This is a genomic window from Streptomyces sp. NPDC018263 (assembly GCF_055562575.1).
Window position 1 is genome coordinate 164681 of the sequence record NZ_JBVHFA010000002.1, and the last position, 82826, is coordinate 247506.

The 82826-nt window shown below is 72.1% G+C and carries 88 protein-coding genes and 1 pseudogene (1 of these 89 cut by a window edge); 49 read left to right on the plus strand and 40 right to left on the minus strand.

Annotated features, from left to right (window positions below; translation table 11 throughout):
* The 4 genes in view from ACZ3HQ_RS05580 to ltnD are tightly spaced (at most 45 nt apart) and all read right to left on the minus strand, a layout consistent with a single transcriptional unit that may run on beyond the window.
* Positions 1-157 carry the start of an MFS transporter gene (locus ACZ3HQ_RS05580; protein ID WP_467508273.1) on the minus strand. It extends 1148 nt beyond the left edge of the window, so only the first 157 of its 1305 coding nucleotides appear in the window; it begins with the start codon at positions 155-157; its stop codon lies beyond the left edge, outside the window.
* 45 nt (positions 158-202) lie between these two features.
* The gene (locus ACZ3HQ_RS05585; protein ID WP_467508275.1) at positions 203-865 is read right to left on the minus strand and encodes a class II aldolase/adducin family protein; all 663 of its coding nucleotides are present in this window, start codon (positions 863-865) and stop codon (positions 203-205) included.
* The gene (otnK, locus tag ACZ3HQ_RS05590; RefSeq protein ID WP_467508277.1) at positions 862-2139 is read right to left on the minus strand and encodes a 3-oxo-tetronate kinase; all 1278 of its coding nucleotides are present in this window, start codon (positions 2137-2139) and stop codon (positions 862-864) included. The genes ACZ3HQ_RS05585 and otnK overlap by 4 nt, the downstream gene beginning before the upstream one ends.
* 1 nt (position 2140) lies before the next feature.
* Entirely contained in the window at positions 2141-3046 is a 906-nt protein-coding gene (gene ltnD, locus ACZ3HQ_RS05595) for an L-threonate dehydrogenase (protein WP_467508279.1), read from the minus strand.
* 225 nt (positions 3047-3271) lie between these two features.
* Between ltnD and ACZ3HQ_RS05600 the strand changes: the two genes are divergently transcribed.
* The 3 genes from ACZ3HQ_RS05600 to ACZ3HQ_RS05610 are packed head-to-tail and all read left to right on the plus strand — an operon-like array spanning position 3272 to position 7112.
* Positions 3272-4480, plus strand: coding sequence for a phospholipase D-like domain-containing protein (locus tag ACZ3HQ_RS05600; RefSeq protein WP_467508280.1), 1209 nt, complete (start codon positions 3272-3274; stop codon positions 4478-4480).
* A gap of 50 nt (positions 4481-4530) precedes the next feature.
* On the plus strand, positions 4531-4917 hold the full coding sequence (locus ACZ3HQ_RS05605) for an STAS domain-containing protein (protein WP_467508282.1): 387 nt from the start codon (positions 4531-4533) through the stop codon (positions 4915-4917).
* On the plus strand, positions 4914-7112 hold the full coding sequence (locus ACZ3HQ_RS05610) for a SpoIIE family protein phosphatase (protein ID WP_467508284.1): 2199 nt from the start codon (positions 4914-4916) through the stop codon (positions 7110-7112). Before ACZ3HQ_RS05605 ends, ACZ3HQ_RS05610 begins: the two co-directional genes overlap by 4 nt.
* 75 nt (positions 7113-7187) lie before the next feature.
* Here ACZ3HQ_RS05610 and ACZ3HQ_RS05615 read toward each other — a convergent pair whose 3' ends face one another.
* The 4 genes and pseudogenes from ACZ3HQ_RS05615 to rpmB all read right to left on the minus strand — a co-directional run bounded on the left by ACZ3HQ_RS05615 (position 7188) and on the right by rpmB (position 9981).
* On the minus strand, positions 7188-8726 hold the full coding sequence (locus ACZ3HQ_RS05615; RefSeq protein WP_467508286.1) for an AMP-binding protein: 1539 nt from the start codon (positions 8724-8726) through the stop codon (positions 7188-7190).
* Positions 8727-8975: 249 nt separating this feature from the next.
* Positions 8976-9268, minus strand: a pseudogene (locus ACZ3HQ_RS05620) (DUF1345 domain-containing protein); the annotation flags it as partial.
* A 171-nt stretch (positions 9269-9439) separates the two neighbouring features.
* Positions 9440-9745 carry a 30S ribosomal protein S14 gene (gene rpsN, locus ACZ3HQ_RS05625; RefSeq protein WP_467508288.1) on the minus strand — a complete coding sequence of 102 codons (306 nt, stop codon included), beginning with the start codon at positions 9743-9745 and terminating at the stop codon, positions 9440-9442.
* Positions 9745-9981, minus strand: a complete 237-nt coding sequence (gene rpmB, locus ACZ3HQ_RS05630; RefSeq protein ID WP_467508290.1) for a 50S ribosomal protein L28 — start codon at positions 9979-9981, stop codon at positions 9745-9747. The genes rpsN and rpmB overlap by 1 nt, the downstream gene beginning before the upstream one ends.
* 76 nt (positions 9982-10057) lie before the next feature.
* Between rpmB and rpmG the strand changes: the two genes are divergently transcribed.
* The 4 genes from rpmG to rpsR are packed head-to-tail and all read left to right on the plus strand — an operon-like array spanning position 10058 to position 11887.
* The gene (gene rpmG, locus ACZ3HQ_RS05635) at positions 10058-10222 is read left to right on the plus strand and encodes a 50S ribosomal protein L33 (protein WP_467508292.1); all 165 of its coding nucleotides are present in this window, start codon (positions 10058-10060) and stop codon (positions 10220-10222) included.
* Between the two features lie 28 nt (positions 10223-10250).
* Positions 10251-10499, plus strand: coding sequence for a type B 50S ribosomal protein L31 (locus ACZ3HQ_RS05640; RefSeq protein WP_467508294.1), 249 nt, complete (start codon positions 10251-10253; stop codon positions 10497-10499).
* Positions 10496-11644, plus strand: coding sequence for a GTP-binding protein (locus ACZ3HQ_RS05645; RefSeq protein WP_467508296.1), 1149 nt, complete (start codon positions 10496-10498; stop codon positions 11642-11644). Before ACZ3HQ_RS05640 ends, ACZ3HQ_RS05645 begins: the two co-directional genes overlap by 4 nt.
* Before the next feature lie 21 nt (positions 11645-11665).
* Positions 11666-11887: a 30S ribosomal protein S18 gene (gene rpsR, locus ACZ3HQ_RS05650; RefSeq protein ID WP_467508298.1), complete on the plus strand. Its 222-nt coding sequence runs from the start codon at positions 11666-11668 to the stop codon at positions 11885-11887.
* Between the two features lie 82 nt (positions 11888-11969).
* Here the strand turns inward: rpsR and ACZ3HQ_RS05655 are convergent, their stop codons facing one another.
* Genes ACZ3HQ_RS05655 through ACZ3HQ_RS05665 form a run of 3 tightly spaced genes read right to left on the minus strand, consistent with a single transcriptional unit; the run spans position 11970 to position 13994 of the window.
* Positions 11970-12485 carry a DinB family protein gene (locus ACZ3HQ_RS05655; protein ID WP_467508300.1) on the minus strand — a complete coding sequence of 172 codons (516 nt, stop codon included), beginning with the start codon at positions 12483-12485 and terminating at the stop codon, positions 11970-11972.
* Positions 12486-12536: 51 nt separating this feature from the next.
* The gene (locus tag ACZ3HQ_RS05660; RefSeq protein ID WP_467508301.1) at positions 12537-13109 is read right to left on the minus strand and encodes a hypothetical protein; all 573 of its coding nucleotides are present in this window, start codon (positions 13107-13109) and stop codon (positions 12537-12539) included.
* Between the two features lie 48 nt (positions 13110-13157).
* Positions 13158-13994: an alpha/beta fold hydrolase gene (locus ACZ3HQ_RS05665; protein ID WP_467508302.1), complete on the minus strand. Its 837-nt coding sequence runs from the start codon at positions 13992-13994 to the stop codon at positions 13158-13160.
* 111 nt (positions 13995-14105) lie between these two features.
* Between ACZ3HQ_RS05665 and ACZ3HQ_RS05670 the strand changes: the two genes are divergently transcribed.
* Entirely contained in the window at positions 14106-14243 is a 138-nt protein-coding gene (locus ACZ3HQ_RS05670; RefSeq protein ID WP_467508303.1) for a putative leader peptide, read from the plus strand.
* A gap of 112 nt (positions 14244-14355) precedes the next feature.
* On the plus strand, positions 14356-15225 hold the full coding sequence (locus ACZ3HQ_RS05675) for a glutathione S-transferase C-terminal domain-containing protein (RefSeq protein ID WP_467508305.1): 870 nt from the start codon (positions 14356-14358) through the stop codon (positions 15223-15225).
* Here ACZ3HQ_RS05675 and ACZ3HQ_RS05680 read toward each other — a convergent pair.
* The 5 genes from ACZ3HQ_RS05680 to ACZ3HQ_RS05700 form a co-directional block, all read right to left on the minus strand.
* Complete coding sequence (locus ACZ3HQ_RS05680) at positions 15222-16010, minus strand: N-formylglutamate amidohydrolase (protein WP_467508307.1); 789 nt, start codon at positions 16008-16010, stop codon at positions 15222-15224. The genes ACZ3HQ_RS05675 and ACZ3HQ_RS05680 overlap by 4 nt on opposite strands.
* A gap of 15 nt (positions 16011-16025) precedes the next feature.
* Positions 16026-17165: a homoserine O-acetyltransferase MetX gene (gene metX / locus ACZ3HQ_RS05685; RefSeq protein WP_467508309.1), complete on the minus strand. Its 1140-nt coding sequence runs from the start codon at positions 17163-17165 to the stop codon at positions 16026-16028.
* Between the two features lie 5 nt (positions 17166-17170).
* The gene (locus ACZ3HQ_RS05690; protein ID WP_467508311.1) at positions 17171-18535 is read right to left on the minus strand and encodes a bifunctional o-acetylhomoserine/o-acetylserine sulfhydrylase; all 1365 of its coding nucleotides are present in this window, start codon (positions 18533-18535) and stop codon (positions 17171-17173) included.
* 202 nt (positions 18536-18737) lie between these two features.
* Entirely contained in the window at positions 18738-20957 is a 2220-nt protein-coding gene (locus ACZ3HQ_RS05695; RefSeq protein ID WP_467508313.1) for an NADP-dependent isocitrate dehydrogenase, read from the minus strand.
* A gap of 89 nt (positions 20958-21046) precedes the next feature.
* Complete coding sequence (locus ACZ3HQ_RS05700) at positions 21047-21472, minus strand: DUF4186 domain-containing protein (protein ID WP_467508315.1); 426 nt, start codon at positions 21470-21472, stop codon at positions 21047-21049.
* 59 nt (positions 21473-21531) lie between these two features.
* Between ACZ3HQ_RS05700 and ACZ3HQ_RS05705 the strand changes: the two genes are divergently transcribed.
* Positions 21532-22197: an HD domain-containing protein gene (locus tag ACZ3HQ_RS05705; protein WP_467508317.1), complete on the plus strand. Its 666-nt coding sequence runs from the start codon at positions 21532-21534 to the stop codon at positions 22195-22197.
* A 46-nt stretch (positions 22198-22243) separates the two neighbouring features.
* On the opposite strand, the gene ACZ3HQ_RS05710 is transcribed toward ACZ3HQ_RS05705, so the two are convergent.
* A complete protein-coding gene (locus ACZ3HQ_RS05710) occupies positions 22244-23341 on the minus strand; it encodes a mechanosensitive ion channel family protein (protein ID WP_467508319.1) in 1098 nt (365 codons plus the stop codon).
* A gap of 255 nt (positions 23342-23596) precedes the next feature.
* Here ACZ3HQ_RS05710 and ACZ3HQ_RS05715 point away from each other — a divergent pair, with 255 nt between their 5' ends.
* Entirely contained in the window at positions 23597-23920 is a 324-nt protein-coding gene (locus ACZ3HQ_RS05715) for a hypothetical protein (RefSeq protein WP_467508321.1), read from the plus strand.
* A 13-nt stretch (positions 23921-23933) separates the two neighbouring features.
* Complete coding sequence (locus tag ACZ3HQ_RS05720; protein WP_467508323.1) at positions 23934-24275, plus strand: hypothetical protein; 342 nt, start codon at positions 23934-23936, stop codon at positions 24273-24275.
* 40 nt (positions 24276-24315) lie between these two features.
* On the opposite strand, the gene ACZ3HQ_RS05725 is transcribed toward ACZ3HQ_RS05720, so the two are convergent.
* A complete protein-coding gene (locus tag ACZ3HQ_RS05725; RefSeq protein WP_467508326.1) occupies positions 24316-25080 on the minus strand; it encodes a crotonase/enoyl-CoA hydratase family protein in 765 nt (254 codons plus the stop codon).
* A 98-nt stretch (positions 25081-25178) separates the two neighbouring features.
* Between ACZ3HQ_RS05725 and ACZ3HQ_RS05730 the strand changes: the two genes are divergently transcribed.
* From ACZ3HQ_RS05730 to ACZ3HQ_RS05750, 5 genes are all read left to right on the plus strand, one after another.
* Positions 25179-27065 (plus strand): ABC transporter ATP-binding protein, encoded by a 1887-nt coding sequence (locus ACZ3HQ_RS05730; protein WP_467508328.1) that lies wholly within the window; start codon positions 25179-25181, stop codon positions 27063-27065.
* Positions 27066-27163: 98 nt separating this feature from the next.
* Positions 27164-27985, plus strand: a complete 822-nt coding sequence (locus ACZ3HQ_RS05735; protein ID WP_467508330.1) for a LytR/AlgR family response regulator transcription factor — start codon at positions 27164-27166, stop codon at positions 27983-27985.
* A 114-nt stretch (positions 27986-28099) separates the two neighbouring features.
* Entirely contained in the window at positions 28100-28432 is a 333-nt protein-coding gene (locus tag ACZ3HQ_RS05740) for a hypothetical protein (protein ID WP_467508332.1), read from the plus strand.
* Entirely contained in the window at positions 28429-30117 is a 1689-nt protein-coding gene (locus ACZ3HQ_RS05745; RefSeq protein WP_467508334.1) for a sodium/solute symporter, read from the plus strand. Before ACZ3HQ_RS05740 ends, ACZ3HQ_RS05745 begins: the two co-directional genes overlap by 4 nt.
* A 10-nt stretch (positions 30118-30127) precedes the next feature.
* Positions 30128-31324 (plus strand): sensor histidine kinase, encoded by a 1197-nt coding sequence (locus ACZ3HQ_RS05750; protein ID WP_467509050.1) that lies wholly within the window; start codon positions 30128-30130, stop codon positions 31322-31324.
* Positions 31325-31337: 13 nt separating this feature from the next.
* Here the strand turns inward: ACZ3HQ_RS05750 and ACZ3HQ_RS05755 are convergent, their stop codons facing one another.
* Positions 31338-31511 (minus strand): hypothetical protein, encoded by a 174-nt coding sequence (locus ACZ3HQ_RS05755; protein WP_202448138.1) that lies wholly within the window; start codon positions 31509-31511, stop codon positions 31338-31340.
* Between the two features lie 154 nt (positions 31512-31665).
* Between ACZ3HQ_RS05755 and ACZ3HQ_RS05760 the strand changes: the two genes are divergently transcribed.
* The gene (locus tag ACZ3HQ_RS05760) at positions 31666-32850 is read left to right on the plus strand and encodes a baeRF3 domain-containing protein (protein ID WP_467508336.1); all 1185 of its coding nucleotides are present in this window, start codon (positions 31666-31668) and stop codon (positions 32848-32850) included.
* On the opposite strand, the gene ACZ3HQ_RS05765 is transcribed toward ACZ3HQ_RS05760, so the two are convergent.
* Positions 32840-33748, minus strand: a complete 909-nt coding sequence (locus tag ACZ3HQ_RS05765; protein WP_467508338.1) for a LysR substrate-binding domain-containing protein — start codon at positions 33746-33748, stop codon at positions 32840-32842. The genes ACZ3HQ_RS05760 and ACZ3HQ_RS05765 overlap by 11 nt on opposite strands.
* 136 nt (positions 33749-33884) lie before the next feature.
* Between ACZ3HQ_RS05765 and ACZ3HQ_RS05770 the strand changes: the two genes are divergently transcribed.
* Both ACZ3HQ_RS05770 and ACZ3HQ_RS05775 read left to right on the plus strand, forming a co-directional pair.
* The gene (locus tag ACZ3HQ_RS05770; protein ID WP_467508340.1) at positions 33885-34895 is read left to right on the plus strand and encodes an aldo/keto reductase; all 1011 of its coding nucleotides are present in this window, start codon (positions 33885-33887) and stop codon (positions 34893-34895) included.
* Positions 34896-34915: 20 nt separating this feature from the next.
* The gene (locus tag ACZ3HQ_RS05775) at positions 34916-35329 is read left to right on the plus strand and encodes an SRPBCC family protein (protein ID WP_467508342.1); all 414 of its coding nucleotides are present in this window, start codon (positions 34916-34918) and stop codon (positions 35327-35329) included.
* A gap of 72 nt (positions 35330-35401) precedes the next feature.
* Here the strand turns inward: ACZ3HQ_RS05775 and ACZ3HQ_RS05780 are convergent, their stop codons facing one another.
* On the minus strand, positions 35402-36403 hold the full coding sequence (locus ACZ3HQ_RS05780; protein WP_467508343.1) for an SDR family NAD(P)-dependent oxidoreductase: 1002 nt from the start codon (positions 36401-36403) through the stop codon (positions 35402-35404).
* 119 nt (positions 36404-36522) lie between these two features.
* On the opposite strand from ACZ3HQ_RS05780, the gene ACZ3HQ_RS05785 reads away from it, so the two are divergent.
* Both ACZ3HQ_RS05785 and ACZ3HQ_RS05790 read left to right on the plus strand, forming a co-directional pair.
* Entirely contained in the window at positions 36523-37041 is a 519-nt protein-coding gene (locus ACZ3HQ_RS05785) for an SRPBCC family protein (RefSeq protein ID WP_467508345.1), read from the plus strand.
* Between the two features lie 106 nt (positions 37042-37147).
* A complete protein-coding gene (locus ACZ3HQ_RS05790; protein ID WP_467508347.1) occupies positions 37148-39472 on the plus strand; it encodes an FdhF/YdeP family oxidoreductase in 2325 nt (774 codons plus the stop codon).
* A 21-nt stretch (positions 39473-39493) separates the two neighbouring features.
* Here the strand turns inward: ACZ3HQ_RS05790 and ACZ3HQ_RS05795 are convergent, their stop codons facing one another.
* The 8 genes from ACZ3HQ_RS05795 to ACZ3HQ_RS05830 are packed head-to-tail and all read right to left on the minus strand — an operon-like array spanning position 39494 to position 43338.
* Positions 39494-39904 (minus strand): gas vesicle protein K, encoded by a 411-nt coding sequence (locus ACZ3HQ_RS05795; RefSeq protein WP_467508349.1) that lies wholly within the window; start codon positions 39902-39904, stop codon positions 39494-39496.
* On the minus strand, positions 39894-40136 hold the full coding sequence (locus ACZ3HQ_RS05800) for a gas vesicle protein (RefSeq protein WP_467508351.1): 243 nt from the start codon (positions 40134-40136) through the stop codon (positions 39894-39896). Before ACZ3HQ_RS05800 ends, ACZ3HQ_RS05795 begins: the two co-directional genes overlap by 11 nt.
* Positions 40133-40939 carry a GvpL/GvpF family gas vesicle protein gene (locus ACZ3HQ_RS05805; protein ID WP_467508353.1) on the minus strand — a complete coding sequence of 269 codons (807 nt, stop codon included), beginning with the start codon at positions 40937-40939 and terminating at the stop codon, positions 40133-40135. Before ACZ3HQ_RS05805 ends, ACZ3HQ_RS05800 begins: the two co-directional genes overlap by 4 nt.
* Positions 40932-41462, minus strand: a complete 531-nt coding sequence (locus ACZ3HQ_RS05810) for a gas vesicle protein (protein ID WP_467508355.1) — start codon at positions 41460-41462, stop codon at positions 40932-40934. The genes ACZ3HQ_RS05805 and ACZ3HQ_RS05810 overlap by 8 nt, the downstream gene beginning before the upstream one ends.
* Before the next feature lie 47 nt (positions 41463-41509).
* Positions 41510-41758 (minus strand): gas vesicle protein GvpG, encoded by a 249-nt coding sequence (locus ACZ3HQ_RS05815; RefSeq protein ID WP_467508357.1) that lies wholly within the window; start codon positions 41756-41758, stop codon positions 41510-41512.
* A 20-nt stretch (positions 41759-41778) separates the two neighbouring features.
* Positions 41779-42492 carry a GvpL/GvpF family gas vesicle protein gene (locus ACZ3HQ_RS05820; protein ID WP_467508358.1) on the minus strand — a complete coding sequence of 238 codons (714 nt, stop codon included), beginning with the start codon at positions 42490-42492 and terminating at the stop codon, positions 41779-41781.
* Positions 42493-42495: 3 nt separating this feature from the next.
* Positions 42496-42963 (minus strand): gas vesicle structural protein GvpA, encoded by a 468-nt coding sequence (locus ACZ3HQ_RS05825; protein WP_467508360.1) that lies wholly within the window; start codon positions 42961-42963, stop codon positions 42496-42498.
* 24 nt (positions 42964-42987) lie between these two features.
* Positions 42988-43338, minus strand: coding sequence for a gas vesicle protein GvpO (locus tag ACZ3HQ_RS05830; RefSeq protein WP_467508361.1), 351 nt, complete (start codon positions 43336-43338; stop codon positions 42988-42990).
* A gap of 271 nt (positions 43339-43609) precedes the next feature.
* On the opposite strand from ACZ3HQ_RS05830, the gene ACZ3HQ_RS05835 reads away from it, so the two are divergent.
* A complete protein-coding gene (locus tag ACZ3HQ_RS05835; protein ID WP_467508362.1) occupies positions 43610-44446 on the plus strand; it encodes a histone protein in 837 nt (278 codons plus the stop codon).
* Between the two features lie 3 nt (positions 44447-44449).
* Positions 44450-45457: an SRPBCC family protein gene (locus ACZ3HQ_RS05840; protein ID WP_467508364.1), complete on the plus strand. Its 1008-nt coding sequence runs from the start codon at positions 44450-44452 to the stop codon at positions 45455-45457.
* 61 nt (positions 45458-45518) lie between these two features.
* Here the strand turns inward: ACZ3HQ_RS05840 and ACZ3HQ_RS05845 are convergent, their stop codons facing one another.
* On the minus strand, positions 45519-46712 hold the full coding sequence (locus ACZ3HQ_RS05845; RefSeq protein ID WP_467508366.1) for an epoxide hydrolase family protein: 1194 nt from the start codon (positions 46710-46712) through the stop codon (positions 45519-45521).
* A gap of 71 nt (positions 46713-46783) precedes the next feature.
* Positions 46784-46978 carry a DUF6480 family protein gene (locus ACZ3HQ_RS05850; protein WP_467508367.1) on the minus strand — a complete coding sequence of 65 codons (195 nt, stop codon included), beginning with the start codon at positions 46976-46978 and terminating at the stop codon, positions 46784-46786.
* 121 nt (positions 46979-47099) lie between these two features.
* On the opposite strand from ACZ3HQ_RS05850, the gene ACZ3HQ_RS05855 reads away from it, so the two are divergent.
* From ACZ3HQ_RS05855 to ACZ3HQ_RS05870, 4 genes are all read left to right on the plus strand, one after another.
* Positions 47100-48398, plus strand: a complete 1299-nt coding sequence (locus tag ACZ3HQ_RS05855; protein WP_467508369.1) for a PP2C family protein-serine/threonine phosphatase — start codon at positions 47100-47102, stop codon at positions 48396-48398.
* A 60-nt stretch (positions 48399-48458) separates the two neighbouring features.
* Positions 48459-49604, plus strand: coding sequence for an FUSC family protein (locus ACZ3HQ_RS05860; protein WP_467508370.1), 1146 nt, complete (start codon positions 48459-48461; stop codon positions 49602-49604).
* Between the two features lie 73 nt (positions 49605-49677).
* A complete protein-coding gene (ligD, locus tag ACZ3HQ_RS05865; RefSeq protein WP_467508372.1) occupies positions 49678-50115 on the plus strand; it encodes a non-homologous end-joining DNA ligase LigD in 438 nt (145 codons plus the stop codon).
* Positions 50115-51227, plus strand: a complete 1113-nt coding sequence (locus ACZ3HQ_RS05870) for an amidinotransferase (RefSeq protein WP_467508374.1) — start codon at positions 50115-50117, stop codon at positions 51225-51227. The genes ligD and ACZ3HQ_RS05870 overlap by 1 nt, the downstream gene beginning before the upstream one ends.
* 10 nt (positions 51228-51237) lie before the next feature.
* Here the strand turns inward: ACZ3HQ_RS05870 and ACZ3HQ_RS05875 are convergent, their stop codons facing one another.
* Positions 51238-52758 (minus strand): MFS transporter, encoded by a 1521-nt coding sequence (locus tag ACZ3HQ_RS05875; RefSeq protein WP_467508376.1) that lies wholly within the window; start codon positions 52756-52758, stop codon positions 51238-51240.
* Positions 52759-52954: 196 nt separating this feature from the next.
* On the opposite strand from ACZ3HQ_RS05875, the gene proP reads away from it, so the two are divergent.
* On the plus strand, positions 52955-54451 hold the full coding sequence (gene proP / locus ACZ3HQ_RS05880) for a glycine betaine/L-proline transporter ProP (RefSeq protein ID WP_467508378.1): 1497 nt from the start codon (positions 52955-52957) through the stop codon (positions 54449-54451).
* A gap of 78 nt (positions 54452-54529) precedes the next feature.
* Here proP and ACZ3HQ_RS05885 read toward each other — a convergent pair whose 3' ends face one another.
* The 3 genes from ACZ3HQ_RS05885 to ACZ3HQ_RS05895 are packed head-to-tail and all read right to left on the minus strand — an operon-like array spanning position 54530 to position 56504.
* A complete protein-coding gene (locus ACZ3HQ_RS05885) occupies positions 54530-55336 on the minus strand; it encodes an SAM-dependent methyltransferase (RefSeq protein WP_467508379.1) in 807 nt (268 codons plus the stop codon).
* 35 nt (positions 55337-55371) lie between these two features.
* Positions 55372-55629, minus strand: a complete 258-nt coding sequence (locus ACZ3HQ_RS05890) for a DUF397 domain-containing protein (protein ID WP_030816380.1) — start codon at positions 55627-55629, stop codon at positions 55372-55374.
* Positions 55626-56504: a helix-turn-helix domain-containing protein gene (locus tag ACZ3HQ_RS05895; RefSeq protein WP_467508381.1), complete on the minus strand. Its 879-nt coding sequence runs from the start codon at positions 56502-56504 to the stop codon at positions 55626-55628. The genes ACZ3HQ_RS05890 and ACZ3HQ_RS05895 overlap by 4 nt, the downstream gene beginning before the upstream one ends.
* Before the next feature lie 162 nt (positions 56505-56666).
* Between ACZ3HQ_RS05895 and ACZ3HQ_RS05900 the strand changes: the two genes are divergently transcribed.
* Positions 56667-57107: an ATP-binding protein gene (locus ACZ3HQ_RS05900; protein WP_467508383.1), complete on the plus strand. Its 441-nt coding sequence runs from the start codon at positions 56667-56669 to the stop codon at positions 57105-57107.
* Here ACZ3HQ_RS05900 and ACZ3HQ_RS05905 read toward each other — a convergent pair whose 3' ends face one another.
* A complete protein-coding gene (locus tag ACZ3HQ_RS05905; protein WP_467508385.1) occupies positions 57108-58301 on the minus strand; it encodes a PP2C family protein-serine/threonine phosphatase in 1194 nt (397 codons plus the stop codon).
* 301 nt (positions 58302-58602) lie between these two features.
* Between ACZ3HQ_RS05905 and ACZ3HQ_RS05910 the strand changes: the two genes are divergently transcribed.
* From ACZ3HQ_RS05910 to ACZ3HQ_RS05940, 7 genes are all read left to right on the plus strand, one after another.
* Positions 58603-59418 (plus strand): SAM-dependent methyltransferase, encoded by an 816-nt coding sequence (locus ACZ3HQ_RS05910; RefSeq protein WP_467508386.1) that lies wholly within the window; start codon positions 58603-58605, stop codon positions 59416-59418.
* Positions 59419-59509: 91 nt separating this feature from the next.
* Positions 59510-60130 (plus strand): lytic transglycosylase domain-containing protein, encoded by a 621-nt coding sequence (locus ACZ3HQ_RS05915; RefSeq protein WP_467508388.1) that lies wholly within the window; start codon positions 59510-59512, stop codon positions 60128-60130.
* Positions 60131-60203: 73 nt separating this feature from the next.
* A complete protein-coding gene (locus ACZ3HQ_RS05920) occupies positions 60204-60599 on the plus strand; it encodes a BatC protein (protein ID WP_467508389.1) in 396 nt (131 codons plus the stop codon).
* Positions 60596-61801, plus strand: a complete 1206-nt coding sequence (locus ACZ3HQ_RS05925) for a cupin domain-containing protein (protein ID WP_467508390.1) — start codon at positions 60596-60598, stop codon at positions 61799-61801. Before ACZ3HQ_RS05920 ends, ACZ3HQ_RS05925 begins: the two co-directional genes overlap by 4 nt.
* A gap of 7 nt (positions 61802-61808) precedes the next feature.
* Positions 61809-62705: a sucrase ferredoxin gene (locus tag ACZ3HQ_RS05930; protein ID WP_467508392.1), complete on the plus strand. Its 897-nt coding sequence runs from the start codon at positions 61809-61811 to the stop codon at positions 62703-62705.
* Positions 62706-62769: 64 nt separating this feature from the next.
* The gene (locus tag ACZ3HQ_RS05935) at positions 62770-63612 is read left to right on the plus strand and encodes an SDR family oxidoreductase (RefSeq protein ID WP_467508394.1); all 843 of its coding nucleotides are present in this window, start codon (positions 62770-62772) and stop codon (positions 63610-63612) included.
* Between the two features lie 47 nt (positions 63613-63659).
* The gene (locus tag ACZ3HQ_RS05940) at positions 63660-64601 is read left to right on the plus strand and encodes an SDR family oxidoreductase (RefSeq protein WP_467508396.1); all 942 of its coding nucleotides are present in this window, start codon (positions 63660-63662) and stop codon (positions 64599-64601) included.
* Here the strand turns inward: ACZ3HQ_RS05940 and ACZ3HQ_RS05945 are convergent.
* Entirely contained in the window at positions 64592-65596 is a 1005-nt protein-coding gene (locus tag ACZ3HQ_RS05945; RefSeq protein ID WP_467508398.1) for a helix-turn-helix transcriptional regulator, read from the minus strand. The two genes, ACZ3HQ_RS05940 and ACZ3HQ_RS05945, sit on opposite strands and share 10 nt — an antisense overlap.
* A gap of 106 nt (positions 65597-65702) precedes the next feature.
* Here ACZ3HQ_RS05945 and ACZ3HQ_RS05950 point away from each other — a divergent pair, with 106 nt between their 5' ends.
* Positions 65703-66068 carry an STAS domain-containing protein gene (locus tag ACZ3HQ_RS05950; protein ID WP_467508400.1) on the plus strand — a complete coding sequence of 122 codons (366 nt, stop codon included), beginning with the start codon at positions 65703-65705 and terminating at the stop codon, positions 66066-66068.
* Here the strand turns inward: ACZ3HQ_RS05950 and ACZ3HQ_RS05955 are convergent.
* Positions 66052-67401: an MFS transporter gene (locus ACZ3HQ_RS05955; RefSeq protein ID WP_467508402.1), complete on the minus strand. Its 1350-nt coding sequence runs from the start codon at positions 67399-67401 to the stop codon at positions 66052-66054. The two genes, ACZ3HQ_RS05950 and ACZ3HQ_RS05955, sit on opposite strands and share 17 nt — an antisense overlap.
* A 126-nt stretch (positions 67402-67527) precedes the next feature.
* Here ACZ3HQ_RS05955 and ACZ3HQ_RS05960 point away from each other — a divergent pair, with 126 nt between their 5' ends.
* The 6 genes from ACZ3HQ_RS05960 (at position 67528) to ACZ3HQ_RS05985 (ending at position 72568) form a co-directional block, all read left to right on the plus strand.
* Positions 67528-68436, plus strand: a complete 909-nt coding sequence (locus ACZ3HQ_RS05960; RefSeq protein WP_467508403.1) for a sugar kinase — start codon at positions 67528-67530, stop codon at positions 68434-68436.
* Between the two features lie 4 nt (positions 68437-68440).
* Positions 68441-69187 carry an IclR family transcriptional regulator gene (locus ACZ3HQ_RS05965; RefSeq protein WP_467508404.1) on the plus strand — a complete coding sequence of 249 codons (747 nt, stop codon included), beginning with the start codon at positions 68441-68443 and terminating at the stop codon, positions 69185-69187.
* Entirely contained in the window at positions 69175-69786 is a 612-nt protein-coding gene (locus ACZ3HQ_RS05970; RefSeq protein ID WP_467508405.1) for a bifunctional 4-hydroxy-2-oxoglutarate aldolase/2-dehydro-3-deoxy-phosphogluconate aldolase, read from the plus strand. The genes ACZ3HQ_RS05965 and ACZ3HQ_RS05970 overlap by 13 nt, the downstream gene beginning before the upstream one ends.
* A gap of 33 nt (positions 69787-69819) precedes the next feature.
* Positions 69820-70971: a galactonate dehydratase gene (gene dgoD, locus ACZ3HQ_RS05975; RefSeq protein WP_467508406.1), complete on the plus strand. Its 1152-nt coding sequence runs from the start codon at positions 69820-69822 to the stop codon at positions 70969-70971.
* A 185-nt stretch (positions 70972-71156) separates the two neighbouring features.
* A complete protein-coding gene (locus tag ACZ3HQ_RS05980) occupies positions 71157-71735 on the plus strand; it encodes a FadR/GntR family transcriptional regulator (RefSeq protein ID WP_467508407.1) in 579 nt (192 codons plus the stop codon).
* A gap of 38 nt (positions 71736-71773) precedes the next feature.
* Positions 71774-72568: a sterol desaturase family protein gene (locus tag ACZ3HQ_RS05985; RefSeq protein ID WP_467508409.1), complete on the plus strand. Its 795-nt coding sequence runs from the start codon at positions 71774-71776 to the stop codon at positions 72566-72568.
* A gap of 239 nt (positions 72569-72807) precedes the next feature.
* Here ACZ3HQ_RS05985 and ACZ3HQ_RS05990 read toward each other — a convergent pair whose 3' ends face one another.
* Entirely contained in the window at positions 72808-73986 is a 1179-nt protein-coding gene (locus tag ACZ3HQ_RS05990) for an FAD-dependent monooxygenase (RefSeq protein WP_467508411.1), read from the minus strand.
* A 63-nt stretch (positions 73987-74049) separates the two neighbouring features.
* On the opposite strand from ACZ3HQ_RS05990, the gene ACZ3HQ_RS05995 reads away from it, so the two are divergent.
* Together ACZ3HQ_RS05995 and ACZ3HQ_RS06000 are read left to right on the plus strand one after the other, a co-directional pair.
* Complete coding sequence (locus ACZ3HQ_RS05995) at positions 74050-75912, plus strand: hypothetical protein (protein ID WP_467508413.1); 1863 nt, start codon at positions 74050-74052, stop codon at positions 75910-75912.
* Between the two features lie 122 nt (positions 75913-76034).
* Positions 76035-76454 (plus strand): hypothetical protein, encoded by a 420-nt coding sequence (locus ACZ3HQ_RS06000; RefSeq protein WP_467508415.1) that lies wholly within the window; start codon positions 76035-76037, stop codon positions 76452-76454.
* Here ACZ3HQ_RS06000 and ACZ3HQ_RS06005 read toward each other — a convergent pair.
* Entirely contained in the window at positions 76449-79739 is a 3291-nt protein-coding gene (locus tag ACZ3HQ_RS06005; protein ID WP_467508417.1) for a type ISP restriction/modification enzyme, read from the minus strand. The two genes, ACZ3HQ_RS06000 and ACZ3HQ_RS06005, sit on opposite strands and share 6 nt — an antisense overlap.
* Positions 79740-79966: 227 nt before the next feature.
* Between ACZ3HQ_RS06005 and panD the strand changes: the two genes are divergently transcribed.
* The 3 genes from panD to ACZ3HQ_RS06020 all read left to right on the plus strand — a co-directional run.
* Positions 79967-80386, plus strand: coding sequence for an aspartate 1-decarboxylase (gene panD / locus ACZ3HQ_RS06010; RefSeq protein ID WP_467508419.1), 420 nt, complete (start codon positions 79967-79969; stop codon positions 80384-80386).
* A gap of 31 nt (positions 80387-80417) precedes the next feature.
* Positions 80418-80747 (plus strand): GNAT family N-acetyltransferase, encoded by a 330-nt coding sequence (locus tag ACZ3HQ_RS06015; RefSeq protein ID WP_467508421.1) that lies wholly within the window; start codon positions 80418-80420, stop codon positions 80745-80747.
* A gap of 958 nt (positions 80748-81705) precedes the next feature.
* A partial coding sequence (locus ACZ3HQ_RS06020; protein ID WP_467508422.1) for a trypsin-like serine protease occupies positions 81706-82826 on the plus strand: 1121 nt, incomplete at its 3' end.

The following is an 82826-nucleotide window of genomic DNA, read 5'->3' on the forward strand; positions in this document are numbered from 1 at the left end:
CGGACATCTGGAGCTTGGCGAAGCCCACGTTGACGCGGTCGAGGTAGGAGACGACGTAAGCGAGGACGAGGAAGGGGACGATGCGCCGGACGACCTTGCGGAAGACGGCGTTCTCGCGGTTGAGGTCGACTTCGGTGGCGACCTTGGGGAGGGACATGGCGAATCCTTTGAGCGGCTCAGGGGGATTCTCGGGACGGGGGTTTCACCAGCGGGCGCCGAACACCGAGCGCAGCTCGACGAGTTCGGGTTCCGCGAGCGGTGCGGGCCTGCGCTCGGTGAGCAGCCACAGGCGTGCCGTCTCCTCGAGTTCTTCGAGGACGGTCAGGGCGGAGGCCGCATCGGGCCCCCAGACGACCGGGCCCAGCCGGTCGAGCAGCACCGCGCGGATCGGCGTACCGCGCTTGGCGCGTTCGGCGATACGGGCGGTCACCAGCTCGGCCACGCGCGGGTCGCCGGGCCGGTGATAGGGGACGAGCGGGACGTGCCCGACCTTCATCACGTAGTACGGCGTGATCGGCGGGAGCACGTCGTCCGCGCGCCACACCCCGGCCAGGGTCAGCCCGACCAGGTGGGTGGAGTGGGTGTGGACGATGAAGCGGGCGGTGGGGTCGGCGGCGTAGATACGGCGGTGCAGGGTGAGGGTCTTGCTGGCGCGGTCGCCCGCGAGTTGCTCGCCCTCGGCGTCGACCAGCGCCAGCCGGCCGGGCTCCAGGAAGCCCAGGGCCGCGTCGGTCGGGGTGATCAGGTAGGAGTCACCGATCCGGGCGCTGATGTTGCCCGCGCTGGCGTGGACATAGCCGCGCGCGAACAGGCTCGTGCCCACCCGGACGATCTCGCGCCGGGCCTCCTCCACCGGGCCGGTCATGCCGGGTCCAACAGGTCGAACGCGGCGGTGAAGAAGTCGGGGCCGCCGAAGTTGCCGGATTTCAGGGTGAGATGGAGTGTCTCCCCGTCGGGCAGCGCCGCCGCGCACCAGGGCACGCCGGGGTCGATCTGCGGGCCGATGCGGAGCCCGGTGATGCCGAGGGCCTGCACGACCGCGCCCGAGGTCTCACCTCCGGCGACGACGAGCTGCCGCACCCCGCGCGCCACGAGTCCTCGCGCCACCTCGGCCAGAGTCCGTTCCACCAGCTCACCGGCCTCGGCGGCACCGAGCCTGCTCTGCACCCCGCGAACCGTCTCGGGGGCCTCGGTGGAGTAGATCAGCACGGGCCCGCCGGCCAGATGGGCCTCGGCGAAGGCCAGCGCCGACCCCGCCACGTCCTCACCGGCCGCGATACGCAGGGGGTCCACGGCGAACGCGGGGCGCCCGGTGTCCAGGAAGGCGCGGACCTGGCCGTTCGTGGCCGTGGAGACCGAGCCGGAGACGACGGCCCGGTGTCCGGAGGCGGGCGGCAACTGGGCCGCCGCCGAGGAGGGTTCAAGTCCCCAGTTCGCCGGAAGACCGATGGCCAGCCCCGAACCGGCCGTCACCAGCGGCAGGTCCCGTACCGCCGCGCCCAGTCGCACCAGGTCGTCGTTGGAGACGGCGTCCACGACGGCGAACGCGACGCCCTGTGAACGGAGTTGCGCGATCCGGGACCGCACCGCCTCCGCGCCGCCCGCGAGGACCGTGTGGTCGATGAGCCCGACAGGACGGGTGGTCTGTGCGCCGAGCACACTGACCAGGTTGGAGTCGGTCATCGGCGTCAGCGGATGGTCCCGCATGCCGCTCTCGCTCAACAGCACGTCTCCCACGAAGAGATGACCCTTGAAGACAGTGCGCCCGTTGTCCGGGAAGGCAGGGGTGGCCACCGTGAAGTCCGTGCCGAGCGCGTCCATCAGGGCCTCGGTGACCGGCCCGATGTTCCCGGCCGGGGTGGAGTCGAAGGTCGAGCAGTACTTGAAGTAGACCTGCTCGGCCCCCGCCCCCCGCAGCCACGCCAGCGCACGCAGGGAGGCGTCCACGGCCTCCGCGACGGGCGCGGTACGGGACTTGAGCGCGATCACCACCGCGTCCGTGTCCGGAGCGAGGTCGTACCCGCCGTCCTCGGGGACGCCGATGAGCTGGACCACCCGCATGCCCGCGCGCACCAGGTTGTTCGCCAGGTCCGTGGCGCCGGTGAAGTCGTCGGCGATGGCGCCGAGCCGGATTCCCATGTCAGCCCTCCTCCGGCTTCGGCAGGTCGATCCCCGGGAAGATCTTGATCACCGCGCTGTCGTCCTCGCCGCCCAGCCCCGAGGCCGCCGCCTGGAGGAACATCTGGTGGGCGGTGGCGGCCAGCGGCAGCGGGAAACGCTCCGGGCGGGCGGAGTCGAGCACGATCCCGAGGTCCTTGACGAAGATGTCCACGGCGGACAGGGGCGTGTAGTCACCGGCCAGCACGTGCGCCATGCGGTTCTCGAACATCCAGGAGTTGCCCGCGCTGTGCGTGATGACCTCGTACAGCGTTCCGGCCGGCACGCCCGCCTTGATGCCCAGTGCCATCGCCTCGGCGGCCGCGGCGATGTGAACGCCCGCGAGCAACTGGTTGACCACCTTGACCTTGGAGCCGAGCCCGGCCTCGTCGCCCAGCCGGTGCACGGTCGCGCTCATCGCCTCCAGCACCGGCCCGGCGAGCGCGTACGCCTCCGGGGCGCCGGAGGTCATCATGGTCAGCTCACCGGCCGCCGCGCGCACGGCACCGCCGGAGACCGGGGCGTCCAGGTAGAGGACGCCCGACTCGGCCAGCCGCGAGCCCAGTTCGGCCGACCAGGCGGGGTCGACCGTGGAGCACATCATGAACACGGCGCCCGGGCGCAGCCGTTCGACGGCACCCTCCGTGCCGAACAACACCTCTTCGGTCTGGGCGGAGTTGACGACCACACCGACCAGGACGTCGACGGTGGCGGCGAGTTCACCGGGGGAGGGGAAGGCGGTGCCGCCTTCGCGGGCGAAGTCGGCGGCCACCTCGGGCCGCAGGTCGTGGACTCCGACGTCGTATCCCGCCGTTCGCAGGCTGCGGGCCATCCCGAGCCCCATGGCCCCGAGTCCCACCACGCCCACGCGGGGCTTCTGGTCCGTCACGCGCAACATCCTTGTCTCGCAGTGGCCGCCCGGACGCCTTCGGTGCCGTCGGCGGACAGGTCATATGATGACCTGACGACAGCCGTTGACGCACTGTGATGCCGGTCACAGGCGGGGTGGTTCACCGGCGCGGGATGATGGGGCGCGTGCCGGGCATGAGGGTCCTCGGGGGTCCACCGGCCGCCCCGATCCGATCCGCGCACTGGCACAACTGGAGAACTCGCTGTGACCCTCGACGGCATACCGGTAGCTCTCGCACCCGGCGGCGCCCTGGACGCCGACGCCCGCAAGCAGCGCCTGCGCCGCCGCCTGGAGCGGCTGATCGGGGTGGCCGCGACCGAGGGGAACGAGCTGATCCCGCTGCGCAACGGCAGCGCCATCTTCCCCGCCATGCTGAAGTCCATAGCCTCGGCCCGGCACACGATCGACATGATGACCTTCGTGTACTGGCGCGGCCAGATCGCCCGCGACTTCGCCGCCGCCCTCGCCGACCGGGCACGGGAGGGCGTGCGGGTACGGCTGCTGCTCGACGGGTTCGGCGCCAAGCAGATCGAGCCGGGGCTGCTGGACCTCATGGACGAGGCCGGGGTGCAGGTCGCCTGGTTCCGCAAGCCGGTCTGGCTCTCCCCCTTCAAGCAGAACCACCGCTGCCACCGCAAGGCCCTGATCGTGGACGAGGACACCGCCTTCACCGGCGGTGTCGGCATCGCGGAGGAGTGGTGCGGCGACGCCCGCAACCCCGGCGAGTGGCGCGACACCCACGTCCAGGTGCGCGGACCGGCGGTCGACGGGATCGCCGCCGCCTTCGCCCAGAACTGGGCCGAGTGCCACGACGAGCTGTTCGACGACCGCGACCGCTTCACCGGGCACGAGCAGATCGGCAGCTCGATCGTCCAGGTCGTGCGCGGCTCGGCCAGCATCGGCTGGCAGGACATGCAGACCCTGATCCGGGTCATGCTCACCTCGGCGGAGGAACGGTTCCGCCTGGCCACGGCCTACTTCGCCCCCGACGACTACTTCATCGACCTGCTGTGCCGCACCGCCCGCCGGGGCGTCGAGGTGGAGATCCTGCTGCCCGGCCCGTACACCGACCAGCGGGCCTGCCAGCTCGCCGGGCAGCACCACTACACCAAGCTGCTGCGCGCGGGCGTCGACATCCGCCAGTACCAGCCGACGATGATGCACGCCAAGATCATCACCGTGGACTCGGTGGCCGCCCTGATCGGCTCCACCAACTTCAACCGCCGCTCCATGGACCACGACGAGGAGGTCATGCTCGCCGTGCTGGACGAGGAGTTCACCGCGTCCCTCGACCGCGACTACGACGCCGACCTCGAACACAGCGTCGCCATCGACCTCGCCAGATGGCGGCGAAGAGCCGCTTTCCAGCGGCTGAAGGAAGCCGCGGTCACGCCCGTGAGACGCTTCCTGTGACGAAAGGCAGGCGGCGGTAGCCGAGTGGAAGGCAACTGAGGGTGTTCTCGGTGGACGTGAGGCAGCACGCGCTGGGCGTGCTGTTCGTGTTGTGCGGCGAACTGGACTTCGACAGCGTGGTGCAACTGTACGAGGCGGCCGACGACGAACTGGACGGATCGCCGGGGACGCTGCCGGTCGTGGTCGACTGCGCCGCACTGACCTTCTGCGACTCCTCCGGGATCAGCGCGCTCCTGCGCCTCTACCAGCGGCTGACCGCCGAGCAGCGGAGCCTGCGCCTCGCGGCCGTACCCGCGTCGGTGTCACGTCTGTTCACCCTGACAGGTTTGGACCAGCTCTTCTCTGTGCACAAGGACGCTGCTGAGGCGCTTGCCGCAGGCTCGGACGGACGTGGCGTCGTCTCGGCGGTCCAACAGAACGAGGAGCGGAGCGCATGACGCGCGTATCAGGGCTGGACCAGCCCGAGGCCGGCCGGCCGGGAGGCGGGCGGGACGACGATCTGCGCGCGCTCTTCGGGCAGTCGTCGGCCGTCTTCGCCTCACTCGCGGGACCGGCCCACATGCTGGAGTCCGCGAATCCGGCGTTCTTCGCCGCGATCGGCGGCGTCGAGCGCGCCCGCACCGGCCTGCCGCTCGCGGAACTGATGCCGGAACTCGTCGAACAGGGCTTCATCGGCCTGCTGGACCGGGTCTACCGCACCGGCCGGTCCGTCACCGGCCGGGACCGGCGGGTGCTGCTCGGCTCCGGCGCCGACGCTCGCGAGACCTTCTTCGACTTCACCTACGAGCCCCGGCTCGACGCCGGCGGCAACGTCACCGGCGTCCGCGTCATCGGCGTCGAGACCACGCAGGTCAGACAGGCCCAGCGGCTCACGGCCGAGCAGGCGGCGCTGCTGGAGCAGATCGCCCGCCAGGCCCCGCTGGCCGACGTGCTGCACGGCATGGCGCGGGTCATCGAGGACCTGGCGCCCGAGGAGGTGCTGGTGTCGGTGCTGCTCGCCGACGCCGACGGCCGCCACCTGCGCCACGGCGCCGCGCCCAGCCTGCCCGACTTCTACAACGAGGCCATCGACGGCATCGCCGCCGGTGAGGGCGTCGGCTCCTGCGGTACGGCCGCCCACCGCCGGCAGAGCGTGATCGTCTCCGACATCGCCACGCACGAGTACTGGGACGACTTCCGCGAGCTGGCCGAGAAGGCCGGGCTCGCCGCCTGCTGGTCCACTCCTGTGCTGGCCCGCGACGGATCGCTGCTCGGCACCTTCGCCATGTACCACCGCACGCCCCGCTCGCCGCAGGACTACGACCTCGCGCTCGCCCGGATCTTCGCGGGCACCGCCGCCCTGGCCATCGAGCGCCACCAGGCCGAGCAGGCCCGGCAGGCCGCCGAGGCCCGCGAGAAGGCCGCCCGCGCCGACCTCGCCTTCCTGTTGGACGCCAGCACCTCGCTCGCCCACGACCTGGACGCCACCCAGACCCTCCAGCGCCTCGCCGACGCGTGCGCCCCCACCCTGGCACCGCTGTGCGCGGTCGACGTCGTGGAGTCCGGCCGCGTACGCCGCGTCGCGACCGCCGCGCCGGAAGCCGAGCGCGCCGCGCTGCTGGCCTCCCACATCCCGGTGTACGACGCCGCCGACGACGCGGTGGCCCGCGTCCTGGCCTCCGGGGTCAGCGAGGTCGCCCGCCGCACGCCCACCGGGCCGGGCCCCTGGCACGACCTGGGCGTCACCGGCTACCTGTGCGTCCCGCTGCTCGACCGGGGCCACACCTTCGGCACGATGACCCTGCTGAGCGTCGGCGACCACACCTTCGACGGCCACACCGTCGCGCTGGCCGAGGAACTCGCCCGCCGGGCCTCCGCCGCCGCCCGCAACGCGCGGCAGTACACCCACCGGGTCACCCTCGCCCGCGACCTCCAGGCCGGTCTGCTGCTGCCCGGCGTCCCCGACGTGCCGGGCGCCGACGTGGGCACGTACTACCACCCCGCCGGCGAGGGACTCGACATCGGCGGCGACTTCTACGACGTCTTCCCGCTGCGGGACGGCCGGTGGGCGTTCATGCTCGGCGACGTGTGCGGGCGAGGCGCCACCGCCGCGACCACCACCGCCCTGGTACGGCACACCGCCCGCGCCGTCGCCCCGCTGCTGCCCGGCCCGCAGGCCGTGGTCGAGGCCGTCAACCGGGCGCTGTGCGACCGCCCCGGCAGCCACGGCACCGGCTTCGTCACGCTCGTCTACGGGCAGTTCACCCCGGCCCCGGACGGTCTGGACATCGAACTGATCCGGGCCGGACACACCGCGCCCCTCGTCATCGACGCCGGCCACACGGTGCGCACGGTGGACGCCTCCGGGCTTCTCCTGGGTGTGACGCCCGACCCGCACGTCAGCCCGCGTCGGCTGCGACTGCGCCCGAACGAGAGCCTGTTGCTCTACACCGACGGCCTCACCGAGGCCCGCGCCCCCGACGGCGAGCAGTTCGGCGAGGTGCGGGTGGCGCAGGCGCTGGCCGGGTCGCCGCGCCCGCCCGCCGCCGGGCGCCTGATCGACTCGCTGACCGACGCCGTACGCGCCTTCACCGGCGGCCACGACATCGACGACGACCAGGCGGTGCTCGTCCTCACGGCCACGGGCGAGTAGTCAGGACACGTGGGCGGCACGACACCGCCGGTGGCGAGGCCGGTGAGCATCGGACGGCCGCGGCGGAAGACGGCGTCAGAGCGACGCGAGGCGGCGCAGTTCCTTCTTGTCCGGCTTGCCGACGTCGGTGAGGGGGAGGGCGGACGGGAAGGTGATCCGGGCCGGCTCGTACATCGCGCCGCGCTCGGCGCGGACCAGCGCGCGCAGCTCGTCGGCGGTCGTGGTGGCGCCGGGGGCGAGGAGGACGGCGGCGTGGACGCGCTCCATGCGGTCCTCGTCCCGGACGCCGAAGACCGCGCTCTGCAGGACGTCCGGGTGGCTGTTGAGCAGGTCCTCCAGCTCGGTGGTGTACACATGGCCGCCGACCACGACGATCATGTCCTTGAGGCGGTCGACCACGGTGAGGTAGCCCGCGTCGTCGAGGAAGCCGACGTCGCCGGTGTGCAGCCAGCCGTCCCGGAGCACCTCGGCGGTGAGCCGCGGCTGCTTCCAGTAGCCCTGCATGACCATGGCGGAGCGGACGCAGATCTCGCCGTGCTCGCCGTTCGGGAGGACGTTGCCGTCCGCGTCCCGGATCTCCACGTCCACGCTCGGCAGGATCTTCCCGGCGGTGCGCAGCAGGGCGGGGTCGTCCGGGTCGTGGTCCGTCGCGGGCAGCACACTGATGAGGCCGCCCTCGTTCTGCCCGTACCCCTGCGTCAGCACCGGGCCGAGGCGGCGTACGGCGTCGGCGATGCGGGCGGGGGAGGACTGGCAGCCGCCGTAGAGGACCTGGCGCAGGCCGGAGGTGTCGGTGTGCGCCAGGTCGGGGTGGTCGAGCAACTGGTAGAGCAGCGGCGGCAGTAGCCACATGTGGGTGATGCGCTCCCGCTCGACGGTACGGAGCACCTCACCCGGCTCGAAGTCGTCCAGCAGGACCACCGTGCCGCCGGTCTCCAGCACCACGTCCGCGAGCATCCCGGCCGCGTGCGCGATGGTGGTGGCGACCAACTGCCGGTGCTCGCCGGTCCCTTCCCCGGTGACCGGGCGCGCGGAGCGGGTCTCCTGGACCTGGCGGAAGGTCGTGCAGATGCCCTTGGGGTGGCCGGTGGTGCCGCCGGTGTGGCGGATGCCGCAGATGTCGTCCGGTTCCGCCCGGCTGGGGAACGCGTCGGCCGGCTGCGCGGCGGCCAGCGCCAGGAGGTCGTCCGCGCTGTCACAAGGGCCCAGCGTCAGCACCGACTTGACCGGCACCGACGCGGTGATCTCCGCGGCCCGGCCGGTCAGCCGGGGGTCGACCACGAGGGCGCGCGTCTCCACGTCGGCGACGATCGCGGCCTGCACCTCGGCGGAGAGCTTGCTGTACAGGTGGTTGACCCGGGCGCCGATCAGGTTCGCGGCGTAGCGCACGGCTATCGCCTCGGGCAAATTGCCGCTGAGCAGGGTGACGGTCTGGCCGCGCTCGATCCCCTGGGCCCGCATGGCCCACGCCATCCGGTGCACCAGGTCGTGGAACTCCCCTGCAAAGACGCGGTGTTCACCGTGTACCAGGGCCTCGCGTCCGGGGTTCTCCCGCAGGGCGTCGAGGATGTCCTCCACGGGGTTGCGGAAGCGTGGGGCTGCGACGTCGGGCATGGGGGGTCCTCCTGGGCCGGGGCGTGCGGGGGCCCGGCCGGTTGTTGCGGTTCTGCTGTGGGGGGCGGGAAAGTTCCCGAATAAAGGTTGCCTAGACCAACCAAGTCGACTCTAGGACGCTCGCGGAAGCAGCGCCAACTTCGCGGCCGCGAACGTCGACAATCGGCCGATTCGGCTAGGTCAATCGGCCAATCTCGACTCCGTACGCCCCCGCTGACCAGCGACGACGCCGGTCCCGCGCAGGGGTGTTCAGCCCGCCGTCAGGGCGGAGACCAGGCCGGCCAGCGTCGCGGTGTTGCACACGAACGCGATGACCGAGTTTGCCGACACGGTGCGCCGCATCGGCCGTGAGGTCACGCTCACGGTCGTGCCGAAGGTCGTCATGACCGGCAGCGCGGAGTACGCGTAGTCACGCGGGGGATCGCGCGGAACGTCGTCCCGAGATGGCTGGGCAGCCCCACCGCCGCGGCCGCCGCGATGAACAGCGACACCCCCGGACCGGGCGCGGTGCCGCTGACGTACCGCTGGATCACCGTGCCCCGGCAACGGGTAGGCGAACAGCGACAGTTCGCCGATGTCCCCGGTCGACAACTCCACCACGTGGCCGGTGCGGACGAGCGGCGAAAGGGTCACCACCGTGCAGGCCGCGACGAGCACGCTCGCGGTGCTCGGGCCGTGGAGCCGCGACGGGGGGCCGCCGCGGCTCCTCCTCGTCACCAGGACGACTTGCGCACCCCCGGCAGGAACCCGGCGTGCGCCTGCTTCCGCAGGTTCACCCGCGAGAGGCCGAACTTGCGGAGGTGGCCGCGCGGGCGGCCGTCCACGCTGTCGCGATTGCGTACGCGGGTCGCGGCGGCGTCGCGGGGCTGGCGGCGCAACTCCCGCTCGGCCGCCGCTCGTTCGGGCTGCGTGGAGGCCGGCCTGCGAATGATCTCCTTCAGCTCCGCCCGGCGGGCCGCGTACCGCTCGACGGTGCGGCGGCGGCTCTCGTTCTTGGCGATCTTGCTCTTCTTGGCCATCAGACGTTCCCGCCACGGGCCCGGATGCGTGCCACGGCGGCCTCGACGCCGATGGCGTCCACGGTCTTGACCGCCCGCGCGCTGAGGGTCAGCCGGATGTGGCGGCCCTCGCTGGGGAGCCAGTACCGCTTGCGCTGGATGTTGGGGTCGAAGCGGCGCGGGGTGCGGCGGTGGGAGTGGGAGATGCGGTTGCCGAAGCTCGGTGCGGCGCCGGTGAGTTGGCAGTGGGCGGACATGGTGGGGCTGCTCCTTGCGAGGGTCGCCGTGAGCGACCCTTGTCGGTAATGAAAATCGTTGTCGTATGCTACCCCCATGGCTCGCAACGAGATCCGCCCGATCGTCAAACTCCGTTCGACCGCCGGCACCGGCTACACGTACGTGACCCGGAAGAACCGGCGGAACGACCCCGACCGCATGACGCTGCGCAAGTACGACCCGGCCGTGCGCCGGCACGTCGACTTCCGCGAAGAGCGCTGAACTCCCCGAACCAGCAGAGGAATCCGCCATGAAACCCGGTATCCACCCGCCGTACGCCCCCGTCGTCTTCCGTGACCGCGCTGCGGGGTTCGCCTTTCTCACCCGGTCCACCATGACCAGCGAGCGCAGCGTGGAGTGGGAGGACGGCAACGTCTATCCGGTGGTCGACGTCGAGGTCTCCTCGGCGAGCCACCCCTTCTACACCGGCACCGCCCGCGTGCTGGACACCGCCGGCCGCGTCGAGCGCTTCGAGCGCCGGTACGGAGGGGGCCGATGACCGGGGAACTCGCTGTCGTCATCGTGGCCGGGCTGCACGCCAAGGCCCGGCGCCGCACCGTCGACCGGCTGCTGTGCGACGTGCCCGGCAGCGCGGCCCTGCACCACGACCTGTCGACGGCCGCGACGGGCACGGTGCGCCGGAGTGTGCGGGACGCGTCGGGGCTCTGGTCCACCGGTGAGACCCCGCTGGTCAACGACTGCGCCTGCTGCGCGCTGCGCGAGGATCTGCTGCCCGAGCTGCGGCGGCTGGCCGAGGGCGGGACGACCCGGCTGGCGGTGGTCGAGCTGTGGGACTCCGTCGAGCCGCGCGCGATGGCCGAACTCGTCGCCGCGCACGGTGAGGGGTTCCTGCGGCTCACCAACGTCATGACGGCCGTCGAACCGGCCCTGCTGCTCGCCTGCCTCGGCAACGGGGACGACCTCGCGGAGGCGGGGCTCGCGGCGGCGGCGACCGATCAGCGCACCGTCGGGGACACGTTCGCCCGGCAGTTGGAGTACCCGGCGGTGCATGTCCTGGCCGAGCCCGGCGAGGCCGAAGCGGCCGACCTCGCGCTGCTGGAGCAGCTCCACCCGACGGCCCTTCGCGTCGCGCTGGACTCGCCGGAGCCGGCCCGGCTGGCCTTCGCCGGGTTCGACGTGGAGTCCGCGGCGGCGGCCCAGCATCCCGCGTGCGCGCTGCTTCCGCAGGACGCGGAGTCGGCCGGGGTCGCCACCCTGGTCTACCGCCACCGGCGGCCCTTCCATCCCGGTCGGCTCTACTCCGCGCTGGAGGAACTGTGCTGTGCGGCCGCCCGCAGCCGGGGGCGCTTCTGGCTCGCGGACCGCCCGGACACGCTGCTCTCCTGGGACGCGGCGGGGGGTGCGCTCTGCGTCGAGAGCGCGGGTCCCTGGCTCGCCGCCCTGCCCGACGCCGCCTGGGAGCTGGTGCCGCCGGTACGGCGTGCCGCCGCCGCGCTGGACTGGCACCCGGAGCACGGCGACCGCTGTCAGCACCTCGTCTTCACCTCGCCCGACCTCGACCGCGACGGCCTCGCCACGGTTCTGGACTCCTGCCTGCTCACGGACGCGGAGATGGCGGGCGGCGCGGAGTCCTGGAAACGCTTCCCGGCCGCCTTCGACCAGTTCCTCGACCCCGCCGTGTGACCCGCTGAAGGAGCCCGCACCATGCCACGCCACCCCACTCGCCCCCGGCCCAACCCCCTGGACGCCGCCGACATCACGTACATCGACTACAAGGACACGGACCTGCTGCGGAAGTTCATCTCCGACCGGGGCAAGATCCGCAGCCGCCGGGTCACCCGCGTGACCGCCCAGCAGCAGCGCCAGGTGGGCGCCGCCATCAAGAACGCCCGCGAAATGGCCCTGTTGCCGTACACCGGGCGCTGAATTTAGTCCCGGCCTACCGCCGGGGGCTGTTGCGCCCGGAGCCGTGAACAGCGGGGGCGCGGGATGGTGATCTCCCGCGCCCCTACACGCCGGTTCGTCCGTCGAGGAGCTCGCGTACGACATCCAAGTGGCCGTTGTGCCGGGAGGTTTCCTCGATGAGGTGGAGGAGGACCCATCGGAGGTCGACGTGGTCGCCGTTGCTGATGGGGCGTTTGGCGGGGGTGTTCAGGTCGTGGTCCGAGACCAGGCGGCGGTAGCGGCTGCTCTGGGACTCGTAGTCGGCGAGGAGTTGGGGGAGCGGGATGTCCACCGCTGTGCGCATTTCGGGGTCGGGGTCTTCGTCGGTGGCCTCGGTGAGGGGGCCTGCCGGGTCCTCGCCCAGGAACATCACCTCGAACCAGTAGTGCTCGACCCAGCGGAGGTGGCTGATCAGCCCGCACAGGGTCATCAAGGGGGAGCCCGGCAGCGGGGCCCGGCGGGCGTCTTCGGCGGAGACCCCCTCGCACTTGGCTCGTGCGGTGTCGCGGGCGTAGTCGAGGAACGTGGTCAGCTGCGTACGCTCGTCCCAGGTGGGAGGCGTGTCGGTCTGTCGAGTCATCGCCGGGAGTCTCCCGTAGCCGGGAAGCGGTGTCGACCGAATTGCCGGGGGCTACAGCGCGGCCACCTGCACCCTCCCCGTGAACCGGCCCCCCACCTGGCCCGCGAGCCAGTGGACGCGGTCGGTGTGGTCGCCGTCGCGGTCCCGGACGTGCACGTGCACCGTGTGGTCCCCGGAGGGTTCCTCCTGGTAGAGATCGCGGGAGTACAGGCTCAGGGTGAGGTAGGCGTACTTATGGCTGATCTCGTCCAGCCCCGCTTCCGGGACCGGGCGCCAGGCGTCCAGATCCCAGCGGACGGCAGCCGTCGAGTCCGGCCCCAGCGCCTCGATGAAGGGTTCGGCGCAGGCCGATGGGCGATTCCAGTCGAAGATCTGGACGGGCAGGCAGCCGGCGGGATCGTCACCGGCGCCCGACGAGCCGTGCTGCTCGCCGGCCTCGGCCCGCCACTTGAGGTCGGGGAGCACCTGGCGTACGCGCGTCAGGGTGTCCCGCGACCGGATCACCCCCTCGAAGTCGACCTCCGCCTGGTCAGCGTCCGCCCAGCTCAGCAGGGTGCGCACCGCGCGGATCGCTTCGGAGAGGTCGGCCGTCGTGAGGATGGCGGCAGCGGCGGAGTTGCTCATGGCGGAACAGTAGGGCAGACCCTTCCACTACGCACTGAGCACCCCGCGTTACGCGTTCCAGAACGACGTCAACGCCTCGATCACCGCTTCCGGTTCGTACACGTTCGGTGAGTGGCCGCCGCCCGTGATCTCCGTGTAGCGGGCGCCCAGTTCCCGTGCCATCGCCTCCGCTTCCCGCTCAGGCCAGGTCTCCTCGGGGGTGCCGAAGACGACCGACAGGGGAATGCCGCACCCGCGCAGCGCCTCGCTGCGGTCCGGCTCGGTGATCATCCGTTCGGCGGCCAGGCGCAGGGCCTCCGGGGCGTTGCGGGCCCAGCGGTCCGAGAGGAACGAGAGCACCTCCTCGGAGACCCCGCCGTCCTCCGGGCGGAGGAAGGGCCACAGGTCCGGGACCGGGGTCGTGCGCAGGGCGTCCAGCAGCAGCCGCAGACGCTCCCGCGTCGACTCCGCCACGGCCGCCGGGCCGAAGTTCAGCAGCGTCAGCGAGGCCCAGGTATCCGCGGGAGACGCAGAGTTCAGCACGGCCAACCGCGACACCAGCCCCCCGTAGGAGTGGCCCACCAGATGTACCGGGCCCAGCGTTGCCGCCAGTGCGATCACGTCCGACGCCAGATCCTCGGGCGCGTACGACGGGTCCTTCGACGCCGGGCCCGTCTCGTACTGGCCCCGCTGGTCGATGGCGACCACCCGGTAGCCCACCCCGGCCAGCCCCGGCAGCAGCGGGAGGAAGTCCTCCTTGCTGCCGTTGAAGCCCGGCACCAGCAGGGCCGTACCGCGCGGGACCGCCGGGGGAGCGGCCGTGAACGCGGCGAACGTCCCCCGGCCGGTGTCCAGGCGCACGCTCCGGACGCTGTCGGGGCGGGCGATGGAGAGGATCTGGCTCATGGGAGCGATGGTACGTAAGGCCGTGCCCCAGGGATGGACCCCCTCTTGACGCGGCGTCCGGCGCGGGCCGACACTCCAGGTCGGGGAAGTCCAGCGAACAGGTGGGGACCCATGAGGCGCCTGGAGACGGTGACCGGCCGCAGCGGCCGCACGCCGTCGCGCGCCCCCCTCCTCAAGGCCCCCCTTCTCACCTCCCGCCTGCACATCGACCTGCTCCGCGTGTGCAGCGCCATCGGACCGCGCCTCTGACCTGGGGCCCTCGCCCGTCCACGCGCCGTCCTCCGCACTCCTCTCTCACGTCAGCCGCCGCTGTTCCCGCAGGCGCGCCCGCGCGCGCCCTCGCCCCTGGGGAGACGTACGTATGCCCATCACCGCGCCGACCGCCCTTCCGACCGTCCGGCACAGCTCCGCCTTCCGGGGGCGGCTCGGCCAGGACCCCCACAGCGGCCACCACGCCGTGCCGCACCGCTACCGGCTCCACCTCTCCACCGCCGACCCCGACGGACTGCGCCTCGCCATCGGCCACAGCCTGCTCGGTCTCGACGCGAGCTGTCCGGTCACCCTGCTCCCCGCCGTCCCCGACGCCCCGGACGGCAGCCACTCCGCGCTCCGCCCGCTCTACGAGGCCAGCGCGCACCGCTACTCCGGCCCGGCACCCGCCCCCGTGCTCAGCGACGCCTGGTCCGGACGCATCGTCAGCACCCACGCGCCGGACATCCTGCGCGACCTGGACCTCTTCCCGGGCGCCGGCGACGCCCCGCTGCGGCCCCGCGGCTGGGAGTCCACCATCGACGCCGTGGAACGGCTCTGCGCCGAGGGCATCGAACAGGCCGCGCAGCGCGCGGGCCGCGCCGACGAGGACCCGGCCGGGCGGGCCGCCGCGCTGGAGGCGCTTCTCGACACCCTGTCCCGGCTGGAGCGCCGGCTGACCGGCGAGGAGTACCTGGCCGGGGGCCGGCTCACCGCGGCCGACATCCACCTCTGGGTCTCCCTGGTCCAGCTCGACACCGTGCACCGCTGCCACCTCGATGCCTCCGCCGTGCACCGGATCACCGGCCTCACCGCGCTGTGGTCCTACGCCCGGCGCCTCGCCGCCCACCCCGCCTTCGGCACCCACCTCGACCTCGACGGCATCGCCCTCCGCCACCACGGCCGCTGCCAGGGCCTCGAAGCCGCGGGCGCCGCCGTGCAGATCCTCGACTGGGCGGCCCACGCCGGCCCGAAGAACTAGCCGACGGAGTCCACCAGCACGGCCAGCGCGGCCGCCAGTCGGTCCAGGCCCGCTCCGGCCGGGCCGCCTGGCTCGGTCATGTACGTGTCCCGGCGGATCTCCACCATCAGCGCGCTCACCCGCCGCTCCCGGCCGTAGTGCGCGAGGGGCACGTACGTGCCGCCGAACGGGCTGTCCAGCCCGGTCTTCCCGTACGGCGAGAACGCCGACCGCGCCGCCGCCGTCAGCCCCGGCGGGGTGTGGAAGGGGTCCGTGCCCAGGCACACCGCCGGGCGCGGGCCCTCGCCGTGCAGCTCGTACGGCAGCGGGCGGGACGGGTAGGAGTGGACGTCGATCACCACCGCCCGCCCGGCCGCCGCCAGCCGCTCCGACACCGCCTCGGTGACCGCGCGGGCGTACGGCTCGAAGTACTGCCGGATCAAAGGCCCTTGGTCGATGTCCTCGGCCCGCAGGGGTTCCCGGTGCGTGGTGCGGGTGTACACCGCGCCCATGCCCACCGCGCGCATCTCCTCCCGCTCGTCCGGGAACCGCTCCGGGTCCACCACCAGCCGCGACAGCCGGTTCACCAGCCGCCACGGCCGCACCCCCGCCAACTCGGCCGCACGCTCCGCCAGTTCGGCGGTGTGCGCGTCCGTGATGTGGTCCAACTCCCGCTCCAGCGCGGCATCGTCCAGCAGCAGCCCCGCCCGCACCTCGGCCGGGACCGCCCGCGCGGAGTGCGGTACGTGCAGCAGCACCGGCGACGCCGGGTCACCCGGCAACAGCTCGAACGAGGGCTCGGACACATCGGCTCCCAGGGATCAGCGCAGCAACTCGGCCACCAGTCTGCCAACCTGCTCCGTCTCGATCAGGAACCCGTCGTGCCCGTACGGCGACTCCACCACCCGCAACCCGTCCGCCGACGGGATCAGCGCGGCCAACTCCCGCTGCTGGGACAGCGGATAGAGCCGGTCGGAGTCCACCCCGGCCACCAGCGCCGGCGCCCGCACCCCCGCCAGCGCCGAGCGCGTACCGCCCCTCCCGCGCCCCACGTCGTGCGCGTTCATCGCCTCGGTCAGCACCACGTAACTCCCCGCGTCGAAGCGCCGGACGAGCTTCTCGGCATGGTGGTCCAAGTACGAGCCCACCTGGTAACGGCCCCCGTGCCACGGGTCCTCCGCACCCTGCGCAGCCCGGCCGAACCGGGTCTGGAGTTCCGCCTCCGCACGGTAGGTCACGTGGGCCAGACGGCGGGCCAGACCGAGTCCGTCCACCGGCCCGCGTCCGGCATGGTGATAGTCGCCGCCGTACCAGTGCGGGTCGGCGCGGATGGCCCCCAACTGGATCTCGGCCCAGGCGATCTGTTCGGCGCTCGCCGCGGCTGCCGTGGCCAGCAGCAGGAGCGCGCCGACCCGGTCCGGGTACGACACCGCCCACTCCACCGCGCGCATCCCGCCCATCGAGCCGCCGACGACCAGCGCCCACCGCTCGATCCCGAGGGCGTCCGCGAGCCCCGCCTCCGCCGCCACCTGGTCCCGCTGGGTCAGGAACGGGAACGCCCCGCCCCAGACCCGGCCGGTGCCCGGCCGGGGAGAGGCCGGGCCGGTGCTGCCCTGACAGCCGCCGAGCACGTTCGGCGCGACCACGAACCAGCGGTCGGTGTCCAGCGCCCGGCCCGGCCCGACCAGCGCGTCCCACCAGCCCGGCGTGGGATGCCCCGGACCGGCCGGACCGGCCACATGGCTGTCGCCGGTCAGCGCGTGCAGTACCAGCACGGCGTTGGACCGGTCCGGCGCCGGCCGCCCCCAGGTCTCGAACGCCAGCCGCGCGCCCGGCAGTTCACCGCCCGCCTCCAGCCGAAGCGGCGTACCGGCGGTGTGCCACCGGCGGCGCCCGGCCGGGTCCCCGTCCCGCCAGGCGCCGGTGACCGGCGGGAGCGGGGCGGGGCGGGCGCGCGGCACGGTGCTCAGGAGGTGCCCTTGGCCGCGCGGAACCCGGCCTCCAGGTCCGCCTTCAGATCGGCCAGACTCTCGATGCCCACCGACAGCCGGACCAGCCCCGGCGAGGTACCGGTCGCCGTCAACTGCTCCTCGTCGAGCTGGCTGTGGGTGGTGGACGCGGGATGGATGATCAGGCTGCGCACGTCACCGATGTTGGCGAGGTGGCTGAACAGCTCCACCGCGTCCACGAACCGCTTGCCCGCCTCCACCCCGTCCCGCAGCTCGAAGGAGACGACGGCGCCGGCGCCGCGCGGGAGGTACTTCCGCCCGGCCTCGTACCACGGGCTCGACTCCAGGCCCGGATAGTGGACGGCGGCCACCTCGTCGCGGCCCTGAAGCCACTCGGCCAGGGCCAGCGCGTTGGCGGAGTGCCGCTCCAGGCGCAGGCTCAGCGTCTCCACCCCCTGGAGCAGCAGGAACGCCGAGTGCGGCGAGAGCGCCGGGCCCAGGTCGCGCAGCAACTGCACCCGCAGCTTGACCGCGAAGGCGCCCGGACCGAGCGCCGGCCAGTACCGCAGGCCGTGGTAGCTCGGGTCGGGCTCGGAGAAGTCCGGGAAGCGCTCGGGGTGGGCGCCGAAGTCGAAGGTGCCGCCGTCCACCACCACACCGGCGATGGCGGTGCCGTGCCCGCCGAGGAACTTGGTCGCGGAGTGCACCACGATGTCCGCGCCGTGCTCGATGGGCCGCAGCAGATAGGGGGTCGGCACCGTGTTGTCCACGATCAGCGGCACGCCCGCGTCGTGCGCCACGTCCGCGACCGCCCGTACGTCGAGCACGTTGCCGCGCGGGTTGCCCAGGGTCTCCGCGAACAGCGCCTTGGTGTTCGGCCGGAGCGCGGCCCGCCAGGCGTCCACGTCGTCCGGGTCGTCCACGAAGGACACCTCGATGCCCAGCCTCGGCAGGGTGTGCCGGAACAGGTTGTACGTGCCGCCGTACAGCGAGGCGCTGGAGACGATGTGGTCGCCCGCGCCCGCCAGGGTCAGCAGGGCGAGCGTCTCGGCGGCCTGCCCGGAGGCCAGCGCGACGGCGGCGACCCCGCCCTCCAGCGCCGCGATCCGCTGCTCGAACACGTCCTGTGTCGGGTTGTGGATGCGGGTGTAGATGTTGCCGGGCTCGGCGAGCGAGAACAGGTCCGCGGCGTGCTGGGTGTCCTGGAAGACGAAGGACGTGGTCTGGTAGATCGGCGTGGCGCGCGCCCCGGTCGCCGGGTCGGGCACCGCGCCGGCGTGGATCTGCCGGGTCTCGAAGGACCAGGCCGAGGTGTCGGGTCCGGCGGGCGGTTCGTCCGGGGTGTGGCCGGCGGTGACCGAGTCGATGGGCTGACTGCTCATGGTGCTCCTCGTGCGGTGCGGGCGCGGGTTCGGGCACGAGACAAGCACGGCAGGACAGCTCCGGACAGCCCGGCACGAACCCCGACACGAGGACTTCATGTGCGCCCACATCCCCGCAACACGGCCGCAGCACAGCGCGGTGACGACCGTGCCCCGGCCGGAGGAGTCCGGCCGGGGCACGCGCGTGCGGCTGCCGCTTGCGTCAGCTCAGCGAGCCGAGCGCCGCGTTCCAGGTGGCCGACGGGCGCATGACCGCGTCCGCCTTGGCCTTCTCCGGCTGGTAGTAGCCGCCGATGTCGGCCGGGGAGCCCTGCACCGCGAGCAGCTCCTCGACGATCTTCTGCTCGTCGGCCGCGAGGGCCTCGGCGAACGGGGCGAACGCCTTGGCCAGGTCGGCGTCGTCGGTCTGCCTGGCCAGCTCCTGCGCCCAGTACAGGGACAGGTAGAAGTGGCTGCCGCGGTTGTCGATGCCGCCGACGCGACGGGTCGGGGACTTGTCCTCGTTGAGGAAGGTCGCCGTGGCGCGGTCCAGGGTGTCGGCGAGGACCTTGGCGCGGGTGTTGCCCGTGGCCTCGGCGTACTGCTCGAAGGCGGGGACCAGGGCGAAGAACTCGCCGAGGGAGTCCCAGCGCAGGTAGTTCTCCTTGACGAGCTGCTGGACGTGCTTCGGGGCGGAGCCGCCGGCGCCGGTCTCGAACAGGCCGCCGCCCGCCATCAGCGGGACGACCGACAGCATCTTGGCGCTGGTGCCCAGCTCCAGGATCGGGAAGAGGTCGGTCAGGTAGTCGCGCAGCACGTTGCCGGTCACCGAGATGGTGTTCTCGCCGCGGCGGATGCGCTCCACCGACAGCTTGGCGGCCTCGACCGGGGGCAGGACGCGGATGTCCAGGCCCTCGGTGTCGTGCTCGGTCAGGTACTGGTTGACCTTGGCGATCAGGTTGGCGTCGTGCGCGCGGGTCTCGTCCAGCCAGAAGACGGCCGGGTCGCCGGTGGCGCGGGCGCGGGTGACGGCCAGCTTGACCCAGTCGCGGATCGGGTCGTCCTTGGTCTGGCAGGCGCGGAAGATGTCGCCCGCGGCGACCGGCTGCTCGATGAGCACGTTGCCGTCCGCGTCGACCACGCGGACGGTGCCCGCGGTCGCGACCTCGAAGGTCTTGTCGTGCGAGCCGTACTCCTCGGCCTTCTGCGCCATCAGGCCGACGTTCGGGACCGTGCCCATGGTGGACGGGTCGTAGGCGCCGTTGGCGCGGCAGTCGTCGATGACGGCCTGGTAGACACCGGCGTAGGAGGAGTCCGGGATCACCGCGAGGGTGTCGTGCTCCTCGCCGTCCGGGCCCCACATGTGGCCGGAGGTGCGGATCATCGCGGGCATGGAGGCGTCCACGATGACGTCCGAGGGGACGTGCAGGTTGGTGATGCCCTTGTCGGAGTCGACCATGGCGAGGGCGGGGCCCTCGGCCAGCTCGGCGTCGAAGGACGCCTTGATCTCGGCGCCCTCCGGCAGGCTCTCCAGGCCCTTGTAGATGCCGCCGAGGCCGTCGTTGGGGGACAGGCCGGCCGACTTCAGGGTCTGGCCGTACTTGGCGAACGTCTTCGGGAAGAAGGCGCGCACCACGTGGCCGAAGACGATCGGGTCGGAGACCTTCATCATCGTGGCCTTCAGGTGCACGGAGAACAGGACGCCCTCCTCCTTCGCGCGGGCGACCTGCGCGGCGAGGAACCGCTCCAGCTCGGCCACGTGCATCACGGAGGCGTCGACGACCTCGTCCTTGCGGACCGGTACCGACTCGCGCAGCACGGTGGTGGTGCCGTCCTCGGCGACCAGCTCGATACGGAGCGTGCCGTCCTCGGCGATCACCGTGGACTTCTCGGTGGAGCGGAAGTCGTTCTCGCCCATGGTGGCCACGTTGGTCCTGGACTCGGGGGTCCAGGCGCCCATGCGGTGCGGGTGGGTCTTGGCGTAGTTCTTCACCGAGGCGGGGGCGCGGCGGTCGGAGTTGCCCTCACGCAGGACCGGGTTCACCGCGGAACCCTTGATCTTGTCGTAGCGGGCGCGGACCTCGCGCTCCTCGTCGGTCTTCGGGTCCTCGGGGTAGTCCGGCAGGGCGTAGCCCTTGGCCTGAAGCTCGGCCACGGCGGCCTTGAGCTGCGGGATCGACGCCGAGATGTTCGGCAGCTTGACGATGTTCGCGGCCGGCGTCTTCGCCAGGTCGCCCAGCTCGGCCAGCGCGTCCGGGATGCGCTGGTCCTCGTCCAGGTACTCCGGGAAGACGGCGATGATGCGCCCGGCCAGCGAGATGTCGCGGGTCTCCACGGGGACCCCGGCCTGCGCGGCGTACGCCTGGATCACCGGCAGGAACGAATGGGTCGCCAGGGCCGGCGCTTCGTCCGTGTAGGTGTAGATGATGGTCGAGTCAGTCACCGGGTGCTCCGCTCCACGTCTGCAACATTGCTCGACATCAAGATATCTCGTGACCGGGTCCGCTTCGACAGGGGTCCGGGCCCGACCGGTCAGCGCGCGCCGCCGGTCATCTCCCGCTCGATCCAGCGGCAGATCACCTCCACGACGTACACATGCTCGGCGCGGGTCAGGTCCCGGCCCTTGGGGATGCCGTGGCAGCGCTGCAGGCAGGTCCGGCAGCAGGTGCCGGTGGCGTGCTGGGCGACGAAGACGGGATGGCCCCGGTACGGGGTCTGCTTGCCGTCCTTGTACGGCTGTGCCGGGGCGAGCCGCCCCGCGATCAGGTCGTACGCGTGCCAGCGGATGGTGGCCGGGCCCTTCAGCTCGGCGGTGACCCGGTCCCGGCCGCGCAGGTGGAACCTGGCCCGGAACGGCTGCCGGGTGATCGAGTCGAGCCGGGCGTCGAGGGCTGCGGGGGAGGGCGGCGTGAAGGGCTCCGGCTCGGGCGTCGGCTCGGGATCATGGGAGGAAGTCATACTATTTCGAGCTTAAGCCCGGTGGCGTGAGCCGCGGCCGCGCGTGCCACGATGAGCCGGTGAGTGACGAACCCCGGAACCTGCTCGTGGACAAGACGCCCCTGCCCGACGGCATCGAGGAGCGGCTGCGCGCCCAGCTCACCTTCCTGGTGGAGGTGGACCGGCTCAAGACCGTGCTCCGTCAGTCGCCGCTCGCCGCGGCCGACCGCCGGGAGAACGACGCCGAGCACTCCTGGCACCTGGCCATGATGGTCGCGGTCCTCGCCGAGCACTCCGACGAGCCCATCGACGTCGGCCACACCGTGGAGCTGGTGCTGTTGCACGACCTGGTGGAGATCTACGCCGGTGACACCCCGCTGTACGACAGCGCGGGCGGCGCCGGCCAGCAGGAGCGGGAGTCGGCCGCGGCCGACGAACTGTTCCGGCTGCTCCCGGACGACCAGGCCCGGCGGATGCGGGCGCTGTGGGACGAGTTCGAGGAGCGGGCCACCCCCGAGGCCCGGTTCGCCAAGGCGATGGACCGGCTCCAGCCGCTGCTGCTCAACTGGATGGCGCGTGGCGGGACCTGGCGCACCCCCGGTGTCACCGCCGACGACGTGCGGGCCCGCAAGGCGGTGATCGGGGACGCCTCCGCCTCCCTGTGGACGGCGGGCCGGCACCTCATCGACGAGGGCGAGCGGCGGGGCTGGTCGCGCGGCACGGGGGCCGAGGACCGGGGGGACTGAGGGGACTGAAAGAGGTGGCGGCGCCGGGAGGGCGCCGCCACCGTGCTCACTGCTCGGACGAGGACGGGGACGGTGCCGTCACGTCGTCGGCCGTGCGCTGGTGCGGTATCAGCGCCGAGCCCGGCTGGAGCGCGACCGTACGGGTCGGGGCCGGGATACGGATGCCCTCCTCGCGGTAGCGGCGGTGCAGCCGCTTGATGAACTCGTGCTTGATCCGGAACTGGTCGCTGAACTCCCCGACGCCCAGGATGATCGTGAACCCGATGCGCGAGTCCCCGAAGGTGTGGAAGCGGATCGCGGCCTCGTGCTCCGGGACGGCGCCGGTGATCTCGGTCATCACCTCGTCGACCACCTCGGCCGTCACCCGCTCCACGTGCTCCAGGTCCGAGTCGTAGCTCACCCCCGCCTGCACCAGCACCGTCAGTTCCTGCTCGGGGCGGGTGAAGTTGGTCATGTTGGACTTGGCGAGCTCGCCGTTGGGGATGACCACCAGGTTGTTGGAGAGCTGGCGCACGGTCGTCTGACGCCAGTTGATGTCGACGACGTACCCCTCCTCGCCGCTGCTCAGCCGGATGTAGTCGCCGGGCTGCACGGTCTTGGAGGCGAGGATGTGGATGCCGGCGAACAGGTTGGCCAGCGTGTCCTGGAGCGCCAGCGCGACCGCCAGACCGCCGACGCCGAGGGCGGTGAGCAGCGGGGCGATCGAGATGCCGAGGGTCTGGAGCACCACCAGGAAGCCGATGGCCAGCACCAGGACGCGGGTGATGTTGACGAAGATGGTCGCCGAGCCCGCCACGCCCGAGCGGGACTGGGTGACGCTCCGCACCAGGCCCGCGATCACCCGCGCCGCCGACAGGGTCACCACGAAGATGAGCCAGACCTGGAGGGACTGGTTGACGTGGTGCTGCACGGTACGGGTCAGCGGCAGCACGGCCGCGCCCACCGCGACGCCGCTCGCTATCGCGGCCCACGGCACGACCGAGCGCAGCGCGTCCACGATGACGTCGTCACCGCTCCACCGGGTCCGCTTGGCGTGCTTGGCCAGCCACCGCAGCACCGTCCGGGACAGAAAGGCCAGCACGAGGCCGGCCGCCAGCGCGATACCGGCGAGGACCAGGTCGTCCAGGGTCGGCGTGCGGTTCACCGGGCGCCCCCGGTGGCCGAAACGGCGGTGTGGAGCCTGCTGTGAAGTCTCGTCACGTTGTCACCTGCTCGAAGTCCGGGATGTGCGAACGTGCCCTCGGTACGAAGGTCCGGCGAAGGGCGCGTGCCGTCATCCTGCCGCATGCGCGAGGCCCTGAAATGCCGTGCGGACACTCGGTGTGGGAGTTGGCTTTTCTTGACATATCGTCATTTACACTGACGCTCGTCACTCAGCGTGAGGATGAATATGAGAAGCGTGACTCAAGCGCTGCGCAGCCCGCGGCGCCCCTTGATGCTCGGTGCCGCGCTGACCATCGCGCTCGTCGTGCAGTCGGCCGTCATCGTCGAACAGCACCTCCAGATCCAGGGGTTGCAGACGCAGTCCGTCGACTTCCAGGAGGGCCTGGAGCCCGGTCCTCCCGGTCCCTCCGGTCCGGCCGGCCCCACCGGCCCCGCCGGTCCCATCGGGCCACCCGGAAAGGACGGCACGGACGGCACGGACGGGAGGGACGGGCCGCCCGGCAAGGACGGCAAGGACGGAAAGGACGGCAAGGACGCCGTCGCCCCGCCGGCGAGCTAGCGTGAGGTTCGACGTGAGAAGCGTGAAAGAGGTATTGCGCGGTTCGCCGCGCCGCATGGCGGCCGGCGCGGCGGTGACCGTCGTGCTGGCCGCGCAGGCGGTCCTGCTCGTCGCCCACCAACAGCAGCTCGACGCGATGCGGATGGAGCGCGTCAGCCTCGAGGACGGCGGCACCGGCACCCACCAGGGTCCGCCCGGTCCGCCCGGCCCCTCGGGTCCGTCCGGCGATCCGGGTCCCATCGGGCCCACGGGCCGGCCGGGGGCGGATGGCGAGGACGGCGACGACGGCCGTCGGGGCCCCTGGGGGCGACGGGGGCACGACGGCAGGGACGGACGGGTCATCACCTACCACTGAGGTCCGTGCCGGCGCTGTCGGGCGTGGTCTCCCCGTGAGTTCACGCCTCGCCGAACGTCCCGTGCCGCCCCGCGCCCTCGGCGAACCGGCGGGCTCCGCGCAACGACTCGTCCAACACGGCCGCTCCGAGCCGGAGTTCAGTGCGCATCGCCTCCTCCTCGGGCAGCCCTTCCTGGCCGAGCACCGAGGCGCGGTCGGAGCGCAGGCAGTCCTGGGGGAAGCGGGCGATGGCCGCCGCCAGTTCCTCGGCCTCGGCGCGGGCGCGGCCGGGCGGGACGACGCGGTCCGCGAGGCCGATGGCGTGCGCCTCGGCGGCCGGGACCGGGCGGCCCGTGAGGATCATGTCCATGGCCCGGCCGGTGCCGATCAGGCGGGGGAGCCGTACCGTACCGCCGTCGATCAGGGGGACGCCCCAGCGGCGGCAGAAGACGCCGAACACCGCGTCCTCCTCCGCCACCCGGAGATCGCACCACAGAGCCAGCTCCAGACCGCCCGCCACGGCATGCCCGGCCACGGCCGCGATCACCGGCTTGGACAGCCGCATCCGGGTCGGGCCCATCGGGCCGTCGCCGTCCGGCGCGACCCGGTTGCCCCGCTCGGTGCCGATCGCCTTCAGGTCGGCGCCCGCGCAGAACGTGCCGCCCTCGCCCCACAGCACCGCCACGCGCGCGTCGTCGTCCGCGTCGAACGCCCGGAAGGCGGCGGCCAGTTCGGCCGCTGTGGGGCCGTCCACCGCATTGCGTGCCGCCGGGCGCGACAGGACGACCGTCGTCACCTGGCCCCGCTTCTCCACCCGAACCGTCACCGGGACTCCTCCTCGCCGCGCTGCTGGAGGGAACACTGTGCCGCACCCGGACCCCGGACGGTTGACCTCAAGCAAACTTGAGGTCCTAGGTTGGACGCATGAGCATGGAAACCACCGCCTGGACGCAACTGCACAGCGTGATGACCGCGCAGCAGCAGCGCCGGCCCCTCGCCCGCGCCACGCTGCGCCGCATCGCCGCCTTCGCCCGACCGCACCGCGCGGGCATCACCCGGTTCGTCCTGCTCGGCATCGTCACCGCCCTGCTCGCGGTCGCCACCCCGGTGCTCGCCGGACGCGTGGTCGACGCCATCGTGGCGGGCCACGACTCCGGCCGGGTGGTCCGGCTGTCGCTGCTCATCGCGGCGGTCGCGCTCGCCGAGGCCGGGCTCGGCATCCTGGTGCGGCGGCTGTCGGCGACTCTGGGGGAGGGGCTCATCCTCGACCTGCGCACCGCCGTCTTCGACCATGTGCAGCGGATGCCCGTCGCCTTCTTCACCCGTACCCGCACCGGAGCCCTGGTCAGCCGCCTCAACAACGACGTGATCGGCGCCCAGCGGGCCTTCGCCTCCACCCTGTCCGGCGTGGTCACCAACGTGGTCACCCTGCTGCTCACCCTCGCCGTCATGCTCACCCTGTCCTGGCAGATCACCCTGCTCGCCCTGGTCCTGCTGCCGGTGTTCGTGCTGCCCGCCCGCCGCATGGGCAGCCGGATGGCCCGCATGCAGCGCGAGGCGGCCGAGCTGAACGCGGCCATGGGCACCCGGATGACGGAACGCTTCTCCGCGCCCGGCGCCACCCTCGTCAAGCTGTTCGGCCGCCCCGAGGAGGAGTCCGCCCAGTTCGCCGCCCGGGCCCGTCAGGTCCGCGACATCGGCGTGCGCACCGCCACCGCCCAGTCGCTGTTCATCACCGCCCTCACCCTGGTCTCCGCCCTCGCGCTCGCCCTCGTCTACGGCCTCGGCGGCTGGTTCGCGCTGCGCGGCACCCTGGAGGCCGGCGCCGTCGTCTCCCTCGCCCTGCTGCTCACCCGGCTCTACGCCCCGCTCACCTCGCTCGCCGGGGCCAGAGTGGAGGTGATGAGCGCCCTGGTCAGCTTCGAGCGGGTCTTCGAGGTGCTGGACCTGAAGCCGCTCATCGCGGAGAAGCCCGACGCGGTCGCGGTGCCGGACGGCCCGGTCGCCATCGAGTTCGACGACGTGCGCTTCGCCTACCCGGCCGCCGACAAGGTCTCCCTCGCCTCGCTGGAGGAGGTCGCCGCGCTCGACGTACGCGGCGGCGCCGAGGTACTGCACGGCGTCTCCTTCCGCGCCGCGCCCGGCGAGACCGTCGCCCTGGTCGGCTCCTCCGGCGCGGGCAAGTCCACCATCGCCCAGCTCCTGCCGCGCCTGTACGACACCGACAGCGGGACCGTACGGGTCGGCGGGACGGACGTGCGCGACCTGAGCGCCACTTCGCTGCGGGCCACGGTCGGCATGGTCACCCAGGACGGCCACCTCTTCCACGACACCGTCCGCGCCAACCTGCTCCTCGCCCGCCCCGGCGCCGGCGACGACGAACTGTGGGACGCGCTCGGCCGGGCCCGGCTGGACGGGGTCGTACGGTCCCTGCCGGACGGGCTCGACACGGTCGTGGGCGAGCGCGGCTACCGGCTCTCCGGCGGCGAGCGCCAGCGCATGACCATCGCCCGGCTGCTGCTCGCCCGCCAGCGCGTCGTCATCCTCGACGAGGCCACCGCCCACCTCGACAACACCTCCGAGGCGGCCGTGCAGGAGGCCCTCACCGAGGCCCTCCAGGACCGCACCGCCGTCGTCATCGCCCACCGGCTCTCCACCGTCCGCGCCGCCGACCAGATCCTCGTCGTGGAGGCCGGCCGGATCGTGGAGCGCGGCACCCACGACCAGCTCCTCGCGGCCCAGGGCCGGTACGCCGAGCTGTACCGCACCCAGTTCGCCGGGAAGGACGACGAGACGGCGACGGTGGTCTGACCCCGGCCCCGGTGAACTGCCGCGTCACCGTGCTGGACGCCATCCGCGCGAGGGCCCACCATTCCTCCCACGGACACGGGAGAGAGGGATCGCCGGGGATGAGCGGGACGCGGCAGACCGGGACACAGGGCGGCAGCGGCGAGGGCCTGTTGCGGGTCCTCGCCGTGGACGACGAGGAACCCGCGCTCTCGGAGCTGCTGTACCTGCTCGACCAGGACCCCAGGGTCGGCAGCGTGCTGCCCGCGCTGGAGGCCACCGAGGCGCTGCGCACCCTCAGCCGGGCCGTGGAGGGCGGTGCGGACGCGGTCGACGTGGTCTTCCTCGACATCAACATGCCGGGCCTCAACGGCCTCGAACTGGCCCGTCTGCTGGGCGGGTTCGCCGCACCGCCGCTCATCGTCTTCGTCACCGCCCACGAGGACTTCGCCGTCCGTGCCTTCGACCTCAAGGCCGTCGACTACCTCCTCAAGCCGCTGCGCGAGGAGCGGTTCGCGGAGGCCGTGCGCAGGGTGGCCGAACTGACCCACGCCGGCCAGGGCCCCCGCGCCCAGCCGGCCGCACCGCCCTCCGGGGGGCAGGTCCCGGTGGAACTGGGCGGGGTGACCCGGTTCGTGCCCGTCGCCGACATCGCCTACGCCGAGGCGCACGGGGACTACGCCCGGCTGCACACCCGGCGCGGCAGCCACCTCGTGCGCGTACCGCTGTCCACGCTGGAGGAGCAGTGGCGCGCCCACGGGTTCGTGCGCATCCACCGCAGCCATCTGGTCGCGCTCGCCCGGATAGAGGAACTCCGGCTGGACGGCGGCAACCTGACCGTCCGGGTCGGCGACCGCGTCCTTCCCGTCAGCCGTCGCAACGCCCGTGAACTGCGCGACCTCCTGGCCCGCCGCGCCACCGGCACCGCGGCCCGCCTCCGCTGAGCCCGGTGCGCTGTGGCGACCCCGTGCCGAACCCGCCGGGGCCCTGTCTCACCGCGGACGCGCTGCGTACACTCGCCGCAACAAGGTGATCACCGGGGCCTCGGGGGGTGCGTCATGGGTGCGGAACCCACCCCGCGCCGGGAGGTGGTCACCGGGTCTCCCGCCGGGCGTACACGGAGCGCCTACCTGGACTCCTCCGTCCACGACGACGCCACCGTACGGAAGTTGATGCGTCGTCAGATACGCGTCGGCCTCGTCGCGTGCTCCCTCCTCGCGCTGCCCCTCGGGCTCCTCCCTCTGGTGTTCCGGCTGCTGCCGGCCGGTGGCACGAGCCAGGGCGCCGTCTGGCTGCTGCTGGGGGTGGCGCCGTACCCCGTGCTGCTCGCCACCGGCGCCTGGTACGTCCGCCGTGCCGAGCGCAACGAGGGTGATGTGAGCGGGCGTTGAACCAGACCTACGGAATCGCCGGGGTGTCCGCCGTGGTGCTCACCACGGCACTCGTCGGCGCGCTCGGGCTGCGGATCTCCCGGACCACCTCCGACTTCTACGTCGCCTCCCGTACCGTCGCGCCCCGGCTCAACGCGTTCGCGGTGAGCGGGGAGTACCTGTCCGCCGCCTCCTTCCTCGGCATCGCCGGGCTGCTGCTCGCCCAGGGCGTGGACATGCTCTGGTTCCCCATCGGCTACACCGCCGGGTTCCTCGTCCTGCTGGCCTTCGTCGCCGCCCCGCTGCGCCGGTCCGGCGCCTACACGCTGCCCGACTTCGCGGAGGCCCGGCTGGAGTCGCGGGCGGTGCGGCGGATCGCCGGGGTGCTCGTGGTGGGCGTCGGCTGGCTGTACCTGCTGCCTCAACTGCGGGGCGCGGGGCTGACCTTGCGGCTGCTCACCGGGGCGCCCGGCTGGCTCGGAGGGCTGGTCGTCGCCGTCGTGGTGACCGTCGCCGTCGCGGCCGGGGGCATGCGCAGCATCACCTTCGTCCAGGCGTTCCAGTACTGGCTCAAGCTCACCGCCCTGCTGGTGCCCGTGGTGTTCCTGCTCGCCGCCTGGCACGCCGACCGCGCCCCGCTGCCCGCCTGGGACGAGCGGCCCGTCTTCCACCGGTCCACCGAGGTGCGCGTCGACCGCCCGGTGAACGTCACCGTCCAGGAACCCGTACGGGTCACCGCCACCGGCAGCGTCGACGGCCACCCGCTGCGCGCGGCCGCGCTCACCCTCACCGAGGGGCGCCACCACATCGGCGCGCACACCGAACTCCGCTTTCCCCAGGGCGCCCAGGTGCCGCTGCCCGACCGGGCGGCGGGCTCCGCCTCGCTCGGCCCGAGTCGCGGGGAACACGGTCTGTACGCCACCTACGGGCTGATCCTCGCCACCTTCCTCGGCACCATGGGTCTCCCGCACGTCGTCGTCCGCTTCTACACCAACCCCGACGGCCGCGCCGCCCGCCGCACCACCGTCATCGTGCTCGGCCTGCTCGGCGCGTTCTACCTGCTGATGCCGCTGTACGGCTCGCTGGCCCGGCTGTACGCGCCCGACCTGCTGCTCACCGGCGACACCGACGCCGCGGTACTCGTGCTGCCCCAACGCCTGATCGGCGGGGTCGGCGGCGACCTCCTCGGCGCGCTGGTCGCGGGCGGGGCCTGCGCGGCCTTCCTCTCCACCGCCTCCGGGCTCACCATGTCCGTCGCCGGGGTGCTGGCGCAGGACGTGCTCCCGGCGCTGGGCCTGAGGCACTTCCGGCTCGCCGTCGTCCCCGCCGTCGCCGTACCCACCGCCGCCGGGACGGTGGTCGGCGGGCTGCCGGTGGCCGACGCGGTCCAACTGGCCTTCGCCGTCTCCGCGTCCTCCTTCTGCCCCCTGCTCATCCTCGGCATCTGGTGGCGCGGCCTCACCCCACCCGGCGCCGTCGCCGGCCTCCTGCTCGGCGGTGGCTCAGCCCTCGCCGCCGTCACCGTGACCATCACCGGCACCCCGCGCTCCGGCTGGACGCACACTCTCCTGGCCTGGCCCGCGGTGTGGTCGGTACCGGTCGGCTTCACCGCGATGATCCTCGTCTCCCTGGCCACCCGACACCGGGTGCCGGCCGGCACGGCGGCCACGATGGCACGGCTGCATCTGCCTGAGGGGCGGGTGTGAGGTGGCGGACTTGAGCGTGCTCGGGGTGTTGCTGCTGGCTGTCGCGGGGCTTGCCCTGTTCGTGCTCGGGGCCGCGTCGGGTCATGTCGCGCTCCGCCGTCAGCAGGCGAACCCGGCGGGCCCCGGTACCCCCGTCGAGCAGGCCACCTTTCACACCCTGCACACCGCCTCCCTGGCCGCGCCCCCGCTGCGGGCCGGGCTCACCGAGGACACCGCCCGGAAGGCGGCGCGGCGGTTGCGGCCGTTGCTCGGGGCCGGGGCGCTCGCCCTCGCCGACGAGGAGGCCGTGCTCGCGTGGGACGGGGCGGGGGAGCATCACCGTGCCGAGGTCACCGGGCGGCTGGCCGCCGCGGTGCGGGCGGGGCGTACTCAGCGGGTGGAGCTGGACTGCGCGCACGCCGACTGTCCCGTACGGCAGGGGGTGCTCACGCCGTTGACCGTGGACGGGCGGGTCGTGGGGGTGCTCGCCGCGTTCGGGGGCGGGGAGTCCGGGGGGCTGCGCCGGGCCGCCGAGGAGGTCGCCCGCTGGGTCTCCGTGCAGCTCGAACTCGTCGACCTGGACCGGGCCCGCTCCAGCGTGATCGAGGCCGAGATCCGTGCCCTGCGCGCCCAGATCTCCCCCCACTTCATCTACAACTCCCTGGCGAGCATCGCCTCGTTCGTGCGCACCGACCCCGAGCGGGCCCGTGAACTCCTGCTGGAGTTCGCGGACTTCACCCGCTACTCGTTCCGCAGGGGCGGCGACTTCACCACGCTCGCCGAGGAGTTGCGCTCCATCGAGCAGTACCTCGAACTCGCCCGCGCCCGCTTCGGCCGCCGCCTCGAAGTCACCCTGCGGATCGCCCCCGAGGTGCTGCCGGTGACCCTGCCGTTCCTGTGCCTGCAACCGCTCGTGGAGAACGCGCTCAAACACGGCCTGGAGGAGTCCGCCGAGCGCGGCCGCATCACGATCGTCGCGGAGGACGAGGGCACCGAGGCCCGCGTGGTCATCGAGGACAACGGCGTAGGCATGGAACCGGACCGCCTGCGCGCCCTGCTGCGCGGCACGGCGGGCCCGGACACCGGCATCGGCCTCAGCAACGTCGACCGCCGGCTGCGCCAGGTGTACGGAGACCCGTACGGTCTGGTCATCGAGACCGGCGTGGGTGCCGGCACGAAGATCACCGTACGGGTCCCGAAGTTCCGCCCCGGCTCGCGCCAGGGGTGACGGGGATGAACGCTCAGGTCCAGCGGCCGTTGGACTGCTTGCGCTCCTGCTGCTGGCGCGGGTAGTGCTGCTGGTCCTTCGCCTGCCGGGCGGCTGCCTCGGGGATCTGCGTGTGGTAGTAGAGCTGCTTGCCCTGCCCCCGCGCGCCCAGGCCGTGATGCCCCTTCACCGGGGAGTTCTTACGCATGACTCGACTCCTTGCTCGCACGGAGATCCGGTCACCGGCGCACAACGGCGCCCGTTTCGTTACGGTTCATGGTATTCCCGCTCCGCCATTCGGGCGACCGGGCCGGGCCCCGTTTCGAGGTGCGGGCGCGGGGGCGCGATGCGACGCTGACTTGGTGCATACCTCTGAGCTGACTCCTGAGATCCGTGCCGCTCTGAGCGAGCCGAGGCCGTACCCCGCCATCACCCTGGTGATGCCGACCGATCCGGACTTCCCCTTCAGCGAGAAGGACCGCATCCTGCTGCGCGACCTCGTCACCGAGGCCAAGCGCCGGCTGGCGGAGGACCCGGACGTCTCGCGGGAGACCCGGCTGGAGCTGCGGAACCACATGCTGGACACCACGGTGATCGAGCAGGTGGCCGACCCCTTCCATCCGGACGACGCCATGGTGGTCTACGTGGCCGCCGACGAGCCGGTCCAGGTCTGGCAGATGACGTCCCTCGCGCCGGTGCGCCCGCGCGTGGAGTTCGCCGACCAGTTCCTGACGCGGTATCTGGAAGCCGCCGAGCAGCGGTCCCGGCCGTTCCTCGTGCTCGTGCTCGACCAGGAGATGTGCCGCCTCTACCACGGCTCGGTGAAACGCCTGGACGAGGTCGAGCACCACGGCTTTCCGTGCGCCCCGGAGATCCCGTCGCCGGAGGACGCGCTGCCCGGCGCGATCCCGCACTCCGCGCCGTACGAGGGGCACAAGGCGCGGGTCGAGCAGTACCTCCGCATGGTCGACAAGCGGCTGGGCGACGCGGTCGAGGAGCACGACGGCGACCTGCCGCTGTTCGTCATCGGCGGCGACAAGATCCTCTCGGCGTTCAAGACCGTCACCACGCACGGCAACATGATCGCCGGCACGCTCCCGCTGGCCGGGATGGACAAGGACCGGGCCAAGGACCTGATGAAGCGACTGGAGCCGGTCCTCGCCGAGTTCCGCGAGAAGCAGGTCGCGGAAGCGGTCGACGCGCTGGGCGAGGCGCGCGGGCTCGGCAAGTACGCGGGCGGGCCGCTGGAGGTCTGGACGGCCGTCGCGGACAAGCGGGTGGCGCGGCTGATCGTGGAGGAGGGGCTCGACCTCGCGGGCCGGATCACCGGGGACGGCCGGGTGCTGGAGCTGGTCGAGGTGCCCGAGCCGGTCACCCTGCCCGACCCCAGGCCGGACATCGAACCGCCGCCGCACACCATGGGTGTGGCCACCGACATCATCGAGCAGTTGGTGGACCGCGCCATCGACGCCGACTCCCAGATCCTCTTCGTCCCCGACGGCACCCTCGCCGAGGCCGGGGGAGTGGCGGCCCTGCTCAGGTACTGACCTCGTCCGGGCCGCCGTCGAGCACGGTCGTACGGAACGAGGCGACCACCGGCCGCAGATCGACCGCATGCCAGGCCGCCCACAGCCGAACGGACATGTCCAGCCAGGGCAGTTCGCGTACCGTCACCCCCGTGACCGGACCGCGCAGCATGCTCCGCTGGATCAGCGCCACCCCGAGGCCGGAGGCGACCAGACCGAGCGCGGTCAGCGGCTCGGACGCCTCCAGCCGGATGTCGGGGGTGAAGCCGGCGGCCGCGCAGGCGGCGATGAACTCGTCCCGCCAGGCCGGGCGCCGGCTGTTCTCCACCGCGATCCACGGCTGCTGCTCCAGGTCGGCCGGGGCCACCTCGGGCGACTGCGCGAGGGGGTGTCCGGTGGGCACGGCGAGCAGCAGGGGGTCGTCCAGCAGCAGCGCGGCCCGCAGGTCCGGGTCGTCCTCGGCGGGCGGTTCCGGGACCAGGGCGATGTCCAGGCTGCGCCTGCGCAGGCCCTCGAACTGCTCGGCGGCGGGGACGTTGTAGAGGGCGACGTGGATGCCGGGCCGTTCGCCGTGGAGTTCCCGGAGCGCGCGCGGGAGCACCCCGGTGTGCATGGCGTCGACCGTGTACCCGATGCACAGTCCGCCCTCCTCGCCCCGGCCGAGGCGGCGGCCCAGGTTCTCCAGCCGGTCGGCGTGCCGGAGCAGTGCCTTCGCCTCGGAGAGGAAGACGCGCCCGTCGGCGGTGAGCCGGATACGCTGCTGGCCGCGCTCGAACAGGGTCAGGCCGAGGTTCTTCTCCAACTGGGCGATCTGGCGGCTGAGCGGCGACTGCGAGATGTGCAGGCGCTCGGCCGCGCGGCCCACGTGCTCCTCCTCGGCGACGACCACGAAATAGCGGAGCTGGCGCAGATCCAGCATGTGAGACCTCCAGGGACTCAAGTGTGTCCAAGCAAGTCTTGGACAGTCTCAAGCTTCGATCCTAGCCTCGACAGAGCAAGCAGCGCGGACCAGTGCAAAGCCCGCGAAACCCGCACAAGGCAAGGATCACGCTCACATGGGTATCAAGTCCCTCCTCCCGGGCCCCCTGGGCTTCGGCACCGCCCCGCTCGGCAACATGTTCCGGGCCATCCCCGAGGAAGAGGCCGCCGCGACCGTCGCCGCCGCCTGGGACCAGGGCGTCCGCTACTTCGACACCGCGCCCTTCTACGGCGCCGGCCTGTCCGAGATACGCCTCGGCGAGGCGCTCGCCGGGCGCCCGCGCGACGAGTACGTGCTCAGCACCAAGGTCGGCCGCGTCATCCACGACGACATCGAGGACCCGGCCGCCCGCGAGCTGGGCGAGAAGGGCGGGCTCTTCGAGCACGGCCGCCCCAACCGGATGACCGACGACTACACCGCCGACGCCACCCTGCGCTCCGTCGAGGACTCCCTGAAGCGGCTGGGCACCGACCGGCTGGACATCGTCTGGGTCCACGACATCGCCCAGGACTTCCACGGCGACCAGTGGCTCGCGCGCTACGAGACCGCCCGCACCGGCGCGTTCCGGGTGCTGCAGCGGCTGCGCGACGAGGGTGTCATCAAGGCGTGGGGCCTCGGCGTCAACAAGGTCGAGCCGATCGAGCTGACCCTGGACCTCGACGAGCCCCGTCCGGACGCCTTCCTGCTGGCCGGCCGCTACACCCTGCTCGACCACGACCGCGCGCTCCAGCGGCTGCTTCCGGCCGCCACCGAGCAGGGGGTCGACATGGTCGTCGGCGGTCCCTACAGCTCCGGTGTGCTCGCGGGCGGACGGCACTTCGAGTACCAGGAGGCACCGCGGGCCATCCTCGACAAGGTGGACCGGATCAAGGCGCTGGCCGAGCGGCACGGCGTCTCCATCAAGGCGGCGGCCCTCCAGTTCGCCCTGGCCCACCCCGCCACCGCCGCCGTCGTCCCCGGCGCGACCCGGCCCAGCCGCATCGCGGAGGACGTGGCCGCGCTGCACGAGAGCGTCCCGGCCGCCTTCTGGGCGGACCTGCGCGCGGAGGGCCTGATCTCCGCCGCCGCTCCCGTCCCCACCGTCTGACCCCTGACCGGAGAAACACCATGGCAAGCACCGGCACGTACATCGACGTCCCCCACACCCCCGAGCACGTCTGGCAGCTCATCGGCGGCTTCGGCTCCCTGCCCGACTGGCTCCCCTACATCCCGGGCAGCACGCTGAGCGAGGGCGGCCGCGTCCGCACCCTGGCCAACGCCGAGGGCGACACCATCGTGGAACGCCTCATGTCCTTCGACGAAGCCTCCCGCAGCTACACGTACACCATCCTCAAGGCCCCCTTCCCGGTCACGGCCTACCTCTCCACCCTCACCGTCCACCCCCTCCCGGACCAGGCCACCGCCCGCGTCGAGTGGTCGGGCACCTTCACCCCGGCAGGCGTCCCGGAAGAGCAAGCGGTCGCCCTGTTCCACGGCATCTACACCGAGGGCCTGGCGGCACTGAAGCGAACGCTGGGGTAGCTCCCGGCCGCGCCGGTCGCCAAGGCCGTGCGCACGTACTGCGCCGGTACTCGCTCACCTGGGGGAAACGGCTCACGTACTCGTAGGTGGTCCCGGTGTCCGTTGGTTGTAGCGGTGGGAGGCTCGGTCGTTCAGGGCTCGGCCGGCTTTGGTGAGGGCCCGGCGCCAGGGGGTTCGGGGGGACTGGAGGGAGTGGCCCTGGCGCAGGGGGTGGGGGTTGTCGTCGCCCGGGGGGCGGGGGAGGGCGCGGGCGGCGAGGCCGGTGGCCCGGGTGGTGGCGGTGGGGGCCACACCGTGGGCGACCGAGGCCAGGCGGGCGGCGGGGGTGAGGACCGCGCGGGTGCGGCGGCGCTCCACCGCCTGGACCACCTTCTGCGCCGCGCGCTCCGCGTCCATGGACAGCACCGGCGTGCCCGAGAGGGCGGAGAACCAGGCGTACTCCTCCTCCGCCCGCCCGCCGAACTCCGCCTGGAGATGCGAACCGGTGCGCATCAGGCCCGGATGGACCGTCGTCACGCTCACCGCGCTCCCGGCCGTCTCCGCCTGGAGCCCCTCGCCCAGCGCCCGTACCGCCGCCTTGGCGCAGGAGTAGGGGACCAGATGCGGCGGGGAGACCAGCGCGCCGACCGAGCCGATCAGACCGAGGCGGCCGCCGTGCGGGCTGCGGCGCAGATGGGGGAGTGCGGCCAGGCAGGTGTACAGGGTGCCGTCGAAGATCGTCGCCATGGCGTCGTGGAAGGCGCGGCTGCCCGCCGTCTCGGCCGGCGCGACCTGGATGACACCCGCGTTGGCGATCACCACGTCCAGCCCGCCGTACGCCGCGGCCGTCTCGTCGACCGCCGCCGTGACCGCGCCCTCGTCCCGTACGTCGCACACCACCGCGCGCACCGTACGGCCGGTGCGGCGGCGTATCCAGCCCATCGCCCGGCCCAATTCCTCGGAATCCCGCGCGAGTACCGTCACCTCGCATCCGCGATCCGCCAGTTCCCCGGCGATCAGCAGCCCAAGACCCCGCGAACCGCCGGTGACCAGGGCGGACATCCCCTGGGACAAGGTGTCGTCGCTACGCGTCATGTCCTCACCTCTCGCTGAAAAGCTCGCAGATGCGGTTCCGGACCCGCCGTTCCGCGCTGTGGCGACCGCTGCGCGGGCCGGTAAGACTGGGTTCATCCGTGCCGGGAAGCAGGTGGACCATGAGCAGCATCCAGGAGTCGGTCGAGGTCCGAGTACCCGTCCGCACCGCGTACGACCAGTGGACTCAGTTCAAGAGCTTTCCCCGGATCATGAACGCCGTGCAGCGAGTGGACCAGGTCGGCCCGGCGATGACCCGGTGGAAGGTCAAAGCGGGGCTCCTCAGCAAGGAGTTCATGGCCGAGATCGTGGAGCAGGAACCGGACTCGCTGATCGCCTGGCGAAGCGTGGGGCGCGACCCCTGGCTGTGGGGCGACGTGTCCTTCCGCGAGGCCGCGCCCGACCGCACCGTGATCACGGTGAAGATGCACATCGAGCCGCACGGGCTCAGCGGCCGGCTGCCGGGCTCCGCCGACCGGGCGCGCCGGGTCGTCCGCGAGTCGCTCGAGAACTTCAAGGAGTTCATCGAGGGGCTCGGGGACGCCAGCGGCGCCTGGCGTGGCTCCATCCACAACGGCCGGGTCTCGCCCTCCGAGCCCGACCCGCCCAGGAGCCGCGTCCCGAAGTGGCCCGTCGGCTGACCGCCTTCGGCTGATCCGGACGACGACACGCGACACCGGGGGGAGCGGACCCCCTGTCGTCCCGCGGGAAAGCGGGGCGACAGGACAACAGCGAGAGGCATTTCCCATGAAGAAGGCGCCGAAGCACGAGCCCGACGAGCCGCTGACCGTCTCCCCGCCCAAGAAGTGGGCGGCCGGTGTCCCCGCGGTGACGCACGCCCTGGAGTACTCCCTCGACCAGGCGTCGCTGAAGACCACGGCGACGACCCTGCTCACCATGAACCAGGTCGGCGGCATCGACTGCCCCGGCTGCGCATGGGCCGACCCGGCACCGGGCCACCGGCACATGAACGAGTACTGCGAGAACGGTGCCAAGCACATCAACGACGAGGCCACCGGGCGCCGGATCACCCGCGAGTTCTTCCGCGCCCACCCCGTCTCCTGGCTCAACGAGCAATCCGACCTCTGGCTGAACCAGCAGGGCCGCCTCACCGAGCCCATGATCAAGCGGGCCGACTCGGACTACTACGAGCCCATTAGCTGGGCCGACGCGCTGGACCTGCTCGCCAACGAGCTGAAGTCCCTGGACTCCCCGGACGAAGCCTGCTTCTACACCTCGGGCCGGGCCAGCAACGAGTCGGCGTTCGTGCTCCAGCTCTTCGCCCGTGCCTTCGGCACCAACAACCTGCCCGACTGCAGCAACCTGTGCCACGAGACCAGCGGCTTCGGCCTGCACGAGACGCTCGGCACCGGCAAGGGCACCGTCTCGCTGGACGACATCTACCAGTCCGACCTGATCTTCCTGGTCGGACAGAACCCGGCGACGAACCACCCGCGCCAACTGTCCGCGCTCGAGGAGTGCAAGGACAACGGCGGCAAGATCATCGCGGTGAACACGCTGCCCGAGGCCGGCCTGATGCGCTTCAAGAACCCGCAGCAGGTGCGGGGCGTGATCGGTGACGGCGTCAAGATCTCCGACCTCTTCCTGCACATCCGCAGCGGCGGCGACCTGGCCCTGTTCCAGGGCCTCAACAAGCTGCTGCTGGAGGCCGAGGACGCCGCGCCCGGCACCGTGCTCGACCACGACTTCATCGCCCGGCACACCTCCGGCTTCGAGGAGTTCGCCGAGCACGCCCGCAGCATCTCCTGGGACGACATCCTCACCGCCACCCAGCTCACCCGGGAGCAGATCGAGGAGGCCCACGACTACGTCATGCACGCCAAGAGCGTCATCGTCTGCTGGGCCATGGGTGTCACCCAGCAGCGGCACGGCGTGCCGACCGTCCGCGAGATCATCAACTTCCTGATGCTGCGCGGAAACCTGGGCCGGGTCGGGTGCGGCGCCAGCCCCGTGCGCGGACACAGCAACGTCCAGGGCGACCGCACCATGGGCGTGTGGGAGCAGATGCCCGACGAGTTCCTGGACGCGCTCAAGTCCGAGTTCCGCTTCGAGCCGCCCCGCCACCACGGCTACGACGCGGTGAAGGCCGTCAAGGCGATGGCCGAGGGCAAGGTCAAGGTGTTCCTGTCGCTGGCGGGCAACTTCGTACGCGCCGCCCCCGACACCAACGTCACCGACCAGGCCATGCGCCGCTGCAAGGTCACCGCGCAGATCTCCACCAAGCTCAGCAAGGCGCACACCGTCACCGGCGAGACCGCGCTGATCCTGCCCTGCCTCGGCCGCACCGAGATCGACATCCAGGCGGGCGGCGTCCAGTTCGTCACCGTGGAGAACACCTCCAGCGAGGTGCACACCTCCTTCGGCAAACTCCGCCCCGCCTCCCGGCTGCTGCTCAGCGAGGTCGCCATCCTGTGCCGGCTCGCCGAGCGCACCCTGGGCGACAAGGTCGACATCCCCTGGCTCGAGTTCGAGGCCGACTACGGCAACATCCGCGACCGGGTGGCCCAGATCATCCCCGGTTTCTACGACTTCAACCGGCGGGTGGCCCGGCCGGGCGGCATCAAGCTGCCGAACCCGGTCAACGAGGGCGTCTACGCCACCGCCACCGGCAAGGCCATGTTCACCGTCAACCAGTGGGACATGTCCGCCGCGCCCCCCGGCCACCTGATCCTGCAGAGCACCCGCTCGCACGACCAGTGGAACACCATCCCCTACACCGAGAACGACCGCTACCGCGGCATCCACGGACGCCGCAACATCATCATGATCAACCCCGAGGACATGGTCGATCTCGGGCTGGTCCGCGGGCAGTTCGTCGACATCATCGGCGTCTGGCACGACGACGTCGACCGCCGGGTGGAGGGCTTCGAGGTCATCCCGTATCCCACCAGCCGGGGGTGCGCGGCCTCGTACTACCCCGAGGTGCAGCCGCTGATCCCGCTCGACAGCGTCGCCGAGATCAGCAACCAGCCCACCTCCAAGGGCTTCGTGGTCCGGCTCGAACCGAGCAGCCCGCCTCCCGGCACCAAGCCCACCCACTGGCACGACTGACCCGCGCCGCCGCTGCCGCCCTCACTCCGGGGGCGGCAGCAGCGTGCCCAGCGGACCCAGGTCCAGGTTGAGGTCCTCCATCGTCAGGCCGTACCGCGCGCACAGCCCGGTCATCCGGTCGTGCAGCAGCATCAGCGTCGCCCCCAGCCGCTCTTCCTCCTCCTCGCTCAGGTCGCCCGCGTCGACCCGGTTGAGCGCCTGCCGCTCCATGAGCTGACGCAGCAGCTCGACCAGGGTGAGGACCAGCTTCATCAGGTCCCGCTCCACCGTGTCCGGATCGGCGGTGATCCGGCGCGCCGGTACGGTCGCCCGCTCGTCGGAGGCCGTGAGTTCGCCGGGTGCCGCGGGCAGCAGCCGGAACGCCCGCTCGGCGGCCGCCGCGACCTCCGCCCTGCGCCGCTCCGGCCCGCCCCGCTCCGCGTCAGCCGTCATGCTCGCCCCGCTCGATCGGTCTCGGCTCCGCGAACGGCGACGGCACCTCCGGGCTGATGGACACGATCAGCGCCCGCAGCGAGACCCGGACCAGGTCGATGCCGGCGATGGAGAGCACCACGTCGCCGGTGAGCACCACCCCGCCGCTCAGCAGGCGGTCCAGCAGGTCGATGAGCGCGACCTGCCGCTGCGCCAGCGGCTCGGTCGCGGCCTGCCGGTCCGGAGTGGTCACGGCCCGGCCCCCGCCGGATCGCCGGTCTGCTCGGGCCCCATGGCGAACGAGTACGGCGCCCACGGCCCGGTGATCTCGACCCGCACCCCCGCGAGTCCCTCCGCCGCCCGCCGCACCTCGGCCCGGAACGCGTCGCCCTGCTCCAGCGGCACCAGATACGCGTCGTTGACCACGTTCTCGCCCGCCGCCTCGGCCAGCGCCCCCTGCTGCACCCGGTGCCGGGCCCGCTCACTGGCGTACGCGCGTCCCGCCGCCTCGATGCCCTCGGCCGCCCGCTGGGCCGCCTGGTGGGCGGTGTCCCGGTGGCGCTGCTGCTGCCGGCGGCCGCGCAGATACGAGCGTCCGGGGCTCAACTCCGTGTCGGCGGGGGCGGGGACCGGCTCGGGCGCGGCCGAGGGGTCCACGTACACCTTCACGCCCCACTCGACGTGCCCGGACAGCAGGGCCAGCCGGTCGGTGAACAACTCCCCCGACTCGTCCAGAACTTCACGCGCCCGGGTGTCGTCCAGATACACGGTGGCCAGACGCAGCGGCAGCACGGTGGTGTGCGCGGCGACCGCCTCCACCACTCCGTGGTGGGCGCGGGCCACCGCGGTCAGCCAGTCCAGGTCCTCCAGCCGGCGGCGCAGCGCCTCCTCCCGGAAGTCCTCCGCCGGTACCGAACTCGCCACCAGCGCCAGCCCGTTGCCGCCGGGGACCACACGCACGGGGGCGCCGACCACGCCCTCCAGCGCGGACAGGCGCTCCGGCAGGGTGTCGTCGGCGCGGGTCACGCCGTAGACGTAGGTCATGAGGTCACTCATCGCGGCTCCGCTTCCGGCGGCGGGCGGGGCGCGGCTTCGGCGCGGGCTCCGGCTCGGGCTCCGGTTCCTCTTCCTCCACCTCGACGTCCTCGATCTCCGCCTCTTCCTCCCCCTCCTCTTCCTCGGGTTCCTCGGGTTCGTATTCCGTCTCCTCGTCGAGCAGCTCCGGTTCGGCCTCGAGAAGCTCCTCCGGCTGCCTGAGCGCGTTCAGTTCTTCCCGCAGGCGGCGGTTCTCCTCGGCGAGCGAGTGCTCGTTCCTGGCCCGCGAGGACAGCGAGGGGTCGTGCTCCCACCAGTCGATGCCCATCTCCTTCGCCTTGTCGACGGAGGCGACCAGCAGCCGGAGTTTGATGGTCAGCAGCTCGATGTCGAGCAGGTTGATCTGGATGTCGCCCGCGATCACGATGCCCTTGTCCAGCACGCGTTCGAGGATGTCGGCGAGGTTGGCGGACGAACCCTGCCCGTACGGCTGGGCCGCCCGCGAAGGGGACGAGCCGAGCCGGTTGCCCAGTGGTTCACTCACGATGGTGGCCTCGTGTTCCCTAGTGCCGGATCAGGACCCGTGCCCGATCAGGACTGCTCTCCGCGGAAGTTCCGTATCTCCTCCAGCCGGTCGAGCAGTTCGTCCTCGCGCCGGTCGAAGGTCTCCTCGTCGATCTCCCCGGCGAGCAACTGCTTCTCCAGCGCGGCGAGTTCGGCCTTGACGGGCGCCGGGTCGTAGTACTCGTCCTCGGCCGCCTCCAGGACGCGTTCCATCACCCAGCCGACACCGCGCACCGGTGCCAGCGGGAGGGTGAGGATCTGGGTGAACAGGCCCATGGAATTTCCGTTCCGGGTGCTCAGACGAAGCTGTAGGGCGGGAGCGGGCCGTTCAGCCGGAAGTCGAGACCCTCGCCGAGCTGATGGGCGACGCTCAACTCCGTGGTGAGGAAAGCCTCTTCCTGATCGCCGGCCACCAGGAACGACACACTGAGGAAGTCCGACCCGGTCGGCTGCGTGGAGTCCACGTCGCGCGCGAACGGACGCAGCGCCTCGACCACACCGGCGGCCAGCGCCTCCTGCCGGGCCTGCACCTCCTGGGCCACCAGCTCACCGAGCCGCATCGCGGCGGACGGGTCGGCCGTGCCGTCGCGGATCTCGTCGTTGAGCTGCCGTGCCTGGTCCGACTCGGCGAGGATCTGACGCAGCAGGGAGTCCTCGTCCTGCGCCACCTTCAGGTGATACTCGGTGCAGCCCGCCAGCTCCTGGAGCCGGTCGGTGTACTCCTCGGCCCGCTCCTCCAGCGCCGACCGCACCTCGTCGTCGCTCGCCGCCACCAGACCGAACCGCAGCGGCAGTACGGTGCCGTCGGCCATGAGCCGCTCCTGCACCTCCTGGTGCGCGCCGACGTCGCGCCGCTTGGGGCGCAGGTCCTCGGGCGCGTCGCTGACCACCGCGCACAGCGACCCGGCGGTCACCGCCCGCAAAGGGCCGGGGGACTCGCCGACGCCGCGCAGGCCGTCGAGGCGCAGGGGATGCTGTTTGTCGGTGACGGAGTAGACGTAGACGCCCATCGCTCATTCCCTCTCACGGGTCGAGGTCCGCTTGGAGGCGCGCTTGGCCGGCCGCCGCTTCCGCGCCGGTTCCCGCTCTTCCTCGTCGCCCTCGTCCTCCTCGCTGCCGCCGCCGGTGACCGATTTGAGGGAGTCGGTGACCGCCTCGGCGGCCCCGCTCAGGGCGCCCTTGGACTTGCCCTTGGCGCCGCTCTCCACGGTGTCGCCGACGATGTCGGTGAGCTGGGCCGGCGCCTTGCGCCCCGCCTCCAGGTCCAGCCGGTTGCACGCCTCCGCGAAGCGCAGATACGTGTCCACGCTGGCCACGACGACACGGGCGTCGATCTTCAGTATCTCGATGCCCACCAGGGACACGCGGACGAAGATGTCGATCACCAGGCCGCGGTCCAGGATGAGTTCCAGGACGTCGTAGAGGCTGCCGCTGCCACCGCCGCGGGTGACATTGCCTCCGCCTTGCGGCACCACGGTCATGGTGCCTCCCTTCACCGGCGGGTCTCAGCCGCGCCGGTCGATCTGCCCTCGGGTGTAGCGGCGCGTGCGCTCGTAGGCCACGAGGTCGCCCTCCTTGTCGAGGGAGACGCGGTAGGTCGCCATCACGCTGGTCGTGTCGGGCACTCGCTCCAGTTCGAGCACCTCTACGTCGGCCTCCCAACCGTCGTTCGTCGGTTTCAGCGCCGAGACGGAATCCGGGGCCCGGCCGATCAGCTCGGTGAGCTGCTCGGCCGCGGTCCGCATCGCCCAGGCGGGGCCCTTGGACGGGCGGTGGTGCGGCTCACCGGCCGGTCGCCGGCCGGTGGCCCGGCTGCTGCCGGTCCGCCGCTTGGCGGGCTCTTCGCTTGCGGCCATGGTCTCTCCGGTGGTCGAAGCGGCCTCTCCGGTACGGCCGGAGCGGGCGCCAGATTCCACGCATGAACATACAATTTCAGCATATAGGGTTATAAGTCGCAGCAGCGTCGGCCGGCTCTCCGCGGGCCCGCCGGGACCGCGGGCGCGGCTCCGCTGCGGGGCCTCGGCGCGGGACACCACGCGCGATCCCTTCTTCCTCGATCGCGGGCCGGGTCGGGGTGCCGGCCGGAACCCCGTTTCTTTCCTGACCCTTTCCGAAGGGAACCGGTTCATGGATGACACGACCAAGGTCGCTCTCGCCGCCGCAGTCGCGAGCGGCTATGTGCTCGGACGTACGAAGAAGGGCCGCCTCGCCTTCGCGCTGGCGACCTACCTCGCCGGTCGCCGTACCGGCCTCAACCCCCAGGCGCTCCTGAGCGGGGGCCTCGGCAAGCTCGGCGAGGTGCCGGGCGTCCAGGAACTCAACGAGCAGGTGCGCGGCGAACTGCTCAACGCGGGCCGCAAGGCGCTGACCTCCGCCGCCGACCGCCGCCTCGGCGACCTCGCCGAGTCCCTCCGCGAGCGCACCCAGCGCATCGGCCAGAAGAAGGACGAGGAGCCGGAGGAGCCCGAAGAGCCTGAGGAGCCCGACGAGGACGAGGAGACCGAAGAGGCCGAGGAGTACGAGGACGAGGCGGAGGAGCCCGAGGAGCCCGAGGAGGAAGAGGACTTCGAGGCCGAGGAAGAGGTCGAGGAGCCCGAAGGGGAGGAGGGGCCCGAGGACGAGGAGGACTTCGAGGAGGAAGAGGAGGAAGAGGAAGAGGAACCCGAGGAGGAGCCGGAGGAGGAGCCCGAGAAGCCGCGCCGTCGGCCCGCCGCGAAGAAGGAGCCCGCAAAGAAGGCCGCGCCCGCGAAGAAGCAGGCGGCGAAGAAGGCTCCCGCGAAGAGGCCCCCCGCGAAGAAGGCCCCGGCGAAGAAGTCCGCGCCCCCGGCCAAGAAGCAGGCCGCCAAGAAGGCCCCCGCCAAGAAGTCGGCCCCGGCCAGGAAACAGGCGGCGAAGAAGGCTCCCGCGAAGAAGGCCCCGGCGAAGAAGCAGGCCGCCAAGAAGACCACAGGGCGCCGGAGGTAGGCCATGGCAGACACCAAGACCGACACCGGCAAGGACGACGCCAGGGAGCAGGCCGGCTCCGGTCTCGACTCGCTGCGCGACGAACTCGTCGACTACCTGGGCGCCCAGGCGGAGCACCTGGTGGAGAAGACGGGGGAGCGGCTCACCGACCTGACCCAGCAGCTCCTCGACTCGGCCGAGAACGGCGGTGGCTTCCTCACCGGCGTCGGCAGCCGCATCCTCAAGGGCGAGTCACCGCTGAAGGCGCTCGTGTCCCAGAAGGCCGGGGACGTCAAGGACAAGGTGGTCGAAGGGGCCAAGAGCCTGTTCGGCAAGAGCAAGGGCAAATCCGGCCAGGCCAAGGTCACCAACATCGTCGAGGTGCTGGACATCGGCGTGCCGCTCCGCGACGCCTACAACCACTGGACCCAGTACGACGAGTTCAGCGGCTTCACCAAGGGTGTGCAGGGCGTCTCCCAGGGCGACGAGGTCACCAGCGACTGGAAGCTGAAGGTCGGCCCCTCCAAGCGCAGTTACAAGGCGACCACGCAGACCCAGATCCCGGACGACCGGATCGTCTGGACCTCCGAGGGCGCCAAGGGCACCACGAGCGGCTGCGTGACCTTCCACGAGATCACCCCCACCCTGACCCGCATCGTCCTCGTCGTCGTGTACTCCCCGGCCGGCTTCTTCGAGAAGACCGGCAACATCTGGCGCGCCCAGGGCCGCCGGCTGCGCCTGGACTTCAAGAACTTCCAGCGCTACGTCAGCTTCGCCGACCCGGACGTGGAGGGCTGGCGCGGCGAGATCCGCGACGGCGAGGTCGTCCGCACCCACGAGGAGGTCGTGGAGGAGGAGCAGCAACAGGAAGGCGAAGAGGGCGACGAGGGCGACGAGGGCGAAGAGGAGGAGTACGAGGACGAGTACGACGAGGAAGAGGGGGCCGAGGACGAGGAAGCGCCCGACGAGGACGAGTACGAGGACGAATACGAGGAGGACGGCGAGGACGCCGAGGACGACGAGGAGAGGTGACTCCCGTACCGCTCGCCGGGCGCGCCCGCCCCCGCCACGGCGGCGCGCCCGGCGGGCCTGCTCAGCGCCCGCCCAGCTCCCGGAAGAACGCCCGCACATCACCCACCAGCGCCTCCGGCTGCTCCATCGCCGCGAAGTGCCCGCCCCGCTCGAACTCCGTCCAGCGGACGATGTTGTCGTGCCGCTCCGCTAGGTGCCGCAGCACGATGAAGTTCTCGCGCGGGAACGCGGCGAACGCCGTCGGGGTACGGGACGGCTCGGGCGGCCGGCCCCCCTGCTCCGCGCGGGCCCGCTCGTAGTAGACGCGCGCGGACGAACCCGCCGTGCCGGTCAGCCAGTACAGCATCACGTCGGTGAGCAGGTGGTCGCGGTCGACGGCGTCCTCGGGGCGGTCCTCCGAGTCCGTCCACTCCTTGAACTTCTCCGCGATCCAGGCCAGTTGGCCCACGGGAGAGTCGGTGAGGGCGTAGGAGAGGGTCTGCGGGCGCGTGGACTGGATGTCGGCGTACCCCTGCTTCTCGCGGCTCCACTCCTTCATGCGCTCCCAGGAGGCGAGGGTGCGGGCGCGTTCGGCCGGGCTCAGCGCGGCGAGTTCCTCCCCGGTCGGCTCGGCGGTCGCGCCGGCGCCCGGGATCAGGTTCAGGTGGACGCCGATGACGTGGTCGGGTCGGATACGGCCCAGCTCGCGGGAGACGGCCGCGCCCCAGTCGCCGCCCTGCGCGCCGTACCGTTCGTAGCCCAGGCGGGCCATCAGCTCCGCGAAGGCCGCCGCGGTCCTGCGGTACTCCCAGCCGGGCTCGCGGGTCGGGCCGGAGAAACCGAAGCCGGGGATGCTCGGCAGCACCAGATGGAAGGCGTCGGCCGGGTCACCGCCATGCGCGCGGGGGTCGGTCAGCGGGCCCACGATCCGCTCGAACTCGGCGAAGGAGCCGGGCCAGCCGTGCGTGACGATCAGCGGGGTCGCGTCCGGCTCGGGGGAGCGGATGTGCGCGAAGTGGATGTCCGCGCCGTCGATCGTCGTCATGAACTGCGGCCACTCGTTCAGCCGGGCCTCCGCCGCCCGCCAGTCGTACCCGTGCCGCCAGTACTCCGCCAGCTCGCGCAGATAGTCGCGCGGCACCCCGTAGTCCCAGCCCACCCCCGGCAGTTCGTCCGGCCAGCGGGTGCGGTCGAGGCGGTGGCGCAGGTCCGCCAGCTCGCTCTCCGGGACGTCGATGCGGAACGGTCGGATACCGGGGTCCGGTGCGGTGGTCATGTCGGCGCAGCCTAGGCGCCCTGACCGACTCGTGACGGGTCATTTCCCGGCGGCCCTTTTCGCGGCGGGTCCTAGATCATCAGTGCCACCGCCATGGCGAGCAGGCCGACCGCCACCAGGGCCACCACCAGCATGATCAGGGTGAGCGGTACCGGCCCCCAGGCCCGGCGCGGCTCGGTGTGGGAGATGCCGGCCGAGGTGCTGCCCTCGGCGGGCGGGGTCTCGCTGGGCGGCACCCGGGGCCGCTCGGGTTCGGGGCTCGTCATGACGGCCACTCCTCTCCTCGGCCGGGCCGTGCCCTGTCGCTCGCCGAGTACCCCTGGGCCGAACGGCTCTCGCCGGGTCCGGCCCGTTGTTCCGGCCGGGCGGGCCGGGTACGTGCCCTGCATGGACGGCTTCGACATGGACCCGGCGCTGCGGGAAGCACTGGACCGGCTCACCGTGCTGGACCAGACCGCCGCCGTACTGGCGAGCACGCTCGACGCGGTGGAGGGGGTCAGCCGTGTGTGCCGGGTGCTGGTGCCCGCCCTGGCCGACTGGAGCGTGGGGGACCTCATGGACGAGGCCGGCCGGCTGGAGCGTGTCTGTGTGACCCGCCGGGAGCCGGGCGCCCCGATGGTCGGCATGACCGGGGTGCTGCCCGGCGTGGGGGAGGACTCCGACGACCCGTGGTCGCGGGTGCTGCGCGGGGCGGGCGCGCTGCCGCTGTCCGCCGAGCGGCTCGGGCCGGAACCGGAGACTCCCGACCCGCTGCACGCGCTGAACCGCGAGCTGTTCCGGCGGCTGGGCGGTGCCTCGGGCATCGTCGCGCCGCTGCGCGCCCGGCGCCGGGTGCTGGGCGCGCTGACCCTGGTCCGCGAGCCCGGCCGGGCCCCGTTCGAGGAGGGGGACCTGGCGCTGGTGGAGGGGCTGGCGCACCGGGTCGCCCTCGCGGTGGACAACGCCCGGCTGCACGCCGAGGTGCAGACCATCGCCGAGCGCATGCAGCGCTCGCTGCTGCCCCGGCTGCCCGTCATCGACGGCCTGCGCATCGCCGCCCGCTATGCCCCCGCCGCCTCGTCCGCGCAGGTGGGCGGCGACTGGTACGACAGCTTCGAACTGCCCCAGGGCGACATCTCACTGATCATCGGCGACGTCACCGGCCACGACCTCCAGGCGGCGGTCGCCATGAGCCAGATCCGCAACATGCTGCGCGGCATCGCCTGCGACCGCCAGGAGCCACCTGGCCGCATCCTGCGCCGGCTGGACCTGGCGATGGCCGTCCTCTACCCGCACCAGACCGCCACCTGCGTCTACGCCCTGCTCAAGGCCACGGAGGACGGCCGGTACCGACTGGACTGGGCATCCGCGGGCCATCTGCCGCCGTTGCTGGTCACCCCGGCCGGGGACACCACGTACCTGGACGCGGCCCGCGGCATGGTGCTCGGCGTCGACCCCGAGAGTCATCGCACCGGCGCCACCACAGCGCTGCCGTCCGGCGGCACCCTGCTGCTCTACACCGACGGTCTGGTCGAGCGCCGGGGCGAGTCCCTCGACCACGGCCTGATCCGGCTGCGCCAGCACGCGGCCACCCTGGTCGGCCAGGAGCTGGACGTCATGTGCGAGGAACTGCTCACCGGGCTCGCCCCGGACGCCGAGGACGACGTGGCGCTGATCGCCCTGCGCCTGCCCGCCGCTCCCCGCTGACCCTCCGGCCGGGCGGGGTGGGGCAGACATGATCGGGGGTCCGCGTGGCACCCGCCCTGTGTGCGAGGGATACACGCGGCATGGCAAGGACTGACGGCGGACGTCTCGGCGGCCGCCGCCGCCGCGCGACGGGCCTGGGCGGGGCCGAGTCGCGAGCGCGACCTCGTGGTGCAGGCGCTCAAGGCGGCACTGGCCGCCTGGGTGGCCTGGGCGGTGGCGGGGTGGTGGCTCCACGCGCCGGTGGCGTTCGTCGCGCCCTGGGTGGCGGTGGTACTGGTGGAGTCCACCGTCTACCGCTCTCTCACCCACGGCCTCCAGCAGCTCGCGGCGATCGCGGCGGGCACCGTCATCGCCACCGCCGTGGGACTGCTGCTCCCGCACACCGAGGCCGCGATGGCCGTCGTCCTGCCCGTGGTGCTGCTGCTCGGCCAGTGGAGCCGGCTCGGCAGCCAGGGCATCTACGCGGCCACCGGCGCCCTGTTCACCCTGACCGCCGGACCCGTCTCCGTCGTCACCTCCGCGGCCCGGCTCGGTGAGGCGCTGTTCGGCGCGGTGGTCGGCCTCGCCGTGAACGCCCTGATCCGGCCGCCCGTCCATCTGCGCGACGCCCGCGCGCTGCTCCAGGACGCCACCGACGAGGCCCACGACATCCTCCAGGAAGTGGCCGAGGGCCTCGCCGACGGGCGACTGGACGCCGACGCGGCATCCGGTTGGCACGACCGCGCCGTGCGGCTCCACCCCCTGGTCGAGCAGGCCAAGGCCGCCGTCGGCTGGAACCGGGAGAGCCTGCGCGTCAACCTGCGCCGCCGCCGCAAGGCCGTACCGCAGGCCGGCCGGGGCTACGAGGACGCGGTCACCGTGCTGGAGTACGCCGCCGTGCACACCGCGGGCGTCACCCGCACCGTGCTGGAGACCGTCACCGACGACGACGCCGCCCACCGTCTCGAACCCGGCCTCGCCCGGCACTACGCCCGCTACCTCGGCCTTACCGCACACGCCCTGCGCCTGTACGGCAACAGCCGCTTCGGCACCGCGTCCGCCGACGGACTGCACGACGCGGTCCACGACATGCGCGAGACGCTCCAGGCCCTGCGCCAGGACCTGGTCCGCACCACCACCGACGACCCCGGCGGCGTCGCCCTCTACGGCGCCCTGCTCACCCAGGCCCACCGCCTGACCGACCAACTGGTGTCGTCCGCCGAGTGACCCGGTTACGGACCGCCGCCCCTCGGGTACCCGGCCGGACACGAGGGCCGAGCCGGGCGAGGGAGGGCGACGCATGACCGCCGAGGACCAGACGGTGCGCGCCGGACGGCACACGGTCGAGGCGCACCGGCCGGACAGGGTGTGTGACAACACCGCCACCCTCCTCCACCTCGCCGACCAGGCATGCCTGACCGTGGCCGACCTGCTCGTCAGCCGGCGTCCCGACCGGCTGACCACGGCCGCCCGCAAACGGGACCGCGGCGACCGTCTCTACCTCGACGTGCAGCGCGACGGTTACGCCCGGACCGCCGTCGCCCCCTACGGCGTGCGCGCCCGCCCCGGCGCCCCCGTAGCCACCCCGTTCGCCTGGGACCAGCTCGACGACCCGGATCTCGGGCCCCGCCGCTGGACCATCGCCGACGCCCTGGACCAGGCCCGCAGCCATCCCTGGCCCACCCTGCGCGGTCACGCCCTGGACCCGGCCCGGCGCCGACTGGAGGAGCTCGTGTGATGCCGAAACCCCCGCTCTTGGGCGCCGATTCCCCCGTCTCCCCGGTGAACTCGCACAACGAGTGGGACCCGCTGGAGGAGATCGTCGTCGGGCGTGTCGAAGGCGCCACCATCCCGTCCCGGCACCCCGTGGTGTCCTGCAACGTGCCCCGCTGGGCCGCCAGGCTCCAGGGCCTCGCGGCCGGGCGAAGATACCCGCGCACCCTGATCCGACGGGCCCAGCGCGAGCTGGACGAGTTCGCCGACCTGCTGCGCTCCCTCGGCGTCACCGTGACCCGCCCGGACGCCGTCGAGCACCGGCGCCCCTTCGCCACCCCCGACTGGTCCGCCCGGGGCTTCTGCAACACCTGCCCCCGCGACAGTCTGCTCGTCGTCGGGGACGAGATCATCGAGACACCGATGGCCTGGCCCTGCCGGTACTTCGAGACCCACTCCTACCGCGGCCTCCTCAAGGACTACTTCCGGCGCGGCGCCCGCTGGACCGCGGCCCCGAAACCCCAGCTCACCGACGAGCTGTACGAGCGGGACTTCCGGGTGCCGGGGCCCGGCGAGCCCATGCGGTACGTCCTCACCGAGTTCGAGCCGGTCTTCGACGCGGCGGACTTCGTACGCGCCGGGTACGACCTCTTCGTGACCCGCAGCAACGTCACCAACGCCCTGGGGATCGAGTGGCTGCGCCGGCACCTCGGGCCCCGGTACCGGGTCCACGAGATCGAGAGCCGCTGCCGTACGCCCATGCACATCGACACCACCCTCGTGCTGCTGGCGCCGGGCAAGGTGATGGTGAACCCGGAGTACATCGACGTGGACCGGCTGCCCGACGTGCTGAAGTCCTGGGACGTGCTGGTCGCGCCGGAACCCGACCCGATCCACGACCCCCTGCTCAAGCTCACCTCGATGTGCGGGAAGTGGCTCAGCATGAACGTGCTGATGCTCGACGAGAAGCGGGTGATCGTCGAGCGCCACCACACCGGCATGGTGCGCGCCCTTCAGCAGTGGGGGTTCGAGACCATCCCCTGCGACCTGCTGCACTACGCGCCCTTCGGCGGCTCCTTCCACTGCGCCACCCTCGACATCCGGCGCCGGGGCGTGGCGCAGTCCTACTTCCCCTGAGGGCGGCGGCTCAGGTGTGCCGGGCGTGCACGGGGTCGTTGGCGACCTCGTCCGGGCACTTTCGGTGGGCGCGCCGGCCCGGCCGGTCGCGGCGCCAGTCGAAGGCGGCGAGGGCCAGCGAGGCGGCCATGCCGATCAGCGCGGCGGCCAGGGCCGTGACGAGGGCGGTGCGGTAGTCGCCGCGGGTGCTGCCGAGCACCACGTAGAACAGGCCGGGCAGTGCGGCCGTACCCACCGCCGCGCCGAGCCGCTGCCCGGTCTGGAGCGCGCCCCCGGCCGCGCCCGCCATGCGCACCGGGACGTCGCGCAGGGTCATGGTGATGTTGGGGGACACCACGAAGCCGGAGCCGACACCACCGATGAACAGCACCGGCGCGGCCACCCAGGGCGCGATGCCGAGCGGCGCCAGACGCAGCAGCAGCGCGGTGCCGCCGAGACCCACGATCACCCCCACCAGACCGCACACCGTCAGCACCCGGCCGAACCGCTCCACCAGCCGCCCGGCGAGCACGGCCGCGCTCGCCGAACCGAGCGCGAAAGCCGTCACGGCGAGCCCCGACCTGAGCGGGGAGTAGCCGAGCCCGTGCTGGTAGAACAGCGCGAACACCAGCCAGACCCCGCTGAAACCGACGAAGTACAGCGTGCCCACCCCCGCCCCGACCGCGTAGCCGCGCACCGTGCTGAACAGCCGCGGATCGAGCAGCGGCTGCTTCTCCCGGGCGACCAGGCGCCGCTGCCACAGCACGAAGGCGACGAGCAGCACCACCGCGGCCGGGAACAGCCACCACAGCCGCGCGAGGCCGCCGGAATCCGCCTGGACCAGTGGATACATCAGCGCCAGCACCCCGGTGCCGAGCAGCAGGATGCCGGGCACGTCCACGCTCCCGCGCCCCTCGCGCTCGACGCGGGGCAGCAGCCGGCGGCCCAGCAGGACCGCGAGCAGCCCGATGGGGACGTTGACGTAGAAGATCCACCGCCAGCCCTGCTCGCCGGAGGCCAGCGCGAGGATGGCACCGCCGGTGATCGGGCCGATCGCGGAGGAGATGCCCACGGTCGCGCCGAAGAAGCCGAAGGCCCTCCCACGCTCCTCGCCCCGGAACATCTGCTGGATCAGCGCCGAGTTCTGCGGGGCCATGAACCCCGCCGCCAGCCCCTGGCAGAGCCGGGCCAGCACCAGCGGCGTGATGCCGGGGGCCGCGCCGCACGCCGCGCTGAAGATCACGAACCCGCTGAGCGCCAGCAGGAAGATGCGGCGCCGGTCCAGCGCGTCGCCCAGCCGCCCGGCGGTGACCAGGGCGAGCGCGAAGGTCAGGGCGTACCCGGACACCACCCACTGCACCTCGGCAGGGGTGGCGTGCAGATCCCGCTGGATGGTGGGCAGCGCCACCGCGACGATCGTCACGTCCAGCAGACTCATGAATCCGGCGACCAGGGTCACCCACAGGGCCCGCCACCGGCGGGGGTCCGGCGTGTACCCGTCCTCGGGTGCGGACGGCCGCCCGCCGCCCGCCGTCGATGCCGACGCAGTCACCAGGGCTCCTCTCACCGGGGACGAACACCGGGCATCCGGGTTCCCCTCAAGACTCCCCGGCACGCACCGGCACTCGTACGGCCCCTTTCTCATCACGCTCGGTAGCGGTACGGACGCACAGTGAAGAGGATCGTTTGAGCGCGCGCTGACTGCGCAGGTGTTCTGCTTGAAAACGTGTACGGCGAAAGGAACACCCATGGCGGCCCTCGACAACGAAGACCCGGTCGACCCCGGCGCGGTCAGACGCCACCGGGTGCTGTTCCGGGCGATCGAGCGGCGGCGCAACCCCAAGCTGCGCCGCAGCGACATCACCGTGACGGACCAGGCCGCCGTGAAGCGCGCCACCAAGGCGGCCGCGCTCGGCAACGCCATGGAGTGGTACGACTTCGGCATCTACAGCTACCTCGCCGCCACCCTCGGCAAGGTGTTCTTCCCCTCGGGGAACGACACGGCGCAGTTGCTCAGCTCCTTCGCCACCTTCGCCGTCGCCTTCCTGGTGCGCCCGATCGGCGGCATGGTCTTCGGGCCGCTCGGTGACAAGATCGGCCGTAAGCGCGTGCTGTCGATGACCATGATCATGATGGCGGTGGGCACCTTCGCCATCGGTCTGATCCCCTCGCACGCCGCCATCGGCCTGTGGGCCCCGGCCCTGCTGATCCTCTTCCGTCTGATCCAGGGCTTCTCGACCGGCGGCGAGTACGGCGGCGCCTCCACCTTCATCGCGGAGTACGCCCCGGACAAGCGGCGCGGGTTCTTCGGCAGCTTCCTGGAGTTCGGCACGCTGGCCGGATACGTCGGCGCCTCCGGCCTGGTCGTCGTGCTGAGCACCGTGTTCAGCGAGGACCAGATGCTGCAGTGGGGCTGGCGCATCCCGTTCCTGGTCGCGGCGCCGCTCGGCTTCATCGGCCTCTATCTGCGGCTGAAGCTGGACGAGACCCCGGCCTTCCAGAAGCTGGAGGGCGGCCATGTCCACGCGACCGAGGCCGCCGACGCGGTCGAGACCTCCGCCACCGCCGACCTGGGCAAGATCTTCACCCGGTACTGGCGGCCACTGCTGCTGTGCCTCGCGCTCGTCGCGGCGTACAACATCACCGACTACATGCTGCTGTCGTACATGCCGACCTATCTCTCGGACGAGCTGGGCTACCCCACCAACCACGGGCTGCTGATCCTGCTGCTGGTGATGGTGCTCCAGATGTGCGTCATCAACCAGGTCGGCCGGCTCTCGGACCGCTTCGGGCGCAAGCCGCTGCTGATGGCCGGGATGCTCGGGTTCGTCCTGCTGTCCGTGCCGGCCTTCCTGCTGATCCGGCAGGGCAGCGTCGTCCTCATCGCGGTGGGCCTGCTCATGATGGGCCTCTCCCTGGTGGCGATGCTCGGCACGATGTCGGCGGCGCTCCCGGCGATCTTCCCGACCCAGGTGCGCTACGGCTCCCTCTCGGTGGCCTACAACCTCGCCACCTCCGTCTTCGGCGGCACGACCCCGCTGGTGATCACCTACCTGATCAGCGTCTTCCACACCAATCTCATGCCCGCCTACTACGCGACCGCGGCCGCGGTCGTCGGCGTCATCGCGGTGCTGTGCATGAAGGAGACGGCCAACAAGCCGCTCGCGGGCTCGCCCCCGGCCGTGGAGACGGAGAAGGAGGCCGCGGAGATCGTCCAGGCCCAGGCCCCGGCGCCGAAGTTCTGACCGCGCCGGACCCCCGTACGACGGAACGCCCCCGGCCTTCGCGGCACGGGGGCGTTCCGTCGTCTGCCGCCGGAGCGCCTACGGCTTGATGCCCACCGCGGTCCACAGGCTGACCTCCGCGTCCGTGGCGGTCGGCTCGGCGTCCGGGCGCCAGCGGTGGCCGACCTCGACGCCGGGCTCCAGCAGCTCCAGCCCGTCGAAGAAGCGCGCCACGTCCGCGCGGGAGCGGAACTGCACCGGGGTCCCGGCACCGTTGTAGATGTCGGTGACCTTCTGCCAGGTCGGCGCGTCGAAGTCGGGCGTGCAGTGGCTCAGCGCCAGCGCACTGCCCGAGGGGAGCACGTCCAGCAGCCGGCTGACGATGCCGTACGGGTCCCGGTCGTCCGGCACGAAGTGCATCAGGGCGTTCAGGGACAGCGCGACGGGCCGCTCCATGTCCAGCACGTCGGTCAGCTCGGGGGCGTCCAGCAGCGACTGCGGGTCGTTGACGTCCGCCTCTATGTACGCGGTGCGCCCCTCGGCGGTGCTGCGCATCAGGCGCTCGGCGTACTTGAGGACCAGCGGGTCGTTGTCGGCGTACACCACCCGAGCGTCGGCCACCACGGACTGGGCGACCTGGTGCAGGTTCGGCTCGGTGGGGATGCCGGTGCCGATGTCCAGCCACTGCCGGATGCCGTGCTCGCGGGCGAGGACACGGGTGGCGCGGTGCATGAAGGCGCGGTTCTCGCGGGCGCACACGAAGATGCCGGGATAGGCGGCGGCCACCGCCTCGGCGGCGTGCTTGTCCACGTCGAAGTGGTCCTTGCCGCCCAGGTAGTAGTCGTACATCCGGGCGGAGTGGGGCCTGCTGGTGTCGATGTCCCGCGCCGCTTGTGAGTTGGTCATCCTGTCCCTTTTCGGTGTGTGCGTGGGGGGAGAAGTCAGCCGTTGGTCAGATGGTCGGCCAGGCCCCGCTTGACCCCCGCGACGAACGCGGTGATCTCCTCCGGGGTGTAGATCAGCGCGGGTCCGGCGGGGTCGGTCGACTGGCGCAGCGCCACCCGGCCGTCGGCGAGCCGCTTGGTCTGCACGCACTGCCCGCCGTTGGGCCCGCTCCAGGGCGACTCCCAGCCCTGCTCGCCGAGGTCGGAGGCGGGCATGCCGTTGTAGGCGTGGCCGCGGCCGTCGATGGTGGTCATGAGTACTCCTTGCGCATGCGGTTCAGCAGCGCCCTGCTCTGCGCGTCGGAGGACAGCAGGGACATGCGGTTGTGCGCCTCCAGATGGGCGACGACGTCGGAGCGCTGGTCCAGGTACATCGCGCCGGAGAGGATCTCGCTGTAGACGATGTCCGGCAGCTCCGGCTCCTCGAACCGGAAGTACGTGAACGGCGCGCACGCCCCCACATGCGCGCCGGCGGCGAACGGCACCACGTCCACGCTCACGTGCGGCAGCTCGGAGAACTCCAGCAGCCGGTCGATCTGCTCCCGCATCACCTCGGGCCCGCCCACCACCCGGTGCAGCACGGCCTCCTCCATCACGACCCACAGCGTCGGCGAGTCGGCGCGCTCCAGCAGGGCGCTGCGGCGCAGCCGCAGGTCCACCCGGCGCGCCAGGTCCGCGTCGCTCTCGTTCGGGAAACCGCCGGCGAGGACGGCGCGCGCGTACGCGTGGGTCTGGAGCAGGCCCGTCACATAGTGCGGCTCGTAGGTGCGCAGGGTCTTCGCGCCCGTCTCCAGGCTCACGTACGCGCTGAACCAGCCCGGCACCACGTCGCGGTAGGCGTGCCACCAGCCGGGCTCGTTGGCCCGCTCGGCGAAGGCGACGAACTCGTCCCGCTCCTGCCGGTCGGCGCCGTACGTCTCCAGCAGCTTCTCCACATAGAGGGGCTTGAGCGCCACCTCCGCCTTCTCCAGCCGGCGGATGGTCAGGGCCGTGACCCTGAGTGCCCGCGCCGCGTCCTCCAGCGAGACGCCCGCCCCCTGGCGCCGCTCCTGCAGTCTGCGGCCGAGCACCATGCGCAGCACGGTGGGCGCACTCGCGGCGCTGCCCGCGCTCGAACGGCCTTCACTCACGCCCTACCTCCTGATGGGCTGTCACTCGTAAGAGTGTGACAGGGAGTTGGTGAATCAACCAGACGGATAGCGGCTCTCTGTAATTATCAGGGAGTCGGTTGCAGCCTGAACTCGGTTGCGAGCATAGTTACTTGAGTGACCGCCTCACGGAAGGCAATCATCGTGACCCCCACCACGACCTCGTCACCGGACCTGTTGGACGTCGCGGACCCGGACCAGACGCACTGGATCACTTTGCGCTCGCACCATTCCAGCGTCCGGATCGCCCGCCGCTCCACGCGGGACCGCCTGTCGAACTGGGGGCTGCCCGGGGAGCTGCGCGCGGACGCCGTGCTGCTCGTGTCCGAGCTGGCCACCAACGCCGTCCTGCACACCTCCAGCGTGCGCATCCTCTGCGGCATCGGATTCATCGCCCCCGGCCGCCTGCGCATCGAGGTGCACGACCACGACTACTCCGGCCAGGGCCTCACCCGGCGCGAACCCGGCCCCGACGACGAGGGCGGGCGCGGCCTGGTGCTCGTCGAGCAGCTCGCCGACTCCTGGGGCGTCGACCGCTCCCGGCTCACCAGCGGCAACGCGGTCTGGGCGGCCTTGAGCCTCTGATCAGCCCCCGGCGGGCGTGAGTTCGGCCAGCAGCAGGGTGCGGTCGTCCGTGCCGCCTGTGCCGCCTGCCCCGGAGGGCGCGCGCAGCAAGTGCTCGCACAGGGCGGGCAGATCGGCGCCAGGATCGGCGGCTGCCGCGTCCAGCGACTCGGCCAGCCGCGCTATCTGGTGGTCTATGTCGGCGTCGCGGGACTCCACCAGGCCGTCGCTGTAGAGCACCAGTAACGCGGGCTCCGGGACGCCGAACACGGTCGCCTCGTAGTGGCCGGTGCCGAGCCCCAGGGGCAGGCCGGGCGCGGTGAGGGGGACCGGGGCCGTCCTCCCGTCCGGGCCGCGCAGCAGTGGCGGCGGATGGCCCGCGCTCACCACCGTGCAGGTGTGCTCACCCGGCGACCACTCGGTGTAGACACAGGTGGCGAAGGAGGCGCCGGGTGTGTCACAGGCCAGCGCGTCCAGCCGTCGCACCAGTTCCACCGCCGGTATGTCGAACCCGGCGAACGCCCTTACCGCCGTGCGGAGTTGCAGCATGGCGACGGCGGACTCCGGGCCGTGGCCCATCGCGTCGCCCACGATCAGGCCGACCCGCCCGTCCGGCCGCCGCAGCACGTCGTACCAGTCGCCGCCTATCACCGTGTCCACCCCGGCGGGCAGCGAGCCGTGGCTCACCCGGCACCCCTCGAACCGCTGGAGCGCGTCCGAGGGCAGGCTGCCCCGGATGGCCAGCGTGGTGCGCCGCTCGTGCGCGTAGCGGCGGGCGTTGTCCAGGGCGACCGAGGTCCGCGCCGCCAGCGCCTCCACGGCCGCCACCTCGGTGGCCCCGAACGGCGCCCGGTCCGGCCCGCGCGTGCACGCGACGAACCCGATCGTGACCTCCCGCAGCCGCAGCGGTACGACCAGGAAGGACGCCGTCCGCAGCAACTCGTCCATCCGCGCGTCCCCGTTGCCCGAGGCACGCAGCCGCGCGGAGGTGTGCGGGTCCACCGAGTCCAGCAACTGCGCCTGTCCCAAGGACAGCGCGCGGGCGTACGGCGTCTCGCAGGGGAAGACGATCACCTCGCCGACCGGCAGCAGCTTCTCCCAGTCCTCCCGCGCGTCCGCCCTCACCCGCACCGCGAGCCGGTACGCCTCGATGCGCGTCGGGCCCGGCGCCACACCCGCGTTCTCCCCCCGGCGCCACCGCTCCAGCAGGTACACCGAGGCCGCGTCGGCGAAGGCGGGGGCCAGCGCGTGGGTGAACTGGCTGCCGGTCAGCGGCAGATCGAGCGCCGAGCCGATCGCGTCGGCGGCGGGGGAGAGGAGCGGCCGGCGCGGCGAGGTCCGGGCGGCGGGCGGTCCGTCGATGCGGCTGCGCGGGTCGTTCCGCAGAGTCGTGCCTTTCCGGGGAGAGGGCGACCGGCCGCGCGCCGGGCCGGGGGAGGCGGGGCGAGGCGTCGCTCGTCGTTCCGGGCAACTATATGATGCATCGTCAAATCATGTACCAGAGAAGGAAGTTGCGATGCCCGACAGTGCGGTGGCAGGTTCCGGGGCAGAGCCCGGCAAGGCGAGCGTGGCCCGGATGTACGACGCGATGCTGGGCGGACAGCACAACTTCGCCATCGACCGGGAGGCGGTGGCCGCCTTCACCGCCATCGACCCGCGGGTGCGGACTCTCGCACGGGCCAACCGGGACTTCCTCGGCCGGGCCGTGCGCTTCCTGATCGACTCCGGGGTGCGGCAGTTCATCGACCTCGGCTCCGGCATCCCCACTCAGGGCAACGTCCACGAGGTGGCCCAGGCGGCCGACCCGGACGCCCGTGTGGTGTACGTCGACAACGATCCCGTCGCCGTCGCGCACAGCGCGTCCCTCCTCGCGGACAACCCCTGCGCGGACATCGTCGACGGCGACATCCGCAGGCCCGCCGACATCCTTCGCTCGCCACAGCTCCGCAGGCTGATCGACTTCGGCGAGCCCGTCGCCGTGCTGATGATCACGATCCTGCACTTCATCACGCCGGAGGAGGACCCGCGCGCCCTCGTGGGCGCCTTCCGGGACGCGCTGCCCGAGGGGAGCTGGCTGGCCATGTCCCACGCGACCAACCAGGACCGCCCCGACACCGCCGCCGCCGTGGGACAGCTCTACCGGTCCCGCGCCACCTCCCCGGTGACCGCCCGCTCGTACGAGGAGATCCTCGGCCTCTTCGACGGCTTCGACCTCGCCGAGCCCGGCCTGGTCCACGTCCCGCTGTGGCGTCCCGACCCGGCCGGGGCCCTGCCGGACAACCCGACCGAGTACTGGGTGTACGCCGGAGTCGGCCGCACCACCCCCAGGTAGGGGATTGAGGGCGGGGCGCACGGGCACTTGGTGGCCAGAAGGACGGCGGGCGTTCCGCCGTCCCGGCTGGTGGCAGGGAGAGGCCGTGCTCATGGACAGAAGACCGACGCGGGAAGCGCACGATCCCGGCCGCGCCCCGACCCCGCCCCTGCTGCCCGGCGGCTACGACCCGGCCGACTACGCCGGCACCGTGGCCCGCGGCGCCGACGCGGCCGGGGTGTCGCCGGTGCTGCTGATGACGGTGCTGCACAACGAGGCGTACAAACCGCACCATCCGCTCCTCGAACGGCTCTGGCAGTGGTGGAAGCCCGGTGCCTCCTTCGGTGTGGCGAACATGCACAAGTCGGCCTTCGAGTCGGTCCGGCGCGCCCACGGCCTGTCGGGGCGCTGGGAGGACCTGCGGGACGATCCCGCGTTCGCCGTCCGGGTCGCCGCCCTGCATCTGAGGGACCTCGACCGGGCCCTCCCGCGCACCCATGCGCGCCGGTACACCCGCGACGAGCTGCTCGCCCTCGGCTACAACGCGGGCGAACGGAACATGCGGGCCTTCGCCCGGGGCGTCCCGCCGGGGCCCATGGCGCGGTCGTACCTGCGGCGCTACCGCGCCTACCGGGGCCGGGCCGCCGACGCGCTGGCCGAGGGCGGCAGGCCGCGCGACCCTGACCGCCGCCCGCCGTGGCCTCCCGGATGCAGACGGCCGGTTTCTGGGTGACGGTAGTCGGAGGGGCCCAGCCGGCACGTACGCGCCGCCGGAGGGTCCACCACGGCGACGGCGAGGAGGAACTGTGGCTACTTCCGATCACCAGCACGAGGGCCCCGCGGACGGCGGTGCGGCGGGCGAGCCCGGCGTCCACGACGGCGGTGCGGACGGCAGCGCCGAGGGTCCCGCGGACGGCGGTGCGGCGGGCGTTCCCGGCGTCCACGACGGTGGTGCGGACGGCAGCGCCGAGGGTCCCGCGGACGGTGGCGCGGCCGGCGTTCCCGGCGTCCATGACGGCGGAGCCGACGGTGGTGCCGAGGGTCCCGCCGACGGTGGCGCGGCCGGTGTCCCCGGCGTGCACGACGGCGGTGCGGACGGCGGCGCCGACGACGGTGCCGAAGGTCCGGCCGACGGTGGCGCCGCGGGCGTACCCGGTGTCCACGACGGCGGTGCCGACGGCGGCGCGGACGGCGGCGCTTGACCGGCCCGGCCGGCGACTCCCGTGATCCCGGCACCCCCACGGGTGCCGGGATTCTGGAGCGCCGTCTGACCGGCCTCGGCCGTGACGCCTTCGCGCGGGACGTCTGGTCGCGCACCGCGCTGCTCACCCGGCACGCGAGCGACTTCTCCGACGTGTTCGACGCGGGCGCGGTGGACGAACTCCTCGCGCGCCGGGGCCTGCGCACGCCCTTCCTCCGCGTCGCCAAGAACGGCACCGTGCTCCCCGAGTCGTCCTACACCTCGCCCGGCGGGGTCGGCGCCACCATCTCCGACCAGCTCGACGACACCGCGCTGTGGCGGCTGTTCGCCGACGGCGCCACCCTCGTCCTGCAGGCCCTCCAGCGCACCTGGGCCCCGGTAGGGGAGCTGTGCGCCGCGCTCGGCGCCGAGCTGGGGCACCCGGTGCAGGCCAACGCCTACATCACCCCGCCGCAGAGCCAGGGCTTCGACGACCACTACGACGTCCACGACGTGTTCGTGATCCAGATCCAGGGCAGCAAGCGCTGGCTCGTCCACGAACCCGTCCACCACGATCCCCTCCGGGACCAGCCCTGGACCGACCGCCGGGCCGCCGTCGCCGAGGCGGCGGAGGGGCCCGCGTACATCGACACCGTGCTGGAGCCCGGCGACGTCCTCTACCTTCCGCGCGGCTGGCTGCACGCCGCCCGCGCCAAGGGCGACGTCTCCATCCACCTGACCCTCGGCGTCCACGTCTGGACCCGCTACGCGCTGGCCGAACAGCTCGCCGAAGCCGCCCTCGCCGCGCTGCGCGACGACCCCTGGACCCGCGCCACGCTGCCGCTCGGCGCGGACGCCACGGCCGAGGTGCTGGACGGCGTCCGCGAGCGCCTCTCCGCGGCGGTGGCCGAGGCCGACCCCGCCCCGCTGTTCCACCGCACCCGGCGCGGCCAGGGCCGTCCGGCGCCGCTCGGCCCGCTGGCCCAGCTCGCCGCCGTCGACGCCCTCGCCCCCGAGTCGCCCGTACGCCTGCGCGACGCCCTGGAGGCCCGGCTCGAAGGGGCCCGCCTGATGACACGGGTCGGCTGGCTCGACTTCCCCGAGGCCGACCTGCCCGCCGTGGCCCGCCTGCTCGACGGCGAGGTCCGTACCGCCGGTGACCTCGGGCTGCCCCTCGCCGGACGGCTGCTGCGGGCGGGCGTGCTGCTGCCGGGCGGACAGTAGCGGCCCGGTGACCACCACCGACCGGTTCTTCTGCGCCGACGCCGCCCGGATACGCGGCGACTGGCTCGCGGGCACCGCGCCGCGCGGCACGGTCTGGGTGCTGATCGAGTACCGGGGTGCCTGGCCGACCAACGGCTACGACGGCATCGACCTCGACCCGGTGGTCAAGGCCCACGTCTGGGCCGCCGCCCACGAGGTCCGGGCCCGCATCTTCCTCATCAGGCGGCTCGCCCGTCCCAGACCCGAGGGGCCCGGCCGCTGGGCCGTACTGCACTACGAGCGGTCGGGCGCCTACCGCCAGCGCTGGGGCACCTGGAGCAGCGACCAGGACCTCGTGGAGATCGCCGGGGCCCTCCGCTCGCCGGGCCTGCTCGACCAGCCGCCGGTCGTCCTGGTCTGCGCGCACGGACAGCACGACATCTGCTGCGCGGTACGCGGCCGTCCCGTGGCGCGGGCGCTCAGCGAGCGGTGGCCCAACCTCGTCTGGGAGTGCACCCATGTGGGCGGGGACCGGTTCGCCGCCAACGTGGTCGTGGTGCCCGACGGGACGTACTACGGCCTCCTCGACCCCGCCTCGGCCGTGGAGGTGGTCGGGGAGCACCTCGCCGGGCGCATCCACCCCGACTTCCTGCGCGGGTACACCGACCTGGCCCCGCCCCAGCAGGTCGCCGTCGCCGCGCTGCTCGCCCGCTACGGTCCGGCCGGGCGGCACGACTACACGGTCACCGGCACCGCCCGCGACGGCGACGACTGGCGCATCCGCGTCGAACTGCACGCCCCCCGCCCGACCGCGTTCGACATCGAGGTGCACGCCCACCGCACGGCCCCCTACCGGCTCACCTGCCGGGGCCCCGTACCGAGCCCGGCGGTCTCCTACGAGGTGCGCTCCATCCGCCCGGCCTGACCGCTTGCCTTCGAGTGCACGTCAACTCCTAGTGTGGAAAGGCGACTTCACCGGAAGGAACACCATGAACAGCACCTGGTTCATCACGGGCACCTCGTCCGGTTTCGGCCGCCTCCTCACCGAGCGGCTGCTCGCGCGCGGCGACCGGGTGGCGGCCACCCTGCGCCGCCCCGAGGCCCTGGACGACCTGCGCGCCGAGTACGGCGACCGGCTGTGGACCGCCCGTCTCGACGTCACCGACCCGGAGCAGGCCGAGCGGGTCGTCGCCGATGCCTTCGCGGACCTGGGCGAGATCGACGTGGTCGTCAACAACGCGGGGTACGGCGTCTTCGGCTCCGTGGAGGAGGCCGGCGAGGAGCAGATCCGGCGGGTGATCGACACCAACCTGCTCGGCTCCATCCACGTCATCCGCGCCGCGCTGCCCCACCTGCGCGCGCAGGGCCGCGGCCGCATCCTCCAGGTCTCCACGGCGGGCGGCCAGACCACGTATCCCGGCTTCGGCTACTACCACGCCTCCAAGTGGGGCATCGAGGGCTTCTGCGAGACGGTCGCGCGGGAGATCGCCCCCTTCGGCATCGCCCTCACCATCGTGGAACCCGGCGCCACCCCGACCGGCTTCGGCGCCTCCCTGTACACCGCCCCGCCCATGCCGGAGTACGCCACCACCCCGGCCGGCGAGATCCGCCGGGCCCTCACCGACGGCACCTTCGTCCTGCCCAACTCCCCGGAGAGGATCGCCCAGGCCATGATCGACCTGGCCGACTCCGGCGCGGCCCCGCTGCGCCTGCCCCTCGGCTCGGACACGTACGACGACATCCACGCCTCCCTGACCGCCCGCCTGGCGGAGCACGAGGCGCACCGGGACACGGCGTACTCGGTGGTCAGCGGGGAAATCGACGCGACGTGAAAACAAAGGTGACGTGATCTGACACCTTTGGCGTGCACCGTGGAAGCATGACCACACAAGACCTCACCCCATCCCTCGCCGGCCGCATCGCCCTCGTCGCCGGGGCCACCCGGGGCGCCGGGCGGGCGATGGCCGTCGAGCTGGGCCGGGCCGGAGCCACCGTCTACGTCACCGGACGCACCACCCGCGAGCGGGCCAGCGAAGTCGGGCGGCACACCGAGACCATCGAGGAGACGGCGGAGCTGGTCACGGCCGCCGGAGGCACCGGGATCGCCGTACCCACCGACCACCTGGACCCCGAGCAGGTCCGGGCGCTCGTCGCGCGGATCGACCGCGAGCAGGGGCGGCTCGACATCCTCGTCAACGACCTCTGGGGCGGCGAACACCTGCTCGTCAACTCCGTCTTCGGCAAGAAGAGCTGGGAGACCCCGCTCGACGACGGCCTGCGCATCCTGGAACTCGGGGTGCGCTCGCACGTCATCACCGCCGCGCTCGCCCTCCCGCTCCTGATCCGCTCCGACGCCCCGCTGCACGTGGAGGTCACCGACGGCACGGCCGTCTACAACCGCCGGTACCGGGAGAACCTCTACTACGACCTCGCCAAGAACGCCCCCCTCCGCATCGCCTTCGGCCTCGGCGAGGAACTCGCGGAGTACGGCGGCACGGCCGTCGCCGTCACGCCCGGCTTCCTGCGCTCGGAGCAGATGCTCGCCCACTTCGGCGTGACCGAGGAGAACTGGCGCGACGCCATCGCCCAGGAACCCGACTTCGCCACCGCCGAGTCGCCCGCCTACCTCGCCCGCGGCATCGCGGCCCTCGCCGCCGATCCCGGCCGCGCCGCCCGCTGGAACGGCAGGTCCACCTCCAGCGCGGAACTCGCCCAGACCTACGACCTCACGGACGTCGACGGCAGCCGGCCGGACGCCTGGGCCTACTTCGAGGAGGTCAAGTTCGGCGGCAAGGAGGGCACCCCCGACGACTACCGCTGACCGGGGGTCACGCCGTACAGCGCGGCGAGGTCCCGCGCGTGTGCGCGGAAGCGTGCCCGCAGGCCCGTGGGGGCCAGCACCTCCACGTCCGCGCCCAACTCGCTGAGCTGGGCGAACGCGACCTCCTCCGACTCCACCGGCAGCTCGACCGTCACCCGGCCCTCGGCGTCCGGCCCGCTCGCGGACGCCAGCGCCTCCGCGACCCCGGCCGGGTCGGCGACGGCGGGCAGCCGGCCGAGCCCGCGCTCGGTGAGGCGCAGGGTGGCCGTCGTCCGCAGCAGCGTGCGGGCGAACGCCTCCGCGTTCGTCCGCCAGTACTCGGTCAGGTCGAAGCCGGGGTCGCGGACGAAGGGTTCGTCGTCCGTGGGGGAGAGGGCGGTGACCCGGTCGACACGGTACGTGCGCCAGGTGCCGTCCCGCCCGGCCGGCACCCTGCCCACCACGTACCAGACGCCCGCCTTCAGCACGAGCCCGTACGGCTGGAGCAGGCGGGTCACCGCGTCGTCCCGGCCCGGCCGCGCGTAGGTGATCTCGACGGTGCGGTCGGACCACACCGCGCGGGCCAGTTCCGGCAGCAGCTCGGGGGTCGACGGCTCGCGGAACCAGGCCGGGGCGTCCAGGTGGAAGCGGCGCACCGAGGACTCGGCCGCCGCACGGAGCGAGGGGAGCAGGGTGGCGGAGAGCTTCAGCCGGGCGGTGTCCGCCGCGTCCGAGAGGCCGAGGTCGCGCAGGGCGGTGGGCAGGCCGGAGAGGTAGAGGGTCTCGGCCTCGGTGGGGTGCAGGGTGGTCAGCCGGGTGCGGTGACCGGGCGCCAGGTGGTAGCCGCCCGCGCGGCCGCGTTCGGCGCGGATGGGGACGCCCGCCTCCTGGAGAGCCTGGGCGTCGCGGATCACCGTACGCCGGGAGACGTCCAGCTCACGGGCGAGGGCGTCGGCGGTCAGGCCGGGGCTGGACTGGACGAGAAGCGCCATGCGGATCAGACGGGCGGCACGCATGGGTCAAGCATCGTGCACCGGGGAGGCGGGGGCGTCCCGCGCCTCCCCGGCAGAGCAGGGACACGCACTGTTGTCATAGGTCAAGCAATACGGAATGCTCGTGCGCATGTACTCCCAGCAACAGCACGACGGCGGCGGAACAGGAGTGTCCGCCTCCGCACAGCGAGGCTCGGTGTGGGTGATGGAACTGCGCGGGGAACTCGACCTGGCCTTCATGGACCGGGTCGAGCGTGCCACCGCCGACGCCCTGCGCCTCTTCCCCGGCCCGCTCGTGTACGACCTCCGGCATCTGAGCTTCGCCGACTCCCTGCTCGTCAACCACCTTCTCGCCACCCGCCGGCAGCGCCCGGTCGGACTGTTGGGCACCAACCGGTACGTGGACCGCATGCTGGAAGTCACCGGCACCGCCGAGGTGTTGCCCACCTTCCCCAGCCCGGAGGCGGCCGAGGCCACGCTCACACGCGCACGGTAGGACCCTTGGTGCGGACCGGCGCGGTCTCCGGCAGCCGCCAGGTGCACAGCGCGCTGGCGAGCCCGGCCGCCGCCATGTACGCGGCCAGATACCAGGGCCGGTCCCCGCCCGCGCCCACCAGCAGGGTGGCGATGAAGGGCGAAGTCCCGGCGAAGATGACGCCGTTGATCTCACGCACGAAGACCAGCCCGCTGTACCGGACCTCGGTGGGCAGCGACTCGGCGTAGAAGGTGCCCGCGACCGCGAAGATCGAGTTCAGGAAGAGGGCGAAGGCGACGGTGATCGCCGTGTAGATCAGCCAGGGCTCCCGCGTGTCCACCATCAGGAAGAACGGGTAGGCGAACAGCGTGATCGCCACCGCCCCGCCGATCATCACCGGCTTGCGCCCCACCCAGTCGGACAGCGCGCCCGCCAGCGGGATCGTGAGGATCGAGACCGCCGAGGCGATGGTGATGCCGAGCACCGCCGTGCCGGACGACAGACCGAGCTGGTTGGTGAGGTAGCTCGGCAGATAGCCCTGGATCGCGTACGAGGCGATGGCGGTGGCGCAGCCGGAGCCGATGAGCAGCGCGATCGCCTTGGGCCGGGCCCTGATCGCGGCGAGCACGGGCAGCTTCTCCCGCCGGCCGCCGGCGCGGGCCGCCTCGAACTGCTCGGACTCCGGCGCCGCGTTGCGGATCAGCAGCGCGATCACCACCACCAGGGCGCTGGCCAGGAACGGAATGCGCCACCCCCAACTGAGGAAGTCGTCCTCGGGCAGCGTGGAGACGGCGGCGACCGCGCCGGAGGCGATGACGACGCCGATGAACTCGCCCGCGCCGGGCAGCGATCCGTAGAAGCCGCGCTTGTGTTCCTGGGCGGCCTCGGTCGACATGACGTACGCGCCGCCGAGTTCGGCGCCGACGCCGAAGCCCTGCATCATCCGGCACAGCACGAGCAGCACCGGCGCCCAGATGCCGATCTGGTGGTACGTGGGCAGCGCGCCGATGGCCAGTGTGCCCGCGCCCATCAGGACCACGGTCAGGATCAGCACCGGGCGGCGGCCGATGCGGTCACCGAGGTGGGCGAGGAGCAGCCCGCCGACGGGGCGTACCGCGAAGCCGAGTCCGAAGGTGGCGAAGGAGGCCAGGGTGGCCGCGAAGGGGGAGATCGACGGGAAGAAGATCTTGTTGAAGACGATCGCGGCACAGGCGCCGAAGAGAAAGAAGTCGTACCACTCCAGGATCGACCCGACGACACTCGCGGCGGCCGTTCTGCGCTGACGCGCCCGTGGGCTCAGCGGCGGACGCGGGGCGGATTCCTGGCGGGCGGATGCGCTCGTCGTCGGGCTCATCGCACTCCCTTTCACCATCGGTCGGGGACTCGTGCGCCCTGCTTGTTGCAACATGTGCACGCCTGTTGCGCGAGGGCTGCTAATGTTCTTCACGGCCACAGCCGCATGTCAATGGAGGGGATCGCGATGACCGGTACGACGGTCTGCCTCGGCGAGACGATGGCGCAGGTCACCCCGGCCGACGGCCAACGGCTGGAACACAGCCGGGAGTTGCGGCTCGCCGTCGCGGGGGCCGAGTCGACCGTGGCGCAGTACCTGGCCGACCTGGGGCACCGGGCCGCATGGGTGAGCCGGGTCGGTGACGACCCGCTCGGGCGGCGGATCGTCACGGCTGTCGGCGGGCGCGGGGTGGATGTCGGCGGGGTGCGGGTCGACCCGGACGCGCCAACCGGCCTGTATCTCAAAGACCCTGGGCCGGACGGCACCCGTGTGCACTACTACCGGCGCGGCTCGGCGGCCTCACGGATGGGGCCCGAGGACGCCGAGCGCGTCGACCTGGCCGGGGCGCGGCTGCTGCATCTGACGGGGATCACGCCCGCGTTGTCGGCGGGGTGCGCGGAGCTGGTGGAGCTGCTCATGGAACGGGCCGCGCAAGCCGGGGTGTTGGTGTCCTTCGATGTGAACCACCGGCCCGCGCTGTGGGGTTCACCGGACGAGGCGGGCTCGGTGCTGCGCGACCTGGCCCGCCGGGCCGACCTCGTGTTCGTCGGGCGGGACGAGGGCGAGCGGCTGTGGGGGACCGCCACGGCAGAGGAGATCCACGCCCACCTCGCGTCCCGCGGCACGCTGATCGTGAAGGACGGCGAGGTCGGCGCCACCGAATTCAGCGCTTCTGGACGGGAGTTCGCTCCCGCACCCGCCGTCGAGGTGATCGAGGCGGTCGGCGCCGGAGACGCCTTCGCCGCCGGATACCTGAGCGGACTCCTGCACGGCTCCGGGGCCGCCGGGCGGCTCGCCCTCGGACACCGCCTCGCCGGGCGCACCCTGCGCAGCATCGAGGACTATGTGCCCGCCGACACCTTGGAAGGGAACTGACGCCATGTCACAGACGGTGAGACGGGCCATCGACATCCTGGAGTTCATCGCCCGCGGCCCCCGCACCCAGACCGAGGTGGGCGACCACCTCGGCGTGCACCGCTCGACCGCGCTGCGCATCCTGGAGTCGCTGACCGAGGGCGGGCTGGCCCGACGGCTGCCGGACGGGCGGTACGCGGTGGGGCACCGGCTCGCCGGGCTCGCCCAACTCGCGCTGGAGCAGTTCGGACTCAAGGACATCGCGGCCGGCCACCTGCGGACGCTGGGCGAACACTGCGGCCACACCGTGCACCTGGCCGCGCTGGAGGGGGGCCGGATCGTCTACGTCGACAAGGTCGACCCGGTGGACGGAGTGCGCCTGTACTCCCAGATCGGCCGGCCCGTGACCCTGCACACCGCCGGTGTCGCCAAGGCGATCCTCGCCCATCTGCCGCGCCCCACGGCCGAAGCCCTGCTCGCCGGCTGCGACTTCGCCCCGCACACCGGCACCACGATCACCGACCCTGCCGCCTATCGGAAGGCGCTGGACGAGACCCGCGCGCGCGGCTTCGCCGTGGACGACGGTGAGTACGAGGACTACGTGAACTGCGTCGCCGTACCCGTACGGGACAGCGGCGGCGAGGTCATCGCGGCCGTCTCCGTGACCGCGCTCAGGGCGAAGGCGGACCTCGCCGCGCTGGAGCGGGACGTGCTGCCCGAGTTGGCCACCACCGCAGAGACGATCTCCAGGGAGCTGGGATGGCGACCGTGAACCCCCTGTCCTTCGACCAACTCTTCGCGCGGGCGCCGGTGATGGCGATCCTGCGCGGGATGCCGCTCGACAGGTCCGTCGAACTGGCTACCCGGGCCTGGGACCTGGGCATCGAGTGCGTCGAGGTGCCGGTGCAGAGCCGGGAGGCCGCCGAGGTCCTCGCCGCCGTGGTGGAGGCGGGCGCCGAGCGGGGGAAACCGGTCGGCGCGGGCACCGTCACCACGGCGGAGCGGCTGGCGTGGGCGGTGTCGGCCGGAGCGGCCTTCACCGTGGCGCCGGGGCTGGACACCGAGGTGGCGCGGGCCGGCCTTGATGCCGGGCTGCCGCATCTGCCCGGCGTGGCGACGGCCACCGACGTCCAGGCGGCGCGGGCGCTGGGCCTGGACTGGCTGAAGGCGTTCCCGGCGGGCGTGCTCGGCCCGGACTGGTTCCGCGCCATGCGCGGGCCCTTCCCGGAGGTGCCCTTCGTCGCCACCGGCGGCATCGACGCGTCGAACGCGGCCGCGTACCTGGCGGCGGGCGCCAAGGTCGTCGCCGTCGGTTCGGCGCTCGAGGACCCGGACCAGCTCCGCCGTCTGGCCGACCTCTTGAAGCACTGACTCACCCGCACGCAGACAGGAGCCGCCGCACCCATGAAGATCACCGCACTCACGACCTACCTCGTCGCCCCCCGCTGGCTCTTCCTCAAGATCGAGACCGACGAGGGGATAACCGGCTGGGGCGAGCCCGTGGTCGAGGGCCGCGCCCACACCGTCGCCGCCGCCGTGGACGAACTCGCCGACTACCTCACCGGCCAGGACCCGCTGCGTATCGAGGACCACTGGCAGGTCATGACCAAGGGCGGGTTCTACCGGGGCGGCCCGGTCCTGTCGTCCGCCGTGTCCGGCATCGACCAGGCGCTGTGGGACATCAAGGGCAAGTACCACGGCGTCCCCGTGCACGACCTGCTCGGCGGCGCCGTCCGGGACCGGATGCGGATGTACTCCTGGATCGGCGGCGACGACCCGAGCGAGGCCGCCGAACACGCGGCCCGGCGCCTCGAACAGGGCTACCGGGCCGTCAAGATGAACGTCGGCGGCCGGCTCAGGCACCTGGAGACCTCCCGCGAGATCGACGCCGTCCTCGCCCGCGTCGCCTCCGTGCGCGAGGTGATGGGCGAGGACGGGGACGTCGCCATCGACTTCCACGGCCGCACCTCGCCCGCCCTGGCCAAGCAGCTCGCCCGCGCGCTGGAACCGCTGCGGCCGATGTTCATCGAGGAACCGCTGCTGCCCGAACTCACTTCGCGGTACGGCGAGTTCACGGCCGCCACCAGCATCCCGGTCGCCACCGGCGAACGCCTCTACTCCCGCTGGGACTTCGACCCGGTCCTGCGCTCCGGCATCGCGCTCGCCCAGCCCGACCTCTCGCACGCCGGCGGCATCTCCGAGGTGCGCCGGATCGCGGCCCAGGCCGAGGTGCACGGCGTGGGACTCGCCCCGCACTGCCCGCTGGGCCCCATCGCGCTCGCGGCCTGCCTCCAGGTGGACTTCGCCAGTCCGAACGCCTTCATCCAGGAGACCAGCCTCGGCATCCACTACAACGTCGGCTCCGACCTCGGTGACTACCTCGTCGACACCTCCGTGTTCGACTTCGACACCACCGACGGCCACATGGCCCGCCTGACCGCGCCCGGCCTCGGCATCGAGATCGACGAGAACGCCGTCGCCAGGGCCGCGGAGAACGGCCACCGTTGGCGCAACCCGGTCTGGCGACACGCGGACGGCTCCTTCGCGGAGTGGTGAGGGGGGGTGCGACGGCCGGTCCGGTTCCACCAGTCGACCAGTGCCCGGCCGTCACCCACTCTGTTCGCCGCGACTCCCTCACCCGTACGGCGTGAGGCGGTCTCCGACCAGCTCTACCCCGCACCGCGCGACCGGATTCCCGGCGGGGCACTCCCGCCCGGCTCCCCGCCCGCGCCGAGTCCGCCGTGCACCGGCACGCGGTCCGCGAGGCCGTGAAGCGGCTCCAGCAGGCCCGGCTGGTCGAGGTCAGCCACGGCGGCCACACCGTCGCCCTGGACTGGCGGCGCACCGCCGGACTCGACCTCGCGCTGGGCCTCGCGGCGGCCGACACCGGCCCCACGACCGCCGAACTTACCCGCGACGCACTGGAGATGCGCGCCTGCGTCGGCGCCGACGCGGCCCGCCTGTGCGCACTGCGCTGCTCCGACCGGGCCGCCGCGCACATCATGGACACCGCGAGCCGTTACGCCCTGCAGGGCCCGGATCTCACGGAGTTGGGTGAGGCGGACGTCGCCTGGTGGCGGCTGATCGTGGAGGGCTCCGGGAACATCGCCTACCTGCTGGCCTTCAACAGCCTGGTCACTGGCGCGCTCCCGGTCGCGGAAGTGCCTGACGCCCTGCGCGCCGACGAACTCCTGGACGTGGAGGCCCACTTGCGGCTAGGGACGCTGATCGCGGTCCGTGAGTCCCGCGCCGCCGAACGGCTCGCCCGCGAGCTGCTGTCCCGCAGTGTCCCCACCGAAGCCCCGGAAGCGGTGAACTGACATGATCCCGGCCGTGGGTCTACGCGATACCCGCGTTCGTGCTCCTGGTCGTGGTGGAGGCACTGTCGTACCGCTTCCTCCCCGACGACGACGAACGCGGTTACGAACTGCGCGACACCGTCACCAGCATGTCCATGGGCGCCGGGAGCCAGGTCATCGGGCTGCCGTGGAAGGCGGTGACGGTCGTGGTGTTCGCCGCCGCGTTCACCGTCGCCCCCTGGCACCTCCCGCCGTCCTCCCCGTGGACCTGGCTGCTGCTGTTCCTCGCCGACGACCTGGCGTACTACGTCTTCCACCGCGCCCACCACCGGGTGCGGGTGCTGTGGGCGGGCCATGTGGTGCACCACTCCAGCCTGCGCTTCAACCTGTCGACCGCGCTCCGGCAGAGCTGGACGCCGATGACGACGCTGCCGTTCTGGCTGCCGCTCGCCTTGCTCGGCGTACCGCCCTGGATGATCCTGCTCCAGCAGTCGGTCAGCCTGGTCTGCCAGTTCTTCCTGCACACCGAGCGGGTGGACAGGCTGTGGCGGCCGGTGGAGTGGGTCTTCAACACCCCGTCCCACCACCGCGCGCACCACGGCTCCAACCAGGTCTACCTGGACCGCAATTACGGTGGCATCCTCATCGTCTGGGACCGCCTGCTGGACACCTTCGAGGCCGAGGGCGAGCACGTGGTCTACGGCCTGACCAAGAACATCGAGACCCACAACCCGCTCCGCGTCGCCTTCAACGAGTACGCGGCCACCTGGCGCGACGTCCGCGCGGCCCGCACCTGGCGCGACCGCGCCGGCTACCTGCTGGGCCCGCCCGGCTGGGCACCGGCGGCGCGCTGAGTGGGGAGGGGCGGCGGGGCGGTGGGGGTCGGGCTGAGTCTGGCGATGGCGGCAGGGGGCGGAGGGTGTCGGGCTACGTCGGGGGAGAGGCGGCAGCGGGTGGTGGGTGTCGGGCTGAGTCGAGCGATGGGCGGCAAGGGGGGCCGTGTCGCGCTGAGTCGGGGGAGGGTGGCAGCGGGCGGTTGGTGTCGCGCTGAGTCAGGCGACGGGGGCCGGCGGGCGGTCGGGTTCGCGCCGACTCAGGCGATGGGCGGCAGCGGGCGGTCCGTGTCGGCGACGCGGGTGAGGCGGGCGGTGAGGGGTGCGAGCAGCGGAGAGGTGAGGGCCTTCATGACCAGCGTGCGCGTCGCCAGCCCGGCGCGCGTCCGGGGGTAGGCGAGCCGTACGACACCGGGCGGGAGCTTCTGCACGGCGTCGACCAGGGGCCGCATCCAGCTCTCGTACGCGGTGAGGGCGGCCTCGGGGTTCGAGTGCGTGGAGAGACTGGCGGCGAGGACGTAACCGCTGGTCAGGGCCAGTGAGGCGCCGCCGCCTCCCATCGGGGTCACGCACCAGGCGGCGTCGCCCACCAGGCAGACTCGGCCGCGGTGCCAGGTGGGCATCCGGATCTGGCTGAGACCGTCGACGTACACGTCCTCGGACGCGTCGAACCCGTCCAGCACCCGCTCCGCCTCCCAGCCCGCACCGGCGTACCGGGCGCGGACGCGGGCCAGCGCGCGGGCGCGGTCGAGCGGGGCGAGGTCCTCGGCGTCGGCGCAGGCGAGGATGGCGCGGGTGGTGCCGTGGTTGTCGGGCCGCAGATGGACCTGGCGGCCGCCGACCGTGCTGTACCAGCGCCAGCGGTCGTCGTCGGCGGCGGTGCGCGGGATGGTGCCGAACACCATGTTGACCCCGAGCGCTCGCCGGTCCACCAGCCCGTCGAAGAGCCGGTCCCGCGTGGCCGAACGGACGCCTTCGGCGATCACGAGGAGGTCGGCGCGGAGGACGCGGCCGGCGGTGGTGGTGAGGGTGATCGAGTCCTCGTCCTCAGTGGTGTCGCTGATCGTGTCGCCGTAGACGATCTCGACGCCGTCGGGCAGATGGTTGAGGATCGCGCGGGCGAAGTCGCCGCGCAGGATCTCCAGTTCGGCCGTGGCGCCGTCCGGCCCGTCGGAGGGCAGTTCGACGGTGACGTCACCCCGCTCGTCCACGAACACCGCTGCGGTCTCGGTGGTGTTGAGTGCCTTCACGGCGTCGAAGAGACCCATCCGGTCCAGCACCTCGCGCGCGACGCCCCGTACATCGACGTTCTGCCCGCCGTCCCGGAAGGCGGGCGCCCGCTCGATGACGGTGACCTCCCAGCCGGTGCTTCTCAGCCAGTAGGCAGCGGAGAGCCCGGCGATGCTGGCACCGGAGACGACCGCTTGCGGATTCCTCATGGCTACCCCTTCGGCTGTGGCGGCCCGACCGGATGCGGTCCGTCGTCTTCTAGGCTGTCGCCGGTGGACAGCATGATCGACTACGGCGCCTTCGCGGCCCGGCTCGCCAGTACGAGGCCCGGCGCGGACAAGCACGCCATTCGCTTCACGGACACCGCCCCGCGCTGGGAACTCCTGCGCCAGTTCCAGGAGGAGTGGGGGTACGAGGACTCGGCGGACGCGGACGACTGGCGGCACGAGCCGGTGACGTCGCCGGACCTGCCGATCCCGGCCGCGCTGGACGAGTGGTGGGCGCTGCCGTACAACTCCTTCGTCCACAGCCCGCGCCTGTACTGGACCAACCCCGAGTACCCGCCGACACCGCGCCCGGACCCGACCGGTTACGGCACCTCGGCCGCCCTCCCCGCCGACAGCACCCTCGTCCCGGCCGGCGCGGACCGCCGGGTGTACGTGTTCAAGGCCGAGTACGAGTACTGCAACGAGTGGGGCTACCCGGCGGCCGACGCCGGGCTGTCCGACCCGCGCGTCCTGGTGAGCGACTCGCAGGACGGGTGGCAGCTCCAGGCGCGCTCGATCTCCGAGTTCCTCCTCCAACTCGCCGTCCACCGCCTGCCCGCGCACTACGGCTGGACCGTCCACGCCGACGACGACACCGACCGGATCGTCGCCTGGACCAGGTCCGAGCTGCCCCCACTGGGTTTCCTGCCCTGGCGCGAACTCGCCCAGAAGATCACGGTGTACGGGGCCCCGGACGCGCTGGTCTTCCACGACGCGGGGTACGGCGACCACGAACTGACCGTGCACGCGCGCACCGCCGAGGCGCTGGTGCGGCTGGGGGAGCGGATGGGGGTGAACTGGGCGGGACGGATCGAGCCGCCTTGCGCGGTGACGGAGGGGCCTCGGGGGTTGGGGTTCAGGGCGGGGGATGGCCGGTGGGAGGTGGTATCGGTGTCAGCGGAGCCCCTGCGTTCCGAGCGTCCGCAGCCGGAAGCCCCCTTTGCCCACACCAGCCCCTTGACGGCCCTGACCCGCATCGACGTCCCGGACGAGGGCCCACTGGTGGCGACCGGGTACGAGGACGGAAGCCTGCACCTCTCGATGCCGGAAAGCGGGAACGCCCCGCTGGAGGTGGACCGCCGCAGCCCGGCGCTCACCGCCCTCACCTCGGCCCGCACGACCAACGGGCCGGTACTCGCTGCGTCCTGGTGCGACGCGGGGGTGTCCCTGTGGGACATCGAGTCGGGCGAACGGGCCGACCTGGACCTTGGCCCCGGCATTGTCTCCCTGTACCTGTCCGCAGACCTGCGTCTGCTGGTGGGCGGGCCGGACGGGCGGGCGGTGCTCCAACTCGACGCGGACGCGCTGTGGCCGGCGCGTGAACTGATGCTGAGCTTGGTGTCGTTCGAGGAGACGGAGCCGGAGGTCCCGCGCCTGTTGGGGGAGTTGCTGTCGCACGACGCGAAGATCGCGGAGCAGGCGTTCGCCACCCTGAACGAACTACTCACTCCGAGCGGCCACTTGCGCCCGGCAGCGATCCTCTCCTTCATCTACCTGACCCAGATCGGCGCGGAGATCGACGTAGGCGCCCACCCCTGCCCGGTCCGCCGCCGAGTCCTGGGCCTGGCGCTACGCATAGCCACCGCGATGCGCACGGAAGCGCCAGAGGAACCCTGGCTGACGGCATCCCGCAACCTGCTGACCTCCCTCCCCCGACTCATCCCGGACCTGCTGCGCCACCCCAACCCCACGACCCGCACAGCAGCAGCCCTACTGACCACCGCCCTCGGCAGCCACCCGGCCCCGTCCGACCCCCACCCAGAGGTCGCCGCCGCAGCGGCCCTCGCCCTGGGCGACACCACGGCGATGGACGTACTGGTCGAGGCGGGCTGGGATCGAGCGGACCTGGAGACGTTGCTGGACGACTAGAACGGACCGTCGGGGCGGTCGGCGGCCGGCATCACCACGGACTTGTCGGGGCCCCACGCCAGCCGTTGCGCAGTTCTGCGTCCTGCCCGCCATCGGGCACGGCAGGGGTCATACTCGGGGGCATGCTTGTTCCCAGCGGTCGGCTTTCGCCGCTTCAACAACATCTCTTGCAGGAACTGGATCTGTGCGACCTACCGGCTCCCGAAGCGGCGCCGGAGTCCTACCTGGCGCGCGACCTCAACCCGGACGAGATCGAAGAATCTTTGCCCGGCCTGTTGTGGGCCGGACTGGTGGAGCGGCGTGGCGGCGACCTGGGCAGTCTCTCGCTCACCCCGCTCGGAGCTGCGGCCGTGCGGGCGGCGGAGTGCGACGAACTGACCGCTCGCCTGAGCTCGGTTGTGTCCTTCGCCGAGACCGTGTCGGCCGGCGCGGCACCCCGACCCGCCGGGCTCGCCCTGAGGCGACTCGCGGAGGGGGCATGGACTCTGGAGCAGGCGAATTCCTACGTTCGCGTGGGGCAGGTGGACGCCGACCGCTCATGACTCGTCCGATTGGCCGAAGTCCAGAACGACGCGACGCCGCGCGCGAGATGCCCCCGGCTGCGGCGGGAGGACGCCCGCCGACGTGAGGTCGGCGACGGTGATCACGGGTGAACCCACGATCTTCATCGTGAGTGCCTGCTGCGCGGGTGCCAGGTCCACCAGCCGTCGAAGCACGGAGAGCAGGTCGATCAGTTCCACGGTCCACTCGCTCGGCCACGACGTGACGTGGATGTCGTCGAGCGGGCTCGTCTTCCGACTGGTCGGAGAGGCCTTCCGGTAGCCGAACCACTTCTTGACGACGCACATGCCGCCGACTTCGTAGTGCCAGACTTCGGGAGGCACATTCGTGAAGGTGCCCGGGCCCACGTGCAGGGTGCAGGTGTCCGCGTCATAGCTGAGAGTCTCAGGGACGGTCGTGCCGATCCCGGTCTGATACCGCACCTGTCGGGCGTCTCCCGCAGGGAAGGCGACGCCTTCCTGACCGGCCGGGCTGGTGCCGACATCGCCATACGTCGCCGCCCACAAGAACTCACGGCCGAGGCGGACCGCCTCGCTCCACAGCGCCGGGTCGCGGGTCAGGGGTAACCGGACGCCCGGGGTGAGCAGTTCCTCGGCGAAGTGCTCGGTGAACGCGCTGTGTCCGGCGACTGCAACGGCGTAAGCGGCGAGGTCGTGGACGGTTACGCCGTCGACGCCGAGGGCGCCGGCCAGGTACCGGAGCAGTCCGGTGGGTACGTTGGCGGTGCCGTCGGGGTGGAGTACCGGGTGCACTCTGCCGCCCCGGCCGTTGAAGTGGTGAGTGTCGGGTAACAATGCGGTCGCCACTAGCGCGGGACCGCTCTCGATCTCATGGCTGCTCTGCTGATTGAGGAAGACCTGCCCCGGCTGCAAGGACTCCCATAGTTCCGCCCTAGGCCGGTCGATGACGCGGTTGTCGGCGATGAGCCACTGGCGGTCGAAACTTCGTAGCCCGATTCGTAAGAGCCTCGGCTGGCCCTGATATTCATCGAGCATGCTGTGATCAGAGTGCGGAAACCCCGGCAGGTTTGCTGGTCGCGAGTCGAGACTGCGGCTGTCGGTCTCCTTGAATAACACGGCCTTGTCCTCCAGGACCTCCTCTGCCTGTAAACGCACCCAGCGCTGCCTTAGAACGGATTCGGCCGGTGAGTGGACCCAGGACCTGTTAGTTGTGATGCCGAGGCTTCCCCACGGGAACAACTCATCCAGTGCCGGGTAGTCATCCCACCCCGACAACGTGGCCGGAGTGAACGGCCGCACCCCCAGCGCATGCGCATCCCGCCACCCTCCGTCATCCAGCCGCACCTCTCGGAGCTGGGCGAACTTCTCCGCCCGCCTGCCGTGTACGGCCCGGTAGTGAACGCGCGCGGGGCGCTCGGCGTCATGATCCGCCCGTCGTACGAACACGCAGATCGACAACGGCTGGGCGACATGCGGAAACACCCGCGTGGCCGCGTCCGAGCGCTGCCCCTCCGGGGAAAGGTTGATGATCCACCCCTCGTCGCACGTCCGGCGCAGATAGTCACGCATGCCCCGCCCGGCGGGGCCGGTGGCGAACGCGGAGGGGGTGATGAAGCAGACGACGCCGTGCCGGTCGTCCGCATGGGCGTCGAAGACCTTCCACGTGGCCCAGCGCCAGAAGTAGATGTACAGGTTCTTCAACGCGTGCTCGTAGCGGCCATTTCCCGGATACCGGAAGTCGTCCAGTGGAGGGCGCCCCTGACCCTTCATCCTTTTCTCGATCCAGCCGCCTCGGTTCTCCGCCTTGTCGTCGTACGGCGGATTGGAGATGACGACGGTGACAGGGACGTTGGCCTTGACGTGGTTGGCGCGGGCGCGTGACACGGAGAGAGCCGCGTACGTCGACGCGAGTTGCTCCTCCTGGACGAAGGGATCGTCGAGCGTGTCCGTGACGTGGAGGTTGAGTCCGCCCGGTGGCAGCGGAGCGTCATGCTTCTTCAGCAGGTCCGCCGCCCGGAGTTCGGCGACGGCGAACGGGCCCATCTGGAGCTCGAAACCGTAAAGCCGCTCGGCCAGCCTGCCGATCGCATCGCGGGTCATGGCGTCGCCGTGCCGCTCGGCCGCCTGGCGCGCCACCCGCTCGATGACGGTGTGCAGGTAGGTGCCGGTGCCCATCGCGGGGTCGACGATGTGCACGCTCTCGTCGCCGTAGCCGTGCGCCTTGCCCAGGCGGGTCCGGAGCACCTCTTCTGCGAGCCGGACCATCTCCTCGACGACCTGATGTGGGGTGTAGTACGAGCCACTGCGCTGCCGGAGGCTGTCGTCGTAGACGGACAGGAACGACTCGTAAAGATGGAGATAGGCGTCCCGGTTGCCCTGCCGGATGGTCTCCCAGTCGACGGCGGCCACGGTACGGGCGAGGAGGTTCAGGGTCACCTCGAACCGCTCGTTGACGTTGTCCGTGAGCAGTTGGAGGGCCTTGGCCATCAGGGCGTGGCCCGCGTTGAGACGGCGGCCGATTTCGTGGAAGCTCGTGTCGGTGACCGGAATGCGCTCGGTACGGGCGAGGAGCAGGGCGAAGGTGACGGTCTGGGCGTAGCCATCGGCGAAGGTCGCGTCGTCCGCCGTGGGGAAGAGGAGCCGGCGCCAGTCGCTTCGGAGACCGGTGAAAGGGCGCTCGGTCGCGGAGTCGGCCGCGTTCAGGGCGGCTTCGGCCCGTAGTTGTTCCCGTACGGCCTCACGCAGCAGGCGGCACAGCGGGGCTATGTGCTGGACGAGTACCGAAACACGCCGGATCTTCGGTGGCTTCCAGCAGAGCACAGCCTGCCCGAGTGCGTCGAAGGCGGCGAGATCGACGGCTGCCAGTTTCGCCCCGGAGCTCTTCAGGGCCCCCGAGAGCACGAGTTCCTCGCCGATCTGTAGGCCGTACTGGAACACCCGCCAGTGGGTTCCGTTGGTATAGAGCAGATTGGGGAGGTCCCGTAGGCGTTCCCACTGCCGCTTGTCGTGACCGGTGAATGAGCCGGGATCGATGCTCTTTCCGGGCCGCTTGACCTCGATGTAGCCGATCACGTCGTTGTCGACGCGCACGGCGTAGTCCGGCCGTACTCCGAGGTGCGGGATGCGGGTCTCCGGGTGCCAGCCGATCTCCGGGCGGGCGTGATGTGCGGCGATGGTGCGGAAGAGCCGCTCCAGAGGGCTGCGGATGGCGGCCTCCCGGTCACCCGGACCGGACAGGTTCTGCTTGCATTCGCCGCCGAAGACGGAAACAGCTTCCTGAAGCCACTGAAGACGCACGTCACCCATGAATCGCCCCCATCCCCCAGGCCCCGGACTAGATCCGGGACCAGCCCCTAGTCGCGAAGTATGGGACAACGACATCCAAATGGGCAGGGGCGTGCAGGAGTTCGTTCACGGTGAGGGTGCGCCCCACGCAATGGCTTGGCGGACGGACATACGGGCGGTAGTAGGGTGCAGCCATCGCACTCGACCTGCAAAGGCAGGCGGGAAGCAGACATACGGGAGCTTTTTTCATGCTGCGCACCATGTTCAAATCCAAGATCCACCGCGCCACCGTCACCCAGGCCGACCTGCACTACGTGGGATCGGTGACGATCGATGCCGAGCTGCTGGAGGCGGCTGATCTGCTGCCCGGGGAGTTGGTGCACATCGTGGATGTGACCAATGGGGCCCGGCTGGAGACCTATGTGATCGAGGGGGAGCGGGGGTCCGGGGTGATCGGGATCAACGGGGCCGCGGCGCATCTCGTGCAGCCCGGGGATCTGGTGATCATGATCAGTTACGCTCAGGTCTCCGACGCCGAGGCGCGCGAGCTGAAGCCCAGGGTCGTGCATGTCGACGCGGGCAACCGGATCGTGGCTCTCGGTGCCGACGCGTCCGAGCCGGTGCCCGGTTCCGACCAGCAGCGCAGTCCGCAGGCCGTGTCGGCCTGACCGTGGACGACGACCAGGAGCGTGCGTGCCCATGAGTGATGTCGAGATTCGTGATGACCGTGCGGCGGGGCGGCTGGAGGCCGTCGCCGGGGGTGAAGTCGTCGGGCACATCGAGTACTTCGTACTGGACTCGCCCGCGCGCGCCCTGGTTCCCGTTCACACGATCGTGGAGCCCGCCCACGAGGGCAAGGGCATCGCGGGGTCCCTCGCCCGTGAGCTGTACGCGCTCGCCGGGCGGGAGGGCGTGGCGGTCGCGCCGCTGTGCCCGTACGTCGTCTCCTGGGCCGCGCGCCATCCCGACGAGGCTCCCGCCGCCGATCCCGCGCTGATCGCTGCCGCGAAGGAGCGGGCACGTCACTGATCGCGGGGGAGTGGGGTCGGGTACGGCGGGTAGTCGGGAGGTGGTCACCACGAAGTCCGGCGACCGCACGGAGGCAGTCATGACCCAGCCGAACCCCGACCCGGTCCCCCCGGCACCGGGCCCCACCCCACCGGACCCGTACCCCACCCCGGTGCCACCCCCGGACCCGGCCCCGGAGCCCACACCCCCGGCACCGGGCCCCCCGCCTCCGGCCCCCGGCCCGGTCCCGCCCGGCCCCTCCCCGTCACCCATCCCACCGGGCCCGGAGCCCGTGCCGAACCCGGAACCGGGACCCCCGCTGAGCCGCTGAGCGGTACGCGCTGATTCCATGCCGAGCCGATGGTGAGCCTTGGAGGCCCTCCTGGGAAAACCGCGGCCCCGCCCTGCACCCCCCGTGCGGCGTGACTCCGATCCGGAGCCGCGCCGCACATCGGGTTGACGGGCGGGACTCGCGCGCCCACAGCGGCGCAGCGCGGTAGCTCGGGCGAACCCCGCGGCTTCGGCCCCTCGCCCACTTCGACGCCTTCGGCGGCGCGATCGCGCACGCACCGGACCGGCACTCGCACGGCGCCCCGCATCTGACCTGCGTTTGTCACGCTTAGATCACGATGCGACAGGCACGGCATGTGGCCGCGCGACGCACTCGTTGACGTTTCATCCGATTTTCGCAGGGTTGAAGGTGAAGCGCAAGCGGTTGGAACGTGTGTAAGTCGAAAAGGCCGCGCGGAAGGGAAGATTCGCGTTAATGGGCCAGAACGGCCCACGCCGCGGCTCTTCCTTTTGATCATTTCGCTGCCGCCGAGGGGGAAGTGCTCGATAGCATCAGCGACGCGCATAGACATGTACCTGACCTGTGTGTTCCGCGCCTTCGAGAATCGCTTCGCGGGGAACACGGCGGCCTGTGTCAACCGCAGTTGGAACTGTGCGAGTCCGTTACCCCAAACAGGAGGAACCTTCGGTGCCCAGGATAGGAATCCGCACCCGGCAGACCCCCGGTGCCCTGACCGCCGGTATGGTCCTGGCGGTCACCGTCGGCCTGCTCGCCGCGGCATCCCCCGCGCAGGCGGTCGCAGGCCCGCCCGCGGCCGCGGGTGAGCAGGCATTCACTGCCAGGCTCGTCATCGGTGAGGGCGACACGATGCGCGGCTGTTCCGGCGCGCTCGTGCACAAGCAGTGGCTCCTGACCGCCACCAGTTGCTTCGCCGTCACCCCCGGTACCCCCGTCAAGGCGGGCAAGCCCGCGCTGAAGTCCAAGGCGACCCTGGGCGCGAAGACCCTGGACATCGTCGAGGTGGTCCCGCGTGCCGACCGGGACGTGGCGATGGTCCGGCTCGCCGAGCCCGTCACCGAGGTCCAGCCGGTGGCCCTGGCCACCGCCGCCCCTCAGGCCGGTGAGACGCTGCTCGGTTCCGGGTTCGGGCGCACCGCCACCGAGTGGGTCCCCGACCAGCAGCACACCGGCGAGTACGGGGTGGACTCCACGACCGACACCACCGTGGCCCTGACCGGCCTGGACGGAGCCGCGCTGTGCAAGGGTGACACCGGTGGGCCGACCCTGCGCCGCACGGGCACCTCGGTCGAGTTGACCGCCATCCACAGTCTCTCCTGGCAGGGGGGATGCCTGGGTGAGACGGAGACCCGGACCGGTGCGGTGGACGGCAGGGTCGACGATCTGGCGGACTGGGTGAAGAGCATCCGTAACCGCGACCGGATCGACTCGGCCGACGTCGACGGCGACGGCAAGGACGACCTGGTCGTCCTGCGCTCGAACGGCGACGTCGTGGTGTACCCCAACCTGGGTACCAGCTTCGGGCCCGGGCGGGTCTGGTCCGGCGGCTGGGGCCTCTTCGTGACGTGGAAGGACCTGGGCCGGCTGTACTTCGCCGATGTCACCGGCGACGGCAAGGCCGACATGATCGTGCACACCAACGACGGCAACATCGCCGTCCGTACCAACCGTGGCACCTACTGGGACCAGGGTACGAACTGGTCCGGTGGCTGGGGCCGCTTCCTCGACGGCAGCGACCTGGGCCGGCTGTACTTCGCCGATGTGGACGGTGACCGCAAGGCGGACCTGAT

Bases quoted from the DNA above. Each gene is read 5' to 3' on its own strand.
- ACZ3HQ_RS05585 (WP_467508275.1), bottom strand. From the start codon at position 865: ATGACCGGCCCGGTGGAGGAGGCCCGGCGCGAGATCGTCCGGGTGGGC.
- otnK (WP_467508277.1), bottom strand. From the start codon at position 2,139: ATGGGAATCCGGCTCGGCGCCATCGCCGACGACTTCACCGGCGCCACG.
- ACZ3HQ_RS05610 (WP_467508284.1), top strand. From the start codon at position 4,914: ATGACGCGCGTATCAGGGCTGGACCAGCCCGAGGCCGGCCGGCCGGGA.
- ACZ3HQ_RS05615 (WP_467508286.1), bottom strand. From the start codon at position 8,726: ATGCCCGACGTCGCAGCCCCACGCTTCCGCAACCCCGTGGAGGACATC.
- rpsN (WP_467508288.1), bottom strand. From the start codon at position 9,745: ATGGCCAAGAAGAGCAAGATCGCCAAGAACGAGAGCCGCCGCCGCACC.
- rpmB (WP_467508290.1), bottom strand. From the start codon at position 9,981: ATGTCCGCCCACTGCCAACTCACCGGCGCCGCACCGAGCTTCGGCAAC.
- rpmG (WP_467508292.1), top strand. From the start codon at position 10,058: ATGGCTCGCAACGAGATCCGCCCGATCGTCAAACTCCGTTCGACCGCC.
- ACZ3HQ_RS05640 (WP_467508294.1), top strand. From the start codon at position 10,251: ATGAAACCCGGTATCCACCCGCCGTACGCCCCCGTCGTCTTCCGTGAC.
- ACZ3HQ_RS05645 (WP_467508296.1), top strand. From the start codon at position 10,496: ATGACCGGGGAACTCGCTGTCGTCATCGTGGCCGGGCTGCACGCCAAG.
- rpsR (WP_467508298.1), top strand. From the start codon at position 11,666: ATGCCACGCCACCCCACTCGCCCCCGGCCCAACCCCCTGGACGCCGCC.
- ACZ3HQ_RS05655 (WP_467508300.1), bottom strand. From the start codon at position 12,485: ATGACTCGACAGACCGACACGCCTCCCACCTGGGACGAGCGTACGCAG.
- ACZ3HQ_RS05660 (WP_467508301.1), bottom strand. From the start codon at position 13,109: ATGAGCAACTCCGCCGCTGCCGCCATCCTCACGACGGCCGACCTCTCC.
- ACZ3HQ_RS05665 (WP_467508302.1), bottom strand. From the start codon at position 13,994: ATGAGCCAGATCCTCTCCATCGCCCGCCCCGACAGCGTCCGGAGCGTG.
- ACZ3HQ_RS05670 (WP_467508303.1), top strand. From the start codon at position 14,106: ATGAGGCGCCTGGAGACGGTGACCGGCCGCAGCGGCCGCACGCCGTCG.
- ACZ3HQ_RS05675 (WP_467508305.1), top strand. From the start codon at position 14,356: ATGCCCATCACCGCGCCGACCGCCCTTCCGACCGTCCGGCACAGCTCC.
- ACZ3HQ_RS05690 (WP_467508311.1), bottom strand. From the start codon at position 18,535: ATGAGCAGTCAGCCCATCGACTCGGTCACCGCCGGCCACACCCCGGAC.
- ACZ3HQ_RS05700 (WP_467508315.1), bottom strand. From the start codon at position 21,472: ATGACTTCCTCCCATGATCCCGAGCCGACGCCCGAGCCGGAGCCCTTC.
- ACZ3HQ_RS05730 (WP_467508328.1), top strand. From the start codon at position 25,179: ATGAGCATGGAAACCACCGCCTGGACGCAACTGCACAGCGTGATGACC.
- ACZ3HQ_RS05735 (WP_467508330.1), top strand. From the start codon at position 27,164: ATGAGCGGGACGCGGCAGACCGGGACACAGGGCGGCAGCGGCGAGGGC.
- ACZ3HQ_RS05740 (WP_467508332.1), top strand. From the start codon at position 28,100: ATGGGTGCGGAACCCACCCCGCGCCGGGAGGTGGTCACCGGGTCTCCC.
- ACZ3HQ_RS05755 (WP_202448138.1), bottom strand. From the start codon at position 31,511: ATGCGTAAGAACTCCCCGGTGAAGGGGCATCACGGCCTGGGCGCGCGG.
- ACZ3HQ_RS05765 (WP_467508338.1), bottom strand. From the start codon at position 33,748: ATGCTGGATCTGCGCCAGCTCCGCTATTTCGTGGTCGTCGCCGAGGAG.
- ACZ3HQ_RS05770 (WP_467508340.1), top strand. From the start codon at position 33,885: ATGGGTATCAAGTCCCTCCTCCCGGGCCCCCTGGGCTTCGGCACCGCC.
- ACZ3HQ_RS05775 (WP_467508342.1), top strand. From the start codon at position 34,916: ATGGCAAGCACCGGCACGTACATCGACGTCCCCCACACCCCCGAGCAC.
- ACZ3HQ_RS05780 (WP_467508343.1), bottom strand. From the start codon at position 36,403: ATGACGCGTAGCGACGACACCTTGTCCCAGGGGATGTCCGCCCTGGTC.
- ACZ3HQ_RS05785 (WP_467508345.1), top strand. From the start codon at position 36,523: ATGAGCAGCATCCAGGAGTCGGTCGAGGTCCGAGTACCCGTCCGCACC.
- ACZ3HQ_RS05790 (WP_467508347.1), top strand. From the start codon at position 37,148: ATGAAGAAGGCGCCGAAGCACGAGCCCGACGAGCCGCTGACCGTCTCC.
- ACZ3HQ_RS05795 (WP_467508349.1), bottom strand. From the start codon at position 39,904: ATGACGGCTGACGCGGAGCGGGGCGGGCCGGAGCGGCGCAGGGCGGAG.
- ACZ3HQ_RS05805 (WP_467508353.1), bottom strand. From the start codon at position 40,939: ATGAGTGACCTCATGACCTACGTCTACGGCGTGACCCGCGCCGACGAC.
- ACZ3HQ_RS05815 (WP_467508357.1), bottom strand. From the start codon at position 41,758: ATGGGCCTGTTCACCCAGATCCTCACCCTCCCGCTGGCACCGGTGCGC.
- ACZ3HQ_RS05820 (WP_467508358.1), bottom strand. From the start codon at position 42,492: ATGGGCGTCTACGTCTACTCCGTCACCGACAAACAGCATCCCCTGCGC.
- ACZ3HQ_RS05825 (WP_467508360.1), bottom strand. From the start codon at position 42,963: ATGACCGTGGTGCCGCAAGGCGGAGGCAATGTCACCCGCGGCGGTGGC.
- ACZ3HQ_RS05830 (WP_467508361.1), bottom strand. From the start codon at position 43,338: ATGGCCGCAAGCGAAGAGCCCGCCAAGCGGCGGACCGGCAGCAGCCGG.
- ACZ3HQ_RS05835 (WP_467508362.1), top strand. From the start codon at position 43,610: ATGGATGACACGACCAAGGTCGCTCTCGCCGCCGCAGTCGCGAGCGGC.
- ACZ3HQ_RS05840 (WP_467508364.1), top strand. From the start codon at position 44,450: ATGGCAGACACCAAGACCGACACCGGCAAGGACGACGCCAGGGAGCAG.
- ACZ3HQ_RS05845 (WP_467508366.1), bottom strand. From the start codon at position 46,712: ATGACCACCGCACCGGACCCCGGTATCCGACCGTTCCGCATCGACGTC.
- ACZ3HQ_RS05850 (WP_467508367.1), bottom strand. From the start codon at position 46,978: ATGACGAGCCCCGAACCCGAGCGGCCCCGGGTGCCGCCCAGCGAGACC.
- ACZ3HQ_RS05855 (WP_467508369.1), top strand. From the start codon at position 47,100: ATGGACGGCTTCGACATGGACCCGGCGCTGCGGGAAGCACTGGACCGG.
- ligD (WP_467508372.1), top strand. From the start codon at position 49,678: ATGACCGCCGAGGACCAGACGGTGCGCGCCGGACGGCACACGGTCGAG.
- ACZ3HQ_RS05870 (WP_467508374.1), top strand. From the start codon at position 50,115: ATGCCGAAACCCCCGCTCTTGGGCGCCGATTCCCCCGTCTCCCCGGTG.
- proP (WP_467508378.1), top strand. From the start codon at position 52,955: ATGGCGGCCCTCGACAACGAAGACCCGGTCGACCCCGGCGCGGTCAGA.
- ACZ3HQ_RS05885 (WP_467508379.1), bottom strand. From the start codon at position 55,336: ATGACCAACTCACAAGCGGCGCGGGACATCGACACCAGCAGGCCCCAC.
- ACZ3HQ_RS05890 (WP_030816380.1), bottom strand. From the start codon at position 55,629: ATGACCACCATCGACGGCCGCGGCCACGCCTACAACGGCATGCCCGCC.
- ACZ3HQ_RS05910 (WP_467508386.1), top strand. From the start codon at position 58,603: ATGCCCGACAGTGCGGTGGCAGGTTCCGGGGCAGAGCCCGGCAAGGCG.
- ACZ3HQ_RS05915 (WP_467508388.1), top strand. From the start codon at position 59,510: ATGGACAGAAGACCGACGCGGGAAGCGCACGATCCCGGCCGCGCCCCG.
- ACZ3HQ_RS05935 (WP_467508394.1), top strand. From the start codon at position 62,770: ATGAACAGCACCTGGTTCATCACGGGCACCTCGTCCGGTTTCGGCCGC.
- ACZ3HQ_RS05940 (WP_467508396.1), top strand. From the start codon at position 63,660: ATGACCACACAAGACCTCACCCCATCCCTCGCCGGCCGCATCGCCCTC.
- ACZ3HQ_RS05945 (WP_467508398.1), bottom strand. From the start codon at position 65,596: ATGCGTGCCGCCCGTCTGATCCGCATGGCGCTTCTCGTCCAGTCCAGC.
- ACZ3HQ_RS05950 (WP_467508400.1), top strand. From the start codon at position 65,703: ATGTACTCCCAGCAACAGCACGACGGCGGCGGAACAGGAGTGTCCGCC.
- ACZ3HQ_RS05955 (WP_467508402.1), bottom strand. From the start codon at position 67,401: ATGAGCCCGACGACGAGCGCATCCGCCCGCCAGGAATCCGCCCCGCGT.
- ACZ3HQ_RS05960 (WP_467508403.1), top strand. From the start codon at position 67,528: ATGACCGGTACGACGGTCTGCCTCGGCGAGACGATGGCGCAGGTCACC.
- ACZ3HQ_RS05965 (WP_467508404.1), top strand. From the start codon at position 68,441: ATGTCACAGACGGTGAGACGGGCCATCGACATCCTGGAGTTCATCGCC.
- ACZ3HQ_RS05970 (WP_467508405.1), top strand. From the start codon at position 69,175: ATGGCGACCGTGAACCCCCTGTCCTTCGACCAACTCTTCGCGCGGGCG.
- dgoD (WP_467508406.1), top strand. From the start codon at position 69,820: ATGAAGATCACCGCACTCACGACCTACCTCGTCGCCCCCCGCTGGCTC.
- ACZ3HQ_RS05990 (WP_467508411.1), bottom strand. From the start codon at position 73,986: ATGAGGAATCCGCAAGCGGTCGTCTCCGGTGCCAGCATCGCCGGGCTC.
- ACZ3HQ_RS06000 (WP_467508415.1), top strand. From the start codon at position 76,035: ATGCTTGTTCCCAGCGGTCGGCTTTCGCCGCTTCAACAACATCTCTTG.
- ACZ3HQ_RS06005 (WP_467508417.1), bottom strand. From the start codon at position 79,739: ATGGGTGACGTGCGTCTTCAGTGGCTTCAGGAAGCTGTTTCCGTCTTC.
- panD (WP_467508419.1), top strand. From the start codon at position 79,967: ATGCTGCGCACCATGTTCAAATCCAAGATCCACCGCGCCACCGTCACC.
- ACZ3HQ_RS06015 (WP_467508421.1), top strand. From the start codon at position 80,418: ATGAGTGATGTCGAGATTCGTGATGACCGTGCGGCGGGGCGGCTGGAG.